The following is a 114,645-nucleotide window of genomic DNA, read 5'->3' as shown; positions in this document are numbered from 1 at the left end:
ACCTGAACATGCCGGCCATCATCTCGGCCGCCGAGGTGACCGACGCCCAGGCCATCCACCCCGGCTACGGCTTCCTGTCGGAAAACGCCGACTTTGCCGAGCGCGTTGAGCAATCCGGCTTCACCTTCATCGGCCCGACGCCCGAATGTATTCGCCTCATGGGCGACAAGGTGTCGGCCAAGCAGGCGATGCTCAAGTCCGGCGTGCCGTGCGTGCCGGGCTCCGACGGCGCCCTGCCCGATGACCCGAAGGAGATCCTGGCGATCGCCCGCAAGGTCGGCTACCCCGTGATCATCAAGGCCGCCGGCGGCGGTGGCGGCCGCGGCATGCGCGTGGTCCACACCGAGGCCGCGCTGATCAACGCCGTCAACATGACGCGCGAAGAAGCCGGCCGTGCCTTCGGCAACCCCGAGGTCTACATGGAGAAGTTCCTGGAGCATCCGCGCCATGTGGAAATCCAGGTTCTGGCCGACCAGCACCGCAACGCCATCTGGCTCGGCGAGCGTGATTGCTCGATGCAGCGCCGCCACCAGAAGGTGATCGAGGAAGCGCCGGCACCGCACATCGCCCGCCGACTGATCGAGCGCATCGGTGACCGCTGCGCCGAGGCATGCAAGAAGATCGGCTACCGTGGCGCGGGCACGTTCGAGTTCCTGTACGAAAACGGCGAGTTCTACTTCATCGAGATGAACACGCGCGTGCAGGTCGAGCACCCCGTCACCGAGATGATCACAGGCGTCGACATCGTGCAGGAGCAGATCCGCGTGGCCGCCGGCGAGAAGCTGCGCCTGCGCCAGAAGGACATCCAGCTGCGCGGCCACGCCATCGAGTGCCGCATCAACGCTGAAGACCCGTTCAAGTTCACGCCGTCCCCGGGCCGCATCACCGCGTGGCATACGCCGGGCGGCCCCGGCATCCGCGTCGATTCGCATGCCTACAATGGCTATTTCGTGCCGCCCAACTACGACTCGATGATCGGCAAGGTCATTTCGTACGGCGCCACGCGCGAGCAGGCCATCGCCCGCATGCGCATCGCCCTGTCGGAAATGGTGGTCGAGGGCATCCAGACCAACGTGCCGCTGCACCGCGACCTGATGCTCGACGCCAACTTCGTGGAAGGCGGCACGGACATCCACTACCTCGAGCACCGTCTGGCGCAACAGGAAGTGGCCAAGGGCGGCGGCAAGTGACGTACCGCGAATGCGTGCTCGAAGTCGCGCGGGATGACGCCGAGGCGTTGTCCGAGGCGCTGTTCGACCTCGGCGCCCTGTCGGTCTCGGTGGAAGACGCCGATGCCGACACGCCCGACGAAGAACCGCTCTTCGGCGAGCCGGGCCACGAGCCGACCCGCCTGGCGTGGAACCGCTCGCGCGTGGTGGCGCTGCTGGCCGACGACGCCGACCCCGCCCTGCTCGTGGCTGCCGCGGCCAACGAAATCGGCCTCTCGCCGCTGCCGCAGTTCACCGTGCGCGAGGTTGAGGAGCAGGACTGGGTGCGCGTGACGCAATCGCAGTTCGAGCCGATCCATATCGGCGAGCGCATCTGGGTCGTGCCCTCGTGGCACGACGCCCCGGACCCCGACGCCGTGGTGCTGGAGCTGGATCCGGGTCTGGCCTTCGGCACCGGCAGCCACCCGACCACGCGCCTGTGCATGGAATGGCTCGAACACCACGTGCAGCCGCAAGAGCGCACACTGGACTACGGCTGCGGCTCGGGCATCCTGGCCATCGTCGCCAAGAAGCTCGGCGCCGGTGAAACAGTCGGTGTCGACATCGACCCGAACGCCGTCGATGCCTCGCGCTACAACGCCGAACGCAACCACGTCGAAGCGACGTTCGCCCTGCCGGACGATGCGCCGGAAGGCACGTTCGACCTCGTCGTCGCCAACATCCTGTCGAACCCGCTCAAGCTCATGGCGGCCATGCTGTGCGCACGTGTGCGTCCAGGCGGCCGGCTGGTGCTGTCGGGCGTACTCGAGCGCCAGGCGGAAGAAGTCGCGGCCGCGTATGCCTCGGCCATTCCGTTGACGGTGTGGCGCGCACGTGACGGCTGGGTCTGCCTGCACGGCGTGAAACCGGCTTAACAGTCAGGAAGCGCGCGCAGCGTCGGCCCGGCCCTCAAAGGTGGGTCGACGCTGGCGCCACTGTCTGCAATACTCGCGCGGTCGGTTCCTTTCTCCTCGTCTCGCATGGCAACTGCGCCACGTCTCGCCGCCCGCTGCCCCAACTGCCATACCGCATTCCGTGTCGTCGCCGACCAGCTCCGGCTGCGCGGCGGCCTCGTCCGCTGCGGGCGCTGCAACCATGTCTTCGATGGGCGCAATCACCTTATCGAACTCGGCGCTGCACCGGCGCCGGCCGCGCAGCCAGAGCCACCACCGCTCGCGCAGGAACGCGTTGCCGACGCGGAACCTGCGCGCGTCGCCGCGACGGACCCTGCCGCACCGCCCACCGAAACACCCGCCGCGTCTGCATCCGCCGAACACGACCACGGCTTCGGCATGACGTTGATCTGGGAAGAGGAAGTGCCCGGCGACGACGTGGCCGAAGTGCATCTCGGTGAGGTGGAAGGCGCGACGCCGGCATCTGACACGCAGCCGTCCGCCCCGGACACCCGCCCTCTGCCCGAAGAAGCACCAGCCGAAGCCGCACCGGCCGACCCGCAGCCCGCCGCCGCCCCCGCTGACCCGTTCCACGGACTGCCGCCCATTCGCGATCCTCAAGATGAGGAGGACCCGTTCGCCGCTGCCGTACCCAGGCAGCCGTCGGCAGATTTGCCGGTGGAACCGGCCATCGCCGCCGAGGAAGAAACTCCCGCCCCCCCCGCACCGTCGGACCGGCACGACTCAGTCTGGCTGCGCCACGAGTCCGACCCGCATTCACAGTTCGCGCCCGTACCGAGGCGCCAGGGCCAGGCCCGGCGCACGCCCGTGGAACACGCCGGCCCGACACCGCAGCGCACGCTGACCGGCGCCCCCCGCTCACGCAAGGTGCGGGGCCCCAATCACGGCGTGTCGGCAGCCACGCTCGATTTCCTGCGTGCCGCACAGGCGCGCGAGCAGGCACGCAAGTCGACCGGCCGCCGCACACTCGCACGCGTTGCGATCGGCGCTCTGTCGGTGCTGGCGGTGGCGCAGCTGCTTTTCCTGGCGCGCGCAGAAATCGCGCGGCGGGTGCCGTCCACCCGGCCGCTGTGGGAAGCGATGTGCCAACCCCTGCATTGCACGGTGGCACCACCGCGTGATCTCGACGCACTGCAGATCGAATCGTCGCAGTTGCAGCGTCAGGAAGGCGACGCATCAGACCAGTATGTGCTGACGGCGACCCTGCGCAACCGAGCCGGCGGCCCCGTCGCCCTGCCGGCCATCGAACTGGTGACCACCGACCTGCAGGACCAGCTCCTCGCGCGCCGCGCCCTGCTGCCGACCGACTACCTGAACCCGACCGACAGTGCATACGGCAAGTCAGGGCTGCCCGCCCGCGCCGAGCTGCCGATTCGGGTACGATTCGAGTCCCAGCGCCCGACGGCCAACTACCGGGTGCTGATCTTCTACCCCTGAATTCCTGATTCACCCCAACACGTATCAACACGAAGGAGCAGCACACCATGGCAAACGTGACCCTTGGCGGCAACCCGATCGAAGTCGGCGGCAAATTCCCGGCGAAGGGCGACAAGGCCCCGGCATTCACGCTGGTCGGCGCAGATCTGAAGGACGTGTCGCTGGCTGACTTTGCCGGCAAGCGCAAGGTCCTGAACATCGTGCCGAGCCTGGACACCCCGGTGTGCGCCACCTCCACGCGCAAGTTCAACGAAGCCGCTGCCAAGCTCGACAACACGGTCGTGCTGTCCATCTCGGCCGACCTGCCGTTCGCCGCCGGCCGCTTCTGCACGACCGAGGGCATCGCCAACGTCAAGCCGCTGTCCACCTTCCGCGACAAGGGTTTCAAGCAAGCATACGGCGTCGACATCACGTCGGGCCCGCTGGCCGGCGTGACCGCACGCGCCGTGGTCGTGCTCGATGCCGACGACACCGTCCTGTATTCGCAGCTCGTGCCCGAGATCAAGGAAGAGCCGGACTACGACGCTGCCCTGGCCGCGCTGAAGTAAGCTGCAAACTGTTGCGGGACCGGCCACCGGTCTCTCGTCCATCACACGGCCGTCCACTGGGGCGGCCGCGTTCATATCTGGAGCCCTCTCAATATGGCCAGCGTGATCTGCGGCTCGGTCGCCTACGACACCATCATGACGTTCGACGGACACTTCCGCGAACACATCCTGCCCGACAAGATCCACATCCTGAACGTCTCCTTCCTCGTGCCCAGCATGCGCCGCGAGTTCGGTGGCTGCGCAGGCAACATCGCCTACACGCTCAAGCTGCTCGGCGGCGAGCCCATCATCATGGGCACCGTCGGCCAGGACGCAGGCCCCTATCTGGACTACCTGAAGAAGCTCGGCATCTCCACCAAGTACATCACGGAGATCCCGGACACCTTCACGGCGCAAGCCATGATCACCACCGACCGCGACAACAACCAGATCACCGCGTTCCACCCAGGCGCGATGAGCCAGTCGAGCGTCAATTCGGTCAAGGATGCGCTGCCCGCCCGGCTCGGCCTGGTCGGCCCCGACAGCCGCGACGGGATGCTGCACCACGCCACCCAGTTCGCCGAAGCGGGCGTGCCATTCATCTTCGATCTGGGCCAGGCGATGCCGCTGTTTGATGGCGCCGACCTGCGCCGCTTCGTTGAACTCGCTACCTACGTGGTGGTCAATGACTACGAAGCGCAGGTCATGCTGTCACGTACGGGCTACAGTGCGACGGAGCTTGCGCAGCGCGTCGAGGCCTTCATCGTCACGCGCGGGGAAGAAGGGGCGGAGATTCACGCCGGCGGCAAGCAGTACACTATTCCAGTCGTGCCGGCCGAGCGTGTGGTCGACCCGACCGGCTGCGGCGACGCCTTCCGCGGTGGGCTGCTGTACGGTATCGAGAACGGCCTGGACTGGGAGACCACCGGCCGCCTCGCCAGCCTGATGGGCTCGATCAAGATCGCCTGCCAAGGCCCGCAGAATCACGGCCTGCCCGTCGACGAAATCGCCCGGCGCTTTGAGTCCGCTTTCGGGTACCGGTATCAATAAGGAACGAACATGAAACCCATCTATCGCATCGGTGCTGCGACCTTGCTGGTCGCCGCGCTCGGCCTGCAGGGCTGCGCCATGGGCACTAACTCCAACAGTGCGTACACCGGGGCGCAGGCGCAACGCGAACAGACGGTGCGCTTCGGCACGGTGGATTCCGTGCGCAACGTCGTGATCGACCGCGAAGCCACAGGCGTCGGCACCATCGCCGGGGGCGCGATCGGCGGCATCGGTTCGGCAGCGGCCATCGGGCGCGGCAACGGCTCTGTGGCGGCGGGCGTACTGGGCGCCATCCTGGGCGGCGTCGCGGGCAGCGCCATCGAGAACCAGGCGAACAAGCGCCCCGGCCTCGAGATCACCGTCAAGCTCGACAACGGCGAATACCGCGCCATCACCCAAGACGCCGACGAGGCCTTCCGCCCCGGCGAGCGCGTGCGCCTGCTGTCGTCGGGCGGCGTGACCCGCGTGACGCACTGAACGATCGAGAGCCGCTTCGGCCGGCATTGGAAAAGACCGCATCGGCATTGCGCCGGTGCGGTTTTTTTACGCCTGCCGCGTCGATCGCGCAGACATGAAAAAGCCCGCCGGGGCGTGAGCCGATCGGCGGGCGGTGCAAGACACCTGGTCTTGCGGACCAGATACGCGGTATCCGGTCAGGTGGGCGCGGCATGCGCGCCGCTGTGGTCCCGAAGGATCACCGTCGCAAGAATGACTTACGGACGGTTGCCGGTCGGGAACGGCCATGCCGCAGCCGGGTTCAGCGCGGTCTTGGCAGCGGGTGCAGCAGGTGCAGCGACCGGTGCAGCAGCAGGCTTGGCAGCAGCCTTCTTCGCAGCGGGCTTCTTCGCAGCAGCGGCCTTCTTCGCAGCCGGAGCCTTCTTCGCAGCAGCCTTCTTGGCAGGTGCTTTCTTGGCAGCAACCTTCTTGGTTGCGGCCTTCTTGGCGGGCGCCTTCTTGGCAGCAACCTTCTTCACTGCGGCCTTCTTGGCGGGCGCCTTCTTGGCAGCAACCTTCTTCACTGCGGCCTTCTTGGCGGGTGCCTTCTTGGCAGCAACCTTCTTCACTGCGGCCTTCTTGGCAGGTGCCTTCTTGGCGGCGACCTTCTTAGCCGCGGCCTTCTTGGCCGGAGCCTTCTTGGCGGCCGGAGCGGCCTTCTTCGCAGCAGCCTTCTTGGCGGCCGGAGCCTTCTTTGCAGCGGCCTTCTTGGCCGGGGCCTTGGCGGCCGGTTTCTTCTTAGCAGCAGTTGCCATGGGAAACTCCTTCAAGATTGGGTATCGAACTATCGAGATTGAGCAACCCGACCGGCCCGATCCCACGATGCAAGGGCATCGCCAGACCAACCGAGCGAGCGATTCATCGGCGCGCCACCAGACTGCAGTCGCACGCTAATGAATTCGGTAGGAAGACCCGCGACGCACGCCGACGATGCATGCAGCAAATTGCACGCCTCGGGCGCGCGCATGCGAGCAGCCGCAGCCGGCCGGACATGCGGCATCCGGCGAGTCTTCATCAACTGAGAGGACCGGGGCATCGTGGCCACACCGGTCGAAATCTGATCTTGCGCGAATCGCTGTGTGGATCGCAAAGCCGCTCGCAGGGCGGTTTTACGGACAGCGAAAATCTGGAGAGCGCGCGTTTTCTTTTGGGGGTAGTACGCCCATCCCGACGGGGGGATCGCAGAGACGGCACCGAGTTCGAACAGCCCTGTCGGCGTGGCGTGCATCAAAGTGGTTACGCTCCTCGACTACCTTTCAACTGCCGCTTGGAAGTTCATCGTCGTTGATCGCGCGAAGCTTCCTTGCATCGAAGTCAACGTCTTGTCAAGGCGAATCATAATTCGTTTGCGCGGTGATGTTAAGAGATTTATGCAAAAAGCGCGGCGAGTTTTGGTGAAGGATTGCGCTGCGTCTGTGCGTCGCTCCGCTCGGGATCGTGCATGCAGGTTCAGTGGCCCGGCGCATGCGCATTTTCTTGCGTCGTAACATCGTGTGAATGCGTTGCTTCGCACTCACACACGCGGCCCGCGAAGCCAGTGTTCATGCCGGTTTACGGCGACACACGCTACTGCATGCGTGCGCGTCGCGAGCAGACACGCAGCTGATGGCGGCAGCGTCATCGACACGCGCGGCGACACGCGAACGCTGCGATGCACGCCAGAAAAAAACGATGCGTAGATGCGACAGCGCGCGCGAATTCTCTTCGCGCGCACGCGCGGTCGATGCCATCGACGCGCGCGCATCGACGTGTCGAACGTGTCTTTCGACATCGCACACGCACTTGCGCACGAGACACGCGAGCCCCGAGATGGCGATCCTCGGCGACATGCGTGCACGTGGCGCAAATCGCGTGCCGCGCGCAGGCGATATCGAACCTCGGATGGAACGACGTGCGCGCATCGATGATGCAAACACCGTCTGCCTGCATGCCGATGCATGACGACAGCGGACACGCACGTCGTCGCCGTGCATGTTCCGCACAGCGTCGACGCCGGCATGGCCGACGCTCGCCCGCAGAACCCGCGGCCCATCGGAAACCGTGTTCAGCAACGACTGAAAACCGTGTGCAACTGCGTTTGAAACGGGGCTGTTTTACGACGATAGAAGAATTGCTCTACGGGCATTCCTGGGGGGTTTTTGCTGCACGGCGGATTTCCGAAGACCGGCTTTCCACTTTGCTCTGGGGCGGGCCATCCGTTTGAAATGCTGCAACCGCATATCGGCGCGTCAGGTTGGCGCTGATTGTCATGCCATTCGGTTTCACTCCACGATCCGCTCACCACGTCAGCACGGCATCGATCGCGCGGCGTGGCGTGGACCTGCGCGTGGTCCACAAGACCAGGGCGGCCGTCACTCGCCTCGCTCACTGGGCGACGGCACACCCGATGAACAAAGAGCGCAAGACACAGGGGTCCAACTGAAGCGTTCTGGGAATCTGCCCGCCATCCGCCGCAGCGGTGATGCAGCGAGCGTGGGCAGGTTCGAGCAGTGGAGGCACAAGATGCGTGTTCGAGCGTGCTTGTCGACATCGAACCCACCGAAGCGTGGGGTTTCCCCGCAGACCCAAGCTACGTTGCGCTGGATGCCGCGCGTGGTGGCGACTGCCTCGTTCGCGACGCTGGCGGCGTGCGCGAATTCCGGCAGCGGCGACATGGGCGCGTCGCTCGGCGGTGGCAGTGATGCGTCCTCCAAGCCAAGCGTCACGGCGTCGGGTTCACCAACGTGGTCCGATGGCGGCGGCAGCGCATCGGGCGGAACCGGATCGGGCAGCAATGCACCGGTGACGCCGCTCACCGGCCGCGTCGAACAGCTGACGACGACCACCGTCACGGCCATCGTGCCGCTCACCGCCACGCTGACATCGGCCACGCAAACGCTGGGCGCCGCCACCGGCCTCGGCACACCGATCGGCAACGTGCTGACGACGCTGGGCGGCGTGCTCGGGAGCGAGGGCCGCACGATCGCCGCAGCCAGCAAGGGTGATGCGCTGGTGTCGACGCTGGGCAACACGGTCAGCGCGCTCGGCACGCTCACCAGCGGCTTGTCGACGATCGCGACGCCAGCCGGGCCTTCGGCAGGCAGCAGCACGACGGGCGGCGCACTGAGCGGTGCGCTCGCCCCGATCAGCACGACCATCGGCTCGCTCACGTCCGGCTTGTCCGGTGCAGGCACCGCAAGCCCGGGCGGTACGACGGCGAGCAATCCGCCCGGCGGGCTGGGCGGCATCGGCAGCGCAGTCGGCGGGCTGGTCGGCGGCGTGTTGTCGGGGGTGACATCGGCGGCGCACCGTTGATGTCGCAACGTTGGAACAACTTTCTTTGCATTCGGCAGCAAACGCAGACGGATGCGACCCGCTGGACGCCAGACGCGCGTTCTTCCGGCCCCGGCGGTGACTTCGCGGTACGGGCCGCGCTTACAAGGAGACTCACCATGAAGATTCAGAACCCGCTCCACGCTTCTTTCACCGTTTCGTCGTCGCGCACGCTGCTGGCTGCGGCCGCGCTGGCCGTGCTGACACTGGCGGGCTGCGCATCGGGCGGCAACCCGAACGGCGACACCACACCGGCATCGACGGCCAACAACGATCCGGGCGCCGTGCCGGTGGGCAACGTGGCAAGCAACGGCGGCAACGTCGTCACGCAGACGGGCAAGACGGTCAGCGACCTGGGCACGACGATCGGCACGGCGTCGGTGCCCGTCATCGGCGGCACGGCCGCGCAGAAGGATCTGGGCGCGACAGTCACCTCCGCGGGCAACACCGTGCAGGTGCTGGGCAACGGCATCGGCAGCGGACTCGGCAAGATCGGTTCGACGCCGGACCCGGTCGGCACCACGGTGCAAAGCTCGGGCGACGTGATCCGCTCGACCGGGGTGACGGTCGGCTATGCGGGCCAGACCGTGAGCGACCTGGGTGCGGCAGGCAGCCCGCTTGCGCCGCTGAACCCGGTGACGTCGCCGGTGGGGAGCGGGGTCTCCGCGCTGGGCCAGGTGCTGCAGGGTGCGGGCGGCCTCGTGACGATCGGCACGTCGAGCGGCCCGGTGCAGCAGGTTACGCAGCAGGCGAGCAACGCCATCGTGCCGCTGTCGTCGCAGATCGTGCAGGGTACGCAGGCGGTGGGCAGCGCCACCATGCTCGGCGGCCCGCTGGCGGGCGCGCTGAACACCGTGGGCGGCGGCTTGCAGAGCGCCGGTGCGCAAGTCGGCGCGGCAGGCGGCAACCCGCTCACGCGTGATGTTGGCGGCGTCGCCGGCGCAGTGGGTGCCACGGTGGCCAGCGCCGGCGGTCTCGTCAATGGCGGCAGCGGCGGCTCGACGAATCCGCTGGCGCCGATCACGAGCGCATTGGGCGGTGGCCTGGGCGGCGGCAGCAACCCGCTGGCCCCGGTGACGGGTGCGCTCTCCGGCAGTGGCGGCAATCCTCTTGCATCGGTGACGAGCGCGCTGACCGGCGGTGCCGGCGGCAGCAACCCGCTCGCGCCCATCACCAATGCGCTGGGCGGCGTCACGAACGCCGCCGGCGGCACCGGCAGCAATCCGCTGTCACCCCTGACCGGTGCGCTGGGCACACACTGACCCGTGCCCGCGCACTGATCTGCCTCACCGATTCTTTTTAAGCTGACAAGGAGACGCCACAATGCAACGCACCCCCCACTCTCTCGCACGCCTGGCGGGCGCACTCGCCCTCGCACTGGCGGCAGGCAGCGCCTTCGCCCAGGCCACGCCCGCCGGCACCTGGAAGACCATCGACGACAACACCGGCAAGCAGAAGGGCGAAGTGACGATTGTCGAGAACAACGGCGTGTTCACGGGCAAGGTCACCAAGATCCTGGTGCCGGGCGACGAGAACAAGACCTGCACCAAGTGCACCGATGACCGCAAGGACCAGCCGATCGTCGGCCTGACCATCTTGAAGGACCTGAAGAAGACCGGTGAGAACGAATGGTCGGGCGGCAACATCCTCGATCCGGAAAACGGCAAGGTCTACAACGCCAAGATGTCGCTGGCCGACGACGGCAAGAAGCTCAACGTGCGCGGCTTCCTCGGCATCAGCCTGCTGGGCCGCACGCAGACGTGGGTCCGCGAGCAATGACCTCGGCCCGATAACGCAGAGCCTCAACGCGCGGCGGCACCCTGTACGGGGCGCCGTCTCTTCGGCGCCGGTGCAAGCCGGCGCTTCTTTTTTGCGTAACGCCGCACACTGCCCGCGGGCCGGCACCACTCAAGAAGACACGTCCCTCGCCGTTACTTCGTTGGGGAGTCGTCAACGATAAGTGGAGAAAACGCGGCATGCGACAGTGGACACTCAAAGGAAAACTGCGCCTGGCACTGGCCCTGATGTGGCTGGGGCTGATCGGCGTGGGCATCTGGAGCGCGATGGAGACCCGCGCCACGATGCTCGATGAGCGCAAGGCCGGCCTGCAGAACCTTGTGGATGCTGCCGAGGGCGTCGCCAAGTTCTATCACGGGCGCGCACAGTCAGGCGCCATGAGCGAAGACGAGGCGAAGAAAAGCGCGCTCGCGGCGCTGTCCACGATGCGCTACGGCAGCACCGGCTACCTGTTCGTGGTGGATTCGCAGCTCATCCTGCTGATGCATCCTACGCTGGCCGACATGGTCGGCAAGAGCACGGCACACTTCAAAGACCCGACGGGCAAGCTCGTCTACCCGACCATCGTCAACGCAGCCAAGGAGAGAGGCTTCGGCTTTGCCGAATACCAGGGCCGGCTGCCCGGCAGCGAAACCGCCCTGCCCAAGATCGGCTACGTGAAACGCTTTGCGCCGTGGGACTGGAATCTCTCCAGCGCGGTCTTCCTGCAGGAGGTGGATGCCGCATATCGCCATTCGCTCGTCGCCAACCTGATCGTCATCCTGCTGGTAGGCGGTATGGTGTCGCTGGCCATGTCACTCATCATCCGTAACGTGCAGCGCGGGCTCGGCGGTGAACCGGGCTACGCCGCCGAGGTGGCCCGCCGCATCGCCGCAGGCGACCTGACCGTGCGCGTGCAGACGCGCCCTGGCGACCGCGACAGCATGCTCGTGGCCATCGCGCAGATGCAGCAGCAACTGACCGGCACCATCGGCCACATCAAGACGTCGGCCGATTCCATTGCCAGCGCCACCAAGCAGATCACCGCGGGCAATGCCGACCTGTCGCAGCGCACCGAAGAACAGGCCTCGTCGCTGGAGGAAACCGCCTCCAGCATGGAAGAGCTGACCAGCATCGTGCGCCAGAACGCCGACAACGCCCGCCAGGCCAGCACGCTCGCCGTCAGCGCGTCGGACATCGCGGTCAAGGGGGGCGAAGTCGTGGGCCGCGTGATCGACACGATGGCCGGCATCAATGAGAGCAGCAAGAAGATCGCCGACATCATCGGCGTGATCGAGGGCATCGCATTTCAGACCAACATCCTGGCGCTGAACGCCGCGGTGGAGGCTGCGCGCGCAGGCGAGCAAGGCCGCGGTTTTGCCGTCGTGGCCGGCGAGGTGCGCAGCCTCGCGCAGCGCAGCGCCGCAGCCGCCAAGGAGATCAAGGCGCTGATCAGCGACTCGGTCGGCCGCGTGGAAAACGGCACCACGCTGGTGGCCGAGGCCGGCAGTGTGATCGACGAGGTGGTCGTCGCCGTCAAGCGCGTGACCGACATCATGGGCGAGATCAGCTCGGCATCGGAGGAGCAAAGCTCCGGCATCGAGCAGGTCAACCAGGCCGTCAATCAGATGGACGAAGTGACGCAGCAGAACGCGGCGCTGGTCGAACAGGCGGCCGCCGCCGCGCTGTCGCTGGAGGAACAGGCGCAGGTGTTGCGCGACGCGGTCGCTTCGTTCCGCACGGCGTAACGCGGGGCCCCGCCCACGGGAGGGGCCGCGCTGCGTTCTCGGGCGCCATGCATGGTGCTATGCTGCGCGCCAGAGAAATCAAAATCACCACGTTGGAATAGCCATGCCCGAGCGCAACCAGCCGCCCTTCCGTGGCCCTTATGGTGCGATTGCCGGGTCGAGCAGCGCTCAGGCCGGAAGAGGAGACGTTCCCGGCGGCGCACAAGAGCCGATTTCCGGCGGCCGCCCCGAAGCTGTACGCGATGACGCCGCCCAGGATCTGGCCAGCGACACCGCGCTCTGGCGCTTTGCGCTGGCGGCAGAACACGGCGGCCGCACGCCACACCCCGACGCCGCCTTGCGCGATGACTTGTCGATCCTGCGCACGCTGCGCCGCCCCGACGGGCTGCGCTTGCTCCGCCAAGGACTGCGCAGCGCATTTCCCGGCTCGGCCCTGCGCCTGACCACCTTCTGGCCGGAAGAGCAGCCGCACGCCTACCCGGCACGTACGGAAGCGCGCCCGGCCGAGTTCGGCGACCTGCTGATCCTGCTGCGCCTGCGCGGCGCGGTACCCACGCTCGATTGCCGCGCGCTGTTCGTCACCGCCCGCCGCATCGACGCACCCGACGACGCCCTCGACAAGCATCACACGCTGCCGCAGATCAGCCTTTACGAAGGCTGGCCCGATTTCAACGTCTATGCGCGCTCACCGATCAAGTCGCGCAATGCGACCTTTCTCGGCAAGTTCAATCTGTCGGAAGAGCTCGAGCCGCTGCGCCGCATCGGCCGCGACCAGCGCCACTGGCGCTACCTGACGCCGTGCACGGGGCTGCAGCAGTACGCGCAATGGCCCGGCATCCGGCCGCCCTCCCCGCTGCAGTGGCGCTGGCCGTCGGGCCCGCAGGCAGGTGCCGCGCGCCCCGGCTCGGGCTCGTTCACCGGCCTGCTGCGCCAGCTCGCGCGCCCCGAAGGCCCAGGTGAGGACTGTTCCGCCGGCACCGAGGTACCCACCTGGGGCCGCCTGATCAACAGGCTGCTCGACCATAGCTGGGAAGTCGCCCCAAGCCATGCGCTCAAGAGCGGCAACATCGGCGCGCTGGCATTCTGGACGCGGCTGCGTGCCTTCCTGACGGCAGAGTACCTGCTCGGCATGCACTCGCTGCAGAAGGGCTTCGGTGCATCGCTGCAGTTCGAGATGGCCAACGGCCTGCAGGACATCGCCCGCGACGACTGGACGGCCACCACCGGTTTCGACCCCGAAGACCTCGATGTGCCGGGCGTGCGCGGCACGCTGCAGCGCATTGCCGCCTCCAGGCTGGCCGTGTTCGGCATGAGCGCCGAAGACCCCGCGCCGCTGGCGGCCCCCCGCCCGCCGCGCGGCGTCACCCCCCGGCCCGACGGCGAACGCGAAGGGCAGCGCGTGCTGCTGATCGACGTCATCCGCCCCAGCGCGGCAGCCCTGTAACCCCAAAGCGCACATGCCGCGCCACGGCTATGCTGTGGCGTTGCCGTGCTGCCCGTTTCCGCTCGATCCATGTCTTCCGCTTCCACGACGTCGCCCCCCTGGATGCCCATCCTCGCGCTGATGGGCTCGATGGCATCGGTGTGCCTGGGCAACTCGTTTGCCAAAACGCTGTTTCCGGTGCTGGGCGCTGCCGGCACCGTCACGTATCGCGTCAGCATCGGGGCGGCGATCCTGCTGGCGTTCTGGCGGCCGTGGCGCCTGCATCTGGGCCGCTCGGATGCCGGCCGCATCGCGCTGTACGGCGTCACGCTGGCGAGCATGAACCTGCTGTTCTACCTGTCGCTGCAACGGCTGCCGATCGGCATTGCGATCGCCATCGAGTTCACCGGGCCGCTGGTGCTGGCGGTGCTGCTCTCGCGGCGGGCGCTCGATTTCGTCTGGATCGGGCTGGCGGTGGCGGGCTTGCTGGTGCTGACGGTGGCCGACAAGGCGGTCGGCCAGGTCGACCATCTGGGCGCGGCATATGCGCTGGCCGCGGGCGTGTGCTGGGCGCTCTATATCCTGACCGGCAAGAACCTGGGCGGCCTGCACGCAGGCCAGGCCACATCGCTCGGGATGACGGTCGGGGCGCTGTTTGCGCTGCCGTTCGGCGTGGCGCAGGCGGGGGCGTCGCTGCTGTCACCGTCGCTGATGCTGGCGGGGCTGGGCATTGGCGTGCTGTCGAGCGCGATTCCGTATTCGCTCGAGATGGTGGCGCTCAAGCACCTGCCGGGCAAGACGTTCTCCGTGCTGCTCAGCCTGGAGCCCGCCATCGGCGCGCTGGCCGGCGCGATCGTGCTGCACGAGCAACTGACGGGGCGGCAGTGGGTGGCGATTCTCGCCATCATTGCCGCATCAGCCGGGTGTGCGTTGACGGTGCGCGCCCCTAAGCCGCCGGTGGAACCCGGGGCCGCAGCCTAGCCGGGAAGCCTGTCTACTCCACGCCGATGAAAAAAGGCCCGGATGGGCCTTTTCTTCGAGCTTGGCGGCGAACGCCGATCAATCCCACGACAGCGCACCACCGGTCTGGTACTCGATCACGCGCGTCTCGAAGAAGTTGCGTTCCTTCTTCAGGTCGATCATCTCGCTCATCCACGGGAACGGGTTTTCCTCGTTCGGGAACAGCGGGTCCAGGCCGATCTGCTGGCAGCGGCGATTGCAGATGAAGCGCAGGTAGCTCTTGAACATCGGCGCGTTCAGGCCCAGCACGCCGCGCGGCATGGTGTCTTCTGCGTAGCGGTATTCCAGGTCGACGGCCTTCTTGAACAGCGCCGTGATCTCGGCCTTGAACTCGGCCGTCCACAGGTGCGGGTTCTCCAGCTTGATCTGGTTGATCAGGTCGATGCCGAAATTGCAGTGCAGCGACTCGTCGCGCAGGATGTACTGGTACTGCTCGGCCGCACCGGTCATCTTGTTCTGACGGCCCATCGCCAGGATCTGCGTGAAGCCGACGTAGAAGAACAGGCCTTCCATGATGCAGGCGAAGACGATGAGCGACTTCAGCAGCTTCTGATCGTTCTCGGGCGTGCCGGTCTTGAACGACGGATCGGTCAGCGTGTCGATGAACGGGATCAGGAACTCGTCCTTGTCGCGGATCGACGGCACCTCGTGGTACGCATTGAAGATCTCGGCCTCGTTCAGGCCCAGCGATTCCACGATGTACTGATACGCGTGCGTGTGGATCGCCTCTTCAAACGCCTGGCGCAGCAGGTACTGGCGGCATTCCGGCGCGGTGATCTGGCGGTAGGTGCCCAGCACGATGTTGTTGGCGGCCAGCGAGTCGGCCGTCACGAAAAAGCCCAGGTTGCGCTTGATGATGCGGCGCTCGTCTTCGGTCAGACCGTTCGGGTCTTTCCACAGGGCGATGTCGCGCGACATGTTGATTTCCTGCGGCATCCAGTGGTTCGCGCAGCCGGCGAGGTACTTTTCCCACGCCCACTTGTACTTGAACGGCACCAACTGGTTGACGTCGGTGGCGCCGTTGATGACGCGCTTGTCGGCGGCGTTCACGCGGCGGTTGCTCTGCGCGGCAGCGGCGTTCGGATTGTTGCCGAGGATGCCCGTGCCGGCGGCGGCAGTGGCCGACGGGGGCAGCACGCCGCCCTGGTCGGCGGTGGCGGTTTGCAGTTGCGGTTGGTACACAGGCTGCGGTGCAGCTTGCGGTTGTGCGGCAGGTTTGACGTCGTCGTCCCAGCTCAGCATAGGTGTTTCTCCTGAATTCTTTGCGCGTCGCTCCCGCCCTTTCGGAGCGCGAGGCTAGTGTCCTGCAGATCACGGTGCTCCCGCTTGCGCGGGAGCAACCTCAGGCACTGTTTAGATTTACTGGCAGGCTTCGCATTCCTCGAAACCGGGGTCACCCGGGCGCATCGTGCACACGGCCCCTTCGGCTTCCGGCATGGCCTGCGCGGTGGCGGCAGCAGCATCCAGTGCGCTGGCGGGCGCGGCTTGCGACACGCCGGCAGCGGACACGCCACCCACATCGCTACCCGACGACACCGCATTCAGCGTGCCGCGCGACACGGTCGACTTTTCCACGTGCGTTGCACCGATCGTGCGCAGGTAGTACGTGGTCTTCAGGCCACGCAGCCAGGCCAGCTTGTACGTGTCGTCCAGCTTCTTGCCCGACGCGCCGGCCATGTAGATGTTCAGCGACTGCGCCTGGTCGATCCACTTCTGGCGCCGCGCGGCGGCTTCCACCAGCCATTGCGGCTCCACCTCGAAGGCCGTTGCGTACAGGTCGCGCAGGTCTTGCGGGATGCGGTCGATGCGGGCCAGCGAGCCGTCGAAGTACTTCAGGTCGGCAACCATCACTTCGTCCCAAAGGCCGCGGGCCTTCAGGTCGCGCACGAGGTAGTCGTTGACCACCGTGAACTCGCCCGACAGGTTCGACTTGACGTACAGGTTCTGGTACGTCGGCTCAATGCAAGCGGACACGCCGATGATGTTGGAGATGGTTGCCGTCGGCGCGATCGCCACGCAGTTCGAGTTGCGCATGCCGTACTGCTTGATGCGCGCGCGCAGGCTGTCCCAGTCCATCGTCGACGACATGTCGGCTTCGAGGTAGCCGCCGCGCTCTTCGGCCAGCAGCTTGAGCGAGTCCTGCGGGAGGATGCCGCGATCCCACAGCGAGCCCTTGTAGCTGCTGTAGCGGCCGCGCTCCTCAGCCAGCTCGGTCGACGCCCAGTAGGCGTAGTAGCACACGGCTTCCATCGAGGTGTCGGCAAACTGCACGGCGGCCTCGCTCGCGTACGGCACACGCAGCACGTGCAGCGCGTCCTGGAAACCCATGATGCCCAGGCCGACCGGACGGTGGCGCAGGTTCGAATCACGTGCTTTCTTGACCGCGTAGTAGTTGATGTCGATCACGTTGTCGAGCATGCGCATGGCGGTGCGCACGGTCTTCTTCAGCTTCTCGTGATCGAGCACCACGCTGCCGTCGGCCTGCTTGACCAGGTGGGCGACCAGGTTGACCGAACCGAGGTTGCACACCGCGATTTCGCTGTCGTTCGTGTTCAGCGTGATTTCCGTGCACAGGTTGGAGCTGTGCACCACGCCCACGTGCTGCTGCGGGCTGCGGATGTTGCACGGATCCTTGAACGTGATCCACGGGTGGCCGGTTTCGAACAGCATGCCCAGCATCTTGCGCCAGAGTTGCAGCGCCGGCATCTTCTTGAAGAGCTTGATCTCGCCACGCGCGACCTTGTCTTCATAGGCCAGGTAGGCCTGCTCGAACGCCTTGCCGACCTTGTCGTGCAGGTCCGGGCAGGTGGACGGCGAGAACAGCGTCCACTCGCCACCTTCCATCACGCGCTTCATGAACAGGTCCGGGATCCAGTTGGCCGTGTTCATGTCGTGCGTGCGGCGGCGGTCGTCGCCGGTGTTCTTGCGCAGCTCCAGGAATTCTTCGATGTCCAGGTGCCACGTTTCCAGGTACGCGCAGACGGCGCCCTTGCGCTTGCCGCCCTGGTTCACGGCCACGGCCGTGTCGTTGACCACCTTCAGGAACGGCACCACGCCTTGCGACTTGCCGTTCGTACCCTTGATGTGCGAGCCGAGTGCGCGCACGTTGGTCCAGTCGTTGCCCAGGCCGCCGGCGAACTTGGAGAGCAGCGCGTTTTCCTTCAGCGCTTCGTAGATGCCGTCCAGGTCATCCGACACGGTGGTCAGGTAGCACGACGACAGCTGCGAGCGACGCGTGCCCGAGTTGAACAGCGTCGGGGTGCTCGACATGAAATCGAACGACGACAGCAGCTGGTAGAACTCGATGGCGCGGGCTTCGCGGTCGATTTCGTTCAGCGCCAGGCCCATCGCCACACGCATGAAGAACGCCTGCGGCATCTCGATGCGGGTTTCGTTGATGTGCAGGAAGTAGCGGTCGTACAGCGTCTGCAGGCCGAGGTAGTTGAACTGGAAGTCGCGCGAGGCATCGAGCGCCGCGCCCAGGCGGGCCAGGTCGAACTGGGCCAGCTTGTCGTCCAGCAGCTCGGCGTTGATGCCGCGCTTGATGAACTGCGGGAAGTAGTCCGCATAGCGGGTGCTCATTTCGGCCTGCGTGACTTCTTCGCCGAGGATTTCGCGGCGGATCGTGTGCAGCAGGATGCGCGCCGTGACCTGGCTGTACGCCGGGTCCTTCTCGATGAGCGTACGGGCGGCCAGGATGGCCGAGTCGTACACCTGCGTCATCGGCACGCCTTCATACAGGTTCTTGACCGTTTCCTTGAGGATCGGCTCCGGGTCCACCGCATCGCCCAGGCCTTCGCAGGCCGAGACGATCACGTTGCGCAGCGCCGCCATGTCCAGCGGGCGGGTGATGCCGCCGTCGGTCACGTTCAGGCCGATGAAGGCCGGTTGCTGCTGGGTTTCGCCGGCTTGTGCGCGCTCCTGGGCGCGGCGCTCGCGGTACAGCACGTAGGCGCGGGCCACGTCGTGCTCGCCCGAACGCATCAGGGCCAGTTCGACCTGATCCTGCACGTCTTCGATGTGGAACGTGCCGCCGTTCGGGCGGCTGCGCAGCAGGGCGCGCACCACGTTCTGCGTCTGTTGGTCGACCAGCTCGCGCACACGCGCGGAAGCGGCGCCCTGCCCGCCGTTCACGGCGAGGAAGGCCTTGGTCATCGCCACGGCGATCTTGGACGGCTCGAAGCTCACCACGGCGCCATTGCGGCGGATGATCTTGTAATCGGCGTAGTTGACGCCGGAACCGGTGCCGGGGGCCACGGCCGTGCCGCCAGCGCTTTGCGCAAATTGAGTGGGATTGGCGGTGCCGGAGTGGATTTCGGATTGGGCCGTCTGCATGTGGACTCCTGTTGAACCGTTCGATTGAGGGTCCGCCGGTGGGGAACCCCAGGGCGGACTCTGGCACCACGCAGGAAAAAAGAGACCGAAAAGACCCTTGTCTTTTCTCAGCCCCCAAGCGCCGGCTTGACCTGCCGTACGCCCGCCCCCGCGTGGCGCCGAAATAAGAATCCCGGAAAGCGACCACTACATCTAGTGTTTCATCCCGGGATTGGCGCTAAGTATAGTGGATCGGTCGAAGATGACCAGTCTTGACAGATGGGGGCGAAAGGCCTTCTTTCCATCCCGGATGCGCTGCCGCAAACCCGCCATCCCAGTCTGCACAAAGGGTCGACGGGGCCGGCGTGCGGCGTCGCAATGCGCACGTTTCCAGAATAATTCTTTCTATCGGTGAGGCAAGCGCGATAGACACCACCTCACCTTCGGCAGGGAATTGCGTGACGTGCACTGCACCGGTGCGTCGCCCGTGGACGACGCACAAGAAATCCGAATAGTGGCATCAGCATTCTTGTCGCGGCTGTCACTTGAGCGACAGGCCCCGTCCCTACGCTTCGGTCGCATTGCAGGGAGCGCAATCACCGCGGCGCCCTCCTGGGCGCCGCGTACCACGACCGAGGAAAATCGACATGGCTTGGAACCGACCTGCCCGCCGTCTGCTGACGGCCGCGCTGGGCACAACCTTGGCCACCGCACTGGCGGCCTGCGGCGGGGGCAGCGATGGTACCCCAATCGCCGGCCAGGGCAACACCAGCCCGCCGCCGGCCGGCCCCAGCAGGAAAGTGCTGGTGGTCGGCGTGGACGGCGCCACCTATGCGCAGGTCCAGCGCGGCCTGTTGCGGCGCAGCCTGCCGAACCTGGCCGCGCTGTCGGTCATGCCGGCCTCCACGGGCGGCACGCTCGGTACGACGACCGCCCAGCCGCCGCTCGACACCCCGAGCTGGGCCACCGTGCTGACCGGCACCTGGCAGAACCGCCACGGCGCGCCCGACGACACCGTCGCCACGCTGGCCGCTCCGACCGTCTTCGGCTACGTGCGCGGCGCCGCCAAGGCCGCCGGCACCACCCCGCACCTGGGCGCGGCCGTCAGCTCGGCCGTGCTGCCCGCGCTGCTCAAGGCGGACCAGCAGGCGGGCAATCTCGACACGCTGGTCGACTGCGCCCAGGCCGATCCGTGCGTCACGCAACACAGCGTGAAGCTCGTGCAATCGGGCTACGACGTCGTCTTCGCGCAGTACAGCGCGCCGGCCGCCGCTGCCCTTGACGCAGGCTTGCAGAGCGACGCTTACACCGCTGCCCTGCACGACGTCGACCAGGCCATCGGCACGCTGCAGGCTGCCATCGCCCAGCGCCGGGCCGCCAACCCGGGCGAAGACTGGCTCGTGGTCGTCACCACCAGCCATGGCCTCGACGCAACCGGCGCGACCACGTCGGCGCCCACGCTGGAGAACCGCACCGCCTTCATCGCCCTGAACAAGACCGCGAACCCGGTGCTGGGGAAGGACGGCACGGCCGCACCCACCTCCGAAGCCACGCTGGCCGCGCTGCCGAGCGAGGCCGACATCGTGCCGACCGTCCTGGCGCAACTGAACGCCGCCGTGCCGGCTGCCACACATAAGCTTGATGGCGCGGCGCTGACGGCCAATGCCGTGGGAGTACGCAACCTCCAGAGCACGGTGGGCCAATACAACGCGTCGCTGGTGCTCACGTGGCAGAACCCGACCACCGCCAGCGGCCCCATCACCGTGCTGCGCGATGGCAAGCCGGTCGCCACGCTGCCTGCCACGGCCACGCAGTACACCGACAACAGCTTTGCCACCGCGACCGGCCTGTACCGCATCAACTACACGGTGGTGCGCAATGACATGCCGGTCTCGACGCTTGCGCAGATCGATTACGTTGCGCCTACGCCGCTGGCAGCCACGCTCACCAACGGCCTTGCGGCGTACTACAGCTTCGACCCGCTGCCGCCCACCGACCGCAAAGCCAGCTCGACGATCGGCCCCTGGGTGCTGGGCACCGACGGCGGCTCGGCAGCCACCGACCCGTTCGGCGGCACGGCGCTGTCGGTCGATTCGCGCGTCGACAGTTACAAGCTCACGCAGAACGGCGCCGACATCGCCCTGAGCCCCCAGTTCACCATCGGCTTCTGGTTCAAGTCTGACTGCGCGCAGGGCAACGGCACCGGCGAGCCGATCCTCTCCAACAAGAACTACACGTCGGGCGCGAATGCGGGCATTGCGCTCGGCCTGTTCGGCGGCTGCGAGGTGCGCTTCAACCTGGGCAGCGGCGGCAAGCGCGATGACATCAACGGCATGAAGTTCAGCGCCAACCAATGGGCGTATCTCGCCCTGTCGGTGGACACGCAGGCCAAGCGCTTCAGCGCCTACATCCTCGATCCGGTGCTCGGCGCGCAGAAGGTGGAAGACAAGCCCATCGCCAACACCGACGTCACGAAGCTGGGCGGCCTGGCCACGCTGGTCTGGGGCCTGAACGACGACGCCACGCACAACTACGTGCCCAACAACCCGGGCTCGCTCAAGGGCGTGATGGCCTACGACGACCTCGCCATGTGGACGCGCCGCCTGACGCTGGACGAACTCAAGACGATCAACGCGTCGCACCAGCCGCTGTCGTCGCTGAACCCCTGATCCCCTCCCCCAACCCGAACGAGACCGCTCATGAAGCCCTTCATCCACCCTCTCGCGCGGCCGCACCGGCTGGCCGCCGTGCTGCTGTGCGCCGCCACCTTGTCGCTGTCGGCCTGCGGCGGCGATTCGAACGACGGCACGCCAGGCACCGGAACCGACGCGGGCACGACCCAGCCGGATCAGCCCGGCAAACCGCCGGCCGACAAACCGAACCTGCGCTGCGCCCCCTGATCCCCCGTTCGTACATTCCGTACGCCTGAGACCGACATGACTTCCAACACCAAGCAAGGCAGCCGCCGCCACTTCCTCAAGCTGGCCAGCACGGGCGCGATCTCCGCTGCCGCACTGGCCGCGTTTCCGCCGTCGATCCGCCGCGCGCTGGCCATCCCGGCCAACAACGCGACCGGCACGATCCGCGACGTCGAACACGTGGTGATCCTCATGCAGGAGAACCGCTCGTTCGACAACTACTTCGGCACGCTGCAAGGTGTGCGCGGCTTCGGCGACCGCTTCCCCATCCCGCTGGCCGGTGGCCTGAACGTCTGGCAGCAGACCTACGTGCCAGGCAGCGGACCGAGCCGCACAGTGCTGCCGTATTACCTCGACAGCAGCGCCGGCAACGCGCAGCGCGTGTCCGGCACGCCGCACAGCTACCCCGATGCGCAGAACGCGTGGGACCTGGGCCGCATGAGCAAGTGGCCGACGTACAAGCAGACGCAGTCGATGGGCTATTACAAGCAGGCCGAGCTGGACTTCCAGTTCGCGCTGGCCAACGCCTTCACGCTGTGCGATGCGTACCACTGCTCGTTCCACGGCGGCACCAACACCAACCGCCTGTTTCACTGGACGGGCACGAACGATCCGACCGGCGCGGCGGGCGGCCCCGTCATCGACAACAGCGGCGACCACCTCGACGCCAGCGTCACCTACAACTGGACGACCTACCCCGAGCGCCTGCAGGCGGCCGGTGTGTCGTGGAAGGTCTACCAGAACATGCCGGACAATTTCACCGACAACCCGCTCGCCGGCTTCAAGGCCTACCGCGATGCCAACGCCGCGCGCGGCAACCTGGCCGACGGCAGCCCGTTCCCGCCGTACACGCCGGCCGACGAGACGGTCAGCCCGCTCATCAAGGGTGTCGGCAACACCATGCCCGACGGCGGCTTCCTGCAGGCCTTGAAGGACGACATTGCCGCCGGCCAGCTGCCGCAGGTGTCGTGGATCGTCGCGCCGGCCACGTATTCCGAACACCCCGGCCCGTCGAGCCCCGTGCAGGGCGCGTGGTACACGCAGGAAGTGCTCAACGCGCTCACCGCCAACCCGGCCGTGTGGAGCAAGACCGTGCTGTTCATCAACTTCGATGAGAACGACGGCTTCTTCGACCACGTGCCGCCGCCCGCAGCCCCGGCTTATGACAACGGCGTGCTGGCCGGCAAATCGACGGTGAGCACGGCCGGCGAATACCACACGGACCAACGCCCCTATGGCCCCGGCCCGCGCGTGCCGATGTACATCGTTTCGCCGTGGAGCCGCGGCGGCTGGGTCAACTCGCAGGCGTTCGACCACACTTCGGTGCTGCGCTTCCTGGAGCTACGCTTCAACGTCAAGGAGCCCAACATCAGCGCGTACCGCCGCGCGGTGCTGGGCGACCTGACCAGCGCCTTCAACTTCGTCAACCCGAACACCGAAACGCTGCCGACGCTGCCCAGCCGCGACAAGGCAACCGCCGACTCGATCCGCACCGCGCAAGGGTTGAAGCCGCAGGTGCCGCTGCCCTCGGTGACGGCGCAGCAGATGCCGACGCAAGCCACCGGCACCCGCCCCTCGCGCGCCTTGCCGTACGAGCTGCACGTCAGCGCGCGCGAAGACGCCACCAACCGCGCGCTGCGCCTGATCTTCAGCAACACCGGCACGGCGGCCGCCGTCTTCCACGTGTACGACCGCCTGCATCTGGACCGCGTGCCGCGCCGCTATGCGGTCGAGCCCGGCAAGATGCTCGACGACACCTGGGACGTGTTCACCGCCGACAAGGGCAAATACGACCTGTGGGTGCTCGGCCCCAACGGCTTCCACCGCGCGTTCTCGGGCGATGTGAGCGCCGTGTCGGCAGCGGGTTCGAGCGCACCGGAAATCCGCGTCTGCTACGACCTGGCCAACGCCGAGGTCTACGTGACGATGATGAACACCGGCACCGCCGGCTGCACCTTCACCGTCAAGCCGAACGCGTACCGCAACGACGGCCCGTGGACGTTCGACATCCCGGCCGGCAAGCAACTGGACCAGCACTGGCCGATCGCGCGCCAGGGCAACTGGTACGACTTTACGGTGACGGTGCCGCAAGGCGGCTTCACGCGGCGCTTTGCCGGCCGCATGGAAACGGGCAAGGACGGCGTGTCCGACCCGGCGATGGGCACGTGAGGTAGGGCTCTGAAGTAGAAAGATCAGCAGAGGAAAACGTGGGCGGCCTCGCAACGGGCCGCCCGTTTTCATTTCAGAGCGCGTGCTGATACGGGAACAACGCCGCATTGAATCCACCGAGCGCGCGCAGATGCGCCCAGTCGAAATGCGGTCCGGGGTCCGTCTTGCGGCCCGGCGCAATGTCCGAATGACCGGCGATCGCCGCAATCGGATACGCCGCGCAGATCGCCCGCACAAGCGACGCCGTGGTGGCGTACTGCTCGGGCGTGAAGGGCAGATCGTCGGTGCCCTCGATTTCGATGCCGACCGAGAAATCGTTGCAGCGCGTGCGCCCGAAAAAGTCCGACGCACCGGCATGCCAGGCGCGCGCGTCGCACGATGCAAATTGCACGCATTCGCCCGTGCGACGGATGAAGAAATGCGCCGACACGCGCACGCCGCGCAGCTGATCGAAGTACGGGTGCGCGTCGCAGTCGAGCGTGTTGGTGAAGAAACGCAGTACGTCGTCGGTGCCGAAGTCGGCCTCCGACTGTGCCGGCGGCAGGCTGATGTTGTGCAGGACGATCAGATCGATCGGCATGCCCGCGGGCCGTTCGTCGACGTTGGGCGACGGGTGCCGACGCATGGCATCGACCCAGCCGTCGGCGCCGACATGCATGGCGGGCAGCTTATGCATCGTCGTTCTGGCCGCCGAGGCCGTTGCTGGCCGGCTCCACGTCGCGCGGGTCGCGAATGCCGAGCTGCTGCATCCGATAGCGCAACTGCCGGAACGACAGGCCGAGCAGCTTGGCGGCCGCGGTGCGGTTGAAGCCGGTCTGGTCGAGCGCGGCCAGGATCACGCTGCGCTCGACAGACTCCAGATACGCCGGCAGGTCGATGGGCAGCGCGACGCTCGGCATCGGCGGCCCGCTCGGCTTGGCGGCCGGTGCAGGCTCCGCAGGCTGTGCGAGCGGCGGCTGCATGGGCTGCAACGCGCCCATGGGGCTGGGCACCGCCGGGGCGGGCGTGTACACGGCATCCGGCCAGCCCGTCACGGGCGGTGGCGGTGCCATCGGATGGATCCCGGCTGCTGCGGCCTGCGCCTCGCGCGTCCGGTGGAACAGCGGCGAGCGCTCGATCTCGGCGCCCAGCGCGCCCAGGTCGTCCACGTCGATCGACTCGCCCTCGGCAAACGCGTACGCGCGTTCGAGCAGGTTCTCCAGCTCGCGCACGTTGCCCGGAAACGGATACGCGCACAACTGCTGCAGCGCCGCGCGCGTGAGGCGCTTGGGACGCGGATCGCCATAGCGGTTGGCGAGTTGCTCGAGCAGCACGCCGGCCAGCACGGGCACGTCTTCGGCGCGCTCGCGCAGCGTGGGCATGCGCAGCTCGAGCACGTTCAGACGGTAGAACAGGTCTTCGCGAAAGCGCCCTGCGGCGACCAGGCGCGCGAGGTTCTGGTGGCTTGCGCAGACGACGCGCACGTCGACAGGGTCTTCGCGGCTTTCGCCGATCTTGCGCACGCGGCGTTCCTGTAGCGCGCGCAGCAGCTTCACCTGCATCGTCAGCGGCAGGTCGGCCACTTCGTCGAGCAGCAGCGTGCCGCCGTTGGCCGCCTGGAAGAAGCCCTGGCGATCGCTGTCGGCGCCGGTGAAGGCGCCCTTCACGTAGCCGAAGAACTCGGCCTCCATCAGGTTTTCCGGAATCGCGCCGCAGTTGACGGCCACGAAGGGCCGGGCCGAGCGCGCAGACAACGCATGGATGGCGCGCGCCGCCCGTTCCTTGCCGCTGCCCGATTCGCCGCTGATCACCACCGGCGCCATGCTGCGCGCCAGGCGCATCAGCGAGCGGCGCACCTCCTGCATGGCAGCCGAGTGGCCGGGCAGCAGCTCGCTCGTGCGTTCTGCCAGATCGGCATTGCCGGGATCGGGATCGCGCTGCTGGCGCCCCAGCGCGTTGAGCACGAGGCTGCGCAGCTGGTCGAGCGAGAGCGGCTTGGCGATGTAGTCGAACGCACCAGCCTTGAGCGCTTCCACTGCGTTCTCGGCGCTGCCGTATGCCGTGATGACGGCCACCGGCGTGCGGTCGGCAGTGGCGGAGAGCTGGCGCACGAGTTCGATGCCCAGACCGTCGCCCAGGCGCATGTCGGTCAGCACGAGCGCAAAGCGCTGACGGGACAGCGCCTCGCGCGCTTCGGCCAGGCCGCTGGCAAGCACCACGTCGTGCCCCATGCGGCGCAGGGAGATCTCCAGCAGCTCGCGCAGGTCGGCTTCGTCATCGACGACGAGGATGGGTTCGCGAACGATGGCGGCTTTGGACATGGATCAGCAGGTCAGCGGAATATCAGCCGGCGGTTCATTCCGCTGCGGCCAGGGCGGGTTGATCGAACATCAGCGTGATGACGAAGGCGCGGCGCGGCAGCGTCTCACGCGCCTCCATGGTCAACGCTCCGGTCCGATCGAGCAAGGACTCCAGCGCGATGGCGCCGTAGCGGATCTGCGCGTCGTTGGCGCTGCACAACTCGCGCGCCATGTACAGGCCCAGGCCGGTGCCTTGGGCGTCATTCGTGAAGAACGGCTCGAAGAGGCTGCGCTGCTGCTCGGCGCTGACCTCGGGGCCGTCGTTCCAGATGACGAGCTCGGCGTGCGTGTCGTCCAGCGCGTACGCGGCCAGCAGGATGGAGCCCGGCACACGGCGGCAGTAGCGCAGCGCGTTGTCGAGCATGTTGCCCACCACCTGCTGCAATTGCGCGGGGTCGAACAAAACAGGCTTGTCCAGATCCACCGCCACGCGCACGAGATTCGGGTTGATTTCAGCCGATTCGCCCGCGCGGCGCAGCGCTTCGGCGCGCCAGCGCTCGACCACCTCCGGAAGCACCTGTGCCAGTTGCACGCGCACGCGCTCACCACGCGGGCGGCGCGACAGCATCAGCACGTCGGCGACCACCTGGTCGAGCCGGCGCACGTTGTCGCGGATGATGCGCAGCAGGCGCGTTTCCACACCCGAGCCTTCCCGGCGGGCGTGTTCACCGCCGTCGCCCGGGTCATCCAGCAACTCGGCCGCCTGACTGATGGCCGCCAGCGGATTGCGAATCTGGTGCGCGACGCTGGCCACCAGCCGCCCCATCGACGCGAGCTTTTCCTGCTGGGCCTGCTCGGCCACGCGCTCCCAGCTTTCCACGTGGACGAGCACGGTGTCATGCAGCTCGTGGCGCAGAAAGGCCTCGTCGTCGGCCGACCAGCCCTGAGTGGTGGCCTCCGCCGAAGGATGGCGCAGCCGCGGCGATTCGACCTCGCCCGGTCGGCCGAGGCCGATGGTGCTGACCAGGCTTTCCATATAGACGCTGCGCAGGTTCGCCAGGCTGGGCAGGATGAAGCGCAGGCGCAGCCGGGCATGCAGCGCGGCGCGGCCGCCCGGAACCACCGGCAGGAGGTCGAGAATGCGCGGCGCGTCGTCGTCTCCGGTGCGCTCTGCGGGGCGGCTCTTGCGGCGCAGCCACTGGCGCAGCGTCTCCAGCAGCGGGCGCAGGTGCGGCACGTCCTTCAGGTCGAACAGCATCGCACCGCCGGCGGCGAAGGCGCTCTGCGGCACGCCCAGCAGCACGGCCGCCGCCGGGTTCGCGGCGACGACGCGGCCGTCGGCACGCACCAGCATCACGCCGTCCTGCATGTCATGGACCATCAGCCGGTTGACGAGCTGCTGCAGCCGCAGCTCGCGCTCGCGCGCGAGCGTCAGGCGCTCCTGCGCGATCTGGCGGTGCGACAGGCCGACCATCATCAACGCGGCCATCATGTAGACGAGGCCATACAGCCCCGCCGATGCCAGCCCTGGCGCGATCACGCCATCGCCGAGCATCTGCAGGAACGGATCCGCCAGCACCACCATCGACGCCACGGCCGCGGTGAACAGCGCAAAGAGCAGGCTGGTGAGCGCGCCCGCGGCCAGCACCGGCATCAGCAGCACCATCGCGACGCTCGCCGACAGGCGCGAGAGCGTCGCGTACGCCAGCCCCAGGAACAGCAGATCGAGCACCACATCGAGCCGCACCCGGAACTGGAACCGCGAACGCCACCACCCCGCAGCGGCCAGGATCAGCAGCGCGAGCGCCAGGTACGGCAGCGTCAGGCTCAGCAGGGCTTCGTCATTGAGGAGCGCCGCCGCTTCGTTGTGCTCGCGCGGCACCATCACGAACAGCAGCAGCACCAGCGCAACGGCCGCGCGGCTGAAGGCGAAATAGCGCAGCAGGCGCCATTGGAACTCGGGCGGATCCGGTTCGCGCCACACCGAGCGGATGGCCCGCCATGCGTTCAGGCGCGACAGCACGCTGCGGCCGGCGGGTGTCGGTGCGGCTTCCTCTGCGCCCGCGGGCCTGGCGTGCGCGGTGCCGGAGGCCTCCGGCGTCATGCGCGGCCCCGGTCGGCGTGCTCTGGACAACGGTAACGGCCACCGGGCAGCGCGATCATGCCGGTGCGCGGCGCGTGCACCCCGCACACGGCGCATTGCTCGATAGGCTGCGAAGCGTGCGACCCGGGCGCCTGCTCGCCCGCGCCGGCAGGCGCGCCCGACGGACGGGACGGGCGCGCAGCCAGGCGGCTCAACCACCACCAGCCGGCAAGCAGCATCAGGATCAGCAGGACAGGACGCGCCATGGGAAACGGAACAGGGTCGGACAGCCGCGCAGGCCGGCTACGTGCGATGCAGGATGACCTCGAGCACGAAGCGGCTGCCCACGTAGGCCAGCAGCAGGATCGCGAAGGCGGCCATCACCCAGCGCAGCGCCACCCGGCCACGCCAGCCATAGAAGTGGCGGCCGATCAGGATGCCGCCGAACATGAGCCACGACAGCACCGCAAAGACGTTCTTGTGATCGAAATGGACGGCGCGGTGGAACAGCTGCTCGGAGAACAGCACGCCCGAGGCGATGGTCAGGGTGAGCAGCACGAAACCGGCGCCGATCAGGCGGAACAGCAGCTTTTCGAGCGTGAGCAGCGGCGGCAGCAGGTCGAGCCAGCGGCTCAGCCACCCGCCTTCTGCCGGACGGTGCATGGTATGCAGACGGCGCTCGGCGGCCAGCATCAGGATCGCGTGGAACGCCGCCAGCGTGAACAGCCCGTAGGCCACGTTGGCGATGGCAAAGTGGAGCTTGAACAGGGGGCTGGCCGCGTAGCCGAGAATCTGCGCGCCGGGAAAGGCCAGCGGCAGCAGGCTGCCGACCAGCGCCACGGGCATCACCAGCAGCCCGAGGCCGGCCAGCGAGAAGAAAAGGCTTTCGATCCAGAAGATGCCCACACCCAGCCACAGCATGGCCGAGAGCGCATAGGCGAAACCGAACACCATCGCGCTGGGCGGGAAGATCGTCTCGTGCAGCAGCAGGCCGTGGGCGCACAGCGCGCCGAGCAGCGCCCAGCGCCACCAGCCGGGCGCAGTGCCCGCGGACGCCGGCGGCGGCACGAGGACCGTACCGCCGGGAGGGTGCCCGCCCGCGCCGATGGCTCCAGCCGCGGCCGGAGCCTCGAGCCCGCCGCGTCGCGCCCACGCCGCCCAGGCGAGGGTGCCGTAGAGAAGCGCCGTCAGCGCATACAGTACAATCACCATTTGCACAGTTTACCGCAGCGCACCCTGGTTTTGGCCGGGGCCCGCCCCGCCGAGGCCCCCACCGGGCGGCGACGCAACATGCTGGCAATAACCCCATTCGAGCCGGCGCGACGCAAGCCCGCGCCGGCCGCTTCTTCCCCAACGCTGTCCCCCATTCCGGATTCCTGTCACTGTCATGCTGGATAACCTGACCCAACGGCTCGCGCGCGTGGTCAAGACCATGCGCGGCGAAGCGCGCCTCACCGAAGCCAATACCGCCGAGATGCTGCGCGAAGTCCGCCTGGCGCTGCTCGAGGCCGACGTGGCGCTGCCGGTCGTGCGCGAGTTCATTGCCCGCGTCAAGGAAAAGGCGCTCGGCGAGGAAGTCATCACGAGCCTCTCGCCGGGGCAGGCGCTGGTCGGCATCGTGCAGCGTGAGCTGACCGCCATCATCGGCGGCCAGGAAGCGCTCGAAGGCGTCGGCAACAACGTCCTCGGCGGCCGTGCGGCGGAGTTGAACCTCAACGTCACGCCGCCCGCGATCGTCCTGATGGCCGGCCTGCAGGGTGCCGGCAAGACCACCACCGTCGGCAAGCTGGCCAAGTGGCTCAAAGAGAACAAGAAGAAGAAAGTGCTGACGGTGTCGTGCGACGTGTACCGCCCCGCCGCCATCGCGCAGCTGAAGACCGTCTCGGAGCAGGTCGGCGCCGACTTCTTCCCCTCGCAGCCCGACCAGAAGCCGGTGGACATTGCCGCCGCCGCAGTGGACTGGGCCAAGAAGCACTACCACGACGTGCTGATCGTCGACACGGCCGGCCGCCTTGGCATTGACGAGGCGATGATGCAGGAGATCGCCGCGCTGCACGCCACGCTCAAGCCGGCCGAAACGCTGTTCGTGGTCGACGCGATGCTCGGCCAGGATGCCGTCAACACCGCCAAGGCGTTCAACGACACCCTGCCGCTCACGGGCGTGGTGCTCACCAAGCTCGACGGCGATGCGCGCGGCGGCGCGGCGCTGTCGGTGCGTCACATCACGGGCAAGCCGATCAAGTTCGTCGGCGTGGCCGAGAAGCTCGACGGGCTGGAGCCGTTCTACCCCGACCGCATGGCCCAGCGCATCCTGGGCATGGGCGACATCCTCGCGCTGGTCGAAGAGGCGCAGCGCGGTGTCGACATGGAGGAGGCGCAGAAGCTCGCGGCCAAGATCAAGAAGACCGGCGGCTTCGACCTGGAAGACTTCAAGGCCCAGATCGGCCAGATGAAGAAGATGGGCGGCCTGGGCAGCCTGATCGACAAGCTCCCGGCGCAGATGGCGCAGCAGGCGCAGGGCGCCAACATGGACCAGGCCGAAAAGCAGGTCCGCCGCATGGAAGGCATCATCAACAGCATGACGCCGGCCGAGCGCGCCAGGCCGGAGCTGATCAAGGCGAGCCGCAAGCGCCGCATTGCCGCCGGTGCGGGCGTGCAGGTGCAGGAAGTCAACCGCCTGCTCAACCAGTTCGAGCAGATGCAAGGCATGATGAAGAAGCTCAAGGGCGGCGGCATGATGAAGATGATGCGCGCCATGGGCGGCATGAAAGGCGGCATGAAGGGCTTGTTCGGCGGCCGCTGAGGCGGCTACCCTGTCGCCTCGAACCCCCTGACCGATTTGAACCGAACCGTTTCCCCCCACTGACACGATGCTGAGCGCAGAACAGGCCCGCGAACTCTGGGCGAACTCCGAAGAAATCGTCAGCGAAGAGGCCGTGCGCGGCTCGCTGGACCGCATGGCCGAAGAGATCACCGAGAAGATCGGCGACACCTTCCCGATGGTGCTCTCCGTCATGGGAGGCGCGGCCGTCTTTACCGGCATGCTGCTGCCCAAGCTGACCTTCCCTCTGGAGTTCGACTACATCCACCTCTCGCGCTACAACAACCAGACGGTGGGCGGCGAGATGCAATGGCGCGTCGCGCCGCGCGAGTCGGTCAAGGGCCGCACGGTGCTGGTGCTCGACGACATCCTCGACGAAGGCGAAACGATGGCCGCCATCCGCTCGCGCATCATCGACATGGGCGCCGCCGAGTTCTACTCCGCCGTGCTGTGCGAGAAGAAGCTCGCCAAGGACAAGCCGCTGTACCCCGATTTCTGCGGTTTTTCCGTGCCGGACCGGTACGTGTTCGGCTGCGGCATGGACGCCAAGGGCTACTGGCGCAACCTGCCGAGCATCCGCGCGCTCAAGAACACCTGACGTAGCGCGCGGGCAAAAAAATGGGCGACCACCGAGTCGCCCTTTTTGTTGCCGGCGCCGCGCTCAAAGCTGTTGGGCGAAGATGCGGATGCCCTTGAGCAGCATCTCGACCGAGATCGCCACCAGGATCAGTCCCATCAGCCGCTCGAAGGCCATCACGGTACGCTCGCCCACCAGTCGCTGGATGTGCGTGGCGCTCAGCAACACCACCGCGCACACGGCCATCGTCGCGCATAGCGAGCCGACCCATGTCCACATGCGACCCGGCGCCTGCGACACCAGCAGCATCACCGTGGCCATCGCCGACGGCCCAGCGATGGCGGGAATCGCCAGCGGCACGATGAAGGGCTCGGTGGTCGGCTGCGCATCGGCGGCGCCTTCGCGCGGAAAGATCATGCGCAGCGCGATCAGGAACAGCACGATGCCGCCCGCGATCTGCAGCGACATGTCGGTCAGGCTCATCATGCGCAGAAAGCCCTCGCCGAAGAACATGAAGACGAGCAGCAGCGCAAACGCGATGCCGACCTCGCGCAGCACCACGCGGTTGCGCCGCTCCACCGGCACCGGCCGGAGCGCAGAGATGAAGATGGGAATGTTGCCGAGCGGATCGGTGATCAGCACCAGCAGAATCGTCGCCGAGAGGAACGTGTATTCCATGCGCCCGACCGTCGCTCAGGCACTGCGGCGGTACGGGCGTTCGCGCAACCACTTGGTGGCGATCCACTTTTCGCCGCGCTCGACCGGCAGGCCGGCATGCAGCGTGTCTTCATCGAGCGTGCCATCGGGCCGCTTGTAGACGAAGAAGACCGCGTTGCCCTTGACTGGCGCCACCTCCAGCCCGAGCTTCGGAAAGCCCGTCGCGCCGCCGGCCTGCACGCTGTTCAGGTAGATGACCATGGTGGCCACGCGCTGGCCGCCGACCTCGAGCTGGCGCGCCTCGCCGGTGCGGCCCGGATTGAAGAAATCGAAGTGCGGCTGATATTCGCCGCCCGGCTCATAGTGCAGCACCTGGAAGCCCTCGCCGTGCTCGACCGGTACGCCCACGGCCTGCGCGATCCGCGCCTCGATCCGGGCGATGAGCGGGTGCTCGCCCACCTGGAACATCGCACCCTCACTGGTGCGCGCGGCGATCAGGTTTTCCTCGCCGGTCTCGGGGTTCACCACCGGTGAACGCTTGAGCCGATTCCGCCCGATGGCGATCAGCTGGTCGCACTCGTCGTCCGAGAGGAAGTGCTGGAACAGCACGATGCGCGGCGTTTCGATGGCGAAGAGGATCGGAATATCGCCGTCGGCCGTGCGGACGGCATTGCTGTTCTCATCCGGCGCCTCCACGGCAGGGACGGGTACGGGCGCCCCGGAAGGAGCCGGCGCGCGACGGGCAAGCGCCTCCTCGACCACGCGCCGTGCGAAGGCGCCGTCATAGCCGGATTGCACCATCGAGGCCACCAGCGGCTCTGCCTCGAAGCCTTCGTCCACGTGACGCTGCAGCCAGTCGTGCAGCGCGTCGGACATCGTCGCGTACGGTTGGGTCGTAGACATGCGCAGGATGCAGCGAGCGGGAAAGATGGCCCTATTGTAGGCCGACCGCCCGCTAGAGGACGATCACGAACCGCCGGCGATCCGCAGCGGCGAGAACGGGTTGCGCGCGGGTGCCTCCGGCGCGGCCTTTGCACGCCGGCCACGTTCGGCCGGAACCGGCGCGGATACCGTCATGGCGCTCGACTCCTCGTACTGCCAGCGCTTCCACGCCGCCAGCACCGCATTCGGATATTGCGGCTGGCCCCGGCTGCCGTTGTAGCGGCCCAGCGCCAGGTACAGGTTGCCGCCTTCCATGTCGAGGTAATGCCGCAGGATCGTGCAGCCGTAGCGCAGGTTGCTCTGCAGGTGGAAGAGCTTGCGGACGTCCTTGTCGCCGATGGAACGCGTCCAGAACGGCATCACCTGCATCAGGCCCATCGCGCCGGCGCTGCTGATGGCGTACTTGCGGAAACCGCTTTCCACCTGGATCAGGCCGAGTACGAGCGCCGGGTCCAGGCCCGCGCGCTTGGCCTCGTAGTACGCCGTCTCGATCAGCTCGACGCGTACCGACGCCTGCGGAATCTTGCTCGACAGGCGCACCGACATCTCGGCCAGCCAGCGCAGGTAGCCGAGCTGCTCCTCATTGCTGGCAAACACGGGGCGCAGCGGGCGGCTGTCGGCCACGGCGGCAGACAGCGCACTGCGCACGGAGTCCGCCAGGTATTCCTCTTTCTGCGCGCCCGCCCACGCCGCCTGCGCGCCTGCAAGCAGCACGGCCGCACACAGTGCGGCGGCAATCGGACGGGGCAGGCGGCAGCACATGCGGTGGCGTGCGTTATTGCGCGAGACGCGCCTTCAGTGTGGCCAGCACATCGGCCGGCGCCACGGCGGTGGCGGCCTCATCGCGGCGGCCCTGGAATTCCAGCTTGCCTTCCTTGAGGCCGCGGTCACCCACCACGACGCGGAACGGCACGCCGATCAGCTCCCAGTCGGCGAACATCGCGCCCGGGCGCTCGCCACGGTCATCCAGGATGACGTCGATGCCTGCGGCGACCAACTCTGCGTGCAGGCGGTCGGCCTCGGCGCGCACGGCGTCGGAGCGGTCATAGCCCACGGGACAGATCACGACCTGGAACGGCGCGATCGACGCCGGCCAGATGATGCCGCGCGCATCGTAGTTCTGCTCGATGGCCGCGCCGAGGATCCGCGTGATGCCGATGCCGTAGCAGCCCATCACCATGGGCTGGGTCTTGCCGTTCTCGTCGAGGAACGTGGCGTTCATCGCCTCCGAATACTTGGTGCCGAGCATGAAGACGTGGCCGACTTCAATGCCGCGGCAGATGGAGAGCGTGCCCTTGCCGTCCGGCGAAGGGTCGCCTTCCACGACGTTGCGCAGGTCGTAGACTTCCGGCTCGGGCAGGTCGCGGCCCCAGTTGGCACCGGTGTAGTGGTAATCCTCTTCGTTGGCACCGACGACGAAGTCGCTCATCACCGCCACGGTGCGGTCCGCCACCACCTTGACCGGGTGCTTGGTGCCGATGGGGCCCAGGTAACCGGGACGCGTGCCGAATGCACGCAGGATTTCGCCCTCGGTGGCGAAGCGGAAATCGGCCAGGCCCGGCACCTTCGATGCCTTCACCTCGTTGAGCTCGTGATCGCCGCGCAACAGCAGCAGCCAGATCTGCGGCTCGCCGCCATCCACGTCCGTCGCCAGCACGATCGACTTGACCGTGCGCGACAGCGGAATGCCCAGCTGTTCGGCCACCGCCTCGCACTTGGCGCGGCCAGGCGTGTGGGTCTTCGTGAGCACCTCCGTGGCGGCACCGCGGGGCGTGGCCGGCGCCACGGCCTCGGCGGCCTCGACGTTGGCGGCGTAGTCCGACGTCGGGCAGTACACGATGGCGTCTTCGCCCGTCTCGGCAATCACGTGGAATTCCTGCGAGCCCGAACCGCCGATGGCGCCGTTGTCGGCCGCCACCGCGCGGAACTCCAAGCCAAAACGCCGGAAGATGCGCATGTATGCGTCGAACATCTTCTGGTACGAGACCTTGAGCCCTTCCGCGTCGCGGTCGAAGGAGTACGCGTCCTTCATGGTGAATTCGCGGCCACGCATGACGCCGAAGCGCGGACGGCGCTCGTCACGGAACTTGGTCTGGATCTGGTAGAAGTTGACCGGCAACTGCTTGTACGAGCGGATCTCGGTGCGGGCGATGTCCGTGACCACCTCTTCCGAGGTCGGCTGGATGACGAAGTCGCGCTCGTGGCGGTCCTTGAAGCGCAGGAGCTCGTCGCCCATCTTGTCCCAGCGGCCAGTCTCCTGCCACAGCTCGCCCGGCTGCACGACCGGCATCAGCACTTCCACCGCGCCGGCGGCGTTCATTTCCTCACGCACGATCTGCTCGACCTTACGGATCACGCGCAGACCCACGGGCATATACGTATAGAGGCCCGCGCCGAGCTTCTTGATCATGCCGGCACGCATCATCAGCTTGTGCGAGACGATCTCCGCGTCGGCGGGCGCTTCCTTGAGAGTGGAAATGAAGAACTGGGACGCTTTCATGCGACTGACAATAAGGGATGGCGCGGCGAACCAAAGCCGCGAGAACAAGGGCAAAAGCCACCGGAATCAGGAGATGAGACGTGGCGTCGGCCGCACATTGGCGTGCTCGGCGCCCTCCCCCAGGAGGCGCGAGTGAGCGGCAACATTTCGGCTTCGGTGACAGCCGGGCCACGGGCCGCTCTATAATCGGCGTAATTCTAAAGTATTCGAGGTGCAGTCATGCTCGATCGTGAAGGCTTCCGCCCGAACGTCGGCATCATCCTCATCAACGCAAGAAACGAGGTGTTCTGGGGCAAGCGCATTGGCGAGCACTCCTGGCAGTTTCCACAAGGCGGCATCAAGTACGGCGAAACGCCCGAACAGGCGATGTACCGCGAACTGCACGAAGAAGTTGGCCTGCTGCCGGAACACGTCCGGATCGTCGGTCGCACGCGCGACTGGCTGCGGTATGAGGTGCCGGACAAGTTCATCCGCCGCGAGATCCGCGGCCACTATCGGGGCCAGAAACAGATCTGGTTCCTGCTGCGCATGGTCGGTCGCGACTGCGACATCCAGCTGCGCGCCACCGAGCATCCGGAGTTCGATGCCTGGCGGTGGAGCCAGTACTGGGTGCCGCTGGACGCCGTCATCGAGTTCAAGCGCGAGGTGTACCAGCTGGCGCTGTCGGAGCTGTCGCGCTTCGTGCAGCGGCAGAACCGTGCACCGCTGTCGCCCTACGGGCGCACGGGCCAGCACCGCGAGCGCGACGGCCGCGAGCGCCCCGGCGCCCAGGCAGGCCGCAGCGATCCACCTGGACGCGGACAGCGCCCGCAACCGGCGCTGACGACGGCCACGTCCACCACGGTCATCGTCGAAACGGTAAGCGTGCCCCTGCCGGGCCCCTCCTCCTCTCCCAACCCCGACGACACGGTTCCCAAGGACAATTCGTGACTCTGAAGACGACGACACGTGGAGCGCGACGCGCTCTCGTGCCGCTCGCGCTGGCGGCTGCGCTGGCGTTGGCGGCATGTGGCCACAACCGCACTGGCGATCTCGAAGACAGGCTGCTGCTGGACCCGTTCAATGACAAGCCGTTCAAGGAAGACGCTGTCACCTTCCCCGCTCCGCCGGTCGACCGCGATGCGGTGCCGTTTGAGGTCGGCGGCCGCAGCGATTCACCGCTGCGCTTTGCGATCGATCCGAAATCGGTGTCCATCGGCAAGGACAACGTGGTGCGCTACACGGTGCTGATCACCAGCCGGACCGGCGCGCGCAACGTCAACTACGAAGGCCTGCGCTGCGACACCGCCGAGCGCCGCATCTACGCGACGCTGCGCAACGACACCAACCAGTGGGTCGGCAATCGCGCCGTCGACATGAACGAAAGCGCCAACGCCGACTCCGCCAGCATGAACGCCTACAAGGCCGCCGGCGACTGGCAGCGCGTGGGCAACGGCGGGCCGACCGACTACGCCTCGGCCCTCATGCGCACGTACTTCTGCGACGTGCGCTCGGTGGCGGGAGACGGTCGGGCCTCTACGCTCGTGCGGCGGCTGAGCCAGTCCGGGCGCTATTACGGGCCCTGAGCAACACCGCGCATCCAAAGACAAAGGCCAACCCCTTGCGAGGTTGGCCTTGTTGTTTTGACCCGTCCGAGCGGGATCAGAGCAGCACGAGGTTGTCCCGGTGGACGAGCTCGGCCGCGCTGACATAACCCAGCACGGCTTCAATCTCGGAGGAAGCCTTGCGGGCAATCAGCCGCGCCTCGGCAGACGAATAGTTCGTCAGCCCGCGCGCCACTTCGCGCCCGGCCGCATCCACGCAAGAGATCACCTCCCCGCGTGCGAACTCACCCTGCACCTCGGTCACGCCGATCGGCAGCAGTGACTTGCCGCCCGCCGTGAGTTTTTCCACCGCGCCGGCATCGAGGACAACGCGTCCGCGCAGCTGCAGGTGGTCGATCATCCATTGCTTGCGCGCCGCCATGCGGCCCGTCTGGGCGCGCAACTGCGTGCCGATGGCCTCGCCGTTGGCCAGGCGCGCCAGCACGTTCTCTTCACGACCCGAGGCGATGATGGTGTGCGCGCCCGACTTGGCCGCGCGCTTGGCCGCCAGAATCTTCGTCAGCATGCCGCCCTTGCCGATGCTCGTGCCGGCACCGCCGGCCATCTGCTCCAGGTCGGGCGTACCGGCCTGCGCCTCGTCCACGAAGCGGGCGTTCGGATCCTTGCGCGGGTCGGCGGTATAGAGGCCGCGCTGGTCGGTCAGGATGATCAGCGCATCGCCTTCGATCAGGTTGGTGACGAGCGCGCCAAGCGTGTCGTTGTCGCCGAACTTGATTTCGTCGGTGACGACCGTGTCGTTCTCGTTGATGATGGGCACGACCCCCAGGCCCAGCAGCGTGAGCAGCGTGGAGCGCGCGTTGAGGTAGCGCTCGCGGTCGGCCAGGTCGCCATGCGTGAGCAGCACCTGCGCCGTGCGGATGCCGTGCCGCGCGAACTCCGATTCGTACACCTGCGCCAGGCCCATCTGCCCCACGGCGGCAGCGGCCTGCAGTTCGTGGATCTCCTTCGGACGCCTGGCCCAGCCCAGGCGCTGCATGCCTTCGGCAATCGCGCCGGAGCTGACCAGCACGACTTCCTTGCCGGCCGCGCGCAACGCTGCGATCTGCGCTGCCCAGCGTGCGATGGCAGCCTGGTCCAGGCCTCGTCCGTCATTGGTGACCAGACTGGAACCGACCTTGACGACAAGGCGGCGCGCATCGGCAATCAGCGAACGCAGGGCCATGGTGGCGTGTCTCCGAAGAATGTTGTGTTTATGCGTTGGTGTCGCCGTCGTGATCGACGTTGTGCAGCGTCGGATCGAGGCGCAGGTCGGGCGCGGCGGCGGCGGCGTCTTCTTCGGCGCGCAGTTCGTCCAGGTATTCCTGGATGGCGTGGACCAGCGCCTGCGTGCCATCGTGCGTGAGCGCCGAGATGCGGTGCACCGGCCCTTTCCATTTGAAGCGCTTCACGAAATCCTTCACGCGCGCTTCACGCTCTTCCTCGGGCACCATGTCGAGCTTGTTCAGCACCAGCCAGCGCGGCTTGTCGTACAGCTCGGCATCGTACTTCTTCAACTCGCCGACGATGGCCTTGGCCTCGGCCACCGGATCGACGCTCTCGTCGAACGGCGCCAGGTCGACCACGTGAAGCAGCAAGCGCGTGCGCTGCAGGTGGCGCAGGAACTGGTGCCCCAGGCCGGCGCCTTCTGCCGCGCCTTCGATCAGCCCGGGGATGTCCGCCACCACGAAGGACTTCGACGGACCCGTCCGCACCACGCCCAGGTTCGGGTGCAGCGTCGTGAACGGGTAATCGGCAATCTTCGGGCGCGCGTTGGAGATGGCGGTGATGAGCGTGGACTTGCCTGCATTGGGCATGCCGAGCAGCCCCACATCGGCGAGCACCTTCAGTTCGAGACGCAGGTTGCGGCGCTCGCCCGGCTTGCCGTCGGTCTTCTGGCGCGGCGCGCGATTGGTGCTCGACTTGAAGTGGATGTTGCCCCAGCCGCCCTCGCCACCGCGCGCCAGGCACAGGCGTTGCCCGTCGACCGTGAGGTCAGCGATCAGCTCGTCGGTATCGGCGTCATAAATGACCGTACCGACGGGCAGGCGCAGGGTGATGTCCTCGCCCGCGGCACCGTAGCAGTCCGAGCCACGGCCGTTCTCGCCGTTGCGCGCCTGGTGCTTCTTGGCAAAGCGGTAGTCGATCAGCGTATTGATGTTGCGGTCGGCCACCGCCCACACGCTGCCGCCGCGTCCACCGTCACCGCCGTCCGGCCCCCCGAACGGGACGAATTTCTCGCGGCGCATCGAGGCGCTGCCGTTGCCGCCGTCACCAGCGATCACTTCAATCCGGGCTTCGTCGATGAACTTCATGGAGGTCTCCGCCCGTGCGGCACACGCGCACGGCAGTAAGGGAAATGGAGCTAACAGAACGCGCCGGCCACATCGTACCGCCGGGCATCATCGGCCGCGTTTTGTTAGCGCCAGAAACGAAAAAGCCCCGCACGGGTGCGGGGCCTTTTGACTACAAGGCTGGATCAGGCCGCCGGAACAACGTCGACGAACTGCTTCTTGCCTTCGCCGCGGGTGGCGAACTTCACGTGGCCATCGACCAGCGCGAAGAGGGTGTGGTCCTTGCCCATGCCCACGTTCACGCCAGCGTGCGTGCGGGTGCCGCGTTGGCGAACGATGATGCCGCCAGCGTTGATGGCTTGGCCGCCGTACACCTTCACGCCCAGGCGCTTCGACTCGGAATCGCGGCCGTTCCGTGTGGAACCGCCGCCTTTTTTCTGTGCCATGACTGAACTCCTATCCGGTTACGTAGACGACGCGGCCTTAGGCCACGATCGAGTCGATACGCAACTCGGTGTAATTTTGACGATGCCCTTGGCGCTTTTGATAGTGCTTACGACGGCGCATCTTGAAGATGTGCACTTTGTCGTGACGACCGTGGGAGATGACGGTGGCTTTGACGGCAGCCCCGCTCACCAGCGGCGCACCAACCTTGAGTTGGTCGCCGGCGCCCACTGCGAGCACCTGGTCAAGCGTGATTTCTGCGCCAACGTCCGCCGGTATCTGTTCTACTTTCAGTTTTTCGCCAGCAGCAACCTTGTATTGCTTGCCGCCGGTTTTTACGACCGCGTACATTGTCGGACCTCGTTAAAGAACTAAACGTGACTCTGGTGCCACTCGCAGCCCGCCTGCGCAGACAACGGACACAGAGAACTCGCAACTATACAAGAAAAACCCAAGCAAATCAAAGACTAAAGCGTGCCGCCCGCACAACGGCCTGCCACGCCGCGCCCAGCTTGCCGGCATGCCGGCCAAACCGCCTGCTTGCTCTATAATCTCGCGGTTTTTGCGCCGCACGCCGCGCGCATGCCGACGATCCGCCACCGCATCCCGCTGGAACCCGCCTTGACCCAGACCTCCGCCTCCGTCCTGCTCGCCCCCGTCGCTGAAGACATGCGCGCCGTCGACGCCGTGATCCGCCGCCGCCTCGGCTCGGAGGTCGTGCTGATCAACCAGATCGGCGAGTACATCATCAGCGCCGGCGGCAAGCGCCTGCGTCCTGTGATCCTGCTGCTCGTCGCAAATGCGCTTGGCTACAAGGGCGAACATCACCACGAGCTGGCCGCGGTGGTCGAGTTCATCCATACCGCCACGCTGCTGCACGACGACGTGGTCGACGAATCGGACCTGCGCCGCGGCCGCAAGACGGCCAACGCCGTGTTTGGCAACGCCGCGAGCGTGCTGGTGGGGGACTTCCTCTATTCGCGCGCCTTCCAGATGATGGTGCAGGCCGACAGCATGCGCATCATGCAGATCCTGGCCGACGCCACAAACATCATTTCCGAAGGCGAGGTCTTGCAGCTGCTGAACATGCACGACCCCGACGTCACGGAAGAGCGCTACCTGCAGGTGATCCGCTACAAGACAGCCAAGCTCTTCGAGGCCGCCGCGCAGATCGGCGCGGTGCTCTCGGGCGCGGATGCCGCCACGGAAGAAGCCGCCGCGGAATACGGCCGCCGCATCGGCACCGCGTTCCAGATCGTCGACGACCTGCTCGACTACACCGCCACGGCCGACCAGATGGGCAAGAACGCGGGCGACGACCTGCGCGAGGGCAAGCCTACGCTGCCGCTGATCCATCTGCTGCGCAACGGCACCGAAGAACAGCGCACACTCGTACGCCAGGCCATCGAGCAGGGCGGCACCGAACATTTCGACGCCATCTTTAGCGCCATCCACGCTTCTGGCGCGCTCGACTACACGCGCCAGGCCGCCGAACGTGAAGCCGCTGCAGCCGAAACCGCAGCAAACGCATTGCCCCCTTCCCTTTTCCGCCAGACGCTGATAGACTTGTGTGCTTTCTCGCTGCAACGTCAGTCCTGACGCGCACGGGATCTGCGAAGAAGCATCGGGGTGTAGCTTAGCCTGGTAGAGCGCTACGTTCGGGACGTAGAGGCCGGAGGTTCGAATCCTCTCACCCCGACCAGTTTCTCGTATTCAAGTGGTTCCTGCGGCACGGTTTTCTGGCCTCGCCCGCACAGCAATTTCCCAGCATCCTTCGTATTCCCGCTCGGTGCCGCAGCGTATTTTGCCGTGCGCGCAGACACGGCTCCCGCCGCCGGCGCGGCAAACCCCTCTGCTATAGTGGGCGCTTCGTCGCCTCTCTTCTCCCGCTTTGGACTCTTGGCCGCTCTGGGCGCAACTCGGCGCTGTCGCGCTGCTGCTGTGCTGCTCCGCCTTCTTCTCGATTTCCGAAACCGCGATGATGGCGCTCAACCGCCATCGCCTGCGCCATCTTGCCAAGTCCAACGTCTCGGGCGCGCGCAACACGCAGCAGTTGCTGGGCCAGACCGACAAGCTGCTCTCGCTCATCCTCATCGGCAATAACCTGATCAACACGGCCGTGCCGGTGCTGATCGCGAACCTGGCGATCCACTACTTCGGCAACAGCGGGACAACGCTGTCGATCGCCACGGCTGTGGTCGCCTTCCTGATCATTGTCTTCTGCGAAATTGCGCCGAAGATCGTCGGTGCGACGTACCCCGAGCGGATCGCCTTTCCGGCCAGCTTCATCATCAAGCCGCTGATGAAGGTATCGACGCCGCTGGTCGTGGTGGTCAACGCGTTTGCCATGGGCGTGCTGCGGCTGGTGCGCATCAATACGAGCAAGGCGCCGGAGCAGCGCATGTCGCCCGAAGAGCTGCGCACGCTGGTACTGGAGTCGGGCAACTTCATTCCGCACAAGCACCGCAGCATCCTGCTGAACCTGTTCGATCTCGACGCGATCACCGTGGATGACGTGATGACGCCGCGCGCGCGCGTGGAATCGCTGGACCTGTCGCGCCCGATCGACGAGGTCATCCAGCAGCTCGAAACCTGCTATCACAACAAGCTGCCCGTATTCGAGCAGGACAGCGACCAGGTGATCGGCATCCTGCACGTGCGCAAGGCGCTGTCATTGCTCGGCCACACGGAACTGACGCACGACGACTTCCGCGGCCTGCTCGTCGAGCCGTATTTCGTGCCCAGCGGCACGCCGGTCTTCCGCCAGCTGCAATACTTCCAGGAGAACCGCCGCCGCATCGGCCTGATCGTCAACGAGTACGGCGACATGCTCGGGTTGGTCACGCTCGAAGACATCATCGAGGAGATGATCGGCGAATTCACCACCACGCTGCCGAACGCCGGCAAGCTTGCCTGGGACGCCCAGCACACGTACATGGCCGATGCCGGCATGTCGCTGCGCGACCTCAACCGGCGCCTGGGCCTGACGCTGCCCACGGACGGGCCGAAGACCCTCAACGGGCTGTTGCTCGAAGTGCTGGAGGAGATTCCCGAGGCGACGGTCAGTGTGAAGATCGCGGGGTGCGTGATGGACATCGTGCAGATGGACAGTCAGTCGATCCGCACGGTGAGGCTGCACCAGCCGCCGCCCACGAAGCGCAGCTGAAGCCACACGCGACGCCGGAAGCTTCAGTCCTGCCCCTTTCGTGCCGATGTGGCACAAATGCAAGCTGCGCCGGGCGGTGCGCTTTACAAATCCAGGCCCGGTGGGCAAACTGCCCCGATCCCGGGCACCACCCCCCACGAATGGGTGGGATGCCGGCTGCAGAACATAAAACAACTCGCCTAGGGGGGCGGGCACGCGTTGCGGCAGTGGGGCCCGGCGCGCGCTGAACATGGTCAGCCAGACGGATTCATGACTCTCGGACTCGCTCTAGCGCAGAGCCGGCGGATCGCGCCGACGTTACTCACCCAGCTCGAACAGAGCGCGCGTGAAAAGCGCACGCAACTGATCGACGAACTCGTGAGCAGCGGGATCATGAGCGCTCACGACCTTGCCGTCTTCGTGGCCAGCAAGTACCAGATGCCGCTGCTGGATCTGGCGCAGTACAAGCTGGATACGGTGCCGGCCGTGCTCACGGCCAACAAGCATTTCGCGCAACTGCGCCTGCTGCCGCTGGCCCGGCGCGAAAACCGGCTGATCGTTGCCACGTCCGACCCCAGCGACGCGCGTCCGATCGAAGAGTTGCGCCAGAAGATGAACGTGACGATCGAAACGGTCATCGTCGAGCACGACAAGCTGGTGCGCCAACTCAACCTGGCCAACGAAGCGCCGGCCGAGATCAAATCCCTCTTCCCCAAGCAGGAAGCCGTACAGATCGAATACGACCCGGGCGCCGCGGCGGCCACGCGCCGCACCACGGCCGACGGCATCGACGATGCCCCCGTCGTGCGCTTTCTGCAGAAGCTCTTTACCGAAGCCCTGCTGCGCGGTGCTTCCGACCTGCATTTCGAGCCGTTTGAAACGTTTTACCGCGTGCGCTTTCGCATCGACGGCGTGCTGATGCAGGTGGCCCAGCCGCCGCTGGACATCCGCGACAAGATCGCCACGCGCATCAAGGTGCTCTCGCGCCTGGACATTTCCGAGAAGCGCGTGCCGCAGGACGGCCGCATGAAGCTGCTGATCACCGTCCCGAAGGACCGCAAGGACAAGGACAACAAGGAGACGATCGATCGCGCCATCGACTTCCGGGTCTCGACGCTGCCGACGCTGTTCGGCGAGAAGATCGTGATCCGGATTTTGGAGTCGTCCACCGAGCGGCTCGATATCGACCAGCTCGGCTACGAGCCCGAGCAGAAACAGCTGCTGCTCGACGTGATCAAGCGGCCGTACGGCATGGTGCTGGTGACGGGGCCGACAGGCTCGGGGAAGACGGTGTCGCTGTACACCTTCCTCAACATGCTCAACACCGGCGACATCAACATTTCCACGGCAGAAGACCCGGCGGAAATCCAGTTGCCCGGCATCAACCAGGTCAACGTGAACGACAAGGCGGGGCTGACGTTCGCGGCGGCGCTCAAGTCGTTTTTGCGGCAGGATCCGGACATCATCATGGTGGGCGAAATCCGGGACCTGGAAACGGCCGATATCTCGATCAAGGCCGCGCAGACGGGCCACCTGGTGTTCTCCACGCTGCACACGAATGACGCTCCGACCACGCTCACGCGCCTGATGAACATGGGCGTGGCGCCGTTCAACATTGCGTCGTCGGTGCTGATGATCACGGCGCAGCGTCTGGCGCGCCGGCTGTGCAAGGACTGCAAGAAACCGGGGCCGCTGCCGAAGGAAACGCTGCTCGACGCCGGCTTTACCGAGGCCGACCTCGACGGCTCATGGCAACCGTATCACCCGGTCGGCTGCGAGACCTGCAACGGCAGCGGCTACAAGGGACGGGTCGGCATCTACCAGGTCATGCCGATTACCGAGGCGATCCAGGAGATCATCCTGACGCACGGCACGGCGCTGCAGATTGCCGAGCAGGCGCGCAAGGAAGGCGTACTGTCGCTGCGTGAAGCGGGCCTGAAGAAAGTGAAGCTGGGGCTGACTTCTCTCGAGGAAGTGCTGGCCACGACGAACCAATGACCTTCTCGATCAATCGTTCCCATACCGGGGGGTAGGAACCAACCATGGCCACACGAGCACCAGCCGCAAACCGCGCGGCCGCCGCGCCGGCACGCAAGACCGCCAAGACGAAGGCGCCCACGCAGTACATCTTCGAGTGGGAAGGCAAAGACCGCAAAGGCAAGATCTTCAAGGGTGAAATGCGCGCCGAGACCATCACCGAGGTCAACGCGATCCTGCGCAAGCAGGGGCTGTCGATCACCAAGTCCAAGCGCCGCCGTGCCGCGCGCGGCAAGAAGATCACGCCGAAGGACATCGCGTACTTCACGCGCCAGCTCTCAACCATGCTCAAGGCCGGCGTGCCGCTGCTGCAGTCGATCGACATCATCGCGCGCGGCCACGCGAACCCGAACTTCACGCAGCTGCTGACCGAGATCCGCATGGACATCGAGTCGGGCAGCAGCATGGCGCAGGCGTTCCGACGCCACCCCCGGTACTTCGACACGCTCTATTGCAACCTCATCGACGCCGGTGAGCAGGGCGGTATCCTCGATGCGCTGCTCGAGCGGCTGTCGCTGTACATGGAAAAGTCGATCGCGCTGAAGGCGCAGATCAAGTCGGCCATGATCTACCCGATCTCGGTGCTGACGGTGGCGTTCCTGGTGACGGTGGTGCTGATGATCTTCGTGGTGCCGGCGTTCAAGGGGGTGTTCTCGAGCTTCGGCGCCACGCTGCCCGCCCCGACGCTGGTGGTGATGAGCATCTCCGACTTCTTCGTGCAGTGGTGGTACTTCATCGTCTTCGTGCCGATCATCGGCATCGTCGCATTTGTCCGGGCATTCAAGCGATCGGAGAACGTGCAGCGCGCCACGCACCGGTGGATCCTGAAAATGCCGATCTTCGGCGACATCATCCGCAAGGCGACCATCGCGCGCTGGACGCGCACGCTGGCGACGATGTTCGCGGCCGGCACGCCGCTGGTGGAATCGATGGAATCCGTGGCAGGTGCTGCCGGCAACTGGGTCTATCACGACGCGACGATCGACATCCAGCAGGCGGTGCGCATCGGTACGAGCCTGACCAACGCCATGCAGGCCACCCACGTGTTCGACAACATGGTGCTGCAGATGACGCAGATCGGTGAAGAGTCCGGTGCGCTGGACAGCATGCTGCTGAAGGTGGCCGAGTTCTACGAGCGTGAAGTCGATGACGCCGTGGCGAATATCTCGGCGCTGATCGAGCCGATCATCATCGTGATCCTCGGCGTGCTGATCGGCGGCATGGTGGTGGCGATGTATCTGCCGATCTTCAAGCTGGGTCAGGTGGTTTGATGCCCGACATGTTTGTCATCTCCACGCTGGCGCAATTGCCGGCGTGGTTCGTGATCGGGTCCGGCGCGCTGGTCGGCCTGCTGGTCGGCAGCTTCCTCAACGTGGTGATTCACCGGCTCCCGCGCATGATCGAGCGCGAAGAAGCGAACTACATCGCTGAACTGCGCGAAGAACCACTGCCACACCCCGAGACCTACAACCTGGTCGTGCCGCGCTCGGCGTGCCCGTCGTGCGGCCACCAGATCAAGGCGCTCGAGAACGTCCCCGTCTTGAGCTGGCTCGCGCTGCGCGGCCGGTGCAGCGCATGCAAGACGCCTATCTCGTGGCGATACCCCGCCGTGGAATTCGTCACGGGCCTGCTGACCGCGGCTTGCCTGTGGCATTTTGGTCCGACCTGGGTGGCGGTGGCGTCGGCGGTGCTGCTGTGGTTCCTGATTGCCGGCACGATGATCGATGCCGACACCCAGCTGTTGCCCGACGCCATCACGCAGCCGCTGCTTTGGCTCGGCCTGGGGGTGAATCTGTTCGGCATGTTTGCGCACCTGGATGACGCCGTGATCGGGGCGATGGCCGGCTACCTCTTCCTGTGGTCCATCTACTGGGCCTACAAGCTGCTGCGCGGCCGCGAAGGCATGGGCTACGGCGACTTCAAGCTGATGGCCGCGCTCGGCGCGTGGTTCGGTTGGCAGGCGCTGCCGCTCCTGGTGCTGCTGTCCTCGGTGGTGGGCCTGGTTTTCGGGCTGGTGCGCATCGCGCGCGGCGCCAAGAGCGAATCGCCGTTCTCGTTCGGGCCGTTCATTGCAGGGGCCGGCGCGATCGCCCTGCTGGCCGGGCCGCAGTTGCTCGTGATGGCCGGGTTCGGGCCGCTGCTCGGGCCGTAAGAGGCAGCCATCATGCGCGTGATCGGCCTCACCGGCGGCATCGGCAGCGGCAAGAGCTACGTGGCGGACCGCCTCGCCGATCGCGGCGCCGCCATCGTCGATACCGACGCCATCGCGCACGAGATCACCGCGCCGGGCGGCGCCGCCATCCCCAAACTGGTCGAAACCTTCGGTGCCGGCATCCTGCGCGCCGACGGAGCCATGGACCGCGACGCCATGCGCGCGCTGGCCTTTTCCGATGCGACGGCCAAGGCGCGGCTCGAGCAGATCACGCATCCGCTCATCCGCGAGATTGCGTTGTCGCGCGGGGCCGCGGCACAGGCGTTTGGGGCCAGCCCATACCTCGTCTACGTGGTGCCGCTGCTGGTGGAATCCCTCGCCGGGCCGCAAAGCTGGCGCAAACTCGTCGACCGCATCCTGGTGGTCGATTGCCCCGTGGAAACGCAGATCGCACGGGTCATGGCCCGCAATGGGCTGCCGCGCGTGCAGGTGGAAGCCATCGTCGCACGCCAGGCTCCGCGAGAAGCGCGCCTGGCCGCGGCCGACGACGTGATCGACAACAGCGGCACGCTCGACGACCTCACCCCCCAGATCGACCGTCTGGACCAAGCCTACCGGTCGAGCTGAAGCCGCCGGAAAGCGCCTGTCACAGTCCTTTGCATTGTGATGCGCGAGGGTCTCGCATAGAATGCGGGCAGATTGAAGCCAAACGGGCTTCAGGGCCGCATATGCCAGCCGGCCAGCAAACCGGGCACCCAGTTTTGATCCTGTACGAATATCCCTTCAACGAACGCATTCGGACGCTGCTGCGCCTCGAAGACCTGTTCGAGCGTCTGGATTTCTTTCTCGTGCAGGAACACCCGCTGCAGCACCATGTGGCGCTGACCACGCTGTTCGAGATCGTCGACGTGGCAGGCCGCGCGGATCTCAAGTCCGACCTGCTCAAGGAGCTGGACCGCCAGCGCCAGACGCTGACCGCCCTGCGCGCCAATCCGCAGATCGACCAGGATGCCCTCGACAGCGTCATCAGCGAGCTCGAAACCGCCTCGGGCAACCTCACCGCCACGCAGGGCAAGGCCGGCCAGCTCATCGCCGACAACGAATGGCTGACGAGCATCCGCAGCCGCACCATCATCCCGGGCGGCACGTGCGAGTTCGACCTGCCGGCGTATTTTGCATGGCAGCATCATCCGGCCGAGCGCCGCCGCACCGACATCATCAAATGGGCCCAACCGCTGGTGCCACTGCGCGACGCCACGATGATCGTGCTGCGCCTGCTGCGCGAATCGGGCCAGAGTGGCAAGGTCATTGCTAACGCAGGTAGCTATCAGCAGATGCTGTCGGGCCGCGTGTACCAGCTCATGCAGGTGCGCCTGGATGATGCGGCGCTGGGCTTCATTCCCGAGATCAGCGCCAACAAGTACATGCTTTGGGTACGCTTCACCCAGCAGGATGGCGACCTGCGACCCAAGCCGGTCGACGCGGATATCCCGTTCCAGCTCAAGCTCTGTAATTTCTAGCCTTTGCGATGAACGTGAAGACCGTCAAATGCCCGACCTGCGGCAAGCCGGTGCCATGGGTGCCGGAAAGCCGCTACCGCCCGTTCTGCTCCGAGCGCTGCAAGCAGATCGACTTGGGCGCCTGGGCGGCCGAGCAGTACACGATTCCCGTGGTGGAAGACGACGACTTGCCGCCCGACGCTCCGGGCGGCGATACGACCAGCAAGCTCAACTAGCGGTCAACTGGCGCTCGCTTCCTCGCGCATCCATTCGAAGACGGGCAGTGTGGCCGGCAGCACCGGCTCGACGCTGACCGGCAGCGTCTGCCACGCAAAGTCCTGCCCTTCCAGCGCCCGCAACGTCCCTTCCCACGCCGTCACCTTGCAGAAGTGCAGCCGCACATAGGCGTGCGGATAGTCGTGTTCGATCGTGCGCCAGGGCTCGCATGTGCGCAGGGTGATGTCGAGCTCTTCCTTCAGTTCCCGCGTGAGAGCGGCTTCCACCGACTCGCCCGACTCCAGCTTGCCGCCAGGGAATTCCCAGTAGCCTGCATACGGCTTGCCTTCGGGGCGCTGGGCCAGCAGGAAGCGGCCGTCCGGCTGCACCAGCACGCCCACGGCCACTTCGGTGATCTTGCGGCCGTCCGGCGTGTGCGTGGGCGGCACTTGCGTCAGGTTGTCAGTCGACATGCTGGCGCCCGTGCTTGCCGCCCCAGTCGCGGGCGAATTGCCAGGCCACACGGCCCGAGCGCGAACCGCGTTCGAGCGCCCACACCAGCGCCTCGCCCCGTGCAGCGGCGATGTCCTCGTCGCTGCAGCCGAAATGCTTGAGCCAGTGGCCCACGATGGTCAGGTACTCGTCCTGCTTCGGCGGGTAGAACGACAGCCACAGGCCGAAGCGCTCGGACAGCGAAATCTTCTCTTCCACCACCTCGCCCGGATGGATTTCACCGTCCGAGGTGTGCTGGTAGGTCTCGTTGTCCTTCATGTACTCGGGCAGCAGGTGGCGCCGGTTCGAGGTGGCGTAGATCAGCACGTTGTCCGACTGCGCCGCCACCGAGCCGTCCAGCGCCGACTTCAGCGCCTTGTAGCCCGATTCACCGTCCTCGAACGAGAGGTCGTCGCAGAAGATCGCGAAGCGCTCGGGGCGCGAGGCTAAGCGCTCGACGATGTCGCCGAGGTCAGCCAGGTCGTCCTTGTCGACTTCGACCAGGCGCAGGCCTTCGTTCACGAATTCGTTCAGGCACGCCTTGATGAGCGACGACTTGCCCGTGCCGCGCGCCCCCGTGAGCAGCACGTTGTTGGCCGGCAGCCTGCGCACGAACTGGCGCGTGTTGGCGACGATGGCGGCCTTCTGGCGCTCGATGTTGTGCAGGTCGCTCAGATGGATCGGCGGCAGCTGGCGGACCGGCGCGAGGTAGCCGATGTTGCCGAACAGGCTCTGGCGCTTGCGCCAGCGAAAGGCCACGGCCTCGTTCCAGTCGGCTTCGGTCAGTTCGGGAGGCAGCCACTGCTCGAGCCGTCCGAGAAAGCGGTCGAGCCGTGCGGAAAGATCGGACGACATCAGCACGGGCCTCCGGTCAGGAGCGGTAATCCGCGTTGATCGACACGTAGTCGTGCGAGAAGTCGCACGTCCACACCGTGGCAGCAGCGTCACCGCGACCGAGCGCGATGCGCACGGTGATCTCGGCCTGCTTCATCACGCGCTGGCCGTCTTCTTCGCGGTAGTCGGGGTTGCGCCCGCCGTCACGCGCGACCCATACATCGTCGAGCCACAGGTTGACGCCGTTGACGTCGAGGTCCGTCACGCCGGCATAACCGACGGCGGCCAGGATGCGGCCCAGGTTCGGGTCCGATGCGTAGAACGCGGTCTTGACCAGCGGCGAATGCGCCACCGCATACGCGATCTGGCGGCATTCTTCGACATGGCGCCCGCCTTCCACGCGGATGGTCATGAACTTGGTTGCGCCCTCGCCGTCGCGCACGATCTTCTGCGCCAGCTCCTGGGCGAGGCCGGTCAGCGCATCGCGCAAGGCAGCGTAGTCGGGGTGGGATTCGGAATCGATGCGCGGCGTGCCGGCACGGCCGGTGGCGATGACGACGAACGAATCGTTGGTCGACGTATCGCCATCCACCGTCACGCTGTTGAACGAGTGATCCGCCGCGTGGCGCACGAGGCCTTGCAGCACGGCTTCATCCACGTTGGCGTCGGTGGCGATGAAGCCGAGCATGGTGGCCATGTTCGGGCGGATCATGCCGGCGCCCTTGCTGATGCCCGACAGGCGGACGGTCTTGCCCGACAGCGTGCACGTTGCCGAGGCCGCCTTCGGTACGGTGTCGGTGGTCATGATGGCCTCCGCGGCGGCCAGCCAGTTGTCCGGCTTCGCGTTGGCCTGCGCGGCAGGCAGCCCTGCGATGATGCGATCGACCGGCAGCGGCTCGAGGATCACGCCGGTCGAGAACGGCAGCACCTGCTCGGGCGATACGCCGAGCAGCCTGGCGACGGCATCACAGGTCTGGCGCGCATGCGCGAGGCCGGGCGCGCCGGTGCCCGCGTTGGCGTTGCCGGTGTTCACCACGATGGCACGGGTGCTCTTGCCGCTCGCCAGATGCTCGCGGCACACCTGGACGGGCGCCGCGCAGAAGCGGTTCTGCGTGAAGACGCCGGCCACGCTCGAGCCCTCTGCAATGCGGACCAGCAGCACGTCCTTGCGATTGGCCTTGCGTACACCGGCCTCGGCCCAGCCCAGGTCCACGCCATCGATCGGCAAGAGGGAGTCGGCAGCGGGCGCGACGAGATTCACAGCCATGGACACACCTTTCAAATGAGGATGCCCGCATCGCGGGCATCGTGAATCAACAGAAAACGGAATGCGCCGCGCACACGGCGCGGTCGATCACATCAGACCAGCTTGCCGTGGCACTGCTTGTACTTCTTGCCCGAGCCGCACGGGCACGGGTCGTTGCGGCCGACCTTCGGCACCTCGCCTGCCAGGGCCGCAGCGGCGGCGGAGGCCGCGGAGCGCGGGGCCGCCATTGCCGGCGTGGCGCCATGAATCTCGGCATCGCCGGCGGCCACTTCGGCCAGCTCGTTGAACTCGTCATGCTTGTACTGCACGTTGCTCAACGCGGACAGGTCTTCCTCGATCTGCTCCGAAGCCTGCTCCAGTTCTTCCTGCGACTGGATGCGCACCGTAAAGATGATGCGGGTGACTTCGTTGCGGATCGTGTCGAGCAGGCGGCCGAACAGCTCGAACGACTCGCGCTTGTATTCCTGCTTCGGATCCTTCTGCGCATAGCCGCGCAGGTGGATGCCCTGGCGCAGCATGTCGAGCGCGGCCAAGTGCTCGCGCCAGTGCGTATCAAGGCTCTGCAGCATCACCGAGCGCTCAAAGCCGGCAAAAGACTCGCGGCCAACCTGCGCGACCTTGCCTTCGTACACGGCTTCGGCGGCGTCCAGCACCATCTTCAGCAGGTCTTCGTCTTCGATCGACTGGGCCGCTTCCAGCGTCTTCACCAGCGGCTGATCGACGCCCCAGTCTTCGCGCAGCGTCTTCTCCAGACCGGCGACATCCCACTGCTCTTCCATGGTCTCGGCCGGCACATACGTGCGGAAGAGTTCCGTGAACACGGACTCGCGCAGGTTCTTGACGAGCTCACCCACATCCTGCGCTTCGAGAATCTCGTTACGCAGCTTGTAGATTTCCTTGCGCTGGTCGTTGGCAACGTCGTCGTATTGCAGCAGCTGCTTGCGGATGTCGAAGTTGCGGCCTTCCACCTTGCGCTGCGCCGATTCGATCGAGCGCGTGACGATGCCGGCTTCGATCGGCTCGCCCTCGGGCATCTTCAGGCGGTCCATGATGGCGCGCACGCGGTCGCCCGCGAAAATGCGCAGCAGCTGATCGTCCAGCGACAGATAGAAGCGCGACGAACCCGGGTCACCCTGGCGGCCGGCACGGCCACGGAGCTGGTTGTCGATCCGGCGCGACTCATGGCGCTCGGTGCCGATGATGTGCAGGCCGCCAGCAGCCTTCACCTGCTCGTGCAGCGATTGCCACTCATCCTGCAGCTGCTTCACGCGCGCCGCCTTTTCTTCGTCGGAAAGCGATGCGTCGGCCATCACGAAGCCGGCTTGCTTCTCCACGTTGCCGCCCAGCACGATGTCGGTGCCGCGGCCCGCCATGTTGGTGGCAATGGTGATCATCTTGGGCCGGCCGGCCTGCGCGATGATCTCCGCCTCACGCGCGTGCTGCTTGGCGTTGAGCACCTGGTGCGGCAGCTTGGCCTGCGTGAGCAGGTTCGACAGCAGCTCGGAGTTTTCGATGGAGGTCGTGCCGACCAGCACCGGCTGACCGCGCTCGTAGCAGTCGCGGATATCCCGGATGACGGCGTCGTAACGCTCCTTCGAGGTCTTGTAGATCTGGTCCTGCAAGTCCTTGCGCTGCGGCGGACGGTTGGTCGGGATCACCACCGTTTCCAGGCCGTAGATCTCCTGGAATTCGTACGCTTCCGTATCCGCCGTGCCCGTCATGCCGGCCAGCTTGCCGTACATGCGGAAGTAGTTCTGGAACGTGATGGTCGCCAGCGTCTGGTTTTCCTGCTGGATCTGCACGCCTTCCTTGGCTTCCACGGCCTGGTGCAGGCCGTCGGACCATCGGCGGCCCGTCATCAGGCGGCCGGTGAATTCATCGACGATCACCACTTCGCCGTTCTGCACCACGTAGTGCTGGTCGCGGAAGAACAGGCTGTGCGCGCGCAGGGCGGCATACAGGTGGTGCATCAGCGTGATGTTCTGCGGCGCGTAGAGCGATTCGCCCTCGCCGATCAGGCCCGCCTGCAGCAGGATCTGCTCGGCCTTCTCGTGGCCCGACTCGGTCAGGTAGACCTGATGCGATTTTTCGTCGACGTAGTAGTCGCCCGGCTTCTCGACGCCCGTGCCATCCGCCTTCTCTTCGCCGATCTGGCGTGTCAGCTGCGCCGGGATGCTGTTCATGCGACGGTACAGGTCAGTATGGTCTTCGGCCTGGCCCGAGATGATCAGCGGCGTACGCGCTTCGTCGATCAGGATCGAATCCACCTCGTCGACGATGGCGTAGTTGAGCGGACGCTGCACGCGCTGGCCGGCGTCGTAGACCATGTTGTCGCGCAGGTAGTCGAAGCCGAACTCGTTGTTCGTGCCGTAGGTGATGTCCGCCGCGTAGGCAGCCTGCTTCTGGTCGTGGTCCATGGTGGTCAGGTTGACCCCCACCGACAGGCCCAGCCAGTTGTACAGGCGGCCCATCCACTCGGCGTCGCGCTGGGCGAGGTAGTCATTGACCGTGACGACGTGCACGCCCTGGCCGGAGATGGCGTTCAGGTACACCGGCAGCGTGGCGGTCAGCGTCTTGCCTTCACCCGTGCGCATTTCGGCGATCTTGCCGTCGTGCAGCACCATGCCGCCGATCAGTTGGACGTCGAAGTGCCGCATCTTCATCACGCGCTTGCTGGCCTCGCGGCACACGGCAAACGCTTCGGGCAACAGCGCATCCAGCGTCTCGCCCTTGGCAAAACGTTGGCGGAATTCTTCGGTCTTGGCCTGCAGTTCGGCATCGGAAAGCGCTTCGAACTTGGGCTCGAGCGCATTGATCTGCGCCACCTTGCGGCGGTACTGTTTGATCAGCCGCTCATTGCGGCTGCCGAAAATCTTCTTGAGAAGGCCCGTGATCATCGATGGCGAGGGCCGGCGAGCCACCCGAAACCGCTTCGCGAAATACCGCGAAACCAGGCAGCGCAACGGCCCGAAAAGGGTTGGCGCAAAGGCGGGAGTTTAGCATGTGCACAACACCCGCTTGATGGCGGGAGGCCGGCCCGATGTGGCAGGAACGCCGCACTTTGGTGCAGCGTCCACCGCGCCGGACCGGCACACAATCACGCTGAATTGGGGACGGGCGCCCCCGATTGCAACCCGGGCCCGATCAGTGGCCCGCAGCCGCCATGCTCTTGCCGATATCGGCGGCCGCCACGGATGGCGCCGGCGCCTTGTTGACTGCCATCTTCGGCTGACCGGCGTTTTCCAGGAACGCCACCGGATTCTGCGGCACGTCGTTGACGTGCACCTCGAAATGCAGGTGCGGGCCCGTTGCGCGGCCCGTGCGGCCGATCAGCGCGATGCGCTCGCCGGCCTTGACGATGTCACCGACCTTGACGAACACCTTCGACGCATGCGCGTAGCGCGTCTTCAGGCCGTTGCCGTGGTCGATGTCGATCATGTTGCCGTATTCGTGATGGAACTCGCTGGCCACCACCACCCCGCCGGCGGCCGCCACGATCGGCGTACCGACCGGGCCGACGAAGTCCACGCCATCATGCTGCGTGCGCCGGCCGGTGAACGGATCGATCCGCACACCAAAGCCGGACGAGTCGTAGCCCGTGGCGACCGGGCGTACGGTCGGCATCAGCTTGGCGTGGATCTGGCGGTCCATCAGGGTGCTTTCGAGCACACTGAGGTAGTCGTTGCGCTGATCGGCCGAGCGCGTCAGCCGATCCAGCTCCGACTGGATCTCGGGCATCGACATCGGCCGGGAGAACGCGCCCTCCGGACCACCGCGGCCCGGCTGCGACTTGAAGTTGAATTCGCGCGGCGGCACCCCGGCCAGACCCGACACGCGGGCGCCCAGCGCATCGAGGCGCGCGATCTGCGCCTGCATCTCGCCGATGCGCGCGGCCATGAGGTTGAGGTTTTCGCGGGTGATGCGCGGGTCCGCACCGGCCGGGGCCGAAGCGCTGGCTCCGGGCAGCAGGCCCTGCTTGGCAGCCAGCCATGTTCCGCCGACAGACAGCGCCGCCACGGTCAGCAGTGCCGCCCCAATGGCCACGAAGACCCCGCGTCGCGACAGGTGCACCGCGCCCGCCTTGCGCGGATGAATCAGGATGATCTGCATTGCTCTTTTCCGGACAAAAAAGCCGCCCGACGACACGAAAGCGCGGTCAGGCGCCCTACAATGCCGGCATGCGAATCTTCGTTCATCCCGCTCTCAAGACACCCGTGGCAAAACCGGTCCAGGACTGGCTCTCGGGTGCCGGTTCGGTCGGCCCGCTGATGCAGGCGGCCAGACAATTGGCGTCGTTGGAAGCGGAGGTGTTGTCGCTGTTGCCGCCCGGACTGGGCGGCGGCGTGGCCATCGGCGGTATCAAGAACGATGCACGCGACAGCCGGGAAGCGACTCTGGTGTTGCTCGCCGCACATAGTGCGGCAGCGGCGCGCCTACGGCAGGTGGTGCCCACCTTGCTGGAGCGTCTGCAGCGCCGGGGATCGCAGATTACCGCAATTCGGGTGCGGGTACAACCGCAGGGGGGCCGGGACAGTTTATGGCCACAAGAGACCGAAAAGCCGCCTAAACGCGCCAAGATGACCGCAGTTGGGCTCAACAGCCTGGCGGCCCTGGCGAACGAGCTGCCCGACTCCCCCCTGCGACAGGCGCTGGCCGAGATGGTCGCGCGGCATACCGCGTCCAAATAGAAAAGCGCCCCGCAGGGCGCTTTATTTTCGTCGTCGCGACCGCAGTGGATCAGGAGAACGCCGGTTGCAACTGCGGCAGGAACGCGCGCGGCGCCTCTTCCGCCTTGTCGAACGTCACGATCTCATAGGCGGTTTCGTCGGCCAGCAGCGCGCGCAGCAGCGCATTGTTCAACCCGTGCCCCGACTTGTGCGCCGTGTACGCCGCGATCAGCGGATGGCCGACCACGTACAGATCGCCGATCGCATCAAGGATCTTGTGGCGGACGAACTCGTCGCCGTAGCGCAGCTCATCGTTGTTGAGCATGCGGTGCTCGTCGAGCACGATGGCATTGTCCAGACTACCGCCGCGTGCCAGACCGACCTCGCGCAGCATCTCGACTTCGTGCGCAAAGCCGAACGTACGAGCGCGGGCGATTTCACGCGTGTAGCTCGTGTCGGCAAAGTCGATTTCGAACGTCTGGCCGGTCTTGTCGACGGCGGGGTGGCGAAACTCGATCGTGAACGACAGCTTGAAGCCGAAGTACGGGTCGAGCCGGGCGAGCTTGTCGCCGTCACGGATTTCGACGGGCTTGGTCACGCGGATGAAGCGCTTGGCCGCCCCCTGCTCCTCGATACCGGCCGACTGCAGCAGGAACACAAACGAGGCCGCGCTGCCGTCCATGATTGGGATTTCCTCCGCGTCGACATCCACGTACAGGTTGTCGATGCCGAGGCCGGCACAGGCCGACATCAAGTGTTCGACGGTCGACACGCGGGCGCCGTCCTTCTGCAGCACGGAAGCGAGGCGCGTATCGCCGATGGCGCTGGCGGTGGCGGGAATCTCGACGGCCGGGTCCAGGTCCACGCGCGTGAAAACGATGCCGGTGCCTGCGGCTGCCGGGCGCAACGTCAACGTCACCTTGCGGCCCGAGTGCAACCCGATGCCGACGGTCTTGACGAGGGACTTGATGGTGCGTTGTTTCAACATGGCCGCCCTCAACTCACGAAATTTCTACGATTGTTTTTATCTATGCAGTCCGCATAGGTGATAACCCTAAGCATACCATTTTCACATCCCTGCCTTCAAAACGACTTTTGTATCGGGATGTTAGGCGTGCACGCAGGCCTCTCAACCTTAGTGCACGCAGATTCGGCGCCCGGGTCTTCTCAGCGTAGAGGCGGTGCCGGATGGCGGCGGTGCTCCGCCATTTGGGGGAGATCCGGGTGTGGCGTCAGAGTATCGCGAGGACCGCTTCGGCGCTGCTGACGGCGAACTGCCCGGGCGCCTCGACCTGTAGCGCAGTTACCACACCGTCTCTCACGACCATCGCATAGCGCAGTGACCGGATGCCCATGCCGCGCTGGGAAAGATCTTGCTCCAGCCCCAGCTTGCGGGTGAACTCCGCGCTGCCGTCGGCGAGCATGCGGATCTTGCCGTCCGTGCCCTGCGCGCGCGCCCAGGCGCCCATCACGAAGGCGTCGTTGACCGACACGCACCAGATTTCGTCGACACCCTTGGCGCGCAGGGCATCGAAGTGCTCGAGGTAACCGGGCACATGACGCGCCGAGCACGTCGGCGTAAAGGCGCCCGGCAGGCCAAAGACGACGATCGTCTTGCCTTCGGCCAGCAGCGACACGGAAAACGCGTTCGGTCCGAGCGCGCAGCCGTCCTTTTCCACCTCAAAGAACTCGTAGAGCGTCGCGTCGGGCAGCGGTTGGCCAGGCTGGATCATGTTGGTCGGAAAGCGTATGCGCGGATAGCGCGATCATAGAACGAGACCGCCCGCGCGAGAGCGACTCACGCGGGCGGTCTTGGGAGACAACGACATCACGCGGCAGCAGGCAGGACGGGAGACCGCGCGCTACGCGACGAACGGGCACACCCACCGGGCGGGCTGGACCCTTCCGGGGAGGCGGCCAGAGGCCAACCCACCCGGCGGCAACGACTGTGTCCGTGGCGTCGCGCGCTGTCGGCCGGCGAGCAGCGATCCACCACACGACGGCGGTCACGGAGGGGAGCCGTGAACCGCACGCAGCGCGGCGTGCCGCAAGCAGCCTGACGTGCGCGGGCGCTACCTATCCTGCCAACGTGCCGGATCAGTCCGCCTGCTTGCGCAGGAAGGCCGGAATGTCGTACGTGTCGACGCCCTTCTCTTGCAGTGCCGCCACGTGGGCCGATGCCGACTCACGCGAACTGCGCCACACAGCCGGGGTGTCGAAGTTGCTGTAGTCCGGCGCGGCCGCCACCGAATGGCCGGCGCCGCCGCCGAAGGCCACCGGCTGGTTGTCGGTACCGGTCTTGAGCAGGGTCATCGTCTGCTGCTGTTGCTGCTTGTTCCGGTTGGCGCGGCCCAGGCCCGTGGCCACGACCGTTACGCGCAGCGCATCGCCCATGGCGTCGTCGTAGACCGTACCGAAAATGACGGTGGCATCTTCCGCGGCATAGCTGCGGATGGTGTTCATCACCTCCTTGGTCTCGGACAGCTTGAGCGAGCGGCTGGCCGTGATGTTGACCAGCACGCCGCGTGCGCCCGACAGGTCCACGCCTTCCAGCAGCGGGCTGGCCACGGCCTGCTCGGCAGCCAGGCGTGCGCGGTCGACGCCGGACACGGTAGCCGTGCCCATCATCGCCTTGCCCTGTTCGCCCATCACCGTCTTCACGTCTTCAAAGTCGACGTTCACCAGGCCATCGACGTTGATGATTTCGGCGATGCCGGCCACGGCGTTGTGCAGCACGTCGTCGGCGCACTGGAAGCACTTGTCCATCTCGGCGTCGTCGCCCATGACTTCGAAGAGCTTCTCGTTGAGCACGACGATCAGCGAATCGACGTTGCCTTCCAGTTCGTTGGCGCCCGACTCGCCCACCTTGGCGCGGCGTGCGCCTTCAAAATCGAACGGCTTGGAGACCACGCCCACGGTCAGGATGCCCATCTCCTTGGCGATCTGTGCGACGACCGGAGCGGCGCCCGTGCCCGTGCCGCCGCCCATGCCGGCGGTGATGAACACCATGTGTGCGCCGCGCAGTGCGTCAGCAATCTGCTCACGGGCTTCTTCTGCGCAGTGCCTGCCGACCTCGGGCTTGGCGCCGGCACCCAGGCCCGTGTTGCCCAGCTGCAGCACGCGCGATGCGGTCGAGCGCTTGAGCGCCTGCGCATCGGTGTTCATGCAGATGAATTCCACGCCTTGCACGCCGCGGTTGATCATGTGCTGCACGGCGTTCCCGCCCGCACCACCGACGCCGACCACCTTGATGATGGTGCCGTCCTGCATTTCCGTTTCGATCATGTCAAAGTCCATCATTGCCTCCAGAAGTGATCAGTCCCAGACGATGCAGCCTCCCCGCCGCAACTCCTGGTTCCTGAACGAAAAACATCAAAAACAAGAAACCCACTTGCTCCCCCGGGGAGCACATCGCCAGCCCTGAGCGCACACGCGCCTAGAAATTGCCGATGAACCATTCCTTCATGCGCGTCCAGATCTGCTTGACCGAACCGGACTGCACCACCACCTTGCGGCCACGCATGCGCTGCACGCGGCCTTCCTGCAACAGGCCCATCACCGTGGCGTAACGCGGGCTCTTCACGACTTCGTGCAGATTGCCGCGGTACTCGGGCACGCCCACGCGCACCGGCTTCAGGAACATGTCTTCGCCAAGCTCGACCATGCCCGGCATCATTGCCGTACCGCCGGTGAGGACCACGCCGCTGGAGAGCAGCTCCTCGTAGCCGGATTCGCGCACCACCTGGTGCACGAGCGAGAACAGCTCTTCCACGCGCGGCTCGATCACGGCGGCCAGCGCCTGGCGGCTCAGCGTGCGAGGGCCGCGGTCGCCGACGCCCGGCACATCGATCATCTCGTCCGGATCGGCCAATACCTGCTTGGCGATGCCGTACTGGATCTTGATGTCCTCGGCGTCCGGCGTGGGCGTGCGCAGGGCCATGGCGATGTCGTTGGTGATCTGGTCGCCGGCGATGGGGATCACGGCCGTGTGGCGGATCGCGCCTTCGCTGAAAATGGCGATGTCGGTCGTGCCACTGCCGATGTCGACCAGCACGACGCCGAGTTCCTTCTCGTCTTCGGTCAGCACCGCCAGGCTCGAGGCGAGCGGCTGCAGGATCAGGTCGTGCACTTCGAGCCCGCAACGGCGCACGCACTTCACGATGTTCTGTGCCGCGCTCACCGCGCCGGTCACGATGTGCACCTTCACCTCGAGCCGGATGCCGCTCATGCCGATCGGCTCGCGCACGTCTTCCTGGCCGTCGATGATGAATTCCTGCGTGAGGATGTGCAGGATCTGCTGGTCGGTCGGGATGTTGACGGCCTTGGCGGTCTCGATCACGCGCGCGACGTCGGTGGAGGTGACTTCCTTGTCCTTGATCGCCACCATGCCGCTGGAGTTGAAGCTGCGGATATGGCTGCCGGCGATGCCCGTGAAGACCTCGCTGATCTTGCAGTCGGCCATCAGCTCCGCTTCTTCGAGCGCCTTCTGGATCGACTGGACGGTCGCCTCGATGTTGACCACCACGCCCTTCTTCAGCCCCTTCGATTCGGTCTGGCCCATGCCGATGACCTCGTAGGCGCCGTCGGGACGCAACTCGGCCACCACCGCCACCACCTTGGAGGTGCCGATATCCAGCCCGACCAGAAGATCCTTGTATTCCTTGCTCATCGCGTTTTCTCTGTGCTTCGCGTTGCTTTGTTGTTGGCCGCTGCATTCGTCTTCTTTGCAGCATTGCCGGTGCTGGGCAGCTTGCCCCCCTTGGCCAGCACCGCAGCCTGCGCATCGGTCAGGAAGCGCACACCCGCCGCCCGAACTGCGAACCCGTTTGGGTAGCGCAGATCGGCGTATTCGATCTGACCGCCCCAGCGCTGCGTCACCTGCGGCCACGCGCGCACGAAGCGGCGGGCACGCGCAGCCAGCGCGCTGCGGTCATCGTCATTCAACTCCCGGCCGAACTCGACGACCGTGCCGTTGGACAGCCTGGCACGCCAGGCGTAGCGATCTGTCAGCGTCACGCTCACCGGCTCGGCATTCAGCGGCTTGAACCACTCGGTCATCGTTTCCAGCTTGTCGACCACGTCCTGCTCGGTCCCCTCCGGCCCGGCCAGCGCGACGAGATCGGTGTCGTCCTCGGCTTCGGCCAGGTTGGCGACGAACACTTCGCCATACGTGTTGACCAGCTTGCCGGACTCATTGCCGCCCCAGGTGCCGAGTGCTTCGTGCTCCTGCACTTCCACCAGCAACCCGTTCGGCCACACGCGGCGCACGCTCGCACGCCGCACCCACGGCACCGACTCGAACGCGGCACGCGCCTCGTCGAGGTTCAGCGTGAAGAAGTTGCCCCGCAGCTTCACCAGCGCATTCGCGCGCACGCTGGGCACGTTCACATGGCGCAGCTCGCTGCCGGCCATCGGCATCACGCGCACGTGCTGCAGTTGGAACATCGGACGCTGTATCAGCCACATCGCCCCCACGCCCAATGCCGCCAGCGCGAGCAGCGCATACAGCGCGGTCGCGACGGTATTGAGGAGACGGGTGTTGTGCCACATAACGTTGTGCTATCCGGTTTGGCTGACGTTTGGTCGGTTATTCAGGTTTCCAGTCGCTGCTCGCGTGCAGCTCCAGCGATGCGGAGGCCGCCAGCTGCAGCACGAAGTCTTCGTAGCTGATGCCCGCGGCGCGCGCGCCCATCGGCACCAGCGAATGGCCGGTCATGCCCGGCGACGTATTCATCTCCAGCAGGAACGGCGCGTTGTCGGACTTGCGCAGCATGATGTCGGCGCGGCCCCAACCGCGGCACCCCAGCCCGCGATACGCCTGCACCACCAGCGCCTGCACGCGTGCGGCCACATCGGCGGGAATCGGTGCGGGGCACTCGTAGCGCGTGTCGTCGGTGAAGTACTTGTTCTGGTAGTCGTAGTTGGCCTGCGGCGCGACGATGCGGATGAGCGGCAGCGCCGTGGCGCTCTCACCCTCGCCGATGACGGGGCAGGTCAGCTCGTCGCCGTCGATGAATTGCTCGGCCATCACGTCGCGGTCCAGGCGCGCGGCCTTCTCGTAGGCGGCAGGCAGTTCGGCCACGTTCGTCACCTTCGTCAGGCCGATCGACGACCCTTCACGCGCGGGCTTGACGATCAGCGGCAGGCCAAGCCGGTCGGCCACGGCTTGCCAGTCGGCGTCTGCGTGCAGCATGACGAAGTCGGGCGTCGGCAGGCCATGCGTCTGCCATTGGCGCTTGGTGGCTTCCTTGTCCATCGCCAGCGCAGACGCGAGTACGCCGCTACCGGTGTACGGAATGCCAAACTGCTCGAGCAGGCCCTGGATCGTGCCGTCTTCTCCAAAGCGGCCGTGCAGCGAGATCACCACGCGGTCGAAACCCTGTTTGGCGAGGTCGGCCACCGGCTGCACGCCCGGATCAAACGGATGCGCGTCGACGCCACGCGAACGCAGCGCCGCCAGCACGCCTTTGCCCGACAGCAGCGAGATTTCACGCTCGGCAGAGCGGCCGCCCAGCAGGACGCCCACCTTGCCGAGGGCTTTCGGATCGATGGCCGGATGCGCAACGAACGGACCGGTCGTCATAGTCGTCATGCCCGTGCTCCTGCCTGACGCGCGGCGACCTGGCCGGGCACCTGGCCGATGGACCCTGCGCCCATGGTGATGACCACGTCGCCGTTCTGTGCCGCATCGAGGATCGCTTGCGGCATGTCTTCAATCTGTTCCACGAATACGGGCTCGACCTTGTTGGCTACACGCAGCGCGCGCGTGAGCGAGCGACCGTCGGCCGCCACGATAGGCGGCTCGCCAGCGGCATAGACCTCGGCCAGCAGCAGCGCATCCACCGTGCCGAGCACCTTCACGAAGTCTTCAAAGCAATCGCGCGTGCGCGTGAAGCGGTGCGGCTGGAACGCCAGCACGAGGCGTCGATCGGGGAACGCGCCACGTGCAGCGGCCAGCGTGGCGGCCATCTCGACCGGGTGGTGACCGTAGTCGTCGATGAGCGTGAAGGTGCCCTTGCCGTCGGCGGTCGGCACTTCGCCGTAACGCTGGAAGCGGCGGCCCACGCCGTTGAACTCGGCCAGCGCCTTGACGATGGCCTCGTCGGGCACTTCCAGCTCGGTGGCGATGGCGATCGCAGCCAGCGCGTTCTGCACGTTGTGCATGCCCGGCAGGTTCAGCGTAATCGCCAGCGGCGGCTCGGCGTGGCCGTTGAGCTGCCGGATGACGGTGAATTCCATGCGGCCATCGACGGCGCGCGCGTTGACGGCACGAATCTGCGCGTCTTCGGCGAAGCCATAGCGCACGACGGGCTTGGAGACGAATGGCAGGATCTCGCGCACGTTCGGATCATCCACGCACAGCACCGCGATGCCGTAGAACGGCAGGCGATGCGTGAACTCGATGAACGCCTGCTTCAGCCGCGCGAAGTCGTGCCCGTAGGTGTCCATGTGGTCGGCATCGATGTTGGTGATGACTTCGATCACGGGGAACAGGTTCAGGAACGACGCGTCGGATTCGTCCGCCTCGGCGACGATGAAATCGCCCGTGCCAAGCCGTGCGTTGGCGCCGGCAGAGTTGAGGCGCCCGCCGATCACGAAGGTCGGATCGAGGCCGCCCTCGGCCAGCACGGAGGCAACGAGGCTCGTGGTCGTCGTCTTGCCGTGCGTGCCGGCAATCGCGATGCCCTGCTTCAGACGCATCAGTTCGGCCAGCATCACGGCGCGCGGCACGATCGGAATGCGCTTGGCGCGTGCGGCCAGGACTTCCGGGTTGTCGCCGCGCACGGCGGTCGATACCACCACGGCATTCGCGCCGACGATGTGTTCCGGCGCATGGCCCTGCATGATGGTCGCGCCCAGCGATGCCAGGCGCTGCGTGGTCGCGCTGCTGCCCAGGTCCGAGCCCGTCACGCGGTAGCCCAGGTTCAGCAGCACCTCGGCGATGCCGCTCATGCCGGCCCCGCCGATGCCCACGAAATGGATGTTTTTGACAATGTGCTTCATATCGATTCTTTCCTATGCCCCTATGTGCGGCTTACGGCGACACACACGTCGGCAACCCGCTCGGCCGCTTCCGGCCTCGCCTGCTCGCGTGCCTTGGCCGCCATATCGGCCAATTGGGCACGCGTCAGGTGCGCGAGTGTATCTGCCAGCGACGCCGGACTCAGTTCCGGCTGGGGCACCAGCAAGGCCGCGCCGCGCTCGGAAAGGAACCGCGCGTTGGTGGTCTGGTGGTCGTCCACTGCATGCGGGAACGGAACGAACAGCGCAGCGACACCGGCCGCGGCCACTTCGGAGACGGTCATGGCGCCCGCGCGGCAGATCACGAGATCGGCATGCGCATAGGCGGCCGCCATATCGTCGATGAACGGGACGGCATGCGCGTGGGCCTCGTCGATGCCCGCTGCGGCGTAGTTCGCGCGCAGCGTGTCGATCTGCTTGGCGCCGGCCTGGTGGATGACGATCGGGCGCGTGTGGGCCGGCAGCAGCGCCATCGCCTTCGGTACCACGTCGTTCAGGGCCGCCGCCCCGAGGCTGCCGCCCACCACCAGCACGCGCAGCGGGCCGGTGCGCTCCGCATAGCGCGCCTGCGGCGACGACAGCGCTGCCAGGTCCGCGCGGATCGGGTTGCCGACCCATTCGGCACCGGCCAGCGCGTTAGGGAAGGCGCACAGCACGCGATCCGCCACACGCGCCAGCACGCGGTTGGCGAGACCGGCAATCGAATTCTGTTCGTGCAGCACGAGCGGGCGGCCCAGCAGCACGCTCATCATGCCGCCCGGGAAGGTGATATAGCCGCCCATGCCGAGCACCACGTTCGGACGCACGCGGCGCACGACGCCGAGGCTTTGCCAGAACGCGCGCAGCAGGTTGAGCGGCAGCAGGAACTTGGTGACGAGACCCTTGCCGCGCACACCGCCAAACTGCACCGACTCCAGCGGAAAGCCGTGCTTGGGCACAAGCTGGCCTTCCATGCCGTTCGCGTTGCCCAGCCAAACCACCTTCCAGCCACGCGCGGCCAGCAGCTTGGCGACCGACAGCGCGGGGAAGATGTGGCCGCCCGTACCGCCGGCCATGACGAGGAGCGTGCGCGGTGGCGTGCCGACCGTCATACCTTGCCCCCACGCATCAGCACGCGGTTTTCATAGTCGATGCGCAGCAGCAGCGCGAGCGCCACGCAGTTCATCAGGATGCCCGAGCCGCCGTAGCTGACCATCGGCAGCGTCAGGCCCTTGGTCGGCAGCAGACCGAGGTTCACGCCCATGTTGATGAACGCCTGCCAGCCGATCCAGATGCCCAGCCCCTTGGCGACCAGCCCGGCGAACGTGCGGTCGAGCTGCAGCGCGGTGCGGCCGATCTCGAACGCGCGGCGCACCATCCAGTAGAACAGCAGGATCACGATCAGCACGCCGACAAAACCGAGCTCCTCGCCGATCACGGCCAGGATGAAGTCGGTATGCGCTTCGGGCAGGTAGTGCAGCTTCTCGATGCTGCCGCCCAGGCCGACGCCGGTCCACTCGCCGCGCCCGAAGGCGATGAGCGAGTGCGTCAGCTGGTACGCCTTGCCCTGCGCGTATTCCTCTTGCCACGGGTTCAGGTACGCGAAGATGCGCTCGCGCCGCCACGGCGATGCCACGATCAGCAGCGAGAACGTCGAGACGGCCGTCAGCACCAGTCCGCCGAACAGCTTGCCGTTCACGCCGCCCAGGAACAGGATGCCCATGGCCACGGCGGCAATCACGAGGAACGCGCCCATGTCGGGCTCCAGCAGCAGCAGCGAACCGACGAACGCCACCGCCACGCCCATCGGCAGGAAGCCCTTGCGCACGCTCTGCATCCAGTCCTGCTTGCGCACGGTGTAATTGGCCGCGTACAGCACGACCGCCAGCTTCATCAGCTCGGAAGGCTGGAAGTTCATGATGCCGAGCGGCAACCAGCGCCGCGCGCCGTTCACGCCCTTGCCCACGTGCGGAATCAGCACCACGATCAGCAGGACCAGCGCGAGGATGAACAGCTTGGGCGCGTACTTGTCCCAGAACTTCACCGGGATCTGGAATGCCACCACGGCCCCGATCACGCCGATCAACAGCGAGAAGGCGTGGCGCGTCAGGAAGTGCCCATTCGTATAGTTGGCGTACTTCGGTGAATCGGGCAGCGCAATCGACGCCGAATACACCATCACCAGCCCGAGGCCGAGCAGCACGATCGCCACCCACATCAGCGGCTGGTCGTATTCCATCATCTTGGAGCGCGTTGGCTTGACGCCCGAAACAGCGTCGCGCAGCCCGCCCCAGGCGCTGCCGATGGTCGCCCCGATGAAGCCGCTGCGCTTGATCTGGGTGTCGCTCATAGCAGCACTCCCCGGTCGGCGGCGAGCGCGACCACGGCTTCGTGGAACACCTGCGCGCGATGTTCGTAGTTGCGGAACATGTCGAAGCTCGCGCAGGCCGGCGACAGCAGCACGGCATCACCGGGCTGGGCGTGCGCGGCTGCCTGGTTCACGGCAGCCTCAAGCGTGGGTGCATCGATGAGTGCGACACCGGTACCCGCCAGCGCCTCGCGGATTCGCGGCGCATCCCGGCCGATCAGCACCACCGCACGCGCGTACTGCGCGACGGGCGCAGCCAGCGGCGAAAAGTCCTGGCCCTTGCCGTCTCCGCCCGCAATCAGGACGACGTGCTTGGACAGGCCAGACAGCGCCGCCACCGTTGCGCCGACATTGGTGCCCTTGCTGTCGTCAAAGAATTCGATGTCATCGAACGCGGCGATGAGTTCAACACGGTGCGGCTCGCCGACGTAATCGCGCAGGCCGTGCAACAGTGCGCTCACCGGCAGGCCTATCGCACGGCACAGGGCGAGTGCGGCCATCGCATTCGTGGCGTTATGCAGGCCGCGGATGCGCAGTGCGTCCGCCGGCATCAGGCGCTTGAGACGGACCGGCACGGGCGCGGCGGGCGCCGTGTCGCCCTTCTTGCGGCGTGCCGGCTTGGGAAGGTCGTCGTCCTCGGCTTCGGCCAGCACGATCCACGGCATGCCGCCCTCGCGCAGCAGGCCAAGCGCATCGGGCGCAGCAGGCTCGTCGGTGCCAAAGGTCACGTCGATGCCGTGCTTGCTCGCGAACGCCATCACGCCGGCGTCCTGCCGGTTCAGCACGCGCACGGTGCGGGCGCCGAAGATGCGGCCCTTGGCTGCGGCGTAGGCTTCCATCGAGCCGTGCCAGTCAAGGTGGTCCTGCGTGATGTTGAGGATGGTCGCGGCGTCGGCATCCAGCGTATGCGTGGTCTCGAGCTGGAAGCTGGACAGTTCGAGCACCCACACGTCGGGCAGCGCGCCTGCGTCGATGCATTCGCTCAGCTTATCGAGCGCGGAGGGGCTGATGTTGCCGGCCACACCGACGGTCTTGCCGGCACGTTGGGCCAACGCGCCCGTGAGCGCCGTCGTGGTGGTCTTGCCGTTGGTGCCCGTGATGGCCAGCACACGCGGCGCGTAGGCCTGCACGGCCTTGAGGCCGGCCAGCGCGCGAGCAAACAGTTCGATCTCGCCCCAGACGGGCACCGAGCGTTCGCTGGCGGCGGCAAGCAGCGCAGCGACGTTCGCATCCAGCGGCGACAGGCCGGGGCTGATCGCCACCAGCGTCACGCCTTCCAGCAGCGATGCGACAAACGGGCCGCTCACGAATTCGGCGTCCGGCACGTGAGCGCGCAAGGTCGGCAAGTTGGCCGGTGCCTCGCGCGTATCGGCCACGCGCACGCGCGCACCGTGGCGGGCGCACCAGCGCGCCATGGCGAGGCCCGACTCGCCCAGGCCGAGCACCAGCACGAAGGGCGCGTCGAATTCGCCAAACATGCGCGGCGCCTGCGCTGTTTCAGCCGGCGGCGTCGGCTCGGTGGAGTCGAGCGTGGTGGCGACGACATCCATGTCGTCGTCGGGGCGGGCGGGTTCGGCCATGTCGATCGTGTCTGTCATGTCGCCCTCACCGCAGCTTCAACGTCGACAGGCCGATCAGCACCAGCATCATGGTGATGACCCAGAAGCGCACGACCACCTGCGTCTCTTTCCAGCCGCCCAGCTCGAAATGGTGATGCAGCGGCGCCATGCGGAACAGGCGCCGACCCTCGCCATAGCGCTTCTTCGTGAACTTGAACCACGTCACCTGCAGCATCACCGAGAGCGTTTCGGCCACGAAGATGCCGCCCATGATGAAGAGCACGATTTCCTGGCGGACGATCACGGCAATGGTGCCCAACGCCCCGCCCAGCGCCAGCGCGCCGACGTCGCCCATGAACACCTGCGCCGGATGCGCGTTGAACCACAGGAAGGCGAGCCCCGCCCCGGCCATCGCCGAGCAGAAGATCAGCAGCTCACCCGCGCCCGGAATATGCGGGAACAGCAGGTATTTGCTGTAGACCGCGCTGCCCATCACGTAAGCAAACACACCCAGCGCGCTGCCGACCAGCACCACCGGCATGATGACGAGGCCGTCGAGGCCGTCCGTCAGGTTCACCGCATTGCTTGAGCCGACGATCACGAGGTAAGTCAGCACGATGAAACCGAACACGCCGAGCGGGTAACTGACTTCCTTGAAGAACGGCACGATCAGGTGCGACTTGGCCGGCAGGTTCAGCGACAGACCGCTGCGCACCCATTCCATGAACAGCTCCAGCACGCGCATGTTGCTCGTCTCGGACACCGAGAACGCCAGGTACGCCGCGGCAAACAGGCCGATCACGGTCTGCCAGAAGAACTTCTCGCGCGAGGACATGCCCTTCGGGTCACGGTGCACGACCTTGCGGTAGTCATCCACCCAGCCAACAGCGCCGTAGCCGAGCGTGACGAGCAGCACGATCCAGATGAATCGGTTGCCCCAGTCGGCCCACAGCAGCGTGGACACCGCAATGCCGATGAGCACCAGGACGCCGCCCATGGTCGGCGTGCCGGCCTTGACCAGGTGCGTCTGCGGACCATAGCTGCGCACGGCCTGGCCAACTTTCAGTTCCGTCAGCCGACGGATCACCCACGGCCCGAACCCGAGGCCGATCACCAGCGCCGTGAGGGATGCCATCACGGCCCGGAACGTCAGATAGTTGAAAACGCGCAGGAAGCCGTAGTCGTTCTGCAGCCACTGCGCCAATGCCAATAACATGGGTTCTTACATCCCTTTAATGCTTCTGTTGCGTGGAAGACCCGGCGGCCGATGTTGCAGCCGGGTCTTTCAAGACCAGCGCTTCCACAATGCGTTCCATCCGCATGAAGCGCGAGCCCTTCACCAATACCGTCGCACCGGGCCCGATGGCCGGCACACCGTGTTCAATCAACGCTTCGGCCGACGCGAAATGCTGTGCGCCCGCGCCAAACGCGTCGACCGTATGCCGTGCAAGCTCGCCGGTGGCCAGCACCGCATCGATGCCGCGCTCACGCGCATAGGCACCGATCTCCGCGTGGAATGCCGGCCCCTGCGCGCCAACCTCGCCCATGTCGCCGAGCACCAGCCAGCGCGGCGCCGGCAGCGTGATGAGCGCCTCGATCGCGGCGCGCACCGAATCCGGATTCGCGTTGTACGTGTCGTCGATGACGAGGCCGCCGTGTGCGCCCGGCTTGCGCTGCAGTCGCCCCTTGACCGGCGCGAAGCTGCCGAGCGCCTGCACGATGACCTCGGGCGCCACACCGGCAGCCAGCGCGCACGCCGTTGCCGCCAGTGCATTGCGCGCGTTGTGCAACCCAAGCAGCGGTAGCGTGATGACGAAGCGCTGCCCCTCGGCCTGCACGTCGATGCGCTGGCCGTCGGCAGCATCGGTGACGGCGCCCTTCACAGCGCCAGCCTCGATGCCGAAATCGAGCATGCGACGCGAACCCGCAGCCGCCTGCCATACCGGCGCAAACTCACCGCCGTTGGCCGCGTCGCGCGGGAACACCGCCACGCCGTCAGCCGGCAGCGCCGCCAGCACGGCGGCGTGTTCTTCGGCCACGGCCTGCACATTCACCATGAATTCCTGGTGCTCGCGCTGCGCGTTGTTGATCATCGCCACCGTCGGCTGGGCGATGGCGGCCAGCACGGCGGTCTCACCCGGGTGGTTCATGCCGAGTTCGAGCACCGCCAGCCTGTGTTGCGCGTTCAGGCGGAACAGCGTGAGCGGCAGGCCGATCTCGTTGTTGAAATTGCCGGCGGTTGCCAGGCGGGCGTCTTCACCCACGGCGTGCGCGAAGATGGCCGAGATCATCTCCTTGACCGTGGTCTTGCCGTTGCTGCCCGTCACGGCCACCACGGGAATCGGAAACTGGCGGCGCCAGCCCGCTGCAAGCTCGCCGAGCCCGACGCGCGTATCGGCTACCGTCAGAACGGCCACGTTCGACATATCCAGCGTGGCGGCCGGCGCGCGCGACACCAGTACGGCGGCCGCGCCGCGCGCCACCACTTCGGGCAGGAAGTCGTGGGCATCAAACCGTTCGCCGATCAGCGCGACAAACAGGTCGCCGGGCTGCACGGTACGGCTGTCGGTAGTGACGCGCAGGATGGCCGCATCGGGGCCGGCCAGGTAGGCACCCGCCATCCAGGAAGCGGCATCGGTCGCGTGCATCATCACGGTCTGGGCGGCGCTCATGCGTTCACCCCGCGGGCAGCCAGCGCCAGGCGCACGTGTTCCTGATCGGAGAACGGGCGTTTGCGGCCGGCGATCTCCTGCGTCGATTCATGCCCCTTGCCGGCCACGACGATCACGTCGTGCGCATCGGCGTGCCGCACCGCGTGCAGGATCGCGGCGGCGCGGTCTTCGATCTGCGCGGCGGCGCTCGGGTGGTCCATGCCGTCGGCAATCTCGTCGAGGATGTGCTGCGGATCTTCGCTGCGCGGGTTGTCGGAAGTCAGTACGACATGCTGCGCCAGCCGCTCTGCAATGGCGCCCATCTTCGGGCGCTTGCCGGGGTCGCGGTCGCCGCCGCAGCCGAACACGGCCCACAGCTTGCCGCCGCGCGCCTCGGTCATTGGCGCAAGCGCGCGCAGCGTCTGTTCGAGCGCATCGGGCGTGTGCGCGTAGTCGACCACCACCAGCGGGCCGTCCTCGCCGCCAAAGCGCTCCATGCGGCCGCTCACGGGCTGGAGCTTTTCGATGCGCGCGATGGCGTCCTGCCATGGCACGCCGGCCGCCAGTAACGCTCCGAGCACAGCCAGCAGGTTCGAAACGTTGAACAGACCGACAGTGGGCGCATGCACCGTTGCGCGGCCGAAGCTGCCGTCCACCTCGAACGTCGTACCGGTGCGGTGCGCGCGCACGTTGGCCGCACGCAGCCACTGCTTGGCGCCGTGCTGCGCAGCGGCATCGCCGTCGATGCCGTATTCGATGGTTTCAACGTCGGCGCGCGCGTTCCGCAGCAGACGCACACCTGCTGCATCGTCCCGGTTGATCACGGCCGCCCGCAAACCCGGCCAGCCGAACAGGCGCGCCTTGGCAAGTTCGTATTCGGCCATCGTGCCGTGGTAGTCGAGGTGATCCTGCGTGAGGTTGGTGAACACCGCGATGTCGAAATACGTGCCGTCAACGCGGCCCTGCTCCAGGCCGTGCGACGAGACTTCCATGGCGATTGCGCGAGCGCCCGCCCGGTGCAGCTCGGCCAGGCTGTGTTGCAGCTGAATGGCGTCGGGCGTGGTGAAGCCCGTGGCCACCAGCGCATCGACGAACCCGGTGCCCAGCGTACCCACCACTGCGCAGCGCTCGCCGTGCCGGGTGAGCGCCTGCGCGATCCATTGCGAGCACGACGTCTTGCCATTGGTGCCGGTCACGCCGATGACACGCAATGCCTCGGGGCCCGGCACGCCATACCACTGCGCAGCGAGCGGCCCGGCCAGCTCGGCCAGGCCATCCACCGGCAGAATGCGCACCGGCGCATCGGCGGGCACCACGTAGCCGTGCGCTTCGGCCAGCACGGCAGACGCCCCGGCCGCAATGGCCTGCGGGATGTGCGGTCGGCCGTCGCCGCGCTGGCGCGCGTTGCCGAGCACATACGCGACGAAAACATCGCCCGTCTTGAGCTTGCGCGTGTCGCTGGTGATGTCGGCACCGGCCGGCACCTGCGTGCGGAGCCAGTCGAGAACAGCCGCAAGACGCACGGCCACGGGCGGGCGGTCGGAAGTCACGGTGGTGGAACGGCTCGTCATTGCAACCCCCCCACCGGTTCTTCCGGTACGTCCGGGGTCATCACGAGCTGGCGGACAGGCGAATCGGGCGGGACGTTCAGCGCACGCAAGGTGCCCCCCACGATCTGCGAGAACACCGGGCCGGCCGCGCCACCGCCGTAGCGGTTGCCCACCGTGGGCTCGTCCACGCTCACGGCCACGATGATGCGCGGATTGGACATCGGGGCCAGACCGATGAACGAGGCGCGATACTTGGAGCGGTCATAGCCGCGCCCGGTATGCTTCCACGCCGTGCCGGTCTTGCCGCCCACGCGGTAGCCCATCACCTGGGCCTGCGGCGCGGTGCCGCCGGGCGCCGTGACGGTCTCGAGCATCTGGCGGACCTGCCGCGCCACCTCAGGTGAGATCACGCGCTCGCCCTGCGGCGGCTGGCCATTGGTGCGATACATCGTGATCGGAATCAGTTCGCCGTCGTGCGCGAAGATGGTGTACGCGTGTGCGATCTGGAACAGCGACACCGACAGGCCGTAGCCGTACGACATGGTCGCCTGCTCGATGCGGCGCCATTTGTTCGCCGGCCGCAGCCGTCCCGCCACGGCGCCCGGGAAGCCGATCTTGGGCGCCTGACCGAGGCCCACGCTGGTGAACATGTCCCACATTTCCTGCGGCTTGAGCAGCATCGCGATCTTCGTCGTGCCGATGTTGCTCGAGTGCTGGATGACCTGCGCGACCGTCAGCGTGCCGTAGTTGCTCGTGTCGGAAATGGTGGCGCCTTCGAAGCTGTATTTGCCGTTGGTCTGCACCAGCGTGTTGGGCGTCACGCGCTTGAGTTGCAGCGCCAGGCTGATAGTGATCGGCTTCATCATCGAGCCGGGCTCGAAGGTGTCGGTCAGCACGCGGTTGCGCAGCTGCTCGCCCGACAGGCGGCTGCGATCGTTCGGGTTGTAGGTCGGGTAGTTGGCCAGCGCCAGGACTTCGCCGGTCTGCGCATCGAGGACGATGGCGCTGGCCGCCTTCGCGCGGGTGCGCTCGACCGCGGCCTTGATCTCGTTGAAGGTCAGGTACTGGATCTTGGCGTCGATGGAAAGCGTCTGGTCGTGCCCATCGCGCGGCGCCTTGAGCACGCCCACGTCTTCCACCACGCGGCCCAGGCGATCCTTGATCACCTGCCGCTGCCCAGCCGCCCCTGCGAGCTCGGCCTGGCGCGCCAGCTCCACGCCTTCCTGGCCTTTGTCCTCGACGTTCGTGAAGCCGACGATGTGCGCCATCGCCTCGCCTTCGGGGTAGAAGCGCTTGTACTCGCGCGTCTGATAGATGCCTTCGATCTTGAGCGCGGCGATCTGCTCGGCGACTTCAGGCAGCACCTGGCGCTTGAGGTAGACGAAGCCCTTGTCTTCACCGAGCTTGCCGGCGAGCTCCTTCGGGCTCATATCAAGGAGCTTGGCGAGCTTCTTCATGTCCTCGCCGGGCACGTTGTTGGGCACGTCTTCCGGCACGGCCCAGATGGCCTTGACCGGCAGGCTGGTGGCCAGCACCAGGCCGTTGCGATCAAGGATCTTGCCGCGCGTGGCGGGCAGCTCCAGCGTGCGCTGGAAGCGCTTCTTGCCCTCGGCCTCGTAAAAGCGGTTGCCCGGACCCTGGATCCACAGCGCACGGCCGATCAGCGCCATGAACGCGGCAAACATCAGGAACACCACGAGTTTCGAGCGCCACATCGGCAGGCGCAGCCCCAGCACCGGGCTGGCCGAGAACTGGCCCAGGCGCGCGCGCGCCGTGGTGCCGTTAGGTTTGCGTGCACCGCTCATGGCTGAACTCCGGAAGCCGTGGGCGCGCTGGCCGCAGCGGAGGAGGCCTCCGTCGTCGGCATATCGGCAAACCCCTGCAGATACTGCGTGCGGCCCGCCTGCGCGGGCGCCATCTTCAATTGCCGGCTCGCAATGTCGGCAATGCGAGCACTCTTGCCCAGTGCGCTCTGCTCATATTGCAGGCGCGACCAGTCGATATTCAGTTGCTTCTCTTCCGCCTGCGCACGGTCGAGCGCGACAAACAGTTGCCGCGCCTGATGCTGTGCGTTGACCAGCGACAGCGCACACAGCACCAGCGCGGTCAGCAGGAACATGTTCAGGCGGTTCATGGCGTGGGTCTCCGCGAGTCAGCAGCTGTCAGCAACGCTCGGCCACGCGCATGATGGCCGAGCGCGCCCGCGGGTTGGCCGACACCTCGGCCTCCGACGGCTTCACGCGGCCGAGCAGGCGCAACTGCGGCGCCGGCAGCTCATGCGCACGCAGCGGCGCCCGACGCAGTTCCGGCGCGGCGGATTGCTCCGGACGCGCCAAGGCCTGCATGAAGCGCTTGACGATGCGGTCTTCCAGCGAATGGAAGCTGATCACGACGAGACGTCCCCCCTGTTCCAGGCGTTCAAAGGCGGCCTTCAGACCGGTTTCGAGGTCCGCAAGCTCTTGATTGACGTGAATCCGTAAAGCTTGAAAGGTGCGGGTCGCAGGGTCTTGGCCCTTCTCGCGTGTTTTGACGGCTTGCGCCACGAGCGCGGCAAGCTCGGATGTGCGATCGAGAGGACCTCGAGTCCCGGATTCGCTCCGGCGAGCAACAATCGCCTTTGCAATCTGTACAGCAAACCGTTCTTCCCCATAGTCCCGTATCACCCTCGCAATGTCGCGCTCATCGGCCTCGGCCAGCCATTGGGCTGCGGTGATGCCGCGCGTGGTGTCCATCCGCATGTCGAGCGGGCCATCCATCCGGAACGAGAAGCCACGTGCGCCTTCGTCGATCTGGGGCGAGCTGATGCCCAGATCCAGCAGCACGCCGGCCACCCGTTCAATGCCGCGCGCGTCCAGGCACTGGGCCATCTGCGCGAAGCTGTCATGCTCAATAGCGAAGCGGGCATCCTCTACGGTGCCCGCTTCGGTGATTGCTGCCGGGTCCTTGTCGAAGGCGACGAGTCTGCCGCCGGGCCCCAGCCGTTCCAGGATGCGGCGGCTGTGCCCGCCTCTCCCGAAGGTTCCATCGATATAGATGCCGTCGTCGCGCCAGATCAGCGCATCGACCGCTTCGTCCAAAAGCACCGTTTGATGGCGCAGTCCCGTACTGGCTTGGGTTGTCATCGCGCGTCATCAAAAGGAGAAATTCTTGAGGGCGTCGGGCATGCCTTGCGCCATGGCGGCCTGCTCCTTCGCGGTGTACGTGGCGGCGTCCCAGATTTCGAAGTGGCTGCCCATGCCGAGCAGCATCACGTCGCGCTCAAGGGCGGCCGCGGTGCGCAATTCAGGTGTGATGAGGACACGGCCGGCGGTGTCGAGCTCCACGTCGGCGGCGCTGCCCAGGAAGATCCGCTTCCACCAGTGCGCTTCCATCGGCAGCGCGGCGATGCGCTCGCGGAAGCGTTCCCACTCTGGGCGCGGAAACAGCATGAGGCAGCCGTCCGGGTGCTTGGTCACAGTCACCCGGCCCTCGGCCTGCAGCTGGAGCGCTTCGCGGTGCCGCGACGGAATGGACATCCGCCCCTTGGCATCCAGCGTCAGCGCCGACGCACCCTGGAACACGTTGGATTCTCTCTCCGGACAGCGACGCCTTCGCCGTCAACCTTGCCGTCAAATGGCCTGCAAAACGGCCTCTTCAAACCACAAAACTACACTTTCTGACACTGTTTCCCACTTTAGAGGAACCATTTTGGACGGTCAAGGCTTGCAGCGGCCCGCGAGACGGAAAATTTGCAATCAGAACAATGACTTAGCGCACACAGCACGAGTGCGCACGGCACTTTTCCCAATCAAATGAAGGAGATAGCGCGGTTTATGGAGAAACCACGTGAGAGAACGATGCGCAGGCGCGCGCGCTGCGCGCTCACGCAGGACGCAGCCGCGAGGTCGGATAAACGGAGGAGCGCCGCGCCGTGAAACGCGCGCGCGGCCTCAGATGCGGTAGGCGGTCGTCGTCATGACGCGCGAGGCGGCGCGCATCGCATGGCGGATGGGCGCCGGCAGCTCGATGCCGCCAGCCTGGCGCGCATGGTCGCCGTGGCGGATTTCGTCATCGCGCATCTGGGCGACGATGGCGCGCGAGCGGGTGTCGTGGTCCGGCAATGCGTCGAGATGGCCGTCGAGATGATGCTCGACCTGGCGTTCGGTCTCGGCAACGAAGCCGAGGCTGATCCTGTCGCCCAGGCGCCCGGCCACCGCGCCGATGGCAAAGGCACCGGCATACCAGAGCGGGTTGAGCAGGCTGGGCCGGTCGTTCAGCTCCTGCAGGCGCTGGGCGCACCAGGCGAGGTGGTCTTCCTCTTCGCGCGCGGCCTGATCAAGTTGCGCGCGGATCGCGGGATCCCGCGCGAACAGGGCCTGCCCTTGATACAACGCCTGGGCGCAGACCTCGCCCACATGATTCACGCGCATGAGGCCGGCGGCATGCCGGCGGTCCGCCTCGGAGAGCTTGGCCACGTCGTCGGAGGTGGCCGGCGCGACGACCGCGTCGGCAGGATTGGGACGGCTGGCCCGCGTGACGCCGGCCACGGCGCGCAGGGCGCGGTCAAATTCAGAAAGGAAGCGATCGAGCATGAGAGCAGCGCCGCCGGCAATGGCGGACGGCGCAGGCGTCATTGTAAGGCGGCCATCCGCCGGCATCTTGTCCTGCGTCAGACCGCACACGGCCAAACACAACTGTACGGGATAACCCTGCTGGCGCGCGGATCGCATCCAAAACCGCAAGGAATTGCAGGCGCACATGCCACTTCTATTTCGATTTCGGAAACAGCCTGTTGCCGGGATCAGACAGCAAACGCGCGTTTACGAACATTCGTTCGCAAATTTCGACCGACGCCTGCAACGGGTTGCTACATTAGTCAGCGACTTCGCTTGAAAGTCATGGGGCGGGAAGACAAGAACGGAGGGTCTGCCTGCCACCGAATTCAATAAATAAGATTCTGGAGACCGACCGATGAAGAAATCGCTGCTGGCATTGGCAGTGCTGGGCACATTTGCGGGTGTTGCGCAGGCTCAGTCGAGTGTGACGCTGTACGGCGTGGTCGACGCCAACGTTGAGTACGTCAACCACGCGCAAGCCGTGACGGCTGCGGGGGTGGTCATCCCGGGCAGCAGCGGTTCGCGCCTGGCGATGCAGGCCGGCGGGCTGTCTTCCAATCGCTGGGGCTTGCGCGGCGTTGAAGACATCGGCGGCGGTCTCAAGGGTCTGTTCGTGCTGGAGTCGGGCTACGGCATGGACACCGGCACGCTGCAGCAGGGCGGGCGCCTGTTCGGGCGGCAGGCGTTTGTCGGCTTGCAGGGCAACTGGGGCAAGATCACGCTGGGCCGGCAATACACCACGATCTTCGACATGATGGCGAACTTCTCGCCGACCGGTTACGCCACGCAGTATGAGCCGGTGGTCGGCCAGCTGGGCCCGAACTTCCGCGAAGACAATGTCATCAAGTACACCGGCGCATTCGGCCCGCTGACCGTGGAAGGCCACTGGTCGTTTGGCGAGCGCGCCGGCAGCCAGACCGCCAACTCGGCGTACGGGGTTGGCGCCAACTACTTTGCCGGCCCGTTCGGCGTGGGGATCGCCTATGACGAAGTGAAGGTGCTGACGGCAGCCGAAGCCCTGGGCGGCCCCGGCAACGAGTACGCCAAGGACAAGCGCGCCGCCATCGCCGCGAGCTACACGGTGGGCCCGGTCAAGGTCATGGGCGGCTATCGCTACGGCAAGACCGACACGGCTTCGTCTGGCGCCACGCTGGCGCTGCTGCCGCACCGCGACGACTATTACTGGGCGGGCGTGAACTACCAGGTGACGCCGGCCCTGGGCCTGACGCTGGCGTACTACTACGACAACATCAAGGAAGCGACCATCGGCGGCGCCACGGTCAACCCGCGTAACCCGCAGCAGTGGCAGTTCATCGCCGACTACAACTTCTCGAAGCGCACCGACGTGTACCTGAGCGCCGCGTATGCACGCAATGCGTCGCTGAACTGGGATTCGATCGGCTATGTGACGAACCCGGCGACGGGCGCGCAGACGTCGGTGGGCTACCTGCCGGCCGCATCGCAGACGTACTTCATCACGCCGAACTCGGACAGCCAGGTCGGCGTGGCGATCGGCCTGCGTCACAAGTTCTGACGCGCACTGTGTTGTTGCCCGCCGCCCCTCTCCTTGGCGGGCGCAGGAAGGCACCTTCGGGTGCCTTTTTGCATGGCCGCGCGCTATGCTGTGCCGACACAAAAACATCATCGGAGGAGACATGACCGTGCCTTGCACGCTGCGCCGTGCCTTGCTGCGCGCAGCCTTTGCCGGTGCTGCTGCCGGCGCCATCGCGTTGCCGGCGGCAGCGCAAACCCCGCCGTATCCGGCCAAGCCGATCACCATCGTCGTACCGTTCACGCCGGGCGGCACGACCGACATCCTGGCGCGCGCCGTCGCGGCAGAACTCACGCGCGGCGCCGGCTGGAACGTCATCGTCGACAACCGGCCCGGTGCGGGCGGCAACATCGGCTCGACGCTCGTGGCCAAGGCCGCGCCCGACGGCTACACGCTGCTGATGGGCACGGTGGGCACGCACGCCATCAACCAGACCCTGTACTCGCAGAACGGCGTGCGGCTGGGTTTCGATCCGATCAAGGACTTTGCGCCGATCACGCTGGTGGCCTCCGTGCCGAACGTGCTCGTGGTCAACCCGGCCTTTGCGCAGAAGAACAAGATCAACTCGGTGAAGGACCTCATCGACTACGCGAAGGCCAATCCGGGCAAGCTGAACATGGCGTCGTCGGGTAACGGAACGTCGATCCATCTGGCCGGCGAGCTGTTCAAGACGCAGACGGGCACGAGCATGGTCCACGTGCCGTACAAGGGCAGCGGTCCGGCGCTGACCGATCTGATCGGCGGCACGATGGACCTGATGTTCGACAACCTGCCCTCGGCCATGCCGCAGATCAAGGGCGGCAAGCTGAAGGCGCTGGCCGTCACGAGCGCCAAACCGTCGCCGGCGCTGCCCGGCGTGCCGACCGTCGCGCAGGCCGCCGGCCTGCCGCAATACGAGGCCAGCTCGTGGTTCGGGCTGCTGGCGCCAGCCGGCACGCCGCCGGCCATCGTGTCGCGCATCCAGCAGGCGGTGGCGAAATCGCTGGCGAGCCCCGCCATCAAGGAGAAGCTCGAAGCGCAGGGCGCCGAGCCCGTGGGCGACACGCCGGAGCAGTTCGCCGCGCACATCCGTGCCGAGACGGCGAAGTGGGCCGCGGTCGTGAAGGCCTCGGGCGCAAAGGTGGATTGACCGCGCAGCGATTGAGCACCCCGCCCGCCGCGCGCACAATGGGCGGCCTTCATAACGACAACAACACAACGTCCCCGGGAGACCCGCATGTCCTCTTCGACTTCCTCCGCCATGGTGGCGCCCGCCGCCGATCCAGCCACGGACGCCAGCCGCTCGCGCATCGTCTTTGCGAGCTTCATCGGCACGGCCATCGAGTTCTACGATTTCTACGTCTACGCCACGGCCGCGGCGCTGGTGATCGGGCCCGTGTTCTTCCCGCACGGATCGGCCACGGCGCAAGCGCTGTCGGCCTTCGTCACGTTCGGGATCGCGTTCATCGCACGGCCGATCGGCTCGTTCCTGTTCGGCCACTTCGGTGACCGGATCGGGCGCAAATCCACGCTCGTGGCGTCGCTGCTGGTGATGGGCATTTCCACCACGCTGATCGGGCTGGTGCCGGGCTATGACAGCATCGGCACGCTGGCGCCTGTCCTGCTGTGCATTCTGCGCTTTGGCCAGGGCATCGGCCTGGGCGGCGAATGGGGCGGCGCGGCGCTGCTGGCCACCGAGAACGCGCCGCAGGGCAAGCGCGCCTGGTTCGGCATGTTTCCGCAGCTGGGGCCGTCGGTGGGCTTCCTGGCATCGAACGGGCTGTTCTTCGGGCTGGCGCTTGCACTGTCGGACGAGCAGTTCCGCAGCTGGGGCTGGCGCATTCCCTTCCTCGTCAGCGCGGTGCTCGTGGCGCTGGGCCTGTACGTGCGCCTGAAGATCGCCGAGACGCCCGCATTCCAGGCCGCCATCGACCGCCAGGAACGTGTGAAGGTGCCGGTCGCCACGCTGCTGGCGCACCACTGGTGGCCGACGCTGCTGGGCGCGCTGGCCATGGTGGTCTGCTACACGCTGTTCTACATCTCGACGGTGTTTTCGCTGTCGTACGGCGTGGGCACGCTGCATTTCTCGCGGCCGAGCTTCCTGGGGCTGCTGTGCCTGGCGGTGGTGTTCATGGGGCTGGCGACGCCGCTGTCGGCGTGGGCGTCGGACCGCTTCGGGCGCAAACCGGTGCTGATCGTCGGCATCATCGCGGCCATTCTGTCGGGCTTCACGATGGCACCGCTGCTCGGCAGCGGCCAGACGCCCCTGGTGGCGCTCTTCCTGATCATCGAGCTGTTCCTGATGGGCGTGACCTTCGCGCCGATGGGCGCGCTGCTGCCGGAGCTGTTCCCGACCAACGTGCGCTACACGGGCGCAGGCGTCTCGTACAACCTGGGCGGCATTCTCGGTGCATCGATTGCGCCGTATATCGCGCAGAAGCTGGCCGAACAGGGCGGGCTCAGTTGGGTCGGGATGTATGTATCGGCGGCTGCGGTGGTCAGCCTGTGCGGCGTGCTCTGCATGCGAGAGACGCGCGATGCGCGGCTGATGTAATCAGGGCGAAGACCGCGCCCGCGCCGCGCTGGCAGCGTTGCCGGCCGGCGCGGGCTGCGCCTGCGTGAACCACTGCACCAGCAGCATCCCCGCGCAGATCAGCGCCACGCCGGCAATGCGGCCCACATTGACGGGCTTGACCGGCAGCCCCACGAGGCCGAAATGGTCGATCAGCAGCGAGGTGAGCATCTGCCCCGCAATCACGCTGACGATGAACGTGGTCGCACCCAGCCTGGGCGTGAGCATGAGCGCAGCCGTCAGGTAGATCACGCCCGCGACACCGCCGAACCACGCCCACAGCGGCAGGCGCGCCGCTTGCGCGAGCAGCGGCGCCGGCGCACGCAGCGCAATCAGCACGGGCACCACCATCAGGAGGCTCACCAGCAGCGACACCACCGTCGCCCACAGCGGATGACCAAGCGCCCGACCCAGGACCGCATTGCTGCCGGCCTGGAACGGCACGAGCGCGCCGGCCACCAACGCCACCAGCGCCAGCCCCATCGCAGAAAAAGACAGCGGATTCGTCATCGCTCCACTCCGGAAGTTGTCTTGCTGCCAATGTTCCTTTATGAATAGCGCGAATGGAAATTCGAATGACGCATTACCATTATTCGCATGACGAATCCTCTGCAGCGTGTTGACCTCAACCTGCTCGTGACCCTCCACGCGCTGATGACCGAACGCCATATCTCGCGCGCGGCCGTGCGGCTGCACAAGAGCCAGCCCGCGGTCAGCCATGCGCTGGCGCATCTGCGTGCGCTGTTTGGCGACCCGCTGCTGGTGCGCCGCGGCGGCAAGCTCGAGTTGACGGCGCGGGCGCGCGAGCTCTCGCAGCCGCTCGAGGACGTGCTGGCGCAGCTCGGCGCGCTGCTGGCCCCGCCCGCTTTCGACGCATCCGAAGCGCAGCGCGTGTTCCGGCTGGTGATGTCCGATTACGGCGCGCGCACCGTGCTGCCTGGGCTGATGCGGCGCCTGCGCGCCGAAGCGCCCGGCATCGACCTGGTGGTCACGCAATCGACGCGCGAGATGATGCAGTTGCAGGTGCTCGACGGCGAGGTGGACCTGGCACTCGGCGTCTTTCCATCGCCGCCGTCCGAACTCCTGGCGCAGACGCTGTTCACCGACACTTTCGCCTGTGCGGCGGATGCATCCACGTTGCCGGCCTGCGGCACATTGACCCTGGAGGCATGGCTTGCGCGCCCGCACGCGCTGGTCGCCATGCGCGGCGGCGTCGACAACGAAATCGATCGCGCGCTGGCCAGGCTCGGACACACACGACGCATCGCGATCACCCTGCCGCACTGGGGCGTGGCCAATGAGGTGATTGCGGGAACGGACCTCGTCCTCACCGTTGCGCGGCGCAATCTCGATCGGCTCGACGGCGATGCGCGGCTGCGTGTGTTTGCCGCACCGTTTCCGATCGAGCCATTTGCGTTCGGGCATCTGTGGCACCCGCGGCGGCAGAACGATCCGGCGCATCAGTGGCTGCGTGGCGTGATTGCCGACGTTGTGCGGGCACCTGCGCCTTCCTGATTCGAACGCGCCTGCCTGCCCTGGCCGCTACCCCATGCGAAAATGCGGCGTCTGCACTCGCGAAAACGCACACCCACACCGAGCCTTTCCGGAGATCCGCGCATGTATCACGGAGAACGTTTCAACGGCTTCAGCCACCTCGCCGGAGCCATCCTTGCCGCTGCGGGCATGGCGGTGCTGGTGACATCCTCGGCGCTGCACCACGATGCGTGGAAGGTGGTCAGCTCGGTCGTCTACGGCACCACGCTGGTCCTGCTCTACACCATCTCCACGCTGTATCACAGCCTGCGCGGCCCGGCCAAGGGCGTCTTGCAGCGCCTGGACCATTGCGCCATCTACCTGCTGATCGCCGGCAGCTACACGCCGTTTGCACTGGTGACGCTGCGCGGCCCGTGGGGGTGGACGCTGTTCGGCGTCAACTGGGCCCTGGCGGCCGTCGGCATTGCGCAGGAGCTCTGGATCGGCCGTCGCACGCGCGTTCTGTCGCTGGTGATCTACGTGGTGATGGGATGGCTGGTACTGATCGCCATGGGGCCGTTGATGGCCGCACTGCCTGCGCCCGGCCTGTGGTGGGTGGTCGCGGGTGGAGCGTTCTATACCGCGGGCGTCGGGTTTTTTCTCTTTGACGAGAAGGTGAAGCACTTCCATGGCATCTGGCACTTGTTCGTGCTGGCGGGCAGTGCATGCCAGTTCGTGAGCATTCTCCTGTACGTGGGGTGATCTGCCCGCACAAGAAAAAGCCGCGATTCCTCGCGGCTTTTTCTTGACGGCAACGCAGACTCACGCGCGCTTCTTCATCGCTTCGTCCCGCAACTCTCGGCGCAGGATCTTGCCGACATTCGTCTTCGGCAGCTCATTGCGGAACTCGATGAACTTCGGCCGCTTGTAACCGGTGAGCTGTTCCTTGCAGAACTCCTGCAGCTTCTCTTCGGTCAGCGTCGGATCGCGGCGAACGACAAACAGCTTCACGACCTCGCCCGAGTGCACATCGGGCACGCCCACGGCGGCGACTTCCAGCACGCCCGGGCACATCGCCACCACGCCTTCGATCTCGTTCGGGTACACGTTGAAGCCGGACACCAGGATCATGTCCTTCTTGCGATCGACGATCTTGGTGTAGCCGCGCTCGTCCATCACGCCCACGTCGCCGGTCTTGAAGAAGCCGTCGGCGTACATGACCTTGGCGGTCTCGTCGGGGCGCTTCCAGTAGCCGGCCATGACCTGCGGGCCGCGGATGCAGATTTCGCCCGCCTGCCCGATCGGCAGATCGTGGCCCTCGTCGTCACGGATGGCGACCTCGGTGCCCGGGATCGGCAAGCCGACCGTGCCGGAAAACGTGTCGGTATTGGTCGGGTTGCAGATGGCCGACGGCGAGGTTTCCGACAGGCCGTAGCCTTCGATGATCGGGCAGCCCGTCACCTCGAGCCACTTCTTGGCCACAGCTTCCTGCACCGCCATGCCGCCGCCGTTGGCCACGCGCAGGTTGGAGCAGTCGACGTTCTTGAAGTCGGGATGGTTCAGCAGCGCGTTGTACAGCGTGTTCACGGCCGGGAACATGTGGAAGCGGTACTGCTTGAGCACCTTGATGAAGCCCGGGATGTCGCGCGGGTTCGGGATCAGCACGGCCAGTCCGCCCTTGCGCATCGACAGCAGGCAGCACACCGTGAGCGCGAAGATGTGATACAGCGGCAGCGCCGTGATGGTGATGATCTCTTCGTCCGGTCCCAGCATGCGGCCGTCGCGGCCCGGCTTGGTGAGCGCCGGGTTCATCCACGCCTCGGACTGCAGCACGTTGGCGACGATGTTCCGGTGCAGCAGCGTCGCGCCCTTCGACACACCGGTGGTGCCGCCCGTGTACTGCAGGAAGGCGATGTCGTCGGGGCCGACCGACGTGGGCTTGAGCGTCTGCCTGGCGCCCTCCTGCAGGGCGGCGTTGAAGCGGATGCAGTTGGGCAGCTCCCACGCCGGCACCATCTTCTTGACGCTGCGCACGACGAAATTGACGAGCATGCCCTTCAGCCCGCCGAGCATGTCGCCCATGCTGGCCACAACGATGTGCTTGACCGGCGTGTTCGGCAGCACCTGCTGCAGCGTCGTCGCGAAGTTCTCCAGGATGATGATCGCTTCGGCACCGCTGTCCTTGAGCTGGTGTTCCAGTTCGCGCGGGGTGTAAAGCGGATTGACGTTGACGACCACATAGCCGGCACGCAGCACGGCGGCCAGCGCCACGGGGTACTGCAGCACGTTCGGCATCATCAGCGCGACGCGCGCGCCCGGTCCCAGGCCGCGCGACTGCAGCCACGCCGCCAGTTGGCGCGACAGCGTATCGAGCTCGCCGTAGGTCAGCACCTTGCCCATGCATTCGAATGCACGGCGGTTGCGGTTCTTCTGGAAAGAATCCTCAAGCAGATGGGCCAGCGATCGGTACTGCGATGCGTCGATCTCGGCCGGCACCCCGGGGGGGTACTGCTTCAGCCACGGTTTATCCATGGGCGTGTCTCCTGGCGATTGTCGATTTTTTCGAATGATCGTTCGATTTTTTCCGCATCGTACGCGGATGTGTGTGTCAAAACAATAACTTAGACGATTCCCTCGGGCGGTCCGGCATGCTCGAAACGGGTGCACCGACCGCCGCCGGCATCACTTTTGCAAAGGGGTGCCATCCGCCTCCGGCGACGCTGGAGGGGCAAGGCTCCGCAGCACGGCCTCGCGCGCTGGTTTGGGTTCGCGCGCCAGGGCTTTCACGTCGGCATAGAAGCGCGCCCAGTCTCCGCCATCGCGGTGATACAGCGCCGTGAACGCGGGCACCCACTCCAGATAGCTCGCCACCGCGCCCAGATGGGCGTTCGACAGCGGCTGCGCGAACCAGCGGTCGTAGCCGGTATAGCCGCCCCAGCTTGCCTTCAGCTTGGCGTAATCTGCCTGCAGGCTGGCAAAGGTGGCACGCTTGCCGGCGCGCTTCTCGTCATCGGAGACGGGGCTCGCGTACAGCTTTTCGAGCCGGCTGCGGTACGCCAGCAGCAGGGCGCGGAATTGTACGCGGCGGGCATCGTAAACGGCGTATTCCGCGCGAATTTCCGGCGTTGCCGCATCGGCCAGCCAGCGCTCGACGCCGATCGTCTCGACGGTGGTGGCAAACGATTCGTTGAAGGCGGTGTCGCCCTTGGCGTAGGCCACCTGGTGGGCGAGCTCGTGGAAGATCAGCCGCGCCAGCTCGCCTTCGGGCAGGCCGACGAAGGTGTTGAGCAGCGGGTCGTCGAAATAACCCAGTGTGGAATACGCAGGAATGCCGGCCACGTCCACGTCCAGACCTTCGGCGCGCAGCGTGTCGGCATAGGCCAGGGCGGCGCTGCGGTCGTAATAGCCGCGGTAGGTCACGCAGCCGACGATGAGGAAGCACCACTCCTTGAGCTTGACCGACAGCTCCGGCGCCGCAAAAACGTTCCACACCGCGAACGGGCGCTTGAGGTTGGCGTAGACGCGGTAGCTGCCGTTATCGGGCAGCGCCAGCTCGCGCGACGCGTAGATGCGGATGCTGCGGGCATCCTCGAGGCGCCTGGCGAGCTTGTCGTTGTGCGCCGCGCGGGCATCTTCGATGGCCTTGTCGATGGACTCGCGCTGCGCCATCAGCGAGAGATGCCCGGCAACCGACTGATAGTAATAGCCGACCGCGTCGCAACCGGCCAGCAACGCAGTGCCCGCCAGGGACAACGCCAGACACAGCCCGCGGGCCCTCCGCATGGCCGTCCTCAGGCCGTCTGCGCCGCCGGTGCGACCTCCACCAGGCAGTCGTAGAAGGTCGGTGCGCGGCCCATGTCGGTCAGGCGCTGGCTGGTGACTTCGTTGGCATTGGTGCCGTCGGGCGCGAGCTTCTTCCACCAGATCGACAGGCCGACCACCACGCCGCGGCGGGCGCGGTCCGTCACGCGGGCACGCGCCTGCATGGCGCCGCGGTCGTTGAAGATGCGGACCAGTCCGCCATCCACCACGCCGCGCGGCAGGGCATCGTCGGGATGGATGTCGAGATGCGGCTCGCCTTCGGTGCTGCGCAGGCTGTCGACGTTGACGAAGGTGGAGTTCAGGAAGTTGCGCGCCGGCGGCGAGATCATGGAGAGCGGATAGCGCTTCGCCAGCTCAGGCGTGCTGATGGCCGATTCGTGCGGCGGCACGTAGCCGGGCAGCGGGTCCAGGCCGTCCTTGGCCATCTGCTCGGAATAGAACTCACAGCGGCCCGACGGCGTGCGGTAACCGCCTCGCGCGAGCGGCGCGGCCGGATGCGCGAGCTTCTGCCAGCCCTCGCGCTTGAGCGTTTCCCAGTCGATGTGCGCGGCGGCAGGATCGTCGCGGCGCACGGCCTGGGCCGCGATCTCGTCATCGGAATCGGCAAAGCACGCCTCGGTAAAGCCCATGCGTTGCGCAAGCCGGCGGAAGATCTCGGTGTTCGGCAGCGCCTGCCCCACCGGCGCAATGGCGGCGTTGTTCGCCAGCACGTAGGTGTGGCCGTACGCCTTGTGCACGTCTACGTGCTCGAGCTGTGTGGTGGCGGGCAGCAGGATGTCGGCGTAATCGGCGGTGTCGGTCTGGAAGTGCTCCAGCACCACGGTAAAGAGGTCTTCGCGCGCAAAGCCGGCCGCGACCTTGCGCGAATCCGGCGCCACCGCCACGGGATTGCTGTTGTAGACGACCACCGCCTCCACCTTCGGGCCGAACGATGCATCGCCAGGATGCAGCAGCGCATCGCCGATGGTGCTCATGTTGATGGTGCGCGGCAACTTGGGCCAGCCCGGGAGCAGATCGGGGCGCTGCAGCTTCGCGTTATCGATCGGGAAGAAGCCCGACGTCGACAGTTGCAGCCCGCCCGCCGCATCGCGCCACGCCCCCACCAGCGATGGCAGGCACGCCACCGCACGCACGCCCTGCCCGCCGCCATGGGCGCGCTGCATGCCATAGTTCAGGCGGATGGCCGCCGGCTGCCGGTCGCGCACGACGGTCGTGCCGTACAGCTTGGCCAGCCATTCGATGTCCGCGGCGTCGATGCCGCACAGCGTGGCAGCGTAGTCCGGCGTGTACTGCCGGGCGCGCTCGCGCAGCGCCTCGAAGCCGAGCGTGTGGTTGGCGATGTAATCGTGGTCCAGCAGGTCGTCGCGGATCAGCACGTGGATCATCGCCATGGCCAGCGCCGCATCGGTGCCCGGACGCACGGCCAGGTGGCGATGGCATTTCTCGGCCGTCAGCGAGCGATACGGATCAATCGCCACCAGCGTCGCCCCACGCCGCTTGGCTTCCTGCGCGCGCGTCCAGAAATGCAGGTTCGAGGCGATGGGATTGGCGCCCCAGATCAGGATCAGCTTGGCATCCTGCACGTGCTCGATGTCCATGCCGAGGCTCGCGCCATACGTATAGCGCAGCGCCGTCGCGCCGGCCGATGCGCAGATCGTGCGATCTAGCAGCGATGCCCCCAGCTTGTGGAAGAAGCGCGCCGCCATGCTTTCGCCCTGCACGAGGCCCATCGTGCCGGCATAGCTGTACGGGACGATCGCTTCGGGATTGCGCGAGGCGATCTCGCCGAGACGGCTGGCGATGGTGTCGAGAGCCTCGTCCCACGTGATGGGCGCGAACTTGCCCTCGCCCTTCGCGCCGACGCGCTTCATCGGCGAGAGCAGGCGGTTCGGGTGATACGTGCGCTCGGTGTAACGGTTGACCTTCGTACAGAGCACGCCGGCGGTGGTCGGGTGGTCCGGGTCGCCCTGCACGCGGGTGGCGCGGCCGTCCTCCACGGTGACGAGCAAGGCGCAGGTGTCGGGGCAGTCGTGCGGGCAGGCGGCACGGATCACTTGGGTGGACATCGGGAGACTCCGGAGTGGGGTGGCGGCCGCTTGCGTCTACAGGCACCTGCGCGGCTGCGATGATCCGGAAATTGTAATCGCGCGCTACGTCGGGCGCAGCGGCGTCGAACCGCGCGGGACCAGGCGCCCGGTCAGCAGGACCCGCCGCGCCGGCAAGGTGCTGTCTGCGAGGCGGCCTTGCAGCATCGCCATGGCCATGCGGCCGATGTCGTAGACCGGCTGCTCGATCACGGTGATGCCCGGGCCGGCCAGTTCCGTCCACGGCTCGTTGTCGAAGCCGGCGACTGCAATGTCGCGCGGCACCTCGAGCGACAGCCGGCGCAGCGCACGCAGCACGCCCAGCAGCGATTGCGCGTTGCTTGCGACGAGGGCGTCGGGCCGCTCGCCGCTGGAGAGCCACGCCAGCGTTTCGGTCTCGGCGGCTTCCGCGGTGGGCAGGATGAAGCGTGCTTCGGCGCTCACGCCGTGGCGGGCGAGCGCGGCGGCAAAGCCGGCCTGGCGTTCGGCGCCCGTGCTGCTGGTGCGGCCAAAGAGCCCGCCGATGCGGCGATAGCCCTGCGCGGCAAGGTGGTCTGCCAGCGCCTGCGCCGCCTGCTGGTTGTCGAGCACGACGGCATCGGTGCCGCACGCGGGCCCGGCACGGTCGATCAGCACGACGGGGTAGCCGAGTTCGACCGGCCGCGGCGCCTCCGCAATGCCGCGCGTGGGCGAGAGAATCACGCCGGTCACGCGCTCCTCCTCCATCAGTCGCAGGTACATCGCCTCTTTGTCGGGGTCTTCATCGGAATTGCACAGGATCACGCGCAGGCCCGCCGCGTACGCTGCATCCTCCACCGCACGGCTGACGCTGGTGAAGAACGGGTTGCGGATGTCCGACACGATCAGCCCGACGGTCTGCGCCTGCTGCGAGCGCAGCCGCCGCGCCGACAGGTTGGGCCGATACCCCGACGCGGCCACCGCCGCATCGACACGCCGGCGCAGCTCCGCGCTCACGGGGCCGCCGGCCAGCGCACGCGACACCGTCGCCACCGACACGCCCGCCGCCGCCGCTACGTCCTTGATCCGAACCGTCATGCTGAAATCGTTTCCAAAGAAAGCGTCATGATAGCCAAAGCCGGCCGCGCCACCAATGCGACGCTTCCTCAGGGGAAACCCCGTAAACAGCGGGATACACGTCACTTTGCGCCGCATTGCACATTGACACCCTCACTGTAATCGATTTCAATGCGACCACATCAACGACACGCCTAGCCGCGCCTGCCTCCTCCCGCGCGGCCGCCCGCAGGAGACCCCGCCGCATGGCTACCGCCCTCATCTGCGCTGAACGCATCCGCCTGCAGCAACGCGCCACCAACAAGGAAGGCGCCATCCGCGCCGCCGGGCAATTGCTGGCCGACTCAGGCTGCATCGACCCCGCCTACATTGACAGCCTGCTGCGCCGCGAAACCGTCGCCAACACCTTCCTCGGCCACGGCGTGGCCATTCCGCACGGCATGGGCGAAGACCGCCACCTCATCCGCCAGACGGGCATTGCCGTACTGCAGTTTCCCGACGGGCTGGAGTGGCACCCAGGGCAGACGACGCACCTGGTCTTCGCCATCGCAGCGCAGTCGGACGAGCACATCGTGCTGCTGCGCCGCCTCACCCGCCTGCTCAATGACGATGCACGCCTGCGCCAGCTCTTCACCACGCAGGACGCCGAGGACATCGTCGCCGCGCTGTCCAGCGATGCGCCCGCCCAGGCGGCGAGCGCCCCCGGCACGGACCTGGCCGAGCAGCGCGCCCTCACCCTGGAGTACCCGAGCGGCCTGCATGCCCGCCCCGCCGCCCAGTGGGTGGAGACCGCACGCCGGTTTGCGGCACGCATCCAAGTCCGCCACGGGGACGAGACGGCGGACGCCAAGAACCTCGTCGCGCTTCTGCAACTGGGGCTGGCGGCGGGCGCCAAGCTGACGCTGTCAGCGGAAGGCCCGGATGCCGGCGCCGCGCTCGACGCCCTGCAACAGACCATTCGCGGCCTTGTCGCGCAGGAACGCGCGCAGGCCGTGCGTGACGCTCAAGCCGCCCGCACGCGCCAGAGCGCACACGGTTGGCAAGCCGAGGTCGCCTTGCCCGCCATCGGCGGCATTGGAGCAAGCCCGGGCCTCGCGATCGGCCCCGTCCACGTGCTGCAGCATGGCGCGGCGGCCGTGCCCGACCACCCGGTCGCGCTCACCACGGGCGGCGACCTGCTCGACAAGGCGCTCGCCGACACGCGCGCCGAACTTGCCGCACTCGCGCAAGACACCGCCGCCCGCCTGGGCGAGGCCGAGGCCGGCATCTTCAAGGCGCAAGCGGAACTGCTGGGCGACACCGACCTCATGACGCTGACCTGCCAGGCGATGGTCGAAGGCCACGGCGTGGCGTGGTCGTGGCATCACGCCGTGGAGCGGCTGGCCGAGCGGCTCGCGGCGCTGGGCAATCCGCTGCTGGCCGCGCGCGCAGCCGACCTGCGCGACGTGGGCCGGCGCGTGCTGGGGCATCTCGATCCGTCGCTGCGCAAGGCGGCGCAAACGCTGCCCGACACGCCTTGCATTCTCGTGGCGGCAGATCTGTCGCCATCGGACACCGCTGCGCTGGACACACGCCGCATCCTCGGCATCGTCACCGCGCAAGGCGGGCCGACGTCGCATACAGCCATCCTCACGCGCACGCTCGGCATTCCCGCCGTGGTGGCTGCAGGCCCGGCAGTGCTCGATGTGGCGCCCGGCACGCAAGCCATCGTCGACGGCACGGGCGGCCGGCTGGTGCTCGACCCGGATGTGGCCAGCATCGCCAGCGCGCGCCGCTGGCTGGACGAAGAAGCCGCTCGGGCGCAGCGCGAGCAGACCGAGCGCAGCCTCCCGGCGCGCACACGCGACGGCTACACCGTCGAGATCGCCGCCAACGTCAACCTGCCCGCGCAGGCCGCCGAGGCCATCACGCTCGGCGCGGAGGGCGTCGGCCTGATGCGCACCGAATTCCTCTTCCTCGAACGCGACCACACACCCGACGAAGACACCCAGTACGCCGTCTACGCAGACATGCTCGAGGCGCTCGACGGCCGGCCGCTGATCGTGCGCACGCTGGACATCGGCGGCGACAAGCAGGTGCCGCATCTGAACCTGCCCACGGAAGACAACCCGTTCCTCGGCGTGCGCGGCGCACGCCTGCTGCTGCGCCGGCCCGACCTCATGGAGCCGCAATTGCGCGCACTCTATCGCGCCGCACGCGATGCCGGCAGCGGCAACGCGCTGTCGATCATGTTCCCGATGATCACGTCGATGGACGAAGTGATGGCCGTGCGCGCGGCGTGCGAGCGCATCCGCGCCGAAGTGGGCGCGCCGGCGGTGCCGCTCGGCATCATGGTCGAGGTCCCGGCCGCCGCGCTGCTGGCCGACCGGCTGGCCGAACACGTGGACTTCTTCTCCATCGGCACGAACGACCTCACGCAATACACGCTGGCCATCGACCGCCAGCATCCCGACCTCGCCGCCGAGGCCGACAGCCTGCACCCGGCCGTGCTTCGACTGATTCAGCAAACGGTACAAGGCGCCACACGCCACCACCGCTGGGTGGGCGTGTGCGGCGGCCTGGCGGGCGATCCGTTTGGCGCGCTGCTGCTAGCGGGGCTCGGCGTGAATGAGCTGTCGATGAGCCCGCGCGACATTCCCGCCGTGAAGGCGCGACTGCGTGCAGCAGAACGCTCCGCACTCGCCGAGCTGGCGGGCCGCGCGCTGGCGTGCGCGTCGGCGCAGGAGGTGCGCACGCTGGAAAGCGCCCTCGCCGTGGCCGCGAACGGCAAGGAGTTGGCCACAGCATGACTACGCGCATCGTCACCGTCACGCTCAATCCCGCCATCGACATGACGGTCGGGCTGGACAGGCTCGAACGCGGCCGCGTCAACCTGGGCCGCAGTGTCACGCACCAGGCCGGCGGCAAGGGCGTCAACGTGGCCGGCTGCCTGGCCGACTGGCAGGTGCCCGTGGTGGCCACCGGCCTGCTCGGCCAGGACAATGCCGAGCTGTTCGAAGCGCTGTTCGCCCGCAAGCACATCGTCGACAGCTTCTACCGTGTGCAGGGCAGCAACCGCACCAACATCAAGATCAGCGACGCCGCGGATGGGCAGACCACCGATATCAACCTGCCCGGCATCGCCGCCACCGCGCTGGACCTGGATGCGCTATGCAAGCGCATCGATGCGATGACCGACGTGGCCGGCGTGGCGCTATGCGGCAGCCTGCCCGGCGGCCTGCCGGCCGATACGTACGTGCAACTGCTGGCGCCGTTGAACGCGCGCGGCGTCCGGACACTGCTCGATACCAGCGGCGCACCGCTCGCACTGGCGCTGGCAGCTCCGCGCCACGCGCTGCCGACAGCCGTCAAGCCGAACCGGCATGAGCTCGAGGTGTGGGCCGGCGCGCCATTGCCCACGCTGCAGGACGTGGTGGAGGCAGCGCGCGGAATCCACGCGCGCGGCGTCGCGCAGGTGATCGTCTCGCTGGGTGAAGACGGCGCGCTGTTCGTCACCGCCGAGGGCACGTGGCAAGCGAGCCTGCCGCCCGTGCGCGCCGCCAGTACCGTAGGCGCGGGCGATGCCATGGTGGCGGGCGTGCTGGCCGGCTGGCATGCCGGCGCAAGCTTGGAAGACACCGTGCGCCTGTCCGTAGCGTTTGCCGCGTGCAAGCTCCAGCGCCTCGGGCCAAATCTGCCACCGCCCGAGCACGTGCGCCAGCGGGCTGCCGTCGTACGCATGCAGCGCGTGGCCTGAGCCCGCGCGCGGTCAACATCATCAAGGAGCCGACCATGGCAAACCTGTTGGCAATTCTCGGCGCGGACGGCCGCACCACCCGCGCCATGCTCGCCGGTGCAGCGCTGCGGCACGCCGCGCGCGAAACCGGCTGCAAGCTCGACGTGGACGTGCGCGCGCCGGACACCGCCTCCGTCGTCAACACCTCCGTGCTGGCCACCGCCGATGCCGTCGTGTGGGCCGGCGTGTCGCCCGACACCGCCGCGCGCCAGGCCAATCCGCGGACGATCGAAGTCACGCTCGACGAGGTGCTCGACAACGCGCGCGCCGTGCTGGATCGCATGATGGGGAGTGCGCCCGCCGCGCCCGCGGCCGATGCGGAACCGAAGCGGATCGTCGCCATCACGTCGTGCCCGACAGGTATCGCCCACACTTTCATGGCGGCGGAGGCACTCACGCAGGCGGCCGCTGAGCTCGGCCACGCGATCCATGTCGAAACGCAAGGCTCGGTGGGCGCGCAGAACACGCTGTCCGCCGATGCGATCGCACGCGCGGACCTCGTACTCATCGCGGCGGATACGCAGGTCGACCTGTCGCGCTTCGCCGGCAAGCCGCTCTTTCGGGCGGGCACCAAGGCGGCCATCCACGATGGCCCGGGGCTGATCCGCCGGGCGCTCAGCGAGGCCACCGTCGAAGCGCCCGCCGCAGCGCAGGCTGCAGCCGCGCCGGCCGCCGAGCGCACCGGCCCTTACAAGCACCTGATGACCGGCGTGTCCTTCATGCTGCCGTTCGTGGTGGCGGGCGGCATCCTGATCGCGCTGGCCTTTGCCCTCGGCGGCATCTACGTGACGGAAGACGCAGCGCGCGGCACGCTCGGCGGTGCGCTGTTCCAGATCGGCGCCAGATCGGCGTTTGCGCTGATGGTGCCGGTGCTGGCGGGCTACATCGGCTATTCGATCGCCAGCCGGCCGGGCATTGCGCCGGGCATGGTCGGGGGCATGCTGGCCGCCAGCCTGGGCGCGGGTTTCCTGGGCGGTATCGTGGCGGGCTTCGTAGCCGGTTACGGCACCGAGGCCCTGAACCGTTGGCTGAAGCTGCCGCGCAACCTGGAGGGGCTGAAGCCGGTGCTGATCCTGCCGGTGCTCGGTTGCCTGGTCACCGGCCTCGTGATGCTGTACGTGGTCGGTGCGCCGGTGGCAGCGCTGTTGACGTCGCTCACAACGTGGCTGCGCGGCATGCAGGGCGCCAATGCGGTGCCGCTGGGGGCGCTGCTCGGCGGCATGATGGCCTTCGACATGGGCGGCCCCATCAACAAGGCCGCGTACGCATTCAGCACGGGGCTGATCGGCGCGCAGGTCTACACGCCGATGGCGGCCACCATGGCAGCCGGCATGACGCCGCCCCTTGGCATTGCGCTGGCCGCATGGCTCTTCCCTTCGCGCTTTACCGGCGACGAGCGCCAGGCGGCACGCGCCACGGCGGTGCTCGGCCTGGCCTTCATCAGCGAGGGCGCGATCCCGTATGCCGCACGCGACCCGCTACGCGTCATTCCGGCGCTGGTGGCGGGATCGGCCTGCGCGGGTGCGCTGTCGATGTGGTTCGGGGTGGAATTGCGCGTGCCGCATGGGGGCGCCTTTGTGCTGCCGATCCCGAATGCCGTCACGCACCTGGGCGGCTATATGGTTGCGCTGGTGGCGGGTACGCTCGTCACTGCGGGGCTGCTGGCCATCCTGAAGCGGCGCGTGCCGGCGCAGGCGGCCTGAGCACCGCACCGCACGGGGGTGCCTGTCTCAAAAACCATCAAAACTGCCACAGTCCGAGCCGATCCTGTTTGCCTGCCCCGCCCGTTTGGCTATGATGCCGGGCAAACCAATCTCTTCGGGGGGAGAGCATGCAGGCACGCAGATTCACCGGGCTGCTGGCGATGTTCGCGGCGGGCGCCATGGGGCTGGCCGCCGCTGCACACGCAGAAACCGGCGTCACAAACGACACCATCCTCATCGGGCAATCTGTGCCACTGAGCGGCCCGGCCGCCCAGCTCGGCCAGCAGATGAACCGGGGCGCCAAGCTGTACTTCAATGCCGTCAATGCGGCGGGCGGCGTCAATGGCCGCAAGATCGAGCTGAAGGTGCTCGACGACTTTTACGAGCCCGACGCCACCGCACGCAACACGAAGACGCTGATCGACGACACCAAGGTGTTCGCCCTGTTCGGCTATGTCGGCACGCCGACCAGCCTGGCGGCCCTCAAGATTGCCAATCCGGCGGGCGTGCCGTTCTTCGCGCCGTACTCCGGTGCCATGGCGCTGCGCGAGCCGTTCGCGCGCAACGTCTTCCACATGCGTGCGAGCTACAACGACGAGACCGCTGCCATCGTTCAGCAGATTCACACCACGGGCTTGAAGCGCATCGCCGTGGTCTACAACGACGATGCCTACGGCAAGGCCGGGCTGGACGGGGTGCAACGTGCATTGAAGCTGCCAGCGAACCAGGGCGTGTCGCTCGTCGCGCAGGCCAGCGTGGTGCGCAACACGACCGACGTGAAAGGCGCGCTCGGCACCGTGCTGGCGCAAAAGCCCGATGCCATCGTCGCCGTGAGCGCATACCAGACGGTGGCCGCGCTGGTGAAGGCCGCGCAGGAGCAGGGTTACGCGGGACAGTTCTACAACGTGTCGTTCGTCGGCACCAAGGCGCTGGCCAATGCGCTGGGCAAGGCCGGCGGCGGCGTGGTCATCTCGCAGGTAATGCCGTACCCGTATAGCGGCGCGTCGCCGCTGGTGCGCGACTACCAGAAGCTGCTCAAGGCGGAAGGCATCACCGATTTCGACTACGGCAGCATGGAAGGCTACGTCGCTGCACGCGCCCTCGTGGAAGGGCTGAAGCGCGCGGGCCGCGACCTCACGCGTGAGAAGCTCATCACCGCGCTCGAGTCGATGGGCAACTATGATCTGGGCGGCTTCAATGTCAACTTCTCGCCGTCCAACCACGTCGGCTCGAAGTTCGTCGAGATGACGATCATCAATTCGAATGGACAGGTGATTCGCTGAGTTGACGGCATCTTTTGCCATGAAAACCGGGCTGCGTGCCCGGTTTTTTCATGCGTGCGCCTGGCGGCTTGAGAGGGTGGCGAGCCGCGCTTTGGCAGCCGCGTTACGCCGGCTGCGGGTGTGGCTGCTGTTGCGCCAGGCGCCGCATGAATGCCTCGCACTGGGCGATCTGCGCAAGCTCGATGTATTCGTTGGGCTTGTGCGCCTGTTCGATATTGCCGGGGCCGCAGACCACCGTCGGGATGCCGGCGCGTGAGAACAGGCCGGCTTCGGTGCCGTAGTCGACCTTGCCCACCACGCCGCGGCTGTCGGCCAGCGCCTGGGCCAGTGCCACGAGCTCGTGCGTCGGCGCGATGGACAGGCCCGGCGTGTTGGCCTCCATGGCGAAGCGGATGTCGGCGTCCTGAGCGATCTCGCGCATCTGCGGCAGGAGCGTGTGCTGCGCGTACCGCTCGATCTCGCTGAAGAGCCAATCCGGATCCGTGCCCGGCAGATAGCGGAAGTCGAACGTGAATTCGCAATCGCGCGGCACGACATTGCTGGCGATGCCGCCATGGATCGTGCCGGTATTCAGCGTGGTGTGCGGTACGACGAAGTCGGTGTCGCGCGCTTCTTCTGCCGCAAGACGCGCGGCAAGGGTGCGGATATGCGCGATCAGCAGTGCGGCGAACTCGATGGCGTTCACACCCTGCGGCGTCAGTGCCGAATGCGCTTCCTTGCCGCGCACGCAGCAGCGGTACGCGCGCTTACCCTTGTGCGCGACGATGGCACGCATCGACGTGGGTTCGCCAACGATGCAACCCGCGGGCTGAATGCCGTTGGCCTCGAGGTCGCGCAACAGACTGCGTACACCCACGCAGCCGATCTCTTCGTCATACGACAGCGACAGGTGGAAGCTGGCGTCGCCCTCGGCCGCCATGAAGGCCGGCACATGTGCCAGTGCAACGGCAATGAAGCTCTTCATGTCGGCGGTGCCGCGTCCGTACATGCGGCCGTCGCGAATCTGCGCGTCGAACGGATCCGTGTCCCAGGCCTGGCCGTCGACCGGCACCACGTCGGTATGCCCCGACAGCACCAGCCCCGGCTTGCGCCCCGGCGACAGCGTGGCAAACAGGTTCGCCTTGCCGCCGGTGGCGTCATACGTGAGGCGGCACTCCGCACCCTGGGCACGCAGGCGGTCGCGCACCCATTCGATGAGGCCGAGATTCGAATGCCGGCTGACGGTGTCGAATGCAACGAGAGTACGGACCAACTGCAGGACTTCGTCGGACGGCGGTGCGGGGATGGCGTGTGCGGACATGGCGGACTGGGGTCATTCGTTCATCTGCGGCAAGCGGGATCGCGTCAGCAAGGGACGGACGGCATCGAAAGGCCTACGGTGCCGGGCTCGCAGGCCCCAGTGTAGGCCCTTCGGCCGGATCGCCGCACACCGCGCCTCTGTTGCCCGTGCGGAGCCGCGCGCGCAAAGCTTCCATGGCCCATGCGATCAGCCGATGGCCGGCCGGGATCTGTCCTTCGGCGTATCATCGATGTGATTGCGAACTTTCACTTAGAACACGCGCATCCCATGAAGCTGATTCCAGAAATCCAAGCTGCGCAGCCTGAAATCCAGGCGCTGCGACGCGACATCCACGCGCATCCCGAATTGTGCTTTGAAGAGCGACGCACCGCCGACCTCGTCGCCGCCAAGCTGACGGAATGGGGCATCGAGGTGCACCGCGGCCTTGGCAAGACGGGGCTCGTCGGGGTCATCCGCAACGGCGACGGCAAGAGCATCGGCTTGCGCGCCGACATGGACGCCCTGCCCCTGGCCGAGGCGAACCAGTTCGAACATCGCTCCAGGCATGAAGGGAAAATGCACGCGTGCGGACACGATGGCCACACGGCCATGCTCCTGGGCGCCGCCCGTTACCTGGCGAAACACCGCAACTTCAAAGGGACGGTGCACCTGATCTTTCAGCCCGCCGAAGAAGGTGGTGGCGGCGCACGCGAAATGATCAAGGACGGCCTGTTCGAACGCTTCCCCTGCGACGCAGTCTTCGGCATGCATAACTGGCCTGGCGTGCCCGTCGGAGCATTTGGCACGCGCGTCGGCGCACTGATGGCGTCGAGCAACGAATTCCGTATCACCATCAAGGGCAAAGGAGCGCATGCGGCGCTTCCGCACAATGGCAACGACCCGGTGTTTGTTGGCGCTCAGGTGGTATCCGGGCTGCAGGGCATCATCACGCGCAACAAGCGCCCCATCGACACCGCGGTTCTGTCGGTAACGCAATTCCATGCCGGCGACGCGACCAACATCATCCCGAACGAAGCATGGATTGGCGGCACGGTGCGCACGTTCTCGACCGACGTCCTCGACTTGATCGAGCGTCGGATGGAAGAGGTCTCCAAGGCGATCGCCGCCGCATACGATTGCACCGTGGACTTCGTCTTCCACCGCAACTATCCCCCCACGGTGAACACGGAGGCCGAAACGCAGTTCGCGGCAGAAGTCATGCGTGAGCTCGTCGGAGCAGACAATGTAGACGCCACAATCGACCCGACGTTGGGTGCGGAGGATTTTTCGTTCATGCTGCAGGAGAGGCCTGGGTGTTTTGCGTTCATCGGCAACGGTGACGGGGATCACCGAGAGCAGGGCCATGGGGTGGGTCCGTGCATGCTGCACAACCCGAGTTACGACTTTAACGACGAGCTGCTGCCGCTGGGTGCGACGTATTGTAAGCACCCGGTGAACCCGTCTTGCCAGCTAGGTGGCGCTGGGCGTCCAGCGATGCGGGAGCAGTTCGGCGATGTCGGCCGCCTTGTGGGTCGGCAGTCGCGTGAGGACGTCTTTCAGATAGGCGTAGGGATCGTGCCCGTTGAGCTTGGCCGATTGGATCAGGCTCATGACGGCAGCCGCGCGTTGACCGGCGCGCAGTGAGCCTGCAAACAACCAATTGGAGCGACCCAGGGCAACCGGCCGGATCTGTCGCTCGACGTGGTTGTTGTCGATGGGCACCGTCGGGTCGTCGAGGTAACGCACGAGAGCCGGCCACCGCTTGAGGCTGTAGTCAATGGCCCGCGCGATCGCCGAGCCGTCTGGGACGCGGCGTCGCTGTTCCTCGAGCCAGGCGTGCAGCCGCTCTAGAATCGGGCCAGCCCTTTGTTGCCGCGCTGCCAGGCGCTGGTCTGGCTCAGCATCCCGCACTTGCGCCTCGATCTCGTACAAGCTCACCATGTAGCGCAGTGCCTGGCCCGCCAATTCGCTCTTGTGCTTGTCGTGCAGTTCAAAGAACTTGCGCCGCGAATGGGCCATGCAACCGATCTCAGTGACGCCACCGTCGAAGCTGGCCTTGTAGCCGGCGAAGTCATCACATACCAGCTTGCCTTGCCACTGCCCCAGGAACGCGCGAGCGTGCTCGCCGCTGCGGCTGGGCGCAAACTGGTAAATCACCGCGCGCATCTTCTCGAACTCGCTCGGCGCATAGGCCCACAGGTAGGCGCGGTGCGTCTTGCCATTGCCGGGCGCGAGCATCTGCACTGGCGTTTCGTCGGCGTGCAGAACACCGTGGCTCAGAACCTCTTCTTGCAGGGCGTCCACCAGCGGTTGCAGACGCACGCCACAGATGCCCACCCACGCGCCCAGTGTCGATTGCGGGATGGCCAGACCGGCGCGCGCATAGATGCGCTCCTGCCGATACAGGGGAAGGTGGTCGCCGAACTTGGACACCAGCGTATGTGCCAGCAGTCCGGCCGTCGGGATGCCTTTGTCGATGACGTGGGGTGGCACCGGCGTCTGCACCAGCGTCTCACACTGATCGCACACCCATTTGCCGCGGATGTGACGCTCCACGGTGAACGTGCCCGGCGTGTAGTCCAGCTTCTCGCTGATGTCTTCGCCAATGCGCTTGAGCGCACACCCACAGGTGCAGGTCTCTGCGTCCGGCTCGTGGTGGATGTCGGTGCGCGGCAACTGCGGCGGCAATGCCTGGCGCTTGGGCTTGCTCTTGGCTTCAGATTTGGACGACGGCAGGAGCGCTTCCAGTTCGGTCTCAATCGCCTCGAGGTCTGCGTCAATGGCTTCGTCCAGCAGACTCGCCTGTTCAGATGTCAGTTGCTCGCTGCGCTTGCCGAACTTCCAGCGCTTGTGGATGGCCAGCTCGTGTGTGAGCTGGTCGATCTTGGCTTGCCGGTACCGCAACTCCCGGTCCTTCTCGCCGACCTGGGCCATCAACTGCGCAGCCAGTGTGCGCAGTTCGTCCGGGCTCAGGGCATCGAGGTTGGTGGGTAGGTTCATGCGGCGAGTCTGCCAGAACCCCAAGTCCTCTGGAAGGAAGCCAGTTTACGGCTTTGGGGGTATTACACGACCGTGATCGCGTGGTCGTGGGTGAGCGTCTGCCAAGGCAGCCCCGTCACCAGCGCACGCAATTGCTCGGGATTGAGCGCCGTGGCGATCGCCTGGTCGCCGTTCGTCCAGATGAAGCGCCCCTTGTTGAGGCGCCGCGCGGCCAGCCAGATGCCGAAGCCGTCGTAGACCAGCACCTTCATGCGCGTCGAACTCTTATTGGCAAACAGGTAGGCGTGGTGGGGGCGTGCCGCGCCGAACACCTTGACGACCCGCGCGAGGATCGTTTCGGTACCGGCGCGCATGTCCAGCGGCTCCACGGCCAACCAGATCGCGTCCACCCGAATCAACGCAACCACCCTTGCAGCCACTGGGCGCACTGCGCTGCGGCCGATCCCGGCCAGCGAAGACTGATCGTCGTCGCGCCACGGCGGACTTCGATCTGGATGTCCGGCACGGCAGTGGTCGGCTCGCCGATCCGCAACGGGATGAACTCGCCTTGCGGCACCCTCATCAACTCGCGGTCCTCAGGCGCGCCATTCTTTGCTTCCTGCTCGGCGACCCAGCGCCGCAGCAGATTCGCATTGAGGCGATGGTGCAGGGCTATCGCCGCGATCGAAACACCCGGCTGCATGCACTCCTGCACTGCCTTGGCCTTGAACTCGGCGCTATGCCGACGTCGGCGCCGTATTGGCGCGCTCTCTTCGATAGTGTCCACGTGTCCACCTAGAACTAGATGGACACGATGCTCCTTGCTACGCGGGTCCCCTTCAAGACGGGTTCACCGGGTGCTTACGTCTATACGGCACCGGCCACGGCCGCAATGGCCAGCACCGTGGACTTCAACCAAGACACGCTCGCTTGGCTGTCGCGTCAGCAGTTGCGTTCATTGACTTCATCGCTGAGACCTATCGGCACCGAGAGGCCGTACGCTCGGATCTTTGAGCTGATCACCAAGAACACCTCTCGGGTGCATGAGCCAGGCGCTATCCGTACCGCTCATTTTGCCCGGGACGCCAGCCACTCTCGGGCAACGCGAACGCGGACTTGATGGTTTTCAACTAGGTTTTCATACAACCGCGCCATGGCTGCGAACGACTTGAGCTGGAATTGGTCAGCCTGCGCCCGCGCGGTTGCAAGATTGATTTCCCAATGTTTGAAAGAGCCAGCCGCATCGTGTGCAAGCGTCTCTTCGCAGTATTCACGAATCTCGGCTCCGACTTGGCTCTTCTCCAAAAGCACCGTCAATGCATCCATGTCATAGCGCCAAGGGAATCGCGCAAGCTCTGTACGCCAATAGTCCAAGTAGCCAGATGAGCGCAAGGCCTCTAGGACAGCGTCGTCCATTTCCGGATTTTCAATCAAGTACTGGAAGGCGTCGTTGATAGATTGAATCTGTGGTGAGAGCGCCCTTACTTGACCCAGGAGATCATTCGTCACGCGAACCATGCCTTCCACGCCGTTGGGCTGCGTCGTAAGACTACGATACTCCTCGTCCGAAACACTAGCCGCCGGACTGGGAAGCAGGAACAGGAAAGGCGACTCTTTGAGTTGCTCCGGCGTACAGAAGTCGGGATTGCCGACAAGCGTAATACCCGCCGCGGCATAAGCGCGGGCGACGAGGCGTGAGCAGAACTGCTTGTCGCTGCCCCGGCCACGAGGATTTCTAAGGGTGCGTACGGCTTCAATGACGCTGTACCCTGTTCCAGTCACTGCCCGGGCGTATGCAATAGCCTTGCTCAATTGATCCGTGGTCAGAGGGCCCTTGAGACGCAGAGCGTGGATAGCGCACTTGTCGTCGTAGAACATCTTCTGAAGATTACGTGCATGCACCCCGTCGCCGGTCGAATCAATGACCGAGGTTGAGGAAACGTACAGCATCGCGTGCGAGATATCGCTTTTTGTCCCGGCCCGAATGGACCAGCTTTCAGCGGCAAGGCTGGTCGTTAAAAGAATGTCGCCCGGCTGGAGTTGCGTGTAATCAATCTTTTTCACGGGATCTCGCTCGGATTGAAATCTTGGTGTCTAGATTGTGCAGCCACTTGGCGGAAGGCTCCCGCATGCATAGCACTTCCACCGTCTCAGAACAAAGAACCCCTGGCCACTCGTCGAACACGTTCCTGATTACAAGCATCGGAATCAACGAGAGCGAGCTTTAGGCGCCCTCTGGCTCGTCAAAGAAACCCGATAGACCCAGGTACATGCGTAGAGCATTCGGTGTTTCAGCGTGTGCCCAGTAGACGTAGTTGGGCCAAATCTCTCCGACGCGGTATGCGTAATTGTTCTCGAACACGATGGCAATCTCCTCGTTCTGGTTTGCCATGTGTTGGTCGAGGTAGGCCCATGCTTGCTCTATGGAGTCATGCTCCTCGAATTCTCTGACATTGCTGCCCACTGCGATGCGCCACAAGTACGCCATGGTGGTCTCCGGGGATGGGAGGATGTCGCTCGATCTTTTTAGTGCGCAGGAGCGGTAACCTCAGTGCTCACTGGGGTGATAGCAAACGGAGAAACCGGGCGCAATGCCCATTCTGTAGGGGATGTTGTGACAGCGGAGGCGATTCAGACGGCGGATCGTAGAGATATGACCGGCCAGCCGATTTCAATTGCACAGCCGCGCTTTTGAAGGCAACTGGTCTATAGGGGGGAACACTGCAGCTCGTAGGCAGCATAGGAGAGGGGCGCCGTTTCCGGTGCCGGCACAGTCTACTTCGCAAATTTTTCTAGCCACCTTCGCTATTTTCCTAGTTGAAAGTGCGCTTTTTTCTAGATTTCTTCGCTATGCCAACAAAAGGACGGCCCTCTGACGTCTTCAGTGGAGAAGCGGCGCGGGCGGCAAGGGCTTGACGCCCGGCAGGTCACATTGGGAGACCGCCTTGGCCACCGCCTCGATGGCGGCGATGCGGGTGAAGCTCTTGCGCCAGGCCAGCACGACGCGGCGGTCGGGCACCGGCTCCTGGAACGGCACATACGTCAGCAGGTCATTGCTGGCCGGCTGCATGCTGGGCACCGAGGTGCGCGGCAGCACGGTGATGCCGACGCCGCTGGCCACCATGTGGCGAATCGTCTCCAGCGACGAGCCCTCGAACGTTTTCTGGATGCCGTCGGCGTTTTGCGAAAAGCGCGACAGCTCGGGGCACACGCCCAGCACGTGATCGCGGAAGCAATGTCCGTTGCCGAGCAGCAGCATCGTCTGCTGCTTGAGCGCTTCCGGGTCCACAGCTTCCACCTTGGCGAGTTCATGGCCGCGCGGTACCGCCACCACGAACGGTTCGTCGTACAGCGGCATGGTCATGAGGCCCGTCTCGGGAAACGGCTCGGCCATGATGGCGCAGTCGATTTCGCCCTGCTTGAGCAACTCCACCAGCCGCACCGTGAAGTTCTCCTGCAGCATCAGCGGCATTTGCGGCACGGTGTCGATCATCTGCTTGACCAGCGCCGGCAGCAGGTACGGCCCGATCGTATAGATCACACCGAGGCGCAGCGGCCCCGCAAGCGGGTCCATGCCCTGCTTGGCGATCTCGCGGATCGCCATGGTCTGCTCGAGCACGCGCTGCGCCTGCGTGACGATCTGCTCGCCGACGGGCGTGACGCTGACTTCCGACGCCCCGCGCTCGAAGATCTGCACGGCCAGTTCGTCTTCGAGCTTCTTGATGGCGACCGACAGCGTCGGCTGCGAGACGAAGCAGGCCTCGGCCGCGCGCCCGAAGTGGCGTTCGCGCGCAACGGCAACGATGTACTTGAGTTCGGTGAGCGTCATGGCAATCAATCGGCTTTTGGATGTCGATAGATTTTACCTTGTGACGGGGGATGTTGCTGGGTCCGCGCCGAATGCCTTTTACCGCACTCGCGGTCGATGGAGGCGCTGCCCCGTGCGACACGCCGGTCCGACTGCATCGCCGAAACGACAGGGGTGCAGCTTGCATCGCTGTTGCACGGATTCCTGCATGAGTGCGGCAAGGCGCGACAGCCGCCGGATCCGCGCCGACATGATGGACTGGGCGTGCGACGCCGCTACACGCGCAGGTAATGTTCGCGCTCGCCCAGCCAGCGCTTGAGGTGTGCATCCACCGCTTCCGGAAAGCGCGCGAGCATGGCCTGCGCCGCTTCCTGCGCAAATTCGACCAGCCAGGCATCGTGGTTCAGATCGGCAAAGCGCAGCATGGCCTCGCCCGATTGCCGTGCACCGAGGAATTCGCCCGGGCCGCGGATCTCCAGGTCGCGCCGGGCGATCTCGAAGCCGTCGGTGGTCTCGCGCATGGTCTGCAGGCGCTGCTTGGCCGTGGGCGACAGCGGCGCCTGGTACAGCAGCACGCACACGGATTCCGCCGTGCCGCGCCCCACGCGCCCGCGCAACTGGTGCAACTGGGCAAGGCCGAAACGCTCGGCGTGTTCGATCACCATCAGCGAGGCATTGGGCACGTCCACGCCGACTTCGATGACGGTGGTGGCCACGAGCACGTGCAGCTCGCCGCTGGCAAACGCGCTCATCACGGCCGCCTTGTCGGCAGACGGCAGGCGCCCGTGCACCAGGCCGACCTTCAACCCCTGGAGGCTTTGCGAAAGGGTCTCGAAGGTTTCCACCGCGGTCTGCAGCTGCAGCGCTTCGCTCTCTTCGATGAGCGGGCAGACCCAGTAGACCTGCCGCCCCTCGCGCGCGGCGGCGTAGATGCGCTCGATCACCTCGTCGCGGCGGGCGTCGTTCACCAGGCGCGTGACCACGGGCGTGCGGCCGGGCGGCAGTTCGTCGATGGCCGAGACGTCGAGATCCGCGTAATACGTCATCGCCAGCGTGCGCGGAATCGGCGTCGCCGACATCATGAGCTGGTGCGGCACCGGGGCGTTGGCGGCTGGCCCTTCGGTGCCGCTGGTCTTGCCGCTGGATTTGCCGCGCAAGGCGAGACGCTGCGTCACACCGAAGCGGTGCTGTTCGTCCACAACCGCCAGCCCCAGGCGTGCGAACGTGACGGTGTCCTGGATGAGCGCATGCGTGCCGATCACGAGTTGCGCCGTGCCTGCGGCCACCCGGGCGGCGGCTTCGTCCTTCTGTTTGCGCCTGAGGCTGCCGGCCAGCCAGACGATGTCCACGCCGAGCGGCTCCAGCCATGCAGTGAGCTTGCGGTAGTGCTGCTCGGCCAGCAGTTCGGTCGGCGCCATCAACGCGGCCTGCCAGCCCGCATCGATGGCCTGGCATGCAGCCAGCGCGGCGATGACGGTCTTGCCGCTCCCCACGTCGCCCTGCAGCAGCCGCTGCATCGGATACGGGTGCGCGAGGTCGGCGCCGATCTCTTCCCACACGCGCGCCTGGGCGCCCGTCAGGTTGAACGGCAGTGCCTGCATGAAGCGCGCGAGCAAGCCATTGCTGCCGGTGGCGCGCAGCACGGGCGCGGTGCGCATGCGACGCGCGGCCTGCGCCCGCTTGAGCGAGAGCTGCTGCGACAGCAGTTCGTCAAACTTGATGCGCAGCCACGCCGGATGCGTGCGTTCGACCAGGCTGTGCTCGTCCACGTCGGGCGTGGGCTGGTGCAGCAACCGCACCGCCTCGGCGGGCGGCATCAGTTTCAACGGCGCGAGCGGCCCGATGAGGAGGCTGTTCGGCAGCGTTTCGGGCAGCGGCGTACGCGTGAGCGTGTTCAGGATCGCCTTGCGCAGATACGCCTGCGGCACCCCGGCCACCGTCGAATACACCGGCGTCAGCCGGTCGGGCAGCGGCTCGTCCTCGGCCACGGCGCGCACGGTGGGGTGGACCATCTCCGCGCCGAAGAAGCCGCCGCGCACCTCGCCGCGCACGCGCAGCCGCACGCCTTCGGCCATCTGCTTGACCTGGCTGCCGTAGAAATTGAGAAAGCGCAGCACGAGTTCGCCGGAATCGTCGGCGATATGCACGACGAGCTGCCGGCGCGGCCGGAACGCCACTTCGTTGCGCGTGACCGTGCCTTCGACCTGCGCGGCCCAGCCGGTGTTGGCGCGCGCGATGGCCTCGGCGATGGTCAGAAGCGTGGTTTCGTCCTCATAGCGCATCGGCAGATGCAGGACGAGATCGACGTCGCGGTGCAGGCCCAGCTTGGCGAGCTTGTCCGCCGGGCGGGCGGCCTTGGGCGCCTTGTCGGCCGCCGCCCCGCGCTTTGGCTGGGGCGCCGGCGCGGTATCAGCGTCGGGCATCAGAGCGGCATCAGGGGCGGAGCGGGCGCGAGGCGGCACAGGACGTTTACAATGGCGAACTTTGCGGTGTCGCCCGATTGTACCGGCGCCCGCCACCCTCACCTGGTGCAATCCACGTCTGCGCCACTTCTCATGCTGACGCTGTCCGATTTCGATTTCGATCTGCCGCCCGAGCTGATCGCGCAAACCGCCCTGCCCGACCGCACCGCGAGCCGCCTGCTGGCCCTTCGCCGTGAGGCCGACGGCGTGCATTTTGACGATCGCCAGTTCTCCGACCTGGTCGACTACGTACGCCCCGGCGACCTGCTGGTCTTCAACGACACGCGCGTCATCAAGGCGCGCTTCTTCGGCCAGAAAGCCAGCGGCGGCAAGGTCGAAGTGCTGGTGGAGCGGCTGCTGGACGAGCACACCGTGCTCGCGCAGATCCGCTCGAGCAAGTCCCCCGTGGAAGGCACCACGCTGCGCCTGGCCGATGCCTTCGATGTGACGGTGGGCCCGCGCGCCGAGCCGTTCTTCACGCTGCGCTTTCCGCAGCCGGCGCTGGACCTGATCGAGCAGCACGGCCGCCTGCCGCTGCCGCCGTACATCGAGCACGACCCCGACAGCTTTGACGAAACGCGCTACCAGACTGTGTATGCGCGCAATCCCGGCGCCGTCGCGGCGCCCACGGCGGGCCTGCATTTCGACGATGCGCTGTTCGCCAGGCTCGATGCGATGGGCGTCAAGCGCGGCTTCCTCACTCTGCACGTGGGCGCGGGCACGTTCCAGCCGGTGCGTGTGGAGAACATCGCCGAGCACCGCATGCACAGCGAGTGGTACGCCATCTCGCCGGAACTGGCGGACACCATTCGCGCCACGCGGGCCGCGGGCGGGCGCGTGATCGCGGTCGGCACGACCTCCATGCGCGCACTGGAATCGGCGGCGCTGCCCGACGGGACGCTGCAGGCCGGCAGCGGCGACACCGATATCTTCATCACGCCGGGTTATCGCTTCCGGGTGGTCGATGCGCTGGTGACCAACTTCCACCTGCCCAAATCGACGCTGCTGATGCTGGTGTCGGCGTTTGCGGGCATGCAGGCCATCCGCGACGCTTACCGGCATGCCATTGCCCAGCGCTATCGCTTCTTCAGCTACGGCGACGCCATGCTGCTCACGCGCGCCCCATCCGAACCCGGCGACACCGGATCCCCCTGACCATGCTCAAGTACGAACTCCTCACCACCGATGGCCTCGCCCGGCGCGGCCGCATGACCCTGAACCACGGTGTGGTGGAAACGCCCATCTTCATGCCGGTGGGCACCTATGGCGCAGTCAAGGCGATGTCGCCGGCGGAGCTCGAGGACATCGGCGCGCAGATCATCCTGGGCAACACCTTCCACCTGTGGCTGCGTCCGGGCCTCGACGTGATGGATGCACACAAGGGCCTGCACGGCTTCAATGGCTGGGACAAGCCCATCCTGACCGATTCCGGCGGTTTCCAGGTGTTTTCGCTGGGCGATCTGCGCAAGATCACCGAAGAAGGCGTGACGTTCGCCTCGCCCATCAATGGCGACCGGCTGTTCCTGTCGCCGGAAATCTCCATGCAGATCCAGCGCCGGCTGAACTCCGACATCGTCATGCAGTTCGACGAATGCACGCCGTACAAGATCGGCGATCGTCCGGCCACCGAGGCGGAAGCCGCGGCCTCGATGCGCATGAGCCTGCGCTGGGCGCAGCGCTCGCGCAATGAATTCGAGCGCGAAGGCAATCCGAACGCGCTGTTCGGCATCGTGCAGGGCGGCATGTTCGAGCACCTGCGCGATGAATCGCTGGCCGGCCTGCAGGCGATCGACGCCGACGCCGGCGGCCAGGGCTTCGGCGGCTACGCCATCGGCGGTCTGTCCGTCGGCGAGCCCAAGGAAGACATGATGCGCGTGCTGCAGCACGTGGCGCCGCGTCTGCCGGCCAACAAGCCGCATTACCTGATGGGCGTGGGTACGCCGGAAGATCTGGTGGCGGGCGTCGCCGCGGGCGTCGACATGTTCGACTGCGTGATGCCGACCCGCAACGCGCGCAACGGCTGGCTCTTCACCCGCTTTGGCGACATCAAGATCAAGAACGCGGTACACCGCAACGATCCGCGCCCGCTGGACGAGACTTGCGGCTGCTACACCTGCAGCAATTTCTCGCGCGCCTACCTGCACCACCTGCAGCGCGTCGGCGAGATCCTGGGTGCCCGCCTGAACACCATCCACAATCTCTATTACTACCTGGAATTGATGGCCGAAATGCGCGCTGCCATTGAATCGCACGGCTTTGCTGCTTTCCAGGCGCGCTTCGCCGCAGACCGCGCGCGCGGAGCCCTGTAAGCCGCCGATCCGGGGCGCCGGGCGCGCCCATTTGCCGCAGCACCGCGATGGTAGAATGTCCGGTCCGATTTTTGACCGATTGACGAACCATTACGGAGTTTTGACGTGTTCCTCATTTCCGACGCTTACGCGCAAACCGCACCGGCGGCTGGTGGTGCAGCAGGTGGCCTGATGAGCTTCCTGCCCATCATCCTGATGTTCGTGGTGCTGTGGTTCATCATGATCCGCCCGCAAATGAAGCGCCAGAAAGAAACCAAGGCGATGCTCGAAGCCCTGGCCAAGGGCGACGAAGTCGTCACCGCCGGCGGCATCCTCGGCAAGGTGACGAAGGTGGCCGAGCAGTTCGTCACCGTCGAAATCGCTGCCAACACCGAAATCACCGTCCAGAAGAGCGCCGTGACGGCCGTGCTGCCCAAGGGCACGCTCAAGGCGCTGTAATCCGATCCGGCTTGACCGGCGCCGTGCCGCATGCGCGGCAGCGGCGCCAGGACTCCAGGCAGCGCCTCGGGCACTGACCACCATCCAAGATGAATCGCTATCCGCTCTGGAAATACCTTGTGATCCTGGTGGCGCTTGCCATCGGGTTCCTCTATACGCTGCCGAACTTCTTCGGCGAGGCGCCTGCCGTGCAGGTGTCTTCCGGCAAGGCGACCGTCAAGGTCGACCTGAACACGCAGAAGCAGGTGGAGAGCCTGCTGGCCGCGGCCAACATACAGCCCAACGGCGTGTTCTTCGACACCAACGGCGCCTCCAGCAGCGTGCGCGTGCGTTTTGCCGACACCGACACGCAGCTCAAGGCCAAGGACGCGCTCGCCCGCGGCCTGAACACCGATCCGAATGATCCGACCTACATCGTCGCGCTGAACCTGCTGTCGGGCTCGCCGCGCTGGCTGACCGCCATCCACGCGCTGCCGATGTACCTTGGCCTGGACCTGCGTGGCGGCGTGCACTTCCTGCTGCAGGTCGACATGAAGGGCGCGCTGACCAAGAAGCTCGACTCGCTGGCGGGCGACATCCGCACGCAACTGCGCGACAAGGGCATCCGCCACAACGGCATCGACCGCAACGGCTCGGCCCTGACCATCAAGTTCGGCAGCGCCGACGATGCCGAGCGCGCCCGCGGCATGCTGGCCGACTCCATGCGCGAGCTCGCTTTCAACGTCGACAAGACGGCCGATGGCGCCACGCTCACCGGCACCTTCACCGCTGCGGCGATGAAGGAAGTGCAGGACAACGCCATCAAGCAGAACATCGTCACGCTGCACAACCGCGTGAACGAACTCGGCGTGGCCGAACCGGTGATCCAGCAGCAGGGACCGGACCGCATCGTCGTCCAGCTGCCCGGCGTGCAGGACACCGCCAAGGCCAAGGACATCATCGGCCGTACCGCCACCCTCGAAGCGCGCCTGGCCGACCCGAATGCGCCGCTGCTGCCGCGCGCCGACGACCCGGTACCGCTCGGCGACGAGCTCTTCACGCAGGGCCGCGGTGCGCCGGTGCTGCTGCAGAAGCAGGTGATCTTCACGGGCGACCGCATCACCAGCGCCTCCGCCGGCTTCGACCAGAACCACAATCCGTCGGTCGACATCACACTCGATGGCCAGGGGGGCCGCGTGCTGCGCGACGTGTCGCGCGAGAACATCGGCAAGCGCATGGGCATCGTGCTCTTCGAGAAGGGCAAGGGCGAAGTGCTGACGGTGGCGACCATCCAATCGGAACTGGGCTCGCGCTTCCAGATCACGGGCATGGGTTCGACGGAGGCGTCGGCTGACCTCGCGCTGCTGCTGCGCGCCGGCTCGCTCGCCGCGCCGATGGAGATCATCGAAGAACGCACGATCGGCCCTTCGCTCGGTGCCGACAACATCCGCAAGGGTTTTGACTCCGCAGCGTACGGCTTTGCCGCCGTCTCGCTGTTCATGATCGTGTACTACATGCTGTTCGGCGCCTTCTCGGTGGTGGCGCTGGGCGTGAACGTGTTGCTGCTGATCGCCATCCTGTCGATGCTGCAGGCCACGCTGACCCTGCCGGGCATTGCGGCCATCGCGCTGGCACTCGGCATGGCCATCGACGCCAACGTGCTGATCAACGAGCGCATCCGTGAAGAACTGCGCAACGGCGCCTCGGCGCAGATGGCGATCGCCGCCGGCTTCGAGCGCGCCTGGGCGACCATCCTCGATTCGAACGTGACCACGCTGATCGCCGGCCTGGCGCTGCTGGCGTTCGGTTCGGGCCCGGTGCGCGGCTTTGCGGTGGTGCACTGCCTGGGCATCCTGACCTCGATGTTCTCGGCGGTGTTCTTCAACCGCGCCCTGGTCAATCTCTGGTATGGCCGCCGCAAGAAGCTGCAGGGCCTGGCGATCGGCCAGGTATGGAAGCCCGGCAACAGCCAGTCGCCGGCGCAGCAGTAAGGCACATCCACCACTGAATCTTGCATAACCGGCACCGGCCCAGCACACCAGGGCCGGTTGCCACAAAGGGCAGACCATGGAGTTTTTCCGCATCCGCCGCGACATTCCGTTCATGAAGCACGCGTTGATTCTCAACGCCGTGTCGTTCCTGACGTTTATCGCCGCTGTCTTCTTCCTGTTCCACAAGGGGCTGCACCTGTCGGTGGAGTTCACGGGTGGCACGGTGATGGAAGTCGCCTACACCCAGGCCGCCGATCTGCCGAAGATCCGCGCCGACGTTGAAAAGCTGGGCTACGCCGATGCGCAGGTGCAGAACTTCGGCACCTCGCGCGACGTGATGATCCGCCTGCCGCTCAAGAACGGCCCCGACGGCAAGCCCATCGCCTCGGCCGTGCAAAGCCAGCAGGTGATGGCGGCCCTGAATGCCGCCAGCCCCGACGCCAAGCTGCAGCGCGTCGAGTTCGTCGGCCCGCAGGTGGGCAAGGAGCTCGCCACGGACGGCCTGCTGGCGCTGCTGTTCGTGGTGGTCGGCATCGTGATCTACCTGTCGGTGCGCTTCGAGTGGAAGTTCGCCGTGGCGGGCGTGATCGCCAACCTGCACGACATCGTCATCATCCTGGGCTTCTTCGCGTTCTTCCAGTGGGAGTTCTCCCTGTCGGTGCTGGCGGCCGTGCTGGCGGTGCTCGGCTATTCGGTGAACGAATCCGTGGTGATCTTCGACCGGATCCGCGAGGCATTCCGCAAGTACCGGAAGATGAACACGCACGAGATCATCGATCACGCCATCACCAGCACGATCTCGCGCACGATCATCACGCACGGTTCGACGGAAATGATGGTGCTGTCGATGCTGGTGTTCGGCGGCCCGACGCTGCACTACTTCGCCCTCGCGCTGACCATCGGCATTTTGTTCGGCATCTATTCGTCGGTGTTCGTGGCGGCGGCGCTGTGCATGTGGCTCGGCGTCAAGCGCGAAGACCTTGTCAAGGGCGAGAAAAAGGCCGGCGGCCCGAAGGATGACCCGAACTTCGGCGCACAGGTCTGACCCCTCCCCGGCGGCCCCGCAGGCAACAAAAAGCCCCGCAATCGCGGGGCTTTTTCTTGGGCGTCGCGCGCTTACTGCTGGGCGACGTTCGTGTCCTGCTTGATGCCCTCGACCTGGATCTTCAGCTTGGTTTCCATGTTGAAACCGTAGGCCTTGCCGTAGTCGAGGCCGAACTCGTCCCGCTTGAACGTCACTTCGGCGTCGGCGCCGCACACTTCGCGCTTGAGCATCGGGTGCTGCATGCACTTGAACGAATCGATTTCCATCTTGACCGGCTTGGTCACGCCGCGCAGCGTGAGCTGACCCTCGGCTTCGGTCGGCACGTCGCCCTTGAACTTGGTGAATTCGCCCTTGAACGTGGCGGTCGGGTACTTGGCCACGTCGAACAGGTCGGGGCTCTTGGCGTGCTCGTTCATCTTGGCGTGACCGAAGTCGATGCTGTCGGTCTGCACGGTCACGTCGATGGTGCCCTTCTTGGCCTGGCGGTCCAGGGTCACGGTGCCGCTGGACTTTTCGAACTTGCCGCGCCACTTCGACAGCCCGCCCATGTGGTCGGCTTCGAAGCTCGGGTAGGTGTGGCTCGGGTCCAGCTGATACGTGGCCGGTGCAGCAAAGGCGGCGCTGGCTGCAACAGCCGACAGTGCGGCAACGAGGGTACGCAATTTCATGAGAACTCCTGCGGAGAAAAGCGGCGATTGAGCCGAAAAAACGTCGGGTGGATAACCTGATCCAGCAAGTTACTTCTTGGCGATGACGACGCGGAACTTGATCGTCACGTCGTCCGCGACGACGGACGTATCCTTCCATTCACCATCGCCGACCTTGAACGCGTTGCGCTTGATGGGCAGCGCACCTTCAAAGACCTGGTTGGCGCCTTCCTGCCTGAAGGTGACGGGCGCGGTCACATCCTGCGTGACACCCTTGATGGTCAGCTTGCCGACCACATCCACCTTGCCGCCCGCGCCCGGCTTGAACGCCGACGAGACGAAGGTGGCTTTCGGATACTTGGCGGCGTCAAACCAATCCTTCTTCTTCAGTTCGTCGTTGTAGGCCTTGTCGCCCACGTCGACGCTGTTGATATCGATGTCGACCTTGGCCGTGGAAGCGGCCACGTTGGCAGGGTTGTAGTTGACGGTGGCGTCGAACTTGCCGAACTTGATGTCCATCGGCACACCGAGCTGCTTGCCGGTGGCCGTGACGCTGCTCTTGGCGGCGTCCACCTGGGCAACGGCCGATACCGACACGGCAGCAATCGAGAGCGCGCCGGCGGCAACCAGGGCAATCGCGCGGGGGCGCACAAAGCGTTTCATCATCAGACTCCTTCGGTCAGGCCGGATCGTGCCGGCAATCTTGGTCAAGACGGAGAACAACGGGCGCCGGCGTGCACCGGCATCTGAAAACCAGAACAGCGGATCGAGAGCGGCCGACTCAGCGCAAGAACGGCACCATGCGGCGCAGCGTGCCGTCACGATCGACCACGTGATGCTTGAGCGCGGCCAGAATGTGCAGCACGACGATGGCGGCCATCGTCCAGTTCAGCCATTCATGCGCTGCGC

At 66.3% G+C, this 114,645-nt stretch carries 98 protein-coding genes, 1 tRNA gene and 2 pseudogenes (2 of these 101 running past the window's edge); 46 read left to right on the top strand and 55 right to left on the bottom strand.

Annotation, left to right across the window (positions count from 1 at the left end; genetic code table 11):
* The 6 genes from accC to TK49_RS06435 all read left to right on the top strand — a co-directional run.
* On the top strand, positions 1–1,190 hold the 3' portion of the coding sequence (gene accC / locus TK49_RS06460) for an acetyl-CoA carboxylase biotin carboxylase subunit (RefSeq protein ID WP_045785977.1). Its footprint begins 178 nt before the window's first position; 1,190 of the gene's 1,368 nt are visible here — the last part of the coding sequence; its start codon lies beyond the left edge, outside the window; it ends in the stop codon at positions 1,188–1,190.
* Positions 1,187–2,083 (top strand): 50S ribosomal protein L11 methyltransferase, encoded by an 897-nt coding sequence (gene prmA, locus TK49_RS06455; RefSeq protein ID WP_045785976.1) that lies wholly within the window; start codon positions 1,187–1,189, stop codon positions 2,081–2,083. The genes accC and prmA overlap by 4 nt, the downstream gene beginning before the upstream one ends.
* Positions 2,084–2,188: 105 nt before the next feature.
* Complete coding sequence (locus tag TK49_RS06450) at positions 2,189–3,559, top strand: DUF3426 domain-containing protein (protein ID WP_045785975.1); 1,371 nt, start codon at positions 2,189–2,191, stop codon at positions 3,557–3,559.
* A gap of 47 nt (positions 3,560–3,606) precedes the next feature.
* Positions 3,607–4,107: a thiol peroxidase gene (gene tpx / locus TK49_RS06445; RefSeq protein ID WP_045785974.1), complete on the top strand. Its 501-nt coding sequence runs from the start codon at positions 3,607–3,609 to the stop codon at positions 4,105–4,107.
* A 93-nt stretch (positions 4,108–4,200) separates the two neighbouring features.
* Positions 4,201–5,136 carry a carbohydrate kinase family protein gene (locus TK49_RS06440; protein WP_045785973.1) on the top strand — a complete coding sequence of 312 codons (936 nt, stop codon included), beginning with the start codon at positions 4,201–4,203 and terminating at the stop codon, positions 5,134–5,136.
* Positions 5,137–5,145: 9 nt separating this feature from the next.
* On the top strand, positions 5,146–5,613 hold the full coding sequence (locus tag TK49_RS06435) for an outer membrane lipoprotein (RefSeq protein ID WP_045785972.1): 468 nt from the start codon (positions 5,146–5,148) through the stop codon (positions 5,611–5,613).
* Between the two features lie 236 nt (positions 5,614–5,849).
* Here TK49_RS06435 and TK49_RS06430 read toward each other — a convergent pair whose 3' ends face one another.
* On the bottom strand, positions 5,850–6,386 hold the full coding sequence (locus TK49_RS06430; RefSeq protein ID WP_045785971.1) for a histone H1-like DNA-binding protein: 537 nt from the start codon (positions 6,384–6,386) through the stop codon (positions 5,850–5,852).
* 1,054 nt (positions 6,387–7,440) lie between these two features.
* Here TK49_RS06430 and TK49_RS25075 point away from each other — a divergent pair.
* The 7 genes from TK49_RS25075 to TK49_RS06400 all read left to right on the top strand — a co-directional run bounded on the left by TK49_RS25075 (position 7,441) and on the right by TK49_RS06400 (position 14,871).
* Complete coding sequence (locus TK49_RS25075) at positions 7,441–7,572, top strand: hypothetical protein (RefSeq protein WP_257984056.1); 132 nt, start codon at positions 7,441–7,443, stop codon at positions 7,570–7,572.
* Positions 7,573–8,133: 561 nt separating this feature from the next.
* Positions 8,134–8,925 carry a collagen-like triple helix repeat-containing protein gene (locus TK49_RS06425; protein ID WP_045785970.1) on the top strand — a complete coding sequence of 264 codons (792 nt, stop codon included), beginning with the start codon at positions 8,134–8,136 and terminating at the stop codon, positions 8,923–8,925.
* Positions 8,926–9,062: 137 nt separating this feature from the next.
* Positions 9,063–10,205 carry a collagen-like triple helix repeat-containing protein gene (locus TK49_RS06420; protein WP_045785969.1) on the top strand — a complete coding sequence of 381 codons (1,143 nt, stop codon included), beginning with the start codon at positions 9,063–9,065 and terminating at the stop codon, positions 10,203–10,205.
* Positions 10,206–10,266: 61 nt separating this feature from the next.
* Complete coding sequence (locus tag TK49_RS06415) at positions 10,267–10,722, top strand: DUF2147 domain-containing protein (protein WP_045785968.1); 456 nt, start codon at positions 10,267–10,269, stop codon at positions 10,720–10,722.
* 197 nt (positions 10,723–10,919) lie between these two features.
* Positions 10,920–12,467: a methyl-accepting chemotaxis protein gene (locus tag TK49_RS06410; RefSeq protein WP_045785967.1), complete on the top strand. Its 1,548-nt coding sequence runs from the start codon at positions 10,920–10,922 to the stop codon at positions 12,465–12,467.
* Between the two features lie 103 nt (positions 12,468–12,570).
* A complete protein-coding gene (locus TK49_RS06405) occupies positions 12,571–13,911 on the top strand; it encodes a hypothetical protein (RefSeq protein WP_045785966.1) in 1,341 nt (446 codons plus the stop codon).
* 69 nt (positions 13,912–13,980) lie between these two features.
* Positions 13,981–14,871 carry an EamA family transporter gene (locus tag TK49_RS06400; protein ID WP_045785965.1) on the top strand — a complete coding sequence of 297 codons (891 nt, stop codon included), beginning with the start codon at positions 13,981–13,983 and terminating at the stop codon, positions 14,869–14,871.
* 78 nt (positions 14,872–14,949) lie between these two features.
* Here TK49_RS06400 and TK49_RS06395 read toward each other — a convergent pair whose 3' ends face one another.
* Positions 14,950–16,152, bottom strand: a complete 1,203-nt coding sequence (locus TK49_RS06395) for a ribonucleotide-diphosphate reductase subunit beta (RefSeq protein WP_045785964.1) — start codon at positions 16,150–16,152, stop codon at positions 14,950–14,952.
* 117 nt (positions 16,153–16,269) lie between these two features.
* Positions 16,270–19,245: a ribonucleoside-diphosphate reductase subunit alpha gene (locus tag TK49_RS06390; RefSeq protein ID WP_045785963.1), complete on the bottom strand. Its 2,976-nt coding sequence runs from the start codon at positions 19,243–19,245 to the stop codon at positions 16,270–16,272.
* Positions 19,246–19,871: 626 nt separating this feature from the next.
* Between TK49_RS06390 and TK49_RS06385 the strand changes: the two genes are divergently transcribed.
* Genes TK49_RS06385 through TK49_RS06375 form a run of 3 tightly spaced genes read left to right on the top strand, consistent with a single transcriptional unit; the run spans position 19,872 to position 24,311 of the window.
* Entirely contained in the window at positions 19,872–21,893 is a 2,022-nt protein-coding gene (locus TK49_RS06385) for an alkaline phosphatase family protein (protein ID WP_045785962.1), read from the top strand.
* Positions 21,894–21,923: 30 nt separating this feature from the next.
* Entirely contained in the window at positions 21,924–22,124 is a 201-nt protein-coding gene (locus TK49_RS06380; protein ID WP_045785961.1) for a hypothetical protein, read from the top strand.
* Positions 22,125–22,160: 36 nt separating this feature from the next.
* Positions 22,161–24,311, top strand: coding sequence for a phosphocholine-specific phospholipase C (locus tag TK49_RS06375; protein ID WP_045785960.1), 2,151 nt, complete (start codon positions 22,161–22,163; stop codon positions 24,309–24,311).
* Positions 24,312–24,384: 73 nt separating this feature from the next.
* Here TK49_RS06375 and ampD read toward each other — a convergent pair whose 3' ends face one another.
* The 5 genes from ampD to TK49_RS06350 are packed head-to-tail and all read right to left on the bottom strand — an operon-like array spanning position 24,385 to position 29,885.
* Positions 24,385–24,987 (bottom strand): 1,6-anhydro-N-acetylmuramyl-L-alanine amidase AmpD, encoded by a 603-nt coding sequence (gene ampD, locus TK49_RS06370; RefSeq protein ID WP_180964243.1) that lies wholly within the window; start codon positions 24,985–24,987, stop codon positions 24,385–24,387.
* Complete coding sequence (locus tag TK49_RS06365; protein WP_045785959.1) at positions 24,980–26,611, bottom strand: sigma-54-dependent transcriptional regulator; 1,632 nt, start codon at positions 26,609–26,611, stop codon at positions 24,980–24,982. The genes ampD and TK49_RS06365 overlap by 8 nt, the downstream gene beginning before the upstream one ends.
* A 34-nt stretch (positions 26,612–26,645) precedes the next feature.
* Complete coding sequence (locus TK49_RS06360; RefSeq protein WP_045785958.1) at positions 26,646–28,694, bottom strand: sensor histidine kinase; 2,049 nt, start codon at positions 28,692–28,694, stop codon at positions 26,646–26,648.
* Positions 28,691–28,939 carry a hypothetical protein gene (locus tag TK49_RS06355; RefSeq protein WP_045785957.1) on the bottom strand — a complete coding sequence of 83 codons (249 nt, stop codon included), beginning with the start codon at positions 28,937–28,939 and terminating at the stop codon, positions 28,691–28,693. The genes TK49_RS06360 and TK49_RS06355 overlap by 4 nt, the downstream gene beginning before the upstream one ends.
* 37 nt (positions 28,940–28,976) lie before the next feature.
* Entirely contained in the window at positions 28,977–29,885 is a 909-nt protein-coding gene (locus tag TK49_RS06350; protein WP_045785956.1) for a cytochrome C assembly family protein, read from the bottom strand.
* A gap of 175 nt (positions 29,886–30,060) precedes the next feature.
* Here TK49_RS06350 and ffh point away from each other — a divergent pair, with 175 nt between their 5' ends.
* Both ffh and TK49_RS06340 read left to right on the top strand, forming a co-directional pair.
* Complete coding sequence (ffh, locus tag TK49_RS06345; RefSeq protein ID WP_045785955.1) at positions 30,061–31,476, top strand: signal recognition particle protein; 1,416 nt, start codon at positions 30,061–30,063, stop codon at positions 31,474–31,476.
* A 67-nt stretch (positions 31,477–31,543) separates the two neighbouring features.
* The gene (locus TK49_RS06340; protein ID WP_045785954.1) at positions 31,544–32,092 is read left to right on the top strand and encodes a hypoxanthine-guanine phosphoribosyltransferase; all 549 of its coding nucleotides are present in this window, start codon (positions 31,544–31,546) and stop codon (positions 32,090–32,092) included.
* A 63-nt stretch (positions 32,093–32,155) separates the two neighbouring features.
* Here TK49_RS06340 and TK49_RS06335 read toward each other — a convergent pair whose 3' ends face one another.
* The 4 genes from TK49_RS06335 to TK49_RS06320 form a co-directional block, all read right to left on the bottom strand.
* Positions 32,156–32,749 carry a MarC family protein gene (locus tag TK49_RS06335; RefSeq protein ID WP_045785953.1) on the bottom strand — a complete coding sequence of 198 codons (594 nt, stop codon included), beginning with the start codon at positions 32,747–32,749 and terminating at the stop codon, positions 32,156–32,158.
* Between the two features lie 15 nt (positions 32,750–32,764).
* A complete protein-coding gene (locus tag TK49_RS06330; RefSeq protein ID WP_045785952.1) occupies positions 32,765–33,631 on the bottom strand; it encodes a 2OG-Fe(II) oxygenase in 867 nt (288 codons plus the stop codon).
* Positions 33,632–33,694: 63 nt separating this feature from the next.
* The gene (locus tag TK49_RS06325) at positions 33,695–34,432 is read right to left on the bottom strand and encodes a lytic transglycosylase domain-containing protein (protein ID WP_045785951.1); all 738 of its coding nucleotides are present in this window, start codon (positions 34,430–34,432) and stop codon (positions 33,695–33,697) included.
* A 13-nt stretch (positions 34,433–34,445) separates the two neighbouring features.
* Positions 34,446–36,170 (bottom strand): proline--tRNA ligase, encoded by a 1,725-nt coding sequence (locus tag TK49_RS06320; RefSeq protein WP_045785950.1) that lies wholly within the window; start codon positions 36,168–36,170, stop codon positions 34,446–34,448.
* A gap of 219 nt (positions 36,171–36,389) precedes the next feature.
* Between TK49_RS06320 and TK49_RS06315 the strand changes: the two genes are divergently transcribed.
* Positions 36,390–37,100 (top strand): RNA pyrophosphohydrolase, encoded by a 711-nt coding sequence (locus tag TK49_RS06315; RefSeq protein ID WP_045785949.1) that lies wholly within the window; start codon positions 36,390–36,392, stop codon positions 37,098–37,100.
* The gene (locus tag TK49_RS06310; RefSeq protein ID WP_045785948.1) at positions 37,097–37,735 is read left to right on the top strand and encodes a CNP1-like family protein; all 639 of its coding nucleotides are present in this window, start codon (positions 37,097–37,099) and stop codon (positions 37,733–37,735) included. The genes TK49_RS06315 and TK49_RS06310 overlap by 4 nt, the downstream gene beginning before the upstream one ends.
* A 76-nt stretch (positions 37,736–37,811) precedes the next feature.
* Here TK49_RS06310 and proB read toward each other — a convergent pair whose 3' ends face one another.
* From proB to rplU, 4 genes are all read right to left on the bottom strand, one after another.
* Positions 37,812–38,936, bottom strand: coding sequence for a glutamate 5-kinase (proB, locus tag TK49_RS06305; protein WP_180964244.1), 1,125 nt, complete (start codon positions 38,934–38,936; stop codon positions 37,812–37,814).
* A 28-nt stretch (positions 38,937–38,964) separates the two neighbouring features.
* Complete coding sequence (gene obgE, locus TK49_RS06300) at positions 38,965–40,065, bottom strand: GTPase ObgE (protein WP_045785947.1); 1,101 nt, start codon at positions 40,063–40,065, stop codon at positions 38,965–38,967.
* Positions 40,066–40,229: 164 nt separating this feature from the next.
* Complete coding sequence (rpmA, locus tag TK49_RS06295) at positions 40,230–40,490, bottom strand: 50S ribosomal protein L27 (RefSeq protein WP_009241587.1); 261 nt, start codon at positions 40,488–40,490, stop codon at positions 40,230–40,232.
* 37 nt (positions 40,491–40,527) lie between these two features.
* Complete coding sequence (gene rplU / locus TK49_RS24035) at positions 40,528–40,839, bottom strand: 50S ribosomal protein L21 (RefSeq protein ID WP_004633023.1); 312 nt, start codon at positions 40,837–40,839, stop codon at positions 40,528–40,530.
* A gap of 318 nt (positions 40,840–41,157) precedes the next feature.
* Between rplU and ispB the strand changes: the two genes are divergently transcribed.
* The 9 genes from ispB to yacG all read left to right on the top strand — a co-directional run bounded on the left by ispB (position 41,158) and on the right by yacG (position 49,557).
* Positions 41,158–42,087, top strand: a complete 930-nt coding sequence (ispB, locus tag TK49_RS06285) for an octaprenyl diphosphate synthase (protein ID WP_045787773.1) — start codon at positions 41,158–41,160, stop codon at positions 42,085–42,087.
* Between the two features lie 26 nt (positions 42,088–42,113).
* Positions 42,114–42,190 (top strand) — tRNA-Pro (locus TK49_RS06280).
* Positions 42,191–42,379: 189 nt separating this feature from the next.
* A complete protein-coding gene (locus TK49_RS06275; protein ID WP_045785945.1) occupies positions 42,380–43,654 on the top strand; it encodes an HlyC/CorC family transporter in 1,275 nt (424 codons plus the stop codon).
* A gap of 249 nt (positions 43,655–43,903) precedes the next feature.
* Positions 43,904–45,631, top strand: coding sequence for a type IV-A pilus assembly ATPase PilB (pilB, locus tag TK49_RS06270; RefSeq protein ID WP_045785944.1), 1,728 nt, complete (start codon positions 43,904–43,906; stop codon positions 45,629–45,631).
* 44 nt (positions 45,632–45,675) lie between these two features.
* Complete coding sequence (locus TK49_RS06265; protein ID WP_045785943.1) at positions 45,676–46,941, top strand: type II secretion system F family protein; 1,266 nt, start codon at positions 45,676–45,678, stop codon at positions 46,939–46,941.
* Positions 46,941–47,822 (top strand): prepilin peptidase, encoded by an 882-nt coding sequence (locus TK49_RS06260; RefSeq protein WP_045785942.1) that lies wholly within the window; start codon positions 46,941–46,943, stop codon positions 47,820–47,822. Before TK49_RS06265 ends, TK49_RS06260 begins: the two co-directional genes overlap by 1 nt.
* 12 nt (positions 47,823–47,834) lie before the next feature.
* Entirely contained in the window at positions 47,835–48,449 is a 615-nt protein-coding gene (gene coaE, locus TK49_RS06255; protein ID WP_045785941.1) for a dephospho-CoA kinase, read from the top strand.
* A gap of 134 nt (positions 48,450–48,583) precedes the next feature.
* Positions 48,584–49,342, top strand: coding sequence for a cell division protein ZapD (gene zapD, locus TK49_RS06250; protein ID WP_045785940.1), 759 nt, complete (start codon positions 48,584–48,586; stop codon positions 49,340–49,342).
* An 8-nt stretch (positions 49,343–49,350) separates the two neighbouring features.
* Positions 49,351–49,557, top strand: a complete 207-nt coding sequence (gene yacG / locus TK49_RS06245) for a DNA gyrase inhibitor YacG (protein WP_045785939.1) — start codon at positions 49,351–49,353, stop codon at positions 49,555–49,557.
* 3 nt (positions 49,558–49,560) lie between these two features.
* On the opposite strand, the gene TK49_RS06240 is transcribed toward yacG, so the two are convergent.
* The 5 genes from TK49_RS06240 to TK49_RS06220 form a co-directional block, all read right to left on the bottom strand.
* Positions 49,561–50,010: an NUDIX domain-containing protein gene (locus TK49_RS06240; protein WP_045785938.1), complete on the bottom strand. Its 450-nt coding sequence runs from the start codon at positions 50,008–50,010 to the stop codon at positions 49,561–49,563.
* Positions 50,000–50,884, bottom strand: coding sequence for an ATP-binding protein (locus tag TK49_RS06235; RefSeq protein WP_045785937.1), 885 nt, complete (start codon positions 50,882–50,884; stop codon positions 50,000–50,002). The genes TK49_RS06240 and TK49_RS06235 overlap by 11 nt, the downstream gene beginning before the upstream one ends.
* A gap of 16 nt (positions 50,885–50,900) precedes the next feature.
* Positions 50,901–52,130 carry a bifunctional glutamate N-acetyltransferase/amino-acid acetyltransferase ArgJ gene (argJ, locus tag TK49_RS06230; protein ID WP_045785936.1) on the bottom strand — a complete coding sequence of 410 codons (1,230 nt, stop codon included), beginning with the start codon at positions 52,128–52,130 and terminating at the stop codon, positions 50,901–50,903.
* 92 nt (positions 52,131–52,222) lie between these two features.
* Complete coding sequence (secA, locus tag TK49_RS06225; protein WP_045785935.1) at positions 52,223–55,027, bottom strand: preprotein translocase subunit SecA; 2,805 nt, start codon at positions 55,025–55,027, stop codon at positions 52,223–52,225.
* A gap of 247 nt (positions 55,028–55,274) precedes the next feature.
* A complete protein-coding gene (locus TK49_RS06220) occupies positions 55,275–56,240 on the bottom strand; it encodes a M23 family metallopeptidase (protein ID WP_045785934.1) in 966 nt (321 codons plus the stop codon).
* A 68-nt stretch (positions 56,241–56,308) separates the two neighbouring features.
* On the opposite strand from TK49_RS06220, the gene TK49_RS06215 reads away from it, so the two are divergent.
* Positions 56,309–56,818, top strand: coding sequence for a DciA family protein (locus tag TK49_RS06215; RefSeq protein ID WP_045785933.1), 510 nt, complete (start codon positions 56,309–56,311; stop codon positions 56,816–56,818).
* 49 nt (positions 56,819–56,867) lie between these two features.
* Here the strand turns inward: TK49_RS06215 and lpxC are convergent, their stop codons facing one another.
* The 18 genes from lpxC to coq7 all read right to left on the bottom strand — a co-directional run bounded on the left by lpxC (position 56,868) and on the right by coq7 (position 77,497).
* Positions 56,868–57,785 (bottom strand): UDP-3-O-acyl-N-acetylglucosamine deacetylase, encoded by a 918-nt coding sequence (gene lpxC, locus TK49_RS06210; protein WP_045785932.1) that lies wholly within the window; start codon positions 57,783–57,785, stop codon positions 56,868–56,870.
* A 244-nt stretch (positions 57,786–58,029) separates the two neighbouring features.
* Positions 58,030–58,530 carry a peroxiredoxin gene (locus tag TK49_RS06205; protein WP_045785931.1) on the bottom strand — a complete coding sequence of 167 codons (501 nt, stop codon included), beginning with the start codon at positions 58,528–58,530 and terminating at the stop codon, positions 58,030–58,032.
* Positions 58,531–58,894: 364 nt separating this feature from the next.
* Positions 58,895–60,094, bottom strand: coding sequence for a cell division protein FtsZ (gene ftsZ, locus TK49_RS06200; RefSeq protein ID WP_045785930.1), 1,200 nt, complete (start codon positions 60,092–60,094; stop codon positions 58,895–58,897).
* 139 nt (positions 60,095–60,233) lie between these two features.
* Positions 60,234–61,466: a cell division protein FtsA gene (gene ftsA, locus TK49_RS06195; protein WP_045785929.1), complete on the bottom strand. Its 1,233-nt coding sequence runs from the start codon at positions 61,464–61,466 to the stop codon at positions 60,234–60,236.
* On the bottom strand, positions 61,463–62,347 hold the full coding sequence (locus tag TK49_RS06190) for a cell division protein FtsQ/DivIB (RefSeq protein ID WP_045785928.1): 885 nt from the start codon (positions 62,345–62,347) through the stop codon (positions 61,463–61,465). Before TK49_RS06190 ends, ftsA begins: the two co-directional genes overlap by 4 nt.
* A gap of 37 nt (positions 62,348–62,384) precedes the next feature.
* Positions 62,385–63,380, bottom strand: a complete 996-nt coding sequence (locus tag TK49_RS06185) for a D-alanine--D-alanine ligase (RefSeq protein ID WP_045785927.1) — start codon at positions 63,378–63,380, stop codon at positions 62,385–62,387.
* Positions 63,381–63,385: 5 nt separating this feature from the next.
* Positions 63,386–64,801, bottom strand: coding sequence for a UDP-N-acetylmuramate--L-alanine ligase (gene murC, locus TK49_RS06180; protein WP_045785926.1), 1,416 nt, complete (start codon positions 64,799–64,801; stop codon positions 63,386–63,388).
* Between the two features lie 20 nt (positions 64,802–64,821).
* A complete protein-coding gene (gene murG, locus TK49_RS06175) occupies positions 64,822–65,910 on the bottom strand; it encodes an undecaprenyldiphospho-muramoylpentapeptide beta-N-acetylglucosaminyltransferase (protein ID WP_045785925.1) in 1,089 nt (362 codons plus the stop codon).
* Positions 65,907–67,148 carry a putative lipid II flippase FtsW gene (gene ftsW, locus TK49_RS06170; protein ID WP_045785924.1) on the bottom strand — a complete coding sequence of 414 codons (1,242 nt, stop codon included), beginning with the start codon at positions 67,146–67,148 and terminating at the stop codon, positions 65,907–65,909. Before ftsW ends, murG begins: the two co-directional genes overlap by 4 nt.
* Positions 67,145–68,644 carry a UDP-N-acetylmuramoyl-L-alanine--D-glutamate ligase gene (gene murD, locus TK49_RS06165; RefSeq protein WP_167669780.1) on the bottom strand — a complete coding sequence of 500 codons (1,500 nt, stop codon included), beginning with the start codon at positions 68,642–68,644 and terminating at the stop codon, positions 67,145–67,147. The genes ftsW and murD overlap by 4 nt, the downstream gene beginning before the upstream one ends.
* Before the next feature lie 127 nt (positions 68,645–68,771).
* Positions 68,772–69,941, bottom strand: a complete 1,170-nt coding sequence (gene mraY / locus TK49_RS06160; RefSeq protein ID WP_045785922.1) for a phospho-N-acetylmuramoyl-pentapeptide-transferase — start codon at positions 69,939–69,941, stop codon at positions 68,772–68,774.
* Between the two features lie 16 nt (positions 69,942–69,957).
* On the bottom strand, positions 69,958–71,397 hold the full coding sequence (locus TK49_RS06155; protein ID WP_045785921.1) for a UDP-N-acetylmuramoyl-tripeptide--D-alanyl-D-alanine ligase: 1,440 nt from the start codon (positions 71,395–71,397) through the stop codon (positions 69,958–69,960).
* Positions 71,394–72,947, bottom strand: coding sequence for a UDP-N-acetylmuramoyl-L-alanyl-D-glutamate--2,6-diaminopimelate ligase (locus tag TK49_RS06150; RefSeq protein WP_045785920.1), 1,554 nt, complete (start codon positions 72,945–72,947; stop codon positions 71,394–71,396). The genes TK49_RS06155 and TK49_RS06150 overlap by 4 nt, the downstream gene beginning before the upstream one ends.
* On the bottom strand, positions 72,944–74,731 hold the full coding sequence (locus TK49_RS06145) for a peptidoglycan D,D-transpeptidase FtsI family protein (RefSeq protein WP_045785919.1): 1,788 nt from the start codon (positions 74,729–74,731) through the stop codon (positions 72,944–72,946). The genes TK49_RS06150 and TK49_RS06145 overlap by 4 nt, the downstream gene beginning before the upstream one ends.
* A complete protein-coding gene (gene ftsL / locus TK49_RS06140; protein ID WP_045785918.1) occupies positions 74,728–75,060 on the bottom strand; it encodes a cell division protein FtsL in 333 nt (110 codons plus the stop codon). The genes TK49_RS06145 and ftsL overlap by 4 nt, the downstream gene beginning before the upstream one ends.
* A 28-nt stretch (positions 75,061–75,088) precedes the next feature.
* The gene (gene rsmH, locus TK49_RS06135; RefSeq protein ID WP_045785917.1) at positions 75,089–76,048 is read right to left on the bottom strand and encodes a 16S rRNA (cytosine(1402)-N(4))-methyltransferase RsmH; all 960 of its coding nucleotides are present in this window, start codon (positions 76,046–76,048) and stop codon (positions 75,089–75,091) included.
* Positions 76,049–76,057: 9 nt separating this feature from the next.
* Positions 76,058–76,486: a division/cell wall cluster transcriptional repressor MraZ gene (gene mraZ, locus TK49_RS06130; RefSeq protein ID WP_045785916.1), complete on the bottom strand. Its 429-nt coding sequence runs from the start codon at positions 76,484–76,486 to the stop codon at positions 76,058–76,060.
* A gap of 369 nt (positions 76,487–76,855) precedes the next feature.
* Positions 76,856–77,497 carry a 2-polyprenyl-3-methyl-6-methoxy-1,4-benzoquinone monooxygenase gene (gene coq7 / locus TK49_RS06125; protein ID WP_045787772.1) on the bottom strand — a complete coding sequence of 214 codons (642 nt, stop codon included), beginning with the start codon at positions 77,495–77,497 and terminating at the stop codon, positions 76,856–76,858.
* Positions 77,498–77,876: 379 nt separating this feature from the next.
* On the opposite strand from coq7, the gene TK49_RS06120 reads away from it, so the two are divergent.
* The 3 genes from TK49_RS06120 (at position 77,877) to TK49_RS06110 (ending at position 81,606) form a co-directional block, all read left to right on the top strand.
* Positions 77,877–79,055, top strand: coding sequence for a porin (locus TK49_RS06120; protein WP_045785915.1), 1,179 nt, complete (start codon positions 77,877–77,879; stop codon positions 79,053–79,055).
* Between the two features lie 121 nt (positions 79,056–79,176).
* Positions 79,177–80,202, top strand: a complete 1,026-nt coding sequence (locus TK49_RS06115; protein WP_045785914.1) for a tripartite tricarboxylate transporter substrate binding protein — start codon at positions 79,177–79,179, stop codon at positions 80,200–80,202.
* A gap of 87 nt (positions 80,203–80,289) precedes the next feature.
* Positions 80,290–81,606, top strand: coding sequence for an MFS transporter (locus TK49_RS06110; protein ID WP_045785913.1), 1,317 nt, complete (start codon positions 80,290–80,292; stop codon positions 81,604–81,606).
* On the opposite strand, the gene TK49_RS06105 is transcribed toward TK49_RS06110, so the two are convergent.
* On the bottom strand, positions 81,607–82,134 hold the full coding sequence (locus TK49_RS06105) for a DMT family transporter (RefSeq protein WP_045785912.1): 528 nt from the start codon (positions 82,132–82,134) through the stop codon (positions 81,607–81,609).
* A gap of 87 nt (positions 82,135–82,221) precedes the next feature.
* Here TK49_RS06105 and TK49_RS06100 point away from each other — a divergent pair, with 87 nt between their 5' ends.
* Both TK49_RS06100 and trhA read left to right on the top strand, forming a co-directional pair.
* A complete protein-coding gene (locus tag TK49_RS06100; RefSeq protein ID WP_045785911.1) occupies positions 82,222–83,139 on the top strand; it encodes a LysR family transcriptional regulator in 918 nt (305 codons plus the stop codon).
* A 102-nt stretch (positions 83,140–83,241) separates the two neighbouring features.
* Positions 83,242–83,859: a PAQR family membrane homeostasis protein TrhA gene (gene trhA, locus TK49_RS06095; RefSeq protein ID WP_045785910.1), complete on the top strand. Its 618-nt coding sequence runs from the start codon at positions 83,242–83,244 to the stop codon at positions 83,857–83,859.
* A 60-nt stretch (positions 83,860–83,919) separates the two neighbouring features.
* On the opposite strand, the gene TK49_RS06090 is transcribed toward trhA, so the two are convergent.
* The 4 genes from TK49_RS06090 to TK49_RS06075 all read right to left on the bottom strand — a co-directional run bounded on the left by TK49_RS06090 (position 83,920) and on the right by TK49_RS06075 (position 90,059).
* A complete protein-coding gene (locus TK49_RS06090) occupies positions 83,920–85,629 on the bottom strand; it encodes a long-chain fatty acid--CoA ligase (RefSeq protein WP_045785909.1) in 1,710 nt (569 codons plus the stop codon).
* 150 nt (positions 85,630–85,779) lie between these two features.
* Positions 85,780–86,880: an aminopeptidase gene (locus tag TK49_RS06085; protein ID WP_045785908.1), complete on the bottom strand. Its 1,101-nt coding sequence runs from the start codon at positions 86,878–86,880 to the stop codon at positions 85,780–85,782.
* A gap of 8 nt (positions 86,881–86,888) precedes the next feature.
* Positions 86,889–88,985 carry a molybdopterin-containing oxidoreductase family protein gene (locus TK49_RS06080; RefSeq protein WP_045785907.1) on the bottom strand — a complete coding sequence of 699 codons (2,097 nt, stop codon included), beginning with the start codon at positions 88,983–88,985 and terminating at the stop codon, positions 86,889–86,891.
* Between the two features lie 84 nt (positions 88,986–89,069).
* Positions 89,070–90,059, bottom strand: a complete 990-nt coding sequence (locus TK49_RS06075; RefSeq protein ID WP_045787771.1) for a LacI family DNA-binding transcriptional regulator — start codon at positions 90,057–90,059, stop codon at positions 89,070–89,072.
* A gap of 224 nt (positions 90,060–90,283) precedes the next feature.
* Here TK49_RS06075 and ptsP point away from each other — a divergent pair, with 224 nt between their 5' ends.
* The 4 genes from ptsP to TK49_RS06055 all read left to right on the top strand — a co-directional run bounded on the left by ptsP (position 90,284) and on the right by TK49_RS06055 (position 96,799).
* The gene (ptsP, locus tag TK49_RS06070) at positions 90,284–92,827 is read left to right on the top strand and encodes a phosphoenolpyruvate--protein phosphotransferase (protein ID WP_045785906.1); all 2,544 of its coding nucleotides are present in this window, start codon (positions 90,284–90,286) and stop codon (positions 92,825–92,827) included.
* A complete protein-coding gene (gene pfkB / locus TK49_RS06065) occupies positions 92,824–93,774 on the top strand; it encodes a 1-phosphofructokinase (protein ID WP_045785905.1) in 951 nt (316 codons plus the stop codon). Before ptsP ends, pfkB begins: the two co-directional genes overlap by 4 nt.
* Positions 93,775–93,809: 35 nt before the next feature.
* Positions 93,810–95,516, top strand: coding sequence for a PTS fructose transporter subunit IIC (locus TK49_RS06060; RefSeq protein WP_045785904.1), 1,707 nt, complete (start codon positions 93,810–93,812; stop codon positions 95,514–95,516).
* 128 nt (positions 95,517–95,644) lie between these two features.
* The gene (locus tag TK49_RS06055; RefSeq protein ID WP_045785903.1) at positions 95,645–96,799 is read left to right on the top strand and encodes an ABC transporter substrate-binding protein; all 1,155 of its coding nucleotides are present in this window, start codon (positions 95,645–95,647) and stop codon (positions 96,797–96,799) included.
* A gap of 103 nt (positions 96,800–96,902) precedes the next feature.
* On the opposite strand, the gene argE is transcribed toward TK49_RS06055, so the two are convergent.
* Positions 96,903–98,099: an acetylornithine deacetylase gene (gene argE / locus TK49_RS06050; RefSeq protein WP_045785902.1), complete on the bottom strand. Its 1,197-nt coding sequence runs from the start codon at positions 98,097–98,099 to the stop codon at positions 96,903–96,905.
* 267 nt (positions 98,100–98,366) lie between these two features.
* On the opposite strand from argE, the pseudogene TK49_RS24030 reads away from it, so the two are divergent.
* Positions 98,367–99,518: pseudogene (locus TK49_RS24030) on the top strand (M20 aminoacylase family protein); the annotation flags it as partial.
* Positions 99,519–99,548: 30 nt separating this feature from the next.
* Here the strand turns inward: TK49_RS24030 and tnpC are convergent.
* The 3 genes from tnpC to tnpA form a co-directional block, all read right to left on the bottom strand.
* On the bottom strand, positions 99,549–101,078 hold the full coding sequence (tnpC, locus tag TK49_RS06035; RefSeq protein WP_009238807.1) for an IS66 family transposase: 1,530 nt from the start codon (positions 101,076–101,078) through the stop codon (positions 99,549–99,551).
* A 62-nt stretch (positions 101,079–101,140) separates the two neighbouring features.
* On the bottom strand, positions 101,141–101,485 hold the full coding sequence (gene tnpB, locus TK49_RS06030) for an IS66 family insertion sequence element accessory protein TnpB (protein WP_146049720.1): 345 nt from the start codon (positions 101,483–101,485) through the stop codon (positions 101,141–101,143).
* Complete coding sequence (tnpA, locus tag TK49_RS06025; RefSeq protein ID WP_004633552.1) at positions 101,473–101,844, bottom strand: IS66-like element accessory protein TnpA; 372 nt, start codon at positions 101,842–101,844, stop codon at positions 101,473–101,475. The genes tnpB and tnpA overlap by 13 nt, the downstream gene beginning before the upstream one ends.
* Before the next feature lie 95 nt (positions 101,845–101,939).
* On the opposite strand from tnpA, the pseudogene TK49_RS25225 reads away from it, so the two are divergent.
* Positions 101,940–102,071, top strand: a pseudogene (locus tag TK49_RS25225) (abortive infection family protein); the annotation flags it as partial.
* Positions 102,072–102,125: 54 nt separating this feature from the next.
* Here TK49_RS25225 and TK49_RS06020 read toward each other — a convergent pair.
* From TK49_RS06020 to recG, 4 genes are all read right to left on the bottom strand, one after another.
* Positions 102,126–103,121 carry a YiiX/YebB-like N1pC/P60 family cysteine hydrolase gene (locus TK49_RS06020; protein WP_052698593.1) on the bottom strand — a complete coding sequence of 332 codons (996 nt, stop codon included), beginning with the start codon at positions 103,119–103,121 and terminating at the stop codon, positions 102,126–102,128.
* A gap of 160 nt (positions 103,122–103,281) precedes the next feature.
* Positions 103,282–103,545, bottom strand: a complete 264-nt coding sequence (locus tag TK49_RS06015; RefSeq protein WP_045785899.1) for a hypothetical protein — start codon at positions 103,543–103,545, stop codon at positions 103,282–103,284.
* A 393-nt stretch (positions 103,546–103,938) separates the two neighbouring features.
* Entirely contained in the window at positions 103,939–104,886 is a 948-nt protein-coding gene (locus tag TK49_RS06010) for a LysR substrate-binding domain-containing protein (RefSeq protein ID WP_045785898.1), read from the bottom strand.
* 254 nt (positions 104,887–105,140) lie between these two features.
* A complete protein-coding gene (gene recG, locus TK49_RS06005) occupies positions 105,141–107,288 on the bottom strand; it encodes an ATP-dependent DNA helicase RecG (protein ID WP_045785897.1) in 2,148 nt (715 codons plus the stop codon).
* Between the two features lie 132 nt (positions 107,289–107,420).
* Between recG and queA the strand changes: the two genes are divergently transcribed.
* From queA to secF, 5 genes are all read left to right on the top strand, one after another.
* Positions 107,421–108,482, top strand: a complete 1,062-nt coding sequence (queA, locus tag TK49_RS06000; RefSeq protein WP_045787769.1) for a tRNA preQ1(34) S-adenosylmethionine ribosyltransferase-isomerase QueA — start codon at positions 107,421–107,423, stop codon at positions 108,480–108,482.
* Positions 108,483–108,484: 2 nt separating this feature from the next.
* Positions 108,485–109,636, top strand: coding sequence for a tRNA guanosine(34) transglycosylase Tgt (gene tgt / locus TK49_RS05995; protein ID WP_045785896.1), 1,152 nt, complete (start codon positions 108,485–108,487; stop codon positions 109,634–109,636).
* A 105-nt stretch (positions 109,637–109,741) separates the two neighbouring features.
* Positions 109,742–110,074 (top strand): preprotein translocase subunit YajC, encoded by a 333-nt coding sequence (gene yajC, locus TK49_RS05990; protein WP_045785895.1) that lies wholly within the window; start codon positions 109,742–109,744, stop codon positions 110,072–110,074.
* Between the two features lie 89 nt (positions 110,075–110,163).
* Positions 110,164–112,044 carry a protein translocase subunit SecD gene (secD, locus tag TK49_RS05985; RefSeq protein WP_045785894.1) on the top strand — a complete coding sequence of 627 codons (1,881 nt, stop codon included), beginning with the start codon at positions 110,164–110,166 and terminating at the stop codon, positions 112,042–112,044.
* A gap of 76 nt (positions 112,045–112,120) precedes the next feature.
* The gene (secF, locus tag TK49_RS05980; protein WP_045785893.1) at positions 112,121–113,089 is read left to right on the top strand and encodes a protein translocase subunit SecF; all 969 of its coding nucleotides are present in this window, start codon (positions 112,121–112,123) and stop codon (positions 113,087–113,089) included.
* A 71-nt stretch (positions 113,090–113,160) separates the two neighbouring features.
* Here secF and TK49_RS05975 read toward each other — a convergent pair whose 3' ends face one another.
* From TK49_RS05975 to TK49_RS05965, 3 genes are all read right to left on the bottom strand, one after another.
* The gene (locus TK49_RS05975) at positions 113,161–113,757 is read right to left on the bottom strand and encodes a YceI family protein (RefSeq protein ID WP_045785892.1); all 597 of its coding nucleotides are present in this window, start codon (positions 113,755–113,757) and stop codon (positions 113,161–113,163) included.
* A 69-nt stretch (positions 113,758–113,826) separates the two neighbouring features.
* The gene (locus TK49_RS05970) at positions 113,827–114,399 is read right to left on the bottom strand and encodes a YceI family protein (RefSeq protein ID WP_045787768.1); all 573 of its coding nucleotides are present in this window, start codon (positions 114,397–114,399) and stop codon (positions 113,827–113,829) included.
* A gap of 118 nt (positions 114,400–114,517) precedes the next feature.
* Positions 114,518–114,645: the end of a cytochrome b gene (locus tag TK49_RS05965; protein WP_045785891.1), read on the bottom strand. 451 nt of this gene lie beyond the right edge of the window; 128 of the gene's 579 nt are visible here — the last part of the coding sequence; its start codon lies off the right edge, out of view; it ends in the stop codon at positions 114,518–114,520.

Source organism: Ralstonia mannitolilytica (assembly GCF_000954135.1).
Taxonomy (GTDB): Bacteria; Pseudomonadota; Gammaproteobacteria; order Burkholderiales; family Burkholderiaceae; genus Ralstonia; species Ralstonia mannitolilytica.
This window is presented reverse-complemented; position numbering and strand designations above follow the sequence as displayed.

What these genes read in the sequence shown, in the direction of transcription:
- TK49_RS06330 (WP_045785952.1), bottom strand. Translation starts at nt 33,631, where the DNA reads ATGTCTACGACCCAACCGTACGCGACGATGTCCGACGCGCTGCACGAC.
- argJ (WP_045785936.1), bottom strand. Translation starts at nt 52,130, where the DNA reads ATGGCTGTGAATCTCGTCGCGCCCGCTGCCGACTCCCTCTTGCCGATC.
- TK49_RS06090 (WP_045785909.1), bottom strand. Translation starts at nt 85,629, where the DNA reads ATGGATAAACCGTGGCTGAAGCAGTACCCCCCCGGGGTGCCGGCCGAG.
- TK49_RS06075 (WP_045787771.1), bottom strand. Translation starts at nt 90,059, where the DNA reads ATGACGGTTCGGATCAAGGACGTAGCGGCGGCGGCGGGCGTGTCGGTG.
- TK49_RS06055 (WP_045785903.1), top strand. Translation starts at nt 95,645, where the DNA reads ATGCAGGCACGCAGATTCACCGGGCTGCTGGCGATGTTCGCGGCGGGC.
- TK49_RS06430 (WP_045785971.1), bottom strand. Translation starts at nt 6,386, where the DNA reads ATGGCAACTGCTGCTAAGAAGAAACCGGCCGCCAAGGCCCCGGCCAAG.
- TK49_RS06450 (WP_045785975.1), top strand. Translation starts at nt 2,189, where the DNA reads ATGGCAACTGCGCCACGTCTCGCCGCCCGCTGCCCCAACTGCCATACC.
- TK49_RS06235 (WP_045785937.1), bottom strand. Translation starts at nt 50,884, where the DNA reads ATGTCGTCCGATCTTTCCGCACGGCTCGACCGCTTTCTCGGACGGCTC.
- TK49_RS06150 (WP_045785920.1), bottom strand. Translation starts at nt 72,947, where the DNA reads ATGACGAGCCGTTCCACCACCGTGACTTCCGACCGCCCGCCCGTGGCC.
- TK49_RS06340 (WP_045785954.1), top strand. Translation starts at nt 31,544, where the DNA reads ATGCTGAGCGCAGAACAGGCCCGCGAACTCTGGGCGAACTCCGAAGAA.
- tnpC (WP_009238807.1), bottom strand. Translation starts at nt 101,078, where the DNA reads ATGAACCTACCCACCAACCTCGATGCCCTGAGCCCGGACGAACTGCGC.
- queA (WP_045787769.1), top strand. Translation starts at nt 107,421, where the DNA reads ATGCTGACGCTGTCCGATTTCGATTTCGATCTGCCGCCCGAGCTGATC.
- TK49_RS06115 (WP_045785914.1), top strand. Translation starts at nt 79,177, where the DNA reads ATGACCGTGCCTTGCACGCTGCGCCGTGCCTTGCTGCGCGCAGCCTTT.
- TK49_RS06190 (WP_045785928.1), bottom strand. Translation starts at nt 62,347, where the DNA reads ATGTGGCACAACACCCGTCTCCTCAATACCGTCGCGACCGCGCTGTAT.
- recG (WP_045785897.1), bottom strand. Translation starts at nt 107,288, where the DNA reads ATGCCCGACGCTGATACCGCGCCGGCGCCCCAGCCAAAGCGCGGGGCG.
- TK49_RS06320 (WP_045785950.1), bottom strand. Translation starts at nt 36,170, where the DNA reads ATGAAAGCGTCCCAGTTCTTCATTTCCACTCTCAAGGAAGCGCCCGCC.
- TK49_RS05975 (WP_045785892.1), bottom strand. Translation starts at nt 113,757, where the DNA reads ATGAAATTGCGTACCCTCGTTGCCGCACTGTCGGCTGTTGCAGCCAGC.
- TK49_RS06060 (WP_045785904.1), top strand. Translation starts at nt 93,810, where the DNA reads ATGGCAAACCTGTTGGCAATTCTCGGCGCGGACGGCCGCACCACCCGC.
- TK49_RS25075 (WP_257984056.1), top strand. Translation starts at nt 7,441, where the DNA reads ATGGCGATCCTCGGCGACATGCGTGCACGTGGCGCAAATCGCGTGCCG.
- ftsA (WP_045785929.1), bottom strand. Translation starts at nt 61,466, where the DNA reads ATGAGCAAGGAATACAAGGATCTTCTGGTCGGGCTGGATATCGGCACC.
- proB (WP_180964244.1), bottom strand. Translation starts at nt 38,936, where the DNA reads ATGGCCCTGCGTTCGCTGATTGCCGATGCGCGCCGCCTTGTCGTCAAG.
- TK49_RS06410 (WP_045785967.1), top strand. Translation starts at nt 10,920, where the DNA reads ATGCGACAGTGGACACTCAAAGGAAAACTGCGCCTGGCACTGGCCCTG.
- TK49_RS06315 (WP_045785949.1), top strand. Translation starts at nt 36,390, where the DNA reads ATGCTCGATCGTGAAGGCTTCCGCCCGAACGTCGGCATCATCCTCATC.
- TK49_RS06405 (WP_045785966.1), top strand. Translation starts at nt 12,571, where the DNA reads ATGCCCGAGCGCAACCAGCCGCCCTTCCGTGGCCCTTATGGTGCGATT.
- tpx (WP_045785974.1), top strand. Translation starts at nt 3,607, where the DNA reads ATGGCAAACGTGACCCTTGGCGGCAACCCGATCGAAGTCGGCGGCAAA.
- TK49_RS06355 (WP_045785957.1), bottom strand. Translation starts at nt 28,939, where the DNA reads ATGGCGCGTCCTGTCCTGCTGATCCTGATGCTGCTTGCCGGCTGGTGG.
- TK49_RS06215 (WP_045785933.1), top strand. Translation starts at nt 56,309, where the DNA reads ATGCGAATCTTCGTTCATCCCGCTCTCAAGACACCCGTGGCAAAACCG.
- TK49_RS06440 (WP_045785973.1), top strand. Translation starts at nt 4,201, where the DNA reads ATGGCCAGCGTGATCTGCGGCTCGGTCGCCTACGACACCATCATGACG.
- TK49_RS06155 (WP_045785921.1), bottom strand. Translation starts at nt 71,397, where the DNA reads ATGAGCGCCGCCCAGACCGTGATGATGCACGCGACCGATGCCGCTTCC.
- tgt (WP_045785896.1), top strand. Translation starts at nt 108,485, where the DNA reads ATGCTCAAGTACGAACTCCTCACCACCGATGGCCTCGCCCGGCGCGGC.
- TK49_RS06360 (WP_045785958.1), bottom strand. Translation starts at nt 28,694, where the DNA reads ATGACGCCGGAGGCCTCCGGCACCGCGCACGCCAGGCCCGCGGGCGCA.
- TK49_RS06015 (WP_045785899.1), bottom strand. Translation starts at nt 103,545, where the DNA reads ATGGCGTACTTGTGGCGCATCGCAGTGGGCAGCAATGTCAGAGAATTC.
- TK49_RS05970 (WP_045787768.1), bottom strand. Translation starts at nt 114,399, where the DNA reads ATGAAACGCTTTGTGCGCCCCCGCGCGATTGCCCTGGTTGCCGCCGGC.
- ispB (WP_045787773.1), top strand. Translation starts at nt 41,158, where the DNA reads ATGCGCGCCGTCGACGCCGTGATCCGCCGCCGCCTCGGCTCGGAGGTC.
- TK49_RS06325 (WP_045785951.1), bottom strand. Translation starts at nt 34,432, where the DNA reads ATGTGCTGCCGCCTGCCCCGTCCGATTGCCGCCGCACTGTGTGCGGCC.
- TK49_RS06365 (WP_045785959.1), bottom strand. Translation starts at nt 26,611, where the DNA reads ATGTCCAAAGCCGCCATCGTTCGCGAACCCATCCTCGTCGTCGATGAC.
- lpxC (WP_045785932.1), bottom strand. Translation starts at nt 57,785, where the DNA reads ATGTTGAAACAACGCACCATCAAGTCCCTCGTCAAGACCGTCGGCATC.
- secA (WP_045785935.1), bottom strand. Translation starts at nt 55,027, where the DNA reads ATGATCACGGGCCTTCTCAAGAAGATTTTCGGCAGCCGCAATGAGCGG.
- TK49_RS06220 (WP_045785934.1), bottom strand. Translation starts at nt 56,240, where the DNA reads ATGCAGATCATCCTGATTCATCCGCGCAAGGCGGGCGCGGTGCACCTG.
- TK49_RS06335 (WP_045785953.1), bottom strand. Translation starts at nt 32,749, where the DNA reads ATGGAATACACGTTCCTCTCGGCGACGATTCTGCTGGTGCTGATCACC.
- rsmH (WP_045785917.1), bottom strand. Translation starts at nt 76,048, where the DNA reads ATGACAACCCAAGCCAGTACGGGACTGCGCCATCAAACGGTGCTTTTG.
- ampD (WP_180964243.1), bottom strand. Translation starts at nt 24,987, where the DNA reads ATGCATAAGCTGCCCGCCATGCATGTCGGCGCCGACGGCTGGGTCGAT.
- ptsP (WP_045785906.1), top strand. Translation starts at nt 90,284, where the DNA reads ATGGCTACCGCCCTCATCTGCGCTGAACGCATCCGCCTGCAGCAACGC.
- yacG (WP_045785939.1), top strand. Translation starts at nt 49,351, where the DNA reads ATGAACGTGAAGACCGTCAAATGCCCGACCTGCGGCAAGCCGGTGCCA.
- ftsW (WP_045785924.1), bottom strand. Translation starts at nt 67,148, where the DNA reads ATGAGCGACACCCAGATCAAGCGCAGCGGCTTCATCGGGGCGACCATC.
- obgE (WP_045785947.1), bottom strand. Translation starts at nt 40,065, where the DNA reads ATGAAGTTCATCGACGAAGCCCGGATTGAAGTGATCGCTGGTGACGGC.
- ftsZ (WP_045785930.1), bottom strand. Translation starts at nt 60,094, where the DNA reads ATGGACTTTGACATGATCGAAACGGAAATGCAGGACGGCACCATCATC.
- coaE (WP_045785941.1), top strand. Translation starts at nt 47,835, where the DNA reads ATGCGCGTGATCGGCCTCACCGGCGGCATCGGCAGCGGCAAGAGCTAC.
- TK49_RS06260 (WP_045785942.1), top strand. Translation starts at nt 46,941, where the DNA reads ATGCCCGACATGTTTGTCATCTCCACGCTGGCGCAATTGCCGGCGTGG.
- secF (WP_045785893.1), top strand. Translation starts at nt 112,121, where the DNA reads ATGGAGTTTTTCCGCATCCGCCGCGACATTCCGTTCATGAAGCACGCG.
- murC (WP_045785926.1), bottom strand. Translation starts at nt 64,801, where the DNA reads ATGAAGCACATTGTCAAAAACATCCATTTCGTGGGCATCGGCGGGGCC.
- pilB (WP_045785944.1), top strand. Translation starts at nt 43,904, where the DNA reads ATGACTCTCGGACTCGCTCTAGCGCAGAGCCGGCGGATCGCGCCGACG.
- TK49_RS06010 (WP_045785898.1), bottom strand. Translation starts at nt 104,886, where the DNA reads ATGACGCTCACCGAACTCAAGTACATCGTTGCCGTTGCGCGCGAACGC.
- TK49_RS06385 (WP_045785962.1), top strand. Translation starts at nt 19,872, where the DNA reads ATGGCTTGGAACCGACCTGCCCGCCGTCTGCTGACGGCCGCGCTGGGC.
- TK49_RS06145 (WP_045785919.1), bottom strand. Translation starts at nt 74,731, where the DNA reads ATGAGCGGTGCACGCAAACCTAACGGCACCACGGCGCGCGCGCGCCTG.
- TK49_RS06425 (WP_045785970.1), top strand. Translation starts at nt 8,134, where the DNA reads ATGCGTGTTCGAGCGTGCTTGTCGACATCGAACCCACCGAAGCGTGGG.
- TK49_RS06390 (WP_045785963.1), bottom strand. Translation starts at nt 19,245, where the DNA reads ATGCAGACGGCCCAATCCGAAATCCACTCCGGCACCGCCAATCCCACT.
- argE (WP_045785902.1), bottom strand. Translation starts at nt 98,099, where the DNA reads ATGTCCGCACACGCCATCCCCGCACCGCCGTCCGACGAAGTCCTGCAG.
- murG (WP_045785925.1), bottom strand. Translation starts at nt 65,910, where the DNA reads ATGACGGTCGGCACGCCACCGCGCACGCTCCTCGTCATGGCCGGCGGT.
- TK49_RS06085 (WP_045785908.1), bottom strand. Translation starts at nt 86,880, where the DNA reads ATGCGGAGGGCCCGCGGGCTGTGTCTGGCGTTGTCCCTGGCGGGCACT.
- TK49_RS06205 (WP_045785931.1), bottom strand. Translation starts at nt 58,530, where the DNA reads ATGATCCAGCCTGGCCAACCGCTGCCCGACGCGACGCTCTACGAGTTC.
- mraY (WP_045785922.1), bottom strand. Translation starts at nt 69,941, where the DNA reads ATGTTATTGGCATTGGCGCAGTGGCTGCAGAACGACTACGGCTTCCTG.
- TK49_RS06120 (WP_045785915.1), top strand. Translation starts at nt 77,877, where the DNA reads ATGAAGAAATCGCTGCTGGCATTGGCAGTGCTGGGCACATTTGCGGGT.
- TK49_RS06110 (WP_045785913.1), top strand. Translation starts at nt 80,290, where the DNA reads ATGTCCTCTTCGACTTCCTCCGCCATGGTGGCGCCCGCCGCCGATCCA.
- TK49_RS06420 (WP_045785969.1), top strand. Translation starts at nt 9,063, where the DNA reads ATGAAGATTCAGAACCCGCTCCACGCTTCTTTCACCGTTTCGTCGTCG.
- TK49_RS06240 (WP_045785938.1), bottom strand. Translation starts at nt 50,010, where the DNA reads ATGTCGACTGACAACCTGACGCAAGTGCCGCCCACGCACACGCCGGAC.
- rpmA (WP_009241587.1), bottom strand. Translation starts at nt 40,490, where the DNA reads ATGGCACAGAAAAAAGGCGGCGGTTCCACACGGAACGGCCGCGATTCC.
- secD (WP_045785894.1), top strand. Translation starts at nt 110,164, where the DNA reads ATGAATCGCTATCCGCTCTGGAAATACCTTGTGATCCTGGTGGCGCTT.
- TK49_RS06395 (WP_045785964.1), bottom strand. Translation starts at nt 16,152, where the DNA reads ATGCTGAGCTGGGACGACGACGTCAAACCTGCCGCACAACCGCAAGCT.
- TK49_RS06100 (WP_045785911.1), top strand. Translation starts at nt 82,222, where the DNA reads ATGACGAATCCTCTGCAGCGTGTTGACCTCAACCTGCTCGTGACCCTC.
- ftsL (WP_045785918.1), bottom strand. Translation starts at nt 75,060, where the DNA reads ATGAACCGCCTGAACATGTTCCTGCTGACCGCGCTGGTGCTGTGTGCG.
- coq7 (WP_045787772.1), bottom strand. Translation starts at nt 77,497, where the DNA reads ATGCTCGATCGCTTCCTTTCTGAATTTGACCGCGCCCTGCGCGCCGTG.
- TK49_RS06080 (WP_045785907.1), bottom strand. Translation starts at nt 88,985, where the DNA reads ATGTCCACCCAAGTGATCCGTGCCGCCTGCCCGCACGACTGCCCCGAC.
- TK49_RS06265 (WP_045785943.1), top strand. Translation starts at nt 45,676, where the DNA reads ATGGCCACACGAGCACCAGCCGCAAACCGCGCGGCCGCCGCGCCGGCA.
- TK49_RS06105 (WP_045785912.1), bottom strand. Translation starts at nt 82,134, where the DNA reads ATGACGAATCCGCTGTCTTTTTCTGCGATGGGGCTGGCGCTGGTGGCG.
- TK49_RS06415 (WP_045785968.1), top strand. Translation starts at nt 10,267, where the DNA reads ATGCAACGCACCCCCCACTCTCTCGCACGCCTGGCGGGCGCACTCGCC.
- TK49_RS06185 (WP_045785927.1), bottom strand. Translation starts at nt 63,380, where the DNA reads ATGACGACCGGTCCGTTCGTTGCGCATCCGGCCATCGATCCGAAAGCC.
- murD (WP_167669780.1), bottom strand. Translation starts at nt 68,644, where the DNA reads ATGTTTGGCGAATTCGACGCGCCCTTCGTGCTGGTGCTCGGCCTGGGC.
- pfkB (WP_045785905.1), top strand. Translation starts at nt 92,824, where the DNA reads ATGACTACGCGCATCGTCACCGTCACGCTCAATCCCGCCATCGACATG.
- TK49_RS06350 (WP_045785956.1), bottom strand. Translation starts at nt 29,885, where the DNA reads ATGGTGATTGTACTGTATGCGCTGACGGCGCTTCTCTACGGCACCCTC.
- TK49_RS06375 (WP_045785960.1), top strand. Translation starts at nt 22,161, where the DNA reads ATGACTTCCAACACCAAGCAAGGCAGCCGCCGCCACTTCCTCAAGCTG.
- TK49_RS06380 (WP_045785961.1), top strand. Translation starts at nt 21,924, where the DNA reads ATGAAGCCCTTCATCCACCCTCTCGCGCGGCCGCACCGGCTGGCCGCC.
- rplU (WP_004633023.1), bottom strand. Translation starts at nt 40,839, where the DNA reads ATGTACGCGGTCGTAAAAACCGGCGGCAAGCAATACAAGGTTGCTGCT.
- TK49_RS06435 (WP_045785972.1), top strand. Translation starts at nt 5,146, where the DNA reads ATGAAACCCATCTATCGCATCGGTGCTGCGACCTTGCTGGTCGCCGCG.
- ffh (WP_045785955.1), top strand. Translation starts at nt 30,061, where the DNA reads ATGCTGGATAACCTGACCCAACGGCTCGCGCGCGTGGTCAAGACCATG.
- TK49_RS06400 (WP_045785965.1), top strand. Translation starts at nt 13,981, where the DNA reads ATGTCTTCCGCTTCCACGACGTCGCCCCCCTGGATGCCCATCCTCGCG.
- trhA (WP_045785910.1), top strand. Translation starts at nt 83,242, where the DNA reads ATGTATCACGGAGAACGTTTCAACGGCTTCAGCCACCTCGCCGGAGCC.